This is a genomic window from Shewanella sp. GXUN23E (assembly GCF_050865035.1).
Taxonomy (GTDB): domain Bacteria; phylum Pseudomonadota; class Gammaproteobacteria; order Enterobacterales; family Shewanellaceae; genus Shewanella.
This window is the reverse complement of sequence record NZ_JBOZWP010000008.1, coordinates 1-115343: the sequence shown is the minus strand read 5'-3', so window position 1 is coordinate 115343 and position 115343 is coordinate 1. Positions and strand designations below refer to the sequence as shown.

General features: G+C 52.2%; 104 protein-coding genes, 1 tRNA gene and 1 riboswitch (1 of these 106 running past the window's edge). Of the genes, 75 read left to right on the top strand and 30 right to left on the bottom strand.

Going from position 1 to position 115343, the window contains the following annotated elements; translation table 11 throughout:
* The 4 genes from rcsF to ACRRUX_RS09575 form a co-directional block, all read right to left on the bottom strand.
* Positions 1-308, bottom strand: partial view of an Rcs stress response system protein RcsF gene (rcsF, locus tag ACRRUX_RS09590; protein WP_432529593.1) — the 5' portion only. The gene continues 79 nt to the left of window position 1, outside the view; the window shows 308 of its 387 coding nt (coding positions 1-308); it begins with the start codon at positions 306-308; its stop codon lies off the left edge, out of view.
* A 69-nt stretch (positions 309-377) separates the two neighbouring features.
* Entirely contained in the window at positions 378-1646 is a 1269-nt protein-coding gene (locus tag ACRRUX_RS09585; RefSeq protein ID WP_432529591.1) for an amidohydrolase, read from the bottom strand.
* 10 nt (positions 1647-1656) lie between these two features.
* Entirely contained in the window at positions 1657-4737 is a 3081-nt protein-coding gene (locus tag ACRRUX_RS09580) for an amidohydrolase family protein (RefSeq protein ID WP_432529589.1), read from the bottom strand.
* A 155-nt stretch (positions 4738-4892) separates the two neighbouring features.
* The gene (locus tag ACRRUX_RS09575) at positions 4893-5285 is read right to left on the bottom strand and encodes an H-NS family nucleoid-associated regulatory protein (protein ID WP_432529587.1); all 393 of its coding nucleotides are present in this window, start codon (positions 5283-5285) and stop codon (positions 4893-4895) included.
* Positions 5286-5832: 547 nt separating this feature from the next.
* Between ACRRUX_RS09575 and ACRRUX_RS09570 the strand changes: the two genes are divergently transcribed.
* From ACRRUX_RS09570 to ACRRUX_RS09555, 4 genes are all read left to right on the top strand, one after another.
* A complete protein-coding gene (locus ACRRUX_RS09570) occupies positions 5833-6582 on the top strand; it encodes an electron transfer flavoprotein subunit beta/FixA family protein (protein WP_432529585.1) in 750 nt (249 codons plus the stop codon).
* Positions 6583-7506: an electron transfer flavoprotein subunit alpha/FixB family protein gene (locus tag ACRRUX_RS09565; RefSeq protein ID WP_432529583.1), complete on the top strand. Its 924-nt coding sequence runs from the start codon at positions 6583-6585 to the stop codon at positions 7504-7506.
* Positions 7507-7606: 100 nt separating this feature from the next.
* Positions 7607-7805: riboswitch (Lysine riboswitch) on the top strand.
* 109 nt (positions 7806-7914) lie between these two features.
* Positions 7915-9474 (top strand): Na+/H+ antiporter NhaC family protein, encoded by a 1560-nt coding sequence (locus tag ACRRUX_RS09560; protein ID WP_432529581.1) that lies wholly within the window; start codon positions 7915-7917, stop codon positions 9472-9474.
* Positions 9475-9585: 111 nt separating this feature from the next.
* Positions 9586-10164, top strand: a complete 579-nt coding sequence (locus tag ACRRUX_RS09555) for a thymidine kinase (RefSeq protein ID WP_432529579.1) — start codon at positions 9586-9588, stop codon at positions 10162-10164.
* Positions 10165-10245: 81 nt separating this feature from the next.
* Here ACRRUX_RS09555 and ACRRUX_RS09550 read toward each other — a convergent pair whose 3' ends face one another.
* Both ACRRUX_RS09550 and ACRRUX_RS09545 read right to left on the bottom strand, forming a co-directional pair.
* Complete coding sequence (locus ACRRUX_RS09550; RefSeq protein WP_432529577.1) at positions 10246-10632, bottom strand: hypothetical protein; 387 nt, start codon at positions 10630-10632, stop codon at positions 10246-10248.
* A 715-nt stretch (positions 10633-11347) separates the two neighbouring features.
* Positions 11348-12652: a hypothetical protein gene (locus ACRRUX_RS09545; protein ID WP_432529575.1), complete on the bottom strand. Its 1305-nt coding sequence runs from the start codon at positions 12650-12652 to the stop codon at positions 11348-11350.
* Positions 12653-12935: 283 nt separating this feature from the next.
* On the opposite strand from ACRRUX_RS09545, the gene ACRRUX_RS09540 reads away from it, so the two are divergent.
* From ACRRUX_RS09540 to ACRRUX_RS09530, 3 genes are all read left to right on the top strand, one after another.
* Entirely contained in the window at positions 12936-13316 is a 381-nt protein-coding gene (locus ACRRUX_RS09540) for a Rid family detoxifying hydrolase (RefSeq protein ID WP_432529573.1), read from the top strand.
* A 159-nt stretch (positions 13317-13475) separates the two neighbouring features.
* Complete coding sequence (locus ACRRUX_RS09535) at positions 13476-14750, top strand: serine dehydratase subunit alpha family protein (protein WP_432529571.1); 1275 nt, start codon at positions 13476-13478, stop codon at positions 14748-14750.
* Positions 14751-14805: 55 nt separating this feature from the next.
* Entirely contained in the window at positions 14806-15462 is a 657-nt protein-coding gene (locus ACRRUX_RS09530) for a helix-turn-helix transcriptional regulator (RefSeq protein WP_432529569.1), read from the top strand.
* A gap of 145 nt (positions 15463-15607) precedes the next feature.
* Here ACRRUX_RS09530 and xseA read toward each other — a convergent pair whose 3' ends face one another.
* Entirely contained in the window at positions 15608-16966 is a 1359-nt protein-coding gene (gene xseA, locus ACRRUX_RS09525) for an exodeoxyribonuclease VII large subunit (RefSeq protein ID WP_432529566.1), read from the bottom strand.
* A gap of 120 nt (positions 16967-17086) precedes the next feature.
* On the opposite strand from xseA, the gene guaB reads away from it, so the two are divergent.
* Both guaB and guaA read left to right on the top strand, forming a co-directional pair.
* Positions 17087-18553 carry an IMP dehydrogenase gene (guaB, locus tag ACRRUX_RS09520; protein WP_432529564.1) on the top strand — a complete coding sequence of 489 codons (1467 nt, stop codon included), beginning with the start codon at positions 17087-17089 and terminating at the stop codon, positions 18551-18553.
* 121 nt (positions 18554-18674) lie between these two features.
* The gene (gene guaA / locus ACRRUX_RS09515) at positions 18675-20252 is read left to right on the top strand and encodes a glutamine-hydrolyzing GMP synthase (RefSeq protein WP_432529562.1); all 1578 of its coding nucleotides are present in this window, start codon (positions 18675-18677) and stop codon (positions 20250-20252) included.
* Between the two features lie 61 nt (positions 20253-20313).
* On the opposite strand, the gene ACRRUX_RS09510 is transcribed toward guaA, so the two are convergent.
* Positions 20314-21273, bottom strand: coding sequence for a GGDEF domain-containing protein (locus ACRRUX_RS09510; protein ID WP_432529560.1), 960 nt, complete (start codon positions 21271-21273; stop codon positions 20314-20316).
* A gap of 251 nt (positions 21274-21524) precedes the next feature.
* Here ACRRUX_RS09510 and tadA point away from each other — a divergent pair, with 251 nt between their 5' ends.
* Complete coding sequence (tadA, locus tag ACRRUX_RS09505; protein WP_432529558.1) at positions 21525-22040, top strand: tRNA adenosine(34) deaminase TadA; 516 nt, start codon at positions 21525-21527, stop codon at positions 22038-22040.
* Positions 22041-22326: 286 nt separating this feature from the next.
* On the opposite strand, the gene mltF is transcribed toward tadA, so the two are convergent.
* The gene (gene mltF, locus ACRRUX_RS09500) at positions 22327-23745 is read right to left on the bottom strand and encodes a membrane-bound lytic murein transglycosylase MltF (RefSeq protein WP_432529556.1); all 1419 of its coding nucleotides are present in this window, start codon (positions 23743-23745) and stop codon (positions 22327-22329) included.
* A gap of 334 nt (positions 23746-24079) precedes the next feature.
* Between mltF and purL the strand changes: the two genes are divergently transcribed.
* The 8 genes from purL (at position 24080) to ACRRUX_RS09460 (ending at position 35728) form a co-directional block, all read left to right on the top strand.
* On the top strand, positions 24080-27958 hold the full coding sequence (purL, locus tag ACRRUX_RS09495) for a phosphoribosylformylglycinamidine synthase (protein WP_432529682.1): 3879 nt from the start codon (positions 24080-24082) through the stop codon (positions 27956-27958).
* Between the two features lie 1288 nt (positions 27959-29246).
* Positions 29247-30803 (top strand): cytochrome ubiquinol oxidase subunit I, encoded by a 1557-nt coding sequence (locus ACRRUX_RS09490; protein WP_432529554.1) that lies wholly within the window; start codon positions 29247-29249, stop codon positions 30801-30803.
* A 12-nt stretch (positions 30804-30815) separates the two neighbouring features.
* Complete coding sequence (cydB, locus tag ACRRUX_RS09485) at positions 30816-31955, top strand: cytochrome d ubiquinol oxidase subunit II (RefSeq protein WP_432529552.1); 1140 nt, start codon at positions 30816-30818, stop codon at positions 31953-31955.
* A 17-nt stretch (positions 31956-31972) separates the two neighbouring features.
* On the top strand, positions 31973-32089 hold the full coding sequence (gene cydX / locus ACRRUX_RS09480) for a cytochrome bd-I oxidase subunit CydX (RefSeq protein ID WP_432529550.1): 117 nt from the start codon (positions 31973-31975) through the stop codon (positions 32087-32089).
* A gap of 369 nt (positions 32090-32458) precedes the next feature.
* On the top strand, positions 32459-34015 hold the full coding sequence (locus ACRRUX_RS09475) for a cytochrome ubiquinol oxidase subunit I (protein ID WP_432529548.1): 1557 nt from the start codon (positions 32459-32461) through the stop codon (positions 34013-34015).
* A gap of 11 nt (positions 34016-34026) precedes the next feature.
* The gene (cydB, locus tag ACRRUX_RS09470; protein ID WP_432529546.1) at positions 34027-35166 is read left to right on the top strand and encodes a cytochrome d ubiquinol oxidase subunit II; all 1140 of its coding nucleotides are present in this window, start codon (positions 34027-34029) and stop codon (positions 35164-35166) included.
* Positions 35167-35182: 16 nt separating this feature from the next.
* Positions 35183-35284, top strand: a complete 102-nt coding sequence (gene cydX / locus ACRRUX_RS09465) for a cytochrome bd-I oxidase subunit CydX (RefSeq protein WP_432529544.1) — start codon at positions 35183-35185, stop codon at positions 35282-35284.
* A gap of 198 nt (positions 35285-35482) precedes the next feature.
* Positions 35483-35728: a YdcH family protein gene (locus tag ACRRUX_RS09460; RefSeq protein WP_432529542.1), complete on the top strand. Its 246-nt coding sequence runs from the start codon at positions 35483-35485 to the stop codon at positions 35726-35728.
* Here ACRRUX_RS09460 and ACRRUX_RS09455 read toward each other — a convergent pair.
* Together ACRRUX_RS09455 and ACRRUX_RS09450 are read right to left on the bottom strand one after the other, a co-directional pair.
* Positions 35725-38790 carry an efflux RND transporter permease subunit gene (locus tag ACRRUX_RS09455; protein WP_432529540.1) on the bottom strand — a complete coding sequence of 1022 codons (3066 nt, stop codon included), beginning with the start codon at positions 38788-38790 and terminating at the stop codon, positions 35725-35727. The two genes, ACRRUX_RS09460 and ACRRUX_RS09455, sit on opposite strands and share 4 nt — an antisense overlap.
* A 2-nt stretch (positions 38791-38792) precedes the next feature.
* Complete coding sequence (locus ACRRUX_RS09450; protein WP_432529538.1) at positions 38793-39911, bottom strand: efflux RND transporter periplasmic adaptor subunit; 1119 nt, start codon at positions 39909-39911, stop codon at positions 38793-38795.
* 139 nt (positions 39912-40050) lie between these two features.
* Here ACRRUX_RS09450 and ACRRUX_RS09445 point away from each other — a divergent pair, with 139 nt between their 5' ends.
* Together ACRRUX_RS09445 and ACRRUX_RS09440 are read left to right on the top strand one after the other, a co-directional pair.
* Positions 40051-40686 (top strand): TetR/AcrR family transcriptional regulator, encoded by a 636-nt coding sequence (locus ACRRUX_RS09445; RefSeq protein WP_432529536.1) that lies wholly within the window; start codon positions 40051-40053, stop codon positions 40684-40686.
* 196 nt (positions 40687-40882) lie between these two features.
* Positions 40883-41692: an autotransporter outer membrane beta-barrel domain-containing protein gene (locus ACRRUX_RS09440; protein WP_432529534.1), complete on the top strand. Its 810-nt coding sequence runs from the start codon at positions 40883-40885 to the stop codon at positions 41690-41692.
* A 3-nt stretch (positions 41693-41695) separates the two neighbouring features.
* On the opposite strand, the gene ACRRUX_RS09435 is transcribed toward ACRRUX_RS09440, so the two are convergent.
* The 3 genes from ACRRUX_RS09435 to ACRRUX_RS09425 form a co-directional block, all read right to left on the bottom strand.
* On the bottom strand, positions 41696-42256 hold the full coding sequence (locus ACRRUX_RS09435; RefSeq protein ID WP_432529532.1) for a chalcone isomerase family protein: 561 nt from the start codon (positions 42254-42256) through the stop codon (positions 41696-41698).
* A gap of 87 nt (positions 42257-42343) precedes the next feature.
* Positions 42344-42823, bottom strand: coding sequence for a DUF2947 domain-containing protein (locus tag ACRRUX_RS09430; RefSeq protein WP_432529530.1), 480 nt, complete (start codon positions 42821-42823; stop codon positions 42344-42346).
* A 99-nt stretch (positions 42824-42922) separates the two neighbouring features.
* Complete coding sequence (locus ACRRUX_RS09425; RefSeq protein WP_432529528.1) at positions 42923-45367, bottom strand: 6-hydroxymethylpterin diphosphokinase MptE-like protein; 2445 nt, start codon at positions 45365-45367, stop codon at positions 42923-42925.
* 282 nt (positions 45368-45649) lie between these two features.
* Here ACRRUX_RS09425 and pseB point away from each other — a divergent pair, with 282 nt between their 5' ends.
* Both pseB and pseC read left to right on the top strand, forming a co-directional pair.
* On the top strand, positions 45650-46645 hold the full coding sequence (gene pseB / locus ACRRUX_RS09420; protein WP_432529526.1) for a UDP-N-acetylglucosamine 4,6-dehydratase (inverting): 996 nt from the start codon (positions 45650-45652) through the stop codon (positions 46643-46645).
* Positions 46642-47790, top strand: a complete 1149-nt coding sequence (gene pseC, locus ACRRUX_RS09415; protein ID WP_432529524.1) for a UDP-4-amino-4,6-dideoxy-N-acetyl-beta-L-altrosamine transaminase — start codon at positions 46642-46644, stop codon at positions 47788-47790. Before pseB ends, pseC begins: the two co-directional genes overlap by 4 nt.
* Positions 47791-47849: 59 nt before the next feature.
* Here the strand turns inward: pseC and ACRRUX_RS09410 are convergent, their stop codons facing one another.
* The 7 genes from ACRRUX_RS09410 to ACRRUX_RS09380 are packed head-to-tail and all read right to left on the bottom strand — an operon-like array spanning position 47850 to position 57217.
* Positions 47850-49571 carry a cytidylyltransferase domain-containing protein gene (locus tag ACRRUX_RS09410; RefSeq protein ID WP_432529522.1) on the bottom strand — a complete coding sequence of 574 codons (1722 nt, stop codon included), beginning with the start codon at positions 49569-49571 and terminating at the stop codon, positions 47850-47852.
* Positions 49571-51472 (bottom strand): glycoside hydrolase, encoded by a 1902-nt coding sequence (locus ACRRUX_RS09405; protein ID WP_432529520.1) that lies wholly within the window; start codon positions 51470-51472, stop codon positions 49571-49573. Before ACRRUX_RS09405 ends, ACRRUX_RS09410 begins: the two co-directional genes overlap by 1 nt.
* A 1-nt stretch (position 51473) precedes the next feature.
* Positions 51474-52697, bottom strand: a complete 1224-nt coding sequence (locus ACRRUX_RS09400) for an ATP-grasp domain-containing protein (protein ID WP_432529518.1) — start codon at positions 52695-52697, stop codon at positions 51474-51476.
* On the bottom strand, positions 52697-53881 hold the full coding sequence (locus tag ACRRUX_RS09395; RefSeq protein ID WP_432529516.1) for a class I SAM-dependent methyltransferase: 1185 nt from the start codon (positions 53879-53881) through the stop codon (positions 52697-52699). The genes ACRRUX_RS09400 and ACRRUX_RS09395 overlap by 1 nt, the downstream gene beginning before the upstream one ends.
* A 9-nt stretch (positions 53882-53890) precedes the next feature.
* A complete protein-coding gene (locus tag ACRRUX_RS09390) occupies positions 53891-54625 on the bottom strand; it encodes an SDR family NAD(P)-dependent oxidoreductase (RefSeq protein ID WP_432529514.1) in 735 nt (244 codons plus the stop codon).
* Positions 54618-56360 (bottom strand): thiamine pyrophosphate-binding protein, encoded by a 1743-nt coding sequence (locus ACRRUX_RS09385; protein ID WP_432529512.1) that lies wholly within the window; start codon positions 56358-56360, stop codon positions 54618-54620. Before ACRRUX_RS09385 ends, ACRRUX_RS09390 begins: the two co-directional genes overlap by 8 nt.
* Entirely contained in the window at positions 56357-57217 is an 861-nt protein-coding gene (locus ACRRUX_RS09380; RefSeq protein WP_432529511.1) for an N-acetylneuraminate synthase family protein, read from the bottom strand. Before ACRRUX_RS09380 ends, ACRRUX_RS09385 begins: the two co-directional genes overlap by 4 nt.
* A gap of 424 nt (positions 57218-57641) precedes the next feature.
* Between ACRRUX_RS09380 and ACRRUX_RS09375 the strand changes: the two genes are divergently transcribed.
* Complete coding sequence (locus tag ACRRUX_RS09375) at positions 57642-59105, top strand: M4 family metallopeptidase (protein WP_432529510.1); 1464 nt, start codon at positions 57642-57644, stop codon at positions 59103-59105.
* Between the two features lie 165 nt (positions 59106-59270).
* Here the strand turns inward: ACRRUX_RS09375 and ACRRUX_RS09370 are convergent, their stop codons facing one another.
* The 6 genes from ACRRUX_RS09370 to ACRRUX_RS09345 form a co-directional block, all read right to left on the bottom strand.
* The gene (locus tag ACRRUX_RS09370; RefSeq protein WP_432529509.1) at positions 59271-59522 is read right to left on the bottom strand and encodes a hypothetical protein; all 252 of its coding nucleotides are present in this window, start codon (positions 59520-59522) and stop codon (positions 59271-59273) included.
* Complete coding sequence (locus ACRRUX_RS09365) at positions 59503-59913, bottom strand: hypothetical protein (RefSeq protein WP_432529507.1); 411 nt, start codon at positions 59911-59913, stop codon at positions 59503-59505. Before ACRRUX_RS09365 ends, ACRRUX_RS09370 begins: the two co-directional genes overlap by 20 nt.
* 211 nt (positions 59914-60124) lie before the next feature.
* Positions 60125-60200: transfer RNA gene (locus ACRRUX_RS09360), tRNA-Arg, on the bottom strand.
* Positions 60201-60331: 131 nt separating this feature from the next.
* Complete coding sequence (locus ACRRUX_RS09355) at positions 60332-60595, bottom strand: hypothetical protein (protein ID WP_432529505.1); 264 nt, start codon at positions 60593-60595, stop codon at positions 60332-60334.
* Positions 60588-61886, bottom strand: coding sequence for a motility associated factor glycosyltransferase family protein (locus ACRRUX_RS09350; protein WP_432529503.1), 1299 nt, complete (start codon positions 61884-61886; stop codon positions 60588-60590). Before ACRRUX_RS09350 ends, ACRRUX_RS09355 begins: the two co-directional genes overlap by 8 nt.
* A gap of 9 nt (positions 61887-61895) precedes the next feature.
* Positions 61896-63047, bottom strand: coding sequence for a flagellar assembly protein T N-terminal domain-containing protein (locus ACRRUX_RS09345; RefSeq protein ID WP_432529501.1), 1152 nt, complete (start codon positions 63045-63047; stop codon positions 61896-61898).
* Between the two features lie 234 nt (positions 63048-63281).
* Here ACRRUX_RS09345 and ACRRUX_RS09340 point away from each other — a divergent pair, with 234 nt between their 5' ends.
* Together ACRRUX_RS09340 and ACRRUX_RS09335 are read left to right on the top strand one after the other, a co-directional pair.
* A complete protein-coding gene (locus ACRRUX_RS09340; protein WP_432529499.1) occupies positions 63282-63914 on the top strand; it encodes a FlgO family outer membrane protein in 633 nt (210 codons plus the stop codon).
* Positions 63911-64357, top strand: coding sequence for an LPP20 family lipoprotein (locus ACRRUX_RS09335; protein ID WP_432529497.1), 447 nt, complete (start codon positions 63911-63913; stop codon positions 64355-64357). Before ACRRUX_RS09340 ends, ACRRUX_RS09335 begins: the two co-directional genes overlap by 4 nt.
* A 670-nt stretch (positions 64358-65027) precedes the next feature.
* Here the strand turns inward: ACRRUX_RS09335 and ACRRUX_RS09330 are convergent.
* From ACRRUX_RS09330 to flgA, 3 genes are all read right to left on the bottom strand, one after another.
* On the bottom strand, positions 65028-65450 hold the full coding sequence (locus tag ACRRUX_RS09330) for a flagella synthesis protein FlgN (RefSeq protein ID WP_432529495.1): 423 nt from the start codon (positions 65448-65450) through the stop codon (positions 65028-65030).
* Between the two features lies 1 nt (position 65451).
* Positions 65452-65766, bottom strand: a complete 315-nt coding sequence (gene flgM / locus ACRRUX_RS09325) for a flagellar biosynthesis anti-sigma factor FlgM (RefSeq protein ID WP_432529493.1) — start codon at positions 65764-65766, stop codon at positions 65452-65454.
* Between the two features lie 81 nt (positions 65767-65847).
* The gene (gene flgA, locus ACRRUX_RS09320; protein ID WP_432529491.1) at positions 65848-66555 is read right to left on the bottom strand and encodes a flagellar basal body P-ring formation chaperone FlgA; all 708 of its coding nucleotides are present in this window, start codon (positions 66553-66555) and stop codon (positions 65848-65850) included.
* Between the two features lie 189 nt (positions 66556-66744).
* Here flgA and ACRRUX_RS09315 point away from each other — a divergent pair, with 189 nt between their 5' ends.
* From ACRRUX_RS09315 to ACRRUX_RS09070, 50 genes are all read left to right on the top strand, one after another.
* On the top strand, positions 66745-67671 hold the full coding sequence (locus tag ACRRUX_RS09315; protein WP_432529489.1) for a chemotaxis protein CheV: 927 nt from the start codon (positions 66745-66747) through the stop codon (positions 67669-67671).
* Positions 67672-67728: 57 nt separating this feature from the next.
* Positions 67729-68562, top strand: coding sequence for a CheR family methyltransferase (locus tag ACRRUX_RS09310; RefSeq protein ID WP_432529487.1), 834 nt, complete (start codon positions 67729-67731; stop codon positions 68560-68562).
* Between the two features lie 111 nt (positions 68563-68673).
* Entirely contained in the window at positions 68674-69072 is a 399-nt protein-coding gene (gene flgB, locus ACRRUX_RS09305; protein ID WP_432529485.1) for a flagellar basal body rod protein FlgB, read from the top strand.
* A 3-nt stretch (positions 69073-69075) separates the two neighbouring features.
* Complete coding sequence (gene flgC / locus ACRRUX_RS09300; protein WP_432529483.1) at positions 69076-69492, top strand: flagellar basal body rod protein FlgC; 417 nt, start codon at positions 69076-69078, stop codon at positions 69490-69492.
* A gap of 23 nt (positions 69493-69515) precedes the next feature.
* On the top strand, positions 69516-70298 hold the full coding sequence (flgD, locus tag ACRRUX_RS09295) for a flagellar hook assembly protein FlgD (protein WP_432529481.1): 783 nt from the start codon (positions 69516-69518) through the stop codon (positions 70296-70298).
* Positions 70299-70353: 55 nt separating this feature from the next.
* Complete coding sequence (flgE, locus tag ACRRUX_RS09290; RefSeq protein ID WP_432529479.1) at positions 70354-71712, top strand: flagellar hook protein FlgE; 1359 nt, start codon at positions 70354-70356, stop codon at positions 71710-71712.
* 181 nt (positions 71713-71893) lie between these two features.
* Positions 71894-72637: a flagellar basal-body rod protein FlgF gene (gene flgF / locus ACRRUX_RS09285; protein WP_432529477.1), complete on the top strand. Its 744-nt coding sequence runs from the start codon at positions 71894-71896 to the stop codon at positions 72635-72637.
* Positions 72638-72652: 15 nt separating this feature from the next.
* A complete protein-coding gene (flgG, locus tag ACRRUX_RS09280) occupies positions 72653-73441 on the top strand; it encodes a flagellar basal-body rod protein FlgG (RefSeq protein ID WP_432529475.1) in 789 nt (262 codons plus the stop codon).
* A gap of 36 nt (positions 73442-73477) precedes the next feature.
* Positions 73478-74131, top strand: a complete 654-nt coding sequence (flgH, locus tag ACRRUX_RS09275) for a flagellar basal body L-ring protein FlgH (RefSeq protein WP_432529473.1) — start codon at positions 73478-73480, stop codon at positions 74129-74131.
* Between the two features lie 11 nt (positions 74132-74142).
* Positions 74143-75234, top strand: a complete 1092-nt coding sequence (locus tag ACRRUX_RS09270) for a flagellar basal body P-ring protein FlgI (protein ID WP_432529471.1) — start codon at positions 74143-74145, stop codon at positions 75232-75234.
* A gap of 15 nt (positions 75235-75249) precedes the next feature.
* Positions 75250-76212, top strand: a complete 963-nt coding sequence (gene flgJ / locus ACRRUX_RS09265; protein WP_432529469.1) for a flagellar assembly peptidoglycan hydrolase FlgJ — start codon at positions 75250-75252, stop codon at positions 76210-76212.
* Between the two features lie 4 nt (positions 76213-76216).
* Positions 76217-78133, top strand: coding sequence for a flagellar hook-associated protein FlgK (flgK, locus tag ACRRUX_RS09260; protein WP_432529467.1), 1917 nt, complete (start codon positions 76217-76219; stop codon positions 78131-78133).
* A 10-nt stretch (positions 78134-78143) separates the two neighbouring features.
* A complete protein-coding gene (gene flgL, locus ACRRUX_RS09255; RefSeq protein ID WP_432529465.1) occupies positions 78144-79343 on the top strand; it encodes a flagellar hook-associated protein FlgL in 1200 nt (399 codons plus the stop codon).
* Positions 79344-79434: 91 nt separating this feature from the next.
* Entirely contained in the window at positions 79435-80256 is an 822-nt protein-coding gene (locus ACRRUX_RS09250; RefSeq protein ID WP_432529463.1) for a flagellin, read from the top strand.
* Between the two features lie 227 nt (positions 80257-80483).
* Positions 80484-81302: a flagellin gene (locus ACRRUX_RS09245; RefSeq protein WP_432529461.1), complete on the top strand. Its 819-nt coding sequence runs from the start codon at positions 80484-80486 to the stop codon at positions 81300-81302.
* A 110-nt stretch (positions 81303-81412) separates the two neighbouring features.
* Complete coding sequence (locus ACRRUX_RS09240) at positions 81413-81796, top strand: flagellar protein FlaG (RefSeq protein ID WP_432529459.1); 384 nt, start codon at positions 81413-81415, stop codon at positions 81794-81796.
* A 30-nt stretch (positions 81797-81826) separates the two neighbouring features.
* Complete coding sequence (gene fliD, locus ACRRUX_RS09235) at positions 81827-83194, top strand: flagellar filament capping protein FliD (RefSeq protein ID WP_432529457.1); 1368 nt, start codon at positions 81827-81829, stop codon at positions 83192-83194.
* 9 nt (positions 83195-83203) lie between these two features.
* On the top strand, positions 83204-83524 hold the full coding sequence (locus ACRRUX_RS09230) for a flagella biosynthesis chaperone for FliD, FliT (protein ID WP_432529455.1): 321 nt from the start codon (positions 83204-83206) through the stop codon (positions 83522-83524).
* A 7-nt stretch (positions 83525-83531) separates the two neighbouring features.
* Complete coding sequence (gene fliS / locus ACRRUX_RS09225) at positions 83532-83942, top strand: flagellar export chaperone FliS (RefSeq protein WP_432529453.1); 411 nt, start codon at positions 83532-83534, stop codon at positions 83940-83942.
* Positions 83943-84217: 275 nt separating this feature from the next.
* A complete protein-coding gene (locus ACRRUX_RS09220) occupies positions 84218-85651 on the top strand; it encodes a sigma-54 dependent transcriptional regulator (RefSeq protein WP_432529451.1) in 1434 nt (477 codons plus the stop codon).
* Between the two features lie 91 nt (positions 85652-85742).
* Positions 85743-86825: a sensor histidine kinase gene (locus tag ACRRUX_RS09215; protein WP_432529449.1), complete on the top strand. Its 1083-nt coding sequence runs from the start codon at positions 85743-85745 to the stop codon at positions 86823-86825.
* Complete coding sequence (locus ACRRUX_RS09210) at positions 86822-88189, top strand: sigma-54-dependent transcriptional regulator (RefSeq protein WP_432529680.1); 1368 nt, start codon at positions 86822-86824, stop codon at positions 88187-88189. The genes ACRRUX_RS09215 and ACRRUX_RS09210 overlap by 4 nt, the downstream gene beginning before the upstream one ends.
* A gap of 130 nt (positions 88190-88319) precedes the next feature.
* A complete protein-coding gene (fliE, locus tag ACRRUX_RS09205; protein ID WP_432529447.1) occupies positions 88320-88655 on the top strand; it encodes a flagellar hook-basal body complex protein FliE in 336 nt (111 codons plus the stop codon).
* 34 nt (positions 88656-88689) lie between these two features.
* Positions 88690-90366, top strand: coding sequence for a flagellar basal-body MS-ring/collar protein FliF (gene fliF, locus ACRRUX_RS09200; protein WP_432529678.1), 1677 nt, complete (start codon positions 88690-88692; stop codon positions 90364-90366).
* Entirely contained in the window at positions 90359-91399 is a 1041-nt protein-coding gene (gene fliG / locus ACRRUX_RS09195; protein WP_432529445.1) for a flagellar motor switch protein FliG, read from the top strand. The genes fliF and fliG overlap by 8 nt, the downstream gene beginning before the upstream one ends.
* Positions 91386-92378: a flagellar assembly protein FliH gene (gene fliH / locus ACRRUX_RS09190; RefSeq protein WP_432529443.1), complete on the top strand. Its 993-nt coding sequence runs from the start codon at positions 91386-91388 to the stop codon at positions 92376-92378. The genes fliG and fliH overlap by 14 nt, the downstream gene beginning before the upstream one ends.
* Complete coding sequence (gene fliI / locus ACRRUX_RS09185; protein ID WP_432529676.1) at positions 92347-93687, top strand: flagellar protein export ATPase FliI; 1341 nt, start codon at positions 92347-92349, stop codon at positions 93685-93687. The genes fliH and fliI overlap by 32 nt, the downstream gene beginning before the upstream one ends.
* Before the next feature lie 62 nt (positions 93688-93749).
* Positions 93750-94193, top strand: coding sequence for a flagellar export protein FliJ (fliJ, locus tag ACRRUX_RS09180; protein WP_432529441.1), 444 nt, complete (start codon positions 93750-93752; stop codon positions 94191-94193).
* Positions 94194-94353: 160 nt separating this feature from the next.
* Complete coding sequence (locus ACRRUX_RS09175; protein ID WP_432529439.1) at positions 94354-96114, top strand: flagellar hook-length control protein FliK; 1761 nt, start codon at positions 94354-94356, stop codon at positions 96112-96114.
* Positions 96115-96191: 77 nt separating this feature from the next.
* On the top strand, positions 96192-96707 hold the full coding sequence (fliL, locus tag ACRRUX_RS09170) for a flagellar basal body-associated protein FliL (RefSeq protein WP_432529437.1): 516 nt from the start codon (positions 96192-96194) through the stop codon (positions 96705-96707).
* A 21-nt stretch (positions 96708-96728) separates the two neighbouring features.
* Positions 96729-97760: a flagellar motor switch protein FliM gene (gene fliM, locus ACRRUX_RS09165; protein WP_432529435.1), complete on the top strand. Its 1032-nt coding sequence runs from the start codon at positions 96729-96731 to the stop codon at positions 97758-97760.
* A gap of 9 nt (positions 97761-97769) precedes the next feature.
* Positions 97770-98153 (top strand): flagellar motor switch protein FliN, encoded by a 384-nt coding sequence (fliN, locus tag ACRRUX_RS09160; protein WP_432529433.1) that lies wholly within the window; start codon positions 97770-97772, stop codon positions 98151-98153.
* Between the two features lie 23 nt (positions 98154-98176).
* The gene (gene fliO, locus ACRRUX_RS09155) at positions 98177-98524 is read left to right on the top strand and encodes a flagellar biosynthetic protein FliO (protein ID WP_432529674.1); all 348 of its coding nucleotides are present in this window, start codon (positions 98177-98179) and stop codon (positions 98522-98524) included.
* Positions 98525-98547: 23 nt separating this feature from the next.
* The gene (fliP, locus tag ACRRUX_RS09150; RefSeq protein WP_432529672.1) at positions 98548-99273 is read left to right on the top strand and encodes a flagellar type III secretion system pore protein FliP; all 726 of its coding nucleotides are present in this window, start codon (positions 98548-98550) and stop codon (positions 99271-99273) included.
* On the top strand, positions 99270-99539 hold the full coding sequence (gene fliQ / locus ACRRUX_RS09145) for a flagellar biosynthesis protein FliQ (protein ID WP_432529431.1): 270 nt from the start codon (positions 99270-99272) through the stop codon (positions 99537-99539). The genes fliP and fliQ overlap by 4 nt, the downstream gene beginning before the upstream one ends.
* A gap of 13 nt (positions 99540-99552) precedes the next feature.
* Complete coding sequence (fliR, locus tag ACRRUX_RS09140) at positions 99553-100338, top strand: flagellar biosynthetic protein FliR (protein WP_432529429.1); 786 nt, start codon at positions 99553-99555, stop codon at positions 100336-100338.
* Positions 100338-101471: a flagellar biosynthesis protein FlhB gene (gene flhB / locus ACRRUX_RS09135; RefSeq protein ID WP_432529427.1), complete on the top strand. Its 1134-nt coding sequence runs from the start codon at positions 100338-100340 to the stop codon at positions 101469-101471. The genes fliR and flhB overlap by 1 nt, the downstream gene beginning before the upstream one ends.
* A gap of 178 nt (positions 101472-101649) precedes the next feature.
* Positions 101650-103749 (top strand): flagellar biosynthesis protein FlhA, encoded by a 2100-nt coding sequence (gene flhA / locus ACRRUX_RS09130; protein WP_432529425.1) that lies wholly within the window; start codon positions 101650-101652, stop codon positions 103747-103749.
* Between the two features lie 11 nt (positions 103750-103760).
* Positions 103761-105122 (top strand): flagellar biosynthesis protein FlhF, encoded by a 1362-nt coding sequence (gene flhF / locus ACRRUX_RS09125; protein WP_432529423.1) that lies wholly within the window; start codon positions 103761-103763, stop codon positions 105120-105122.
* 4 nt (positions 105123-105126) lie between these two features.
* On the top strand, positions 105127-106008 hold the full coding sequence (locus ACRRUX_RS09120; protein WP_432529670.1) for a MinD/ParA family protein: 882 nt from the start codon (positions 105127-105129) through the stop codon (positions 106006-106008).
* Positions 106001-106720, top strand: coding sequence for an RNA polymerase sigma factor FliA (locus tag ACRRUX_RS09115; RefSeq protein WP_432529421.1), 720 nt, complete (start codon positions 106001-106003; stop codon positions 106718-106720). The genes ACRRUX_RS09120 and ACRRUX_RS09115 overlap by 8 nt, the downstream gene beginning before the upstream one ends.
* A gap of 41 nt (positions 106721-106761) precedes the next feature.
* Positions 106762-107145 carry a chemotaxis response regulator CheY gene (cheY, locus tag ACRRUX_RS09110; RefSeq protein WP_432529419.1) on the top strand — a complete coding sequence of 128 codons (384 nt, stop codon included), beginning with the start codon at positions 106762-106764 and terminating at the stop codon, positions 107143-107145.
* A gap of 11 nt (positions 107146-107156) precedes the next feature.
* On the top strand, positions 107157-107897 hold the full coding sequence (locus tag ACRRUX_RS09105; protein ID WP_432529417.1) for a protein phosphatase CheZ: 741 nt from the start codon (positions 107157-107159) through the stop codon (positions 107895-107897).
* 17 nt (positions 107898-107914) lie between these two features.
* Positions 107915-110080, top strand: a complete 2166-nt coding sequence (locus tag ACRRUX_RS09100; RefSeq protein ID WP_432529415.1) for a chemotaxis protein CheA — start codon at positions 107915-107917, stop codon at positions 110078-110080.
* Between the two features lie 19 nt (positions 110081-110099).
* Positions 110100-111200: a protein-glutamate methylesterase/protein-glutamine glutaminase gene (locus ACRRUX_RS09095; protein ID WP_432529413.1), complete on the top strand. Its 1101-nt coding sequence runs from the start codon at positions 110100-110102 to the stop codon at positions 111198-111200.
* Positions 111193-111672, top strand: a complete 480-nt coding sequence (locus ACRRUX_RS09090; protein ID WP_432529411.1) for a hypothetical protein — start codon at positions 111193-111195, stop codon at positions 111670-111672. The genes ACRRUX_RS09095 and ACRRUX_RS09090 overlap by 8 nt, the downstream gene beginning before the upstream one ends.
* Positions 111673-111693: 21 nt before the next feature.
* Positions 111694-112485, top strand: a complete 792-nt coding sequence (locus ACRRUX_RS09085) for a ParA family protein (RefSeq protein ID WP_432529409.1) — start codon at positions 111694-111696, stop codon at positions 112483-112485.
* A complete protein-coding gene (locus ACRRUX_RS09080) occupies positions 112469-113476 on the top strand; it encodes a chemotaxis protein CheW (protein WP_432529407.1) in 1008 nt (335 codons plus the stop codon). Before ACRRUX_RS09085 ends, ACRRUX_RS09080 begins: the two co-directional genes overlap by 17 nt.
* A 7-nt stretch (positions 113477-113483) precedes the next feature.
* Positions 113484-113975: a chemotaxis protein CheW gene (locus ACRRUX_RS09075; RefSeq protein WP_432529405.1), complete on the top strand. Its 492-nt coding sequence runs from the start codon at positions 113484-113486 to the stop codon at positions 113973-113975.
* A 682-nt stretch (positions 113976-114657) separates the two neighbouring features.
* Positions 114658-115068: a DUF2802 domain-containing protein gene (locus tag ACRRUX_RS09070; protein WP_432529403.1), complete on the top strand. Its 411-nt coding sequence runs from the start codon at positions 114658-114660 to the stop codon at positions 115066-115068.
* Positions 115069-115343 lie beyond the last annotated feature (275 nt).

Below are 115343 nucleotides of genomic sequence, written 5' to 3'. Positions count from 1 at the left end.
ACACAGTTGTTCAGCATCACTCCATTGCCACCGGCGTTGGCGGCGGCCAGACGCAGTTTGGTGCGGGCTTCAGCCATGGATGCCGGAGGTTCATCGGCGTACACCTGACAGGACTCACCATCCACCATCGCCAGTGGGTTGAAAGGCCGGGGAGGCGCCATATTTTTATCGACAAGCAGCACATCACCGGCTTTGAAATAGTCTTCAACCGCCTTGCTGCTGAGGTTGGAGTTAAAGCTGTAATCGCCGGCGCAGCCAGCCAGCAGGGTGCCGGTCAACATGCAGGTGAGGGTTGAAATGACTTTCATGGGTTCCTGCCTTAAATAAAGAAAAACAGTGGGTTCATTACCCACTGTTTAATGATTCCTGAAGAAATTCTATCGCTTCAGATACTTTTGATAAAGCTGTCGGTGGCGATTGTTGAGGTCGACCTGACGGCCATCAATATACATGGCTTCAATATTGGCGCTCAGTGGATCCAGAATATCGCCGCTGCTGATAACCACTGTGGCGCTGTAACCAGGAGCAATGGCTCCCAGATGTTCAGCGCCCATAATTTGCGCAGCGCTTAAGGTTATGGCGTCGATCGCCTGCGCCTGAGTCAGTCCATAGCCAACGCTTTGCCCGGCAGCAAAAGGCAGGTTACGGGCATCCCAGTCTGCTTTGAAGCCAAAGGCGAAGGGAATGCCGGCGTGCTTGAGCATGGCTGGAATTCGAAACGGCAGATCAATCGGTTCATCGCTGCGTCTTGGCAGGCTGAAGACATGAGGATAGATCACCGCTGCCCCGGCTTCACTGAGCATTTCCGGTATCCGCCAGGCATCATAGCCGCCGACAATCACGGGCTTGAGCTGATATTGGCGGGCCAAATCCAGCACCTGTTCGATATCGGCCTGACTGTCAGCATGGGCAAACAGCCGCGCCTCGCCGGTAAACAGAGGGGCCATTGCCTGCCAGCGGATATCACTGCTTGTTAAAGTACCTGCTTTAAGCGCCAGCGAATAACGCCATGCATCTTCAAACGCCTTCCTGACTGCGGCGATATCTTTGGTCAGTTGTTCCTGCTGCTTGGCGCGTTTTTGCTTGTCGCCAGACCAGTGACTGACAGTCGGCCAGTGCAGATGGATTGCCGTTGGCGTGTTGACCTCACCGTCAACAATGGTCCAGCTATCAAGGTTAACCAGGGTTGATTGGCCCGTCAGGCCATTACCCTGAGGCACCACCTGCACATGGGATATACCGTTACTGCGCACCGTGGGGATGAGCTCTGAGTCCGGATTGAAAGCGACGGCGGCTTTAACTTCCGGGTTCAGGGTACCCACTTCAGCGGTGTCCACGGTTGAGCGGACCATGGAGATTTCGGTCAGCCCCAGGAAGGTATTGAGCGCAATGAGCCCGGGATACACCTGTTTGCCGGTCAAATCAATTACCTGTGCATCCCCGGCCGGTAAGTTGGGGCCTACAGCGGTAATTTTGCCTTGTTCCAGCAGTACATCGGTGTTGGCCTGGCTGCCATTGATAACAGTGTGCACCAGAGCATTTTTCAGCAAAATTGACTGAGTTTGTGGCGCGCCCGGCACCATATCGTGCGCCTGCGCCAAGGTCATCAGCACCAGGCCGCTCAGCAGGGAAAGTAATCGCATCATCTGTTGTCCCTTAAAAATGGTCATGGCTGGAGCTGGCTTGCTGATTTGCAGCAGACTGGCCCCAGGCATTGTAGTGGGTATCGCAGTGCCATTCGGGTTCCTGCCGCTCTGTGGGTTTTTCTCCCTGTTTGCGGCTGTCCGGGCTGGCCAGCAGTTTCTGGATCAGCGCAGCCCGCTCCTGCCCCAGCTTTTGTGACTCGGCGTCATTACGCTCGCGGTCAAAATAGCGCTTGCCATCGATCCACACTGACTGCGTCCTGGCATAGACAGATAGTGGATGCGTATCCCACAGCACCAGATCTGCCTGCTTACCGGCTTTGATTGAACCGACCTTGTCAGCCACTCCGAGCTGTTTGGCCGGATTGATGGTGATCATATTGAGGGCATCGGTTTCACTCATGCCACAGTACATCACGGATTTCGCGGCTTCCTGATTGAGGCGCCTTTGCATCTCAAAATCATCAGAGTTGATGCTGGTGAGCACCCCTTTTGCCGTCATCAGACAGGCGTTCTGGGGAATGGCGTCGTACACCTCAAATTTGTATGCCCACCAGTCGGAGAAGGTCGAGGCGCCTGCACCCTGTGCGGCCAGTTCTTCAGCCAGCTTGTAACCTTCCAGTACATGGGTAAAAGCGGCAACCCTGAATTGGTAGGCCTGAGCCAGTTGCAGGAACATCAGAATTTCTGACTGCACATAGGAATGAATATGAATATCCCGCTGGCCTTTGAGGATTTCTGCCACCGTCTCAAGGCGTAAGTCAGGTTTGGGTTCAAGTTCTTTTCGCTGGGCAGATTTACGCAGTTGTTGGTAGTCACGCTGGGCCTGGTCATATTCAAGCGCTGCATTGAATGCATCGCGAAATAGCGATTCCACCCCCATACGGGTTTGTGGGAAGCGGGTGGTAAAGCTGTCACCCCAGTTACTCTGTTTGACGTTCTCACCAAGGGCAAACTTGATGGCAGAGGGGGCTTCGGCAAACTTCAGTGCTTCGGCATTCTCGCCCCAGCGCAGTTTGATCAGCTGTGCCTGGCCGCCTATGGGGTTGGCGCTGCCGTGCAGCAATTGTGCCGAGGTGACGCCGCCGGACAGTGAGCGGTACAGTGCGATGGCGTCCGGATCGAGAATATCGCCGATACGCACTTCCGAGGTGATGGCATCCGATCCTTCATTGGTGCCACCGTTGATGGCGATATGACTGTGTTCATCGACGATACCTGCGGTGAGGTGTTTGCCACTGGCATCCAACACCTGGTAGCCCGATGGCGTTTCAAGGGATTGTCCTACCTTTTGAATGACCCCATTTTTTATCAATACATCGGCATTGCTTAAAACGCCGTCTGCTTCAGAGGTCCATACCGTGGCATTTTTGATGTGCAATTGCTCCTGAACCGGTAATTGCTCCAGACCAAAGGCCGTATTGGGATGGGTCTGTCTACCGACCAGTGGCTGCGGAGGGGGTTGTGGGGTATCAGGCTGAGTATCGGTTTGGCTGAGTATGCGGGATCCGGCAACCGGGATCACGGCTCCGCGGGCATCGGTTAACTGACCGTGCAGGCTGCTGCCTTTATCATCATCAAACCAGAGCACAAAACGGCTGATCCCTGAGATGCCGGCATCACTCAAATCAGCGCTGAAGATCAGACGCTGGCCATCCAGCTGGGGTTTGGTCAGCGCGATCGTCTGCTCGCCGCCGGACAGTGTCCCCTGTACTGATTTGTCCTGCGCAAGATTTAAATCCAGCTCCAACCCATTAAAGCTGAGTTGGTAGTCACCGAGCAGGGCGCTGGTAGTGCGGGATTTTAACTGATGCTCCTGGCCTTGAAGCCAAACACTGTAGATTTCTCCTTTATCAAACAGGTCTCCCCTGGCAACGACTATGTCGGCGATGTAACCTGCTTCCAGCTTTCCGGCCAGACCTTCTACGCCGGCGGCCATCGCTGCTTCGGTGGTTAACGCTGCCAGTGCTGTTTGCTTGTCCAATCCCAGTTCAACGGCCAGTTTCAGTCTGCTCCAGAATGCTGTGCTGTCGGTTTGGTGCAGTGTCAGGGCGAAGGGGATTTGCTGAGCCTGCAGTCGCGCTGGGTTATAGGGCGCGCGTTCCCAGTGACGTAATTGCTCAAGTGTGACCTGCTGCTCGGCATCCCTGTCGGTGACATCCGGTGCCTCCGGGAAATTCAGCGGTAAAATCAATGGATTGCCCAGAGCTTTAAGTTCATCCAGGCGTTGGTATTCGCGCCCGTTACCCAGTAACGTAGTCGTTAAATTTTGCTTTGCCATTAAATGACCGGCTCTTAGCTGGCTATTGAGATTATCCGTGGCAAAGATAAATTGCTGTTGTTCAATGGGGACCAAATTATTCCAGGCGGAATTAAGTCGATAGTGTCCTGAGGTCGCTTTGAAGTCGGTTTTATCTTTATTGTTTTGGTACCAAAGGGTATCCGCAAAGGTTTGTCGGATTAACGCCATACTGCCCATCAGCGAATTCGGATAATCCAGTGGCGAAGAGCCTTTATCAAAAGACAGGATGTGCTTTCCCTGGCTTTGATAAATAATGTCGCTGGTATGTTTGTCAGCTAATGACAAAGTGACTGCCTGCCCCTGAAAGATACCGTCCAGTTTTGCGCTTTGGACTGAGGTAAAACCATTGTTTAACCACTTTTCGGCAGTCTTGGGATTGGCGCTGATATGGTTTACCCATTTTTTTTCGGCATGAATAGCACTGTTTTCAGCATTAATCCCCGGATAGCTAACCTGGTAAACCGGAGGTTTCTTATCTGACTTGGGGTAATTAAAGTCGATACCATAGTCGGTATAGGGGTCAATGAACCCGGCATACAGGGTATAACCTGTCAAATCGACTACAAAGGCATCATTGGGAATATCTTTGTTGTCAACTACGCCATATATCTTCTTACCTTTTATCAACAGTGTTGCATTATCGATTTGCTGGGTAGGGGATATATGAATAGTGGCACCGGAGAGTGCCGTCAGGGCTTCATTACCTTGCGTCAGTGGCGTTTTGGCGATTCCGGAATGGGAATACAACAGCAATCCCAGTGCGCAGTATCGGCTAACCTGGCTATTTATCATTGTTATGTATCATCCTAATTGCTAGGGCAGAGGGTTAGCCTGAGCCTATCCAATTGAGATGTAAAAACCAAGTGAGATTTGTAAGCGTTTTTAACAGCTTCGGATATGAAAAAGCCCGCTGAATCAGCGGGCTTTTCTCTGTATTACACAGAAGATTAGATCAGGAAGTCATCCATAGATGCGCCTTTATCCAACTTTGCCTTGAATACTTTTGGCATACGACCTTGACCGGTCCAGGTGATAGTTTCACCATCTACCACAATTTTGTACTTGGCTGGACGTGGAGCACGCTTCTTAGGCGCGGCCTTGGCTGGAACATTACCCAGATCATCCAGAGACAAACCAACTTCAGCCATCTGCTTGCGAATTTCTTCGATTTTCGCAATGCGGTCAGCCATTGCTGCCTGTTCTTCTTCAACTGCAGCTTCACGCTCTTCAATAATTTTGTTCAGCTTGGCAGCCAAATCCTGCAGCTCTTCCAGAGACAGGTCTTTTACAGCAGCTTTAAAACGACGGGCGTGGGTCAATACTTCGAGGAATTCGCTCATAACTTTATGTTCCAAGTTAATTCTGGTTAGTTAAATTTACGTCTGCAAGAATAATAGAAAGTAATAGCCAATGAATCAAATAAAAAATAGCTATTTAAAAGCGCTTTTTTTGAATATTAATAAAATTTCAGAGTGTATCGCCTAAAATTAGGCCGATATGGGTAACCGTTAATCTTCATTTCAGCTTTAAACCGGCCAATCTTTCACTGGTTGGTATGCCTGCAGCCAATGAAATCGCCGCTGTCAGCCGACCTGATAAACTGGTATGACCGGTTGATATTGATTTGGCCGATGGCAGGTTAAGCCTGTTCTTTGATGCTTATATTGGAACAGCGGCCGACTGCGCTGGAATAAAGAATAAGTAGGGTGATAGAAAAAAGGCAGATAACTTTTGCCGTTGTGGTCCGGAGTATTGAGTCTAGTTGACGTAAACGTAAACAATAAGTAAAGTGGCGTAACATCTGTGCTGGGGAACCAGTGCGACAGGAAGCGATAGCGAGCAGCTTATGCTTTCTTCAGTGAAATCTGAGGCCTAGGAAGAGAACCCATGAAAGTATTGGTGCCGGTAAAACGTGTTGTTGATGCCAATGTCAAAGTGAGGGTTAAGCCTGATCAATCTGATGTTGACACGGCTAACCTGAAAATGGCGTTGAACCCATTTTGTGAAATCGCAGTGGAAGAAGCGGTCCGTCTTAAAGAAGCCGGTATCGCTTCTGAAGTGGTGGTGGTGACTGTAGGGAATAAAGCGGCACAGGAGCAACTGCGTACCGCAATGGCCCTGGGCGCAGATCGCGGTATTCAGGTGGATACCGAGGAAGAGCTGGTGCCTTTATCTGTGGCCAAGTTGCTTAAAGCGGTGCAGGACAAAGAGCAGGCCGGATTAATTATTCTGGGTAAGCAGTCCATTGATGGTGACAACAATCAGACCGGACAGATGCTGGCGGCATTGATGAATGCCCCGCAGGCAACCTTTGCATCCAATATCAGGGTTGAGGGCGAGCGCCTGACGGTGATCCGTGAAGTTGATGGCGGACTGCAAACCCTCAGCATGCCGTTGCCTGCCGTGGTGACTGCTGACCTGCGTCTGAATGAGCCCCGTTACGCCAAGTTGCCGGACATCATGAAAGCCAAGCGCAAACCACTGGATGTGGTGTCCGTTGCTGAGCTGGGGGTAACGCTGAAAACTCACCAGCAGGTGCTGAAAGTGACGCCTCCGGCTGCCCGCCAGGCCGGTGTCATGGTCGAGTCGGTTGCGGCTCTGGTTGATAAACTGAAAAACGAAGCCAAGGTGATCTAAATGACCATTCTAGTAATTGCAGAACATGACAATGTCAGTCTGAAGCCTGAAACGGCCAAGATCATCAATGCTGCCTCGCAAATCGGCGGCGATATTCATTTGCTGGTGGCCGGTCATGATTGTGCCGGTGTTGCTCGCTCTGCAAGCCAGCTCAGTGGTGTCAGTAAGGTATTGCTGGCTGACAATGCCGTATACGGCGCCCATCTGGCACAGAATCTGGCTCCTGTGGTGGTTGATGCCGCTCCTGACTACAGCCACATTCTGGCTGCAGCGAGCAGTCAGGGTAAAGATCTGTTGCCACGGGTTGCTGCGTTGCTGGATGTATCTCAGCTATCTGAGGTGGTCAGCATTGTGGATGCCGACACCTTTGTTCGCCCTGTGTATGCCGGTAATGCGATGGCGACCGTCAAGAGTCTGGATGACAAGAAGGTAATGACAATCCGCACCAGTGCGTTTGATGCCGTTGGCAATGATGGCAGTGCACAGGTGCAACCTGTTGCAGCAGTGCATGCAGCCAATACTGAGTTTGTTTCCCAGGAGTTGACCAGATCTGAACGTCCTGAACTTGGCAATGCCGGCATTATTGTCTCCGGTGGCCGCGGCATGGGCAGCGGTGAAAACTTCGCTTTGCTCGAAGCGTTGGCGGATAAACTCGGGGCTGCGGTGGGGGCCTCCCGCGCTGCGGTGGACGCCGGGTTCGTACCCAACGATTTGCAGGTCGGGCAGACAGGTAAAATTGTTGCCCCCGAGCTGTATATTGCGGTGGGTATTTCCGGTGCCATTCAACATCTGGCAGGTATGAAGGATTCCAAGGTGATTGTGGCAATCAACAAGGATCCGGATGCGCCGATTTTCCAGGTTGCCGATTACGGCCTGGCGGCAGATTTGTTTGAGGCTGTTCCTGCACTGACCGATATGCTTTAATCTGTGAGCCCGGTCACGATAAGCAGTTTTGAAGCGGTTTTGGGGTAGCAATATCCCAACCGCTTATGGTTTTATCTCCCTCACGCCTGAGATTAAGGTGTTCTTAAGTAGAGGTTGCGCCACCTATCAGTACCGATTGCCAGGGTGATACCAGTGATCGATCGGGAAAGGAGTTGGTGCCGAAGTGATTGAGTTTATCAGGGCCAATCGCTGGGGCTGTTACCGAACAGGGACAGCACTGCCATAGTATTTTCCACCGGGATGATGGAAAGCCATTACTATGGAGCGCTACTGACAGGACAGGTGCTCTGCATACCCATGCGATGTCTTCGCATGGCCGTGACTTATCCCCATTCCTTCAGTGTTCTCCATTCGTCGTATTAAACAACGAAAGAAAATAAAACAATTATGACAGTTATCAGCTATGCCGATTCGGCGTTTTCTTTGCTGCCGCCTGTGGTGGCCATTCTCCTGGCGATTTTGACGCGCCGGGTATTATTGTCTTTGGGGGTAGGGATCCTGTTGGGCAGTTTGTTGCTGACCCAATTCAATATCAGCGATACCGCCCTGTATCTGGGGGATCGCGTCACTAAACTGTTCTGGGACGACGGTGCTCTGAACAGCTGGAACGTCTATATTCTCGGTTTTTTGATCCTGCTTGGCATGATTACTGCGCTTATCACCGTCAGTGGTGCTGCCCGCGCGTTTGCTGAGTGGGCCCGTCAGCGTATTCGCTGTAAACGCGATGCCAAGCTGCTGACCATTTTCCTCGGCTGCGTGGTGTTTATCGACGACTATTTCAACTCGCTGGTGGTTGGCAGCGTGTGTCGTCCATTGACCGACAGATACTATATTTCCCGCGCCAAGCTGGCATATCTGCTGGATTCCACTGCAGCGCCTGTGTGCGTGATCTCTCCTGTATCCAGCTGGGGAGCTTACATTATAGCCCTGATCGGCGGTATTCTGGCGACCCATGGTATGAGTGAAGCCGGTCATTTGAGCGTATTCGTGGAAATGATCCCCATGAACTTCTACGCCATTTTTGCGCTGTTGCTGCTGATCTGTGTGTCTTTGTTTGGTCTGGATGTGGGACCAATGCGCACCCATGAACGCAATGCCCAGAAGGGCGAGTTGTGGGATCCTGCCAAGACACCGCCGGGTGCGGATGCCGATCTGCCTGAAGCCGACACCGGCAGAGTGATGGGACTGTTCCTGCCGATTGGTACCCTGGTGCTGGCGACTGTGTATTTTATGGTATCCAGCGGCGCCAATGCGCTGGCTGCTGATGGCAAACCATTCGACTTAATCAAGGCATTTGAAAATACTGATGTCAGTTCGTCACTGTTCTTCGGTGCGCTGATCGGTCTGGGTGTCACCCTGGCGATGGTGCTGATGCAGGGAATTGACAAGAAACTGATCCTCAAAGGCCTGACTGCCGGTGCCAAATCCATGCTGCCTGCTATCTGGATCCTGCTGTTCGCCTGGACCATTGCCGGCGTCATTGGTCAGATGGAAACCGGTAAGTTTATGGCGAGTCTGGCGTCTGGCAATATTCCGTTCGAAATGCTGCCGGCGGTGATGTTTGTTTTGGCTGGGTTGACCGCTTTTGCCACCGGCACCAGCTGGGGGACTTTTGGTATTATGCTGCCGATTGCCGCCGATATGGCCATGGGCAGTCACACTGCCATGATGCTGCCAATGCTGGCGTCAGTGTTGGCCGGTGCGGTATTTGGTGACCACTGCTCACCCATCTCTGACACCACGATTCTGTCATCCACCGGTGCCAGCTGTCCGCACATCGACCATGTGGTGACTCAGTTGCCTTATGCTCTGATTGTCGCGCTGATAAGCCTGGTGGGTTACACAGTGCTGGGCTTCACTGAATCAGTTGGTGCCGGACTAGCTACCTGTGGCGGCTTGTTTGTGCTGAGCATCATCTATCTGAAAATCAAGGCTGGCTCACGCTGAGCGGCGATATGACAGTGTTAAACGCGGCCTGAGTGCCGCGTTTTTTATGGGTGTTGCCCTGCGCTGAGCAATGGTAGAATGCCGCCGTACACTTTTTTGGGGAACTGAATTTTGGCGCAGCTTTACTTTTATTACTCGGCGATGAATGCCGGTAAATCCACTTCTTTGTTGCAGTCGTCTTATAACTACCGTGAGCGTGGGATGAATACTCTGGTGATGACGGCTTCCATCGATGACAGATATGGAGTGGGCAAAGTCGCGTCCCGCATAGGCATTGAATCGGATGCTCAGGTGTTTGGTGCCGGTGATAATCTGGTGGATATGATCGCCAGTGCCCATGCTGCCCAGACCTTGCATTGTGTGCTGGTGGATGAGTGTCAGTTTCTCAGCAAGGAGCAGGTCAAACAGCTGGCTTACGTGGTCGATAAGCTGGATATTCCGGTGCTGTGCTATGGGCTGCGCACCGATTTTCAGGGCGAGCTGTTTGTTGGCAGCCAATATCTGCTGGCCTGGGCCGACAAGCTGGTGGAGCTGAAAACCATCTGTCATTGCGGCCGTAAAGCCAACATGGTGCTGCGTCTGGATGGCAATGGCAATGCCATGAAAGAGGGCGAGCAGGTCGCCATTGGCGGTAACGAAAGCTATGTGTCAGTCTGTCGCAAGCATTTCCGTGAAGCCTTGTGGGACTGACTCGGCAACGCTGACAAAGGGAAAATAACTCCCATACTGATTATAAAAGGAGACTTTCGGGTCTCCTTTTATCCGTCAGCACTATTGTTCGAACTCCGTTGCCAGCTGCTTATATTTAAACTGTCTGATGGTCGCAGGGTGAAGCAACACTGCCAGACCGATAATAAATATGGCGATAGAGACGGCCGTTTTTAAGGCGGTGTAACTGCGCCAGTCCCATTGTCCGAACCAGAGCAGCATAGCGAAAAGTATCAGGCTGACCAACAGCCAGCAAATGGAAAACAATCGCCAGCGATTGTTGTATTGCCATAGCCCCCACACTGCTGGCAGGAACAGAAGATTGGAATTGATATTCACTGCCCGTGGTTCCCAGAGCAGTCCCTGCAGCAAATCCCATATAGCCATCAGGCCCATGATTCCAAGCAGTAGCATAACAATGATAAGTGGCTTTCCATGTTCAGAGGTCATGACGCATTCCTTTTGCCATTTGTTGATTTGTTCCGCCAGGCTTCCTGTTAGCCCCATTCATCTTACGCCGCTTGAGATGGCTGAGTCGCAGGAGGCGATTCAGTGGTTACGCGGATGACGGTTATCAATATCCGGGATTGGTAAAAGCGGCAATCAGTCCGGTGTCATTTTGTGGAATAGCGCCTGATTTGAGGTGGCTGAATTTTGCTCTTTGGAATTGGTAAATAGTCGGCACAATATTGGCGCGACCTTAAGCTGATGACTGTCAGCCCTTTTGCCTGTCTGTCTCCAGCCGCCGCTTGATTAATACCAATTTCAGTTAATCGTTGATCTGTTTTAGCGGGAGCTCAATGCGCTTGAGACAAGGTCATTAACTGCTCCTTGGCAACAGCTCCTGCGTTGCTCTGCCTCCCGCATCCATGCAGTCGTGCGTTAATGACATTCGCCACATCCCTGTGGCTTGCGAGCTGACGACGGTGCTATGTCTAGACGGCTCACACAGTATCAAGTGCATTGAAAGGCGCACTGCGTCAGCATGTCAGGCATCCTGCTTCAGTGCTGCATTGCTCTCAAAGGGAGCCACCTTTAGTCAATCAATGCGCCTTGAATCTGGTATAAGCTGAAAAAGGAGCAAGTGTATTTACGATGGAACCAGGCAGGTCCTTTTACGCAAAAGGCTCCGCGAGGGAGCCTTGGTATTCAACTTGACTGAAACTTAGCTGAAAGCCAGGAAAGGCGACACGCACAACAGCAGGCCGGTGGCGATAATTACGTACAGACCGGCACCTTTATACTTATGCAGGGCAGGGACCTGATACACCAGATAGGCCGGGATCAGGCAGCCCACCATACCGAAAATCGGGCTGCAGATAGAGGTGAAGCTCAGTACCGGGGCATTCAGTACAATTGCGCTCCAGGATAGCAGGATGGTGAACAGCATGATGCCGTAGCCCACTTTTTTGGCATTGATGCGCTCTTCAGGCAGGAAGCGGCGCAGCACGTTCATGGTGATACCCTGGCAGGCTTCGCGAAACCCCAGATAAACGCCGAAGTAAGCCGTCATTACCGCAAAGATATTCAGTGTCAGACTGAGCAGTTTAAGGGTCTGGCCTGGAACACCCTGAGCCACCATCGCCAGGGCTGAGATATTCTCTTCTGAGGCTCTTACCGCCTGTTCATGACCCATGGCCAGAGTAAAGGATACGGCGTAGAAGAACACCACCACAAACAGGATGCCGAAAGCGATATTCATGGCGCGCATGGCTTTGAAACGGGCAACCTCAATGGATTTTTCGCGGCTGCGATAGGAAATCACCATGGGACTCAGACTCTGAATAAACAGGATTGAGGTCAGGGTGAATGGCAGCATCACAATCGCGTCTTTAATCCAGTCGCCGGTCTGGGGAATGGTACCTATGTTGCTGGCATCCCATTTGTCGACCATCATCAGCCCCAGCATGGCTACCACGCCCAGCTTGGTCAGCACCATCAGGGTAGAAATCTTAAACAGCAGATTCTCACCCCGGGAAGCCAGTGCCACCAACAGGCAGATCAGTGCCAGACCATAGAAGGGATTTTCAGACAGTAACTCCTGGGTGACGCCGAAACTTTGCAGGAACGAGGCGCTGTCATTGGTAATCGCGGTTGAGTAAACGAATACCCAGATCACCAGCATGACAAAGTAAAGCAACCCCAGGAACATACCCCAGTTCTTACCCAGATAGCCGGAAATCACGCTGGGATAATCCTGACATTTTTTGGATTCCGCCAGGGTGTTGATGAACAGGCGCTGGAACATATACATGGCGGGATAGCCGATGACAGCAGACAACAAAAATACCCACAGCCCCATCAGTCCGACCTGAACCGGCAGGAACACAATCCCGGCGCCGATGGCCATACCAATGCTCATAATGATCCATCCCCAGTCAGTGCTGTCGAAGCGGGTCGCTTCTTTCCAGGCGGCATTGTCTGAGCGGTCTACACCTATCCATTCTGTTGCAGTTACTTCGGCTTTCATGCATCAACCTTAAATTATGAAGATAATTAATTAGTAATTATTGCTCGGTTTTTTTTGCAAATATATTTGAGTGTTTTGGCGGTCACAATCAAAATCACGTTGAAGATCTTCAGAGCGGGATCAGGCTCACAAATGCATTGCGTATCGGTATTTTTATCGACTACTGACCTCTGGTAGTTGTTTTTTACTAAAATTCAGTTGCAAAAAAATCCATATTTGCAAATAATATTGCACATCAAACGTGAGTCTGTATGAAACTTTTTTTGCAAAAATGGGGTTTGTCATGAAGCAAACAATTAATGCTGTCAAAGCGCCGGAAGCGATTGGTCCATATTCCCACGGCACCCGCTATGGTGATCTGGTGTTTACCTCAGGCCAGCTGCCTGTATGTCGTGAGCTGGGACGGGTAGTGGACGGCGGGATCAGCGAGCAATCCCGCCAGTCGCTGCTGAATCTGCAATATGTGCTGGAGGAGGGCGGTGCAAGCCTGGACACTGTGCTGAAAACCACTTGCTATCTGGCGGATATCACTGAATTCGCGGCATTTAACGAAGTTTACAAAGAATTCTTTAAGTCAGATTGTCCTGCCCGCAGTTGTTTTGCCGTGAAGGACCTGCCCATGGGCGTCAGAATCGAAGTTGAAGCGATTGCTCACAAGGCATAATTCACATAGTTTTAGTGGCTTATAAGAAGATGCACAGATGATATCCGGACGCGTCAGCAACCAGGGAGTATCATGCATTGCCCCGCCTGCAACAAGGTCTCAGTTGTGTACCTGTGTTGGGGCAGGGGTAAGCCAGGTATCTGCACAGAGGCGAATTGAATGAAACAGGAATGGCAGCAATATATCGATATCATTAATCAGGTGGTCAAACCCGCTCTGGGTTGCACCGAGCCTATCGCTGCAGCGTATGCATCAGCCGTGGCGGCTGCAACTTTGGGGACAGTTCCCGAGTCGCTGGAAGTGCAGGTATCCGACAACCTGTATAAAAACTCCATGGGCGTGTTTGTTCCGGGCACAGGTAAGATAGGTCTGGCGATTGCCGCAGCGGCCGGGGCTATCGGCGGCGACTGTGAGGCCGGGCTGGAAGTGCTGGCCTGTATCACACCTGAGCAGGTCGCTCAGGCTCAGATGATGATTGACGCCGGTCATGTGTCGGTGAAACGTACTGATACCGATGAATTTATCTATTGTTGCGTGATTGCCCGCAGCAATGGTCATGAGGCGCTGGTACGCATCAGCGGTGGTCATACGCTGGTGGTGGAAAAACGCCTGGATGGTGAGGTGCTGTTTGCTCAGGCATCCGATGCCAAAGCGGCAACCGGCTCCATTTGCGACGGCGTGGATATCAGTATCGCCGCCATTTATGACTTTGCCACACAGGTAGAATTTGAGCATATCCAATTCATTCTCAAGGCGTCCGAGCTTAATCTTCGCTTGTCTGACGAGGGCATGACGCGCGCCTACGGGCTGGAAGTTGGACGTACCATGAGAAAGAGCATCGATGAAGGCATGCTGTCTGAGGATCTGCTGAACAAGATTGTAATGTGGACCGCTGCCGCCTCTGACGCCCGTATGGGGGGCGCGACCTTGCCGGCCATGAGCAACTTTGGCTCCGGCAACCAGGGGATCGCCGCGACTATTCCAGTGGTCATCACTGCCCAGCGCTATCAGTGTGATGATGAAAAGCTGGCCCGGGCACTGATTATGAGCCACCTTGGCGCTATTTATATCAAGTCCCACTATCCACCGCTGTCTGCCTTCTGCGGCAATACCGTGACCAGCGCTGCCGCCTCAATGGCGATGGTGTATCTGGCCGGAGGCAGCTTTGAGCAGTCCTGCTACGCCATTCAGAATGTGATCAGCGACAGTTCTGGCATGGTGTGCGATGGCGCCAAAGCGTCCTGTGCCATGAAGGTCAGTACCTCTTCCTGCGCCGCAGTAAGAGCATTTCTGATGGCGCTGAATTGTCAGTCGGTTTCTGGTCAGGGCATTATTGCCCGGGACGTGGAGCAAACCATCCGCAACATAGGTCAGATGGTCAGCCATGGTATGTCCTCGACCGACAGTACCATTATCAATATTATGTCGGCCTGATATCTGAGCGGATACCGGTTAACGGTATCCCGGGCCGGAACACAAAGGAGATTAAGTGAAACTGCAGGAACTGAGCCAGAGTGATTTTGACATCCTCAAGGCGATGGAAAATGTTGTCGATGGTATTGCTGCTATGTACGGCGAACATACGGAAGTCGTGCTGCACAGCCTGGATGTCCGTGACCCTTCAGTGGTTAAAATTGCCAACGGCCATATTACCGGTCGCAGTGTCGGTGCGCCTATTACCAATCTGGCGATGCTGAAACTGAAAACCGGGCAGGACGTGTCAGCCTCTTATCTGACCAAGTGTGCCAACGGCAAAACCCTGCGCTCGACCACGACTGTGATCCGCAATGGCCAGAACCGAGCCATAGGCCTTTTGTGTATCAATTCAGATATGGATGCGCCCTTGCAGTCGGTACTCAGAAGCATGATGCCTGACAGCATGGTCAGTCCTGAAGTGACTCAATCTCCTGAAGTTTTTGCCCGCAATATCGACGAAGCTCTGCACTCTACCATAGATGGTGTGGCCGCCGATGTGCGGGGTAACAGTGATATTCCCCAGTCGAAAAAGAGCCGGGAAATTGTCACGCAGCTTTATGAGCTCGGTATTTTCGAGCTGAAAGACAGCGCCCAGGTGGCGGCTACCCGGCTGGATATTTCAGTGCATTCCATCTACCGCTATTTGCGCGAAATCAAAGCCAATCTTTAATTTCTCACCGTGAGCGGGGATGGATAAAAAGGACCCGGGCCAGTGTTGCCCGGGTTTTTCCTGTCCGTGTGAGCAGTGCGACCTGGTGCTCTGGGGCCGCGAGCGGCTACCCATGTCCTGTAATCCATGCCCTGATATCCGGGTGTCAGCCGGCTGGCTCCACATCAAGGATGATATCGATCACGGTTGAGTGGACTTTGCCCTGCTCCAGGCGGCTTATCAGCGTATCGCCCGGCTGCACATCAGTGGCCCTGGTGAGCACCTGACCCTGAGCATCCGAGGTAATACTGTAGCCTCGGCTCAATGTGGCCAGCGGGCTGACACTGCCCAGCACTCCGGCCTGATGCTGCAGCTTTTCCGTCGCTTTCTCCAGCCGATAGTGCATGGCCTCATTCAGGCTCTTGCTCAGGTAGCCAAGACGGCTTTGACTGGTATCCAGTCTGTGTCTGGGGGATTGCTGCTCCAGTCTGCCTGACAATTTCTGCTGCCTGAGAGACAGCTGTGACAGTCGTCTTGCCAGCGTGCTTTCAAGGCGCAACTGCATCTCGTCAAATCTTTGGGTCAGTTGCTGCAGCGCATGAACCGGATCCTGCTGTGACAGTCTGTGCTGCAGCAGGCTCAGACGCCGCTCTGACTTGAGCTGGTAATGCTGCCAGCCGGTTTGCACTCGACTGGCAGCGACCGCCAGCTTCTGCAGTTTGTTGCCTTTGTCATTGGATAGCAGTTCAGCGCCGGCTGAGGGCGTCGGCGCGCGTACATCGGCGACATAATCGGCGATGGTGGTATCCACTTCATGACCAACGGCACTGACCACTGGCAGCGCCGAATTATAGATGGCATGAGCCAGGGATTCGGCGTTGAAACACCAGAGATCTTCCAGCGAGCCGCCGCCCCGGGTCAGCAGCAGCACATCGACCTCCAGCCGCCGGTTGGCGATATCCAGCGCCTGAATAATGGTTTGAGTGGCAGCCTCTCCCTGTACCTGAGCCGGATAGATGATGACTTCGATGGAGGGATCGCGCCGCTCAAGCACGTGCAGCACATCACGGATGGCAGCGCCGGTGGGGGAGGTGATGACGCCAATACGACGAATATTTTCTGGCAGAGGCCTTTTAGTGTCCTGGGCAAACAGGCCCTGAGCCGCCAGTTGCATCTTGAGGGCTTCATATTGCTGAGCCAGCAGGCCATCGCCGGCAGGCAGCATGGATTCGATCAGCAGTTGATAGTCGCCTCTGGGCTCATACACACTGATGGCGCCGCGAACCAGCACCTGCTGACCATTGGCGGGGCGAAAGGTCACCGACTGATTGCGCCCTTTGAACATGGCGCAGCGAATTTGCGAGTGGCTGTCCTTGAGTGTCAGGTACCAGTGTCCTGAACCCGGTGCCGAGAAGTTGGAAATTTCACCATTGAGCCAAATTTTGCCCAGTTGGCCCTCCAGTAATTGACGGACTTCGCCATTTAAACGGGAGACAGTATAAACAGTGTTTTTAGGGAGTTGCATGGCCTTTCCAGCGAAAACGTCCGATTTTTACAATTTTCCATTTACCAAGTGGAAGACGCAAGGTATAATGCCGCCGCAATATTTCACCTTCGAAATCCATGTAAATGGGGAGATGTTGCCATGCTACGATTGAAAAAAGAAGCCCTTACCTTTGACGATGTTCTGCTCGTCCCTGCTCATTCCACTGTTCTCCCTAACACTGCCAATCTCAAGACCCGTCTGACTGACAAAATCAGCCTGAATATTCCACTGATCTCTGCCGCAATGGATACTGTGACCGAGGCTCGTCTGGCTATTGCCATGGCGCAGGAAGGCGGTCTGGGTTTTATTCACAAGAATATGAGTATTGAGCAGCAGGCCGAAGAAGTTCGCCGCGTGAAAATCTACGAAGCCGGTGTGGTGGCGCAGCCTGTGACTGTGACCCCGGAAACTACCCTGGCACAGCTGCGTGAACTGACTGCCAGGAATGGTTTTGCCGGTTATCCGGTCGTGAATGAAGCCAATGAGCTGGTAGGGATCATCACAGGTCGTGATGTGCGTTTTATCACCGACTGGAGCAAAACGGTTGCTGAAGTGATGACGCCAAAAAGCCGTCTGGTGACAGTACAGGAAGGTACCGCCCGTGAAGAAGTTCAGCGTCTGATGCACGCCAACCGTATCGAGAAGATTCTGGTGGTTAATGACAGCTTCAAGCTGACCGGTCTTATCACTGTTAAAGACTTTGAGAAAGCTGAGCGTAAGCCTAATGCCTGTAAAGACGAGTTCGGTCGTCTGCGTGTAGGCGCGGCTGTGGGTGCCGGTCCAGGTAACGAAGAGCGTGTTGATGCGCTGGTGAAAGCCGGTGTTGACGTACTGCTGATCGATTCTTCTCACGGTCACTCTGAAGGCGTGCTGCAGCGTATTCGCGACACCCGCGCCAAATATCCTGAACTGCAAATCATCGGCGGTAACGTGGCCACTGCCGAAGGCGCACTGGCGCTGGTTGATGCCGGTGTTAACGCCGTGAAAGTGGGTATTGGCCCTGGTTCCATCTGTACTACCCGTATCGTAACCGGTGTGGGTGTGCCTCAGATCACTGCGGTTTCTGATGCAGTTGAAGCGCTGCAGGGCAAAGGTATTCCGGTTATCGCCGATGGTGGTATCCGTTACTCCGGCGACCTGGCCAAAGCACTGGCTGCCGGTGCCTCCTGTATCATGGCCGGTTCCATGTTCGCCGGTACTGACGAAGCCCCGGGTGAAGTTGAACTGTATCAGGGTCGTGCTTACAAATCATACCGCGGTATGGGTTCTCTGGGCGCTATGTCTCAGGGTTCTTCAGATCGCTATTTCCAGACCGACAATGCTGCCGACAAACTGGTACCTGAGGGTATCGAAGGCCGCGTACCTTACAAAGGCAAGCTGAAAGAGATCATTCACCAGCACATGGGCGGCCTGCGCTCCTGTATGGGGTTGACCGGCTGTGCCACCATTGAAGAATTGAACACCAAGGCTGAGTTTGTGAAGGTGACTGCGGCGGGTATGGGTGAATCACACGTGCACGATGTGACCATCACCAAAGAGGCACCAAACTATCGCAGCCGTGGTTAATGATTCAGGAGAGCTGTGCGCAGGGCTTGTACCTTCGCTGCAGCTGTCTGTCGGGCGACCTCGGTCGCCCTTATTAGAAAAGCCTGTAAAGGGCGTTGATAAATATTGATGAAGGTTTTCCATGAACGACATTCATGAGCACAAGATACTCATCCTTGACTTCGGCTCTCAGTACACCCAGCTGATCGCCCGTCGTATCCGCGAAATCGGTGTGTACTGCGAGCTGTGGGCATGGGATGTAACCGAAGCGCAAATCCGTGAATTTGCTCCCAACGGTATCATTCTGGCCGGTGGTCCCGAGAGTGTGACCGAAGCCGGTTCTCCACGGGCTCCTGAGTATGTGTTTAACGCCGGTGTACCTGTACTGGGTATCTGCTATGGCATGCAAACCATGTCTGAGCAACTGGGCGGTAAAGTGATTAAAGGCGTGGGTGAAGGTGAATTCGGCTATGCACAGGTAGAAGTGCTGGCTCAGTGTGCGCTGCTAAGCTGCATCGAAGACGGTATCAGCGATGCCGGTAATCCACTGTTGGACGTATGGATGAGCCACGGTGACAAAGTTGCCGAGATCCCGCCGGGATTTGTGCAGGTTGCCCAGACTGAAACCTGTCCATTTGCGGTGATGGCCAACGAAGAGAAGCAATTCTACGGCGTGCAGTTCCACCCTGAAGTGACTCACACCCGTCAGGGCCTGCGTATGCTGGAGCATTTCACTCTGACCATCTGTGGCTGTGAGGCCAAGTGGCAGCCTGCTTCCATCATTGAAGATGCGGTTGAGCGTATTAAAAAGCAGGTGGGCGATCAGGAAGTGATCCTCGGTCTGTCCGGTGGTGTGGATTCTTCCGTGACCGCCATGCTGCTGCACCGTGCCATTGGCGACAAGCTGACCTGCGTATTTGTGGATAATGGTCTGCTGCGTTTGAATGAAGCGCAGCAGGTGATGGATATGTTTGGCAATCACTTCGGCCTGAACATCATCCATGTGGATGCGGAAGACCGTTTCCTGGAAGCGCTGAAAGGCGAAAACGATCCGGAGGCCAAGCGTAAGATCATTGGTCGCGTGTTTGTGGAAATCTTCGATGAAGAGGCCTCCAGACGCGTCAATGCCAAGTGGCTGGCACAGGGCACCATCTACCCGGATGTGATTGAATCAGCAGGCTCTGCCACCGGCAAGGCTCATGTGATCAAGTCGCACCACAACGTAGGCGGTCTGCCTGAAGATATGGAGCTGGGTCTGGTTGAACCACTGCGCGAACTGTTCAAAGACGAAGTGCGCAAGATTGGTCTGGAGTTGGGTCTGCCTTATGACATGCTGTACCGTCATCCGTTCCCGGGGCCTGGTCTGGGCGTGCGCGTTCTTGGCGAAGTGAAGAAAGAGTACTGTGACCTGCTGCGCCGTGCCGATGCTATCTTCATTGAAGAGCTGCATAAAGCGGATCTGTACAACAAGGTATCTCAGGCATTCACCGTGTTCCTGCCAGTTCGTTCTGTAGGCGTAATGGGCGATGGCCGTAAGTACGACTGGGTGGTATCCCTGCGTGCGGTGGAAACCATCGACTTTATGACCGCTCACTGGGCACACCTGCCATACGACTTCCTGGGTCGGGTATCCAACCGCATCATCAACGAAGTGGATGGTATTTCCCGCGTGGTGTATGACATCTCTGGTAAGCCACCGGCGACCATTGAGTGGGAATAATCCCTGAATAAATAGAAAAAGCGGACCTTGTGTCCGCTTTTTGTTTTTTCGATGTGGGTGTTCAGTGGGGTTTGCTGCCCGAGGAGTGTGATGAACTCAGGTTTGATTGAGTGGTTGCAGACTCGTTGAGCGGATCAGAAGCACTCTGATGTACCTGTACCCGGTTGCCCCCCTGGCGCGCAGCCTGACCCATAGTGGTTTTGGCAGCCAATAAAGCCAGTTTGCGGTTGGCCAGCATACCATCGTATTGTGCGATACCAATACTTACCGTTATCCTGAGCGGTTGCCCGGCAAAGTAAAACGGGTATTCGGCGATGGTCATTCTCAGATGCTCGGCTTTTACTCTGGCAGTATTCAAATCGGCGCCGCCAAGCTCGATGATAAATTCCTCGCCGCCCCAGCGGACGACTCTGTCCTGTTTACGGATAAGATTGGCAATCAGCTCAGCCAGTTTGATGAGCTGGAAGTCGCAACAAACCTGGCCCCGGGCGGTTTTAAGCAGTGCAAAATCATCGATGCCGATGACCAGCAATGCCGCCTTACGTTCCAGACCCGCAGTTGAACGGGGCTGAGCTGTGTTACGGCTGTTGGCGAGACTGGCCAGTGGATTGGCACTGGCCAACGCACTTAACAGTTGACTGTGCTCAGTCAATTGCTTGATAAGTTTGAACATTCCAAGGGCCAGCGTGATGCTGCCTGCGGCCTGCAATATCGCGGCTAAATAGCTGAGCGCTGCCGGTATCGGAATAAAGTGCCGTCCGCTGGTTATCAAAGCCGCCAGATACAGCAGTGACAGCCCAAGTACCAGCGAAAACCGTACATCCGGGGTGTCTACTCTGATGGCTGTCACCAATAATCCTGACCAAATCAGTAAAGGCAGACTATCCAGTATCAGCAGTGACCAGCTGTCCGGTTGCAGCAGGGCGTGGTCTGCCAACAGCCAAAGCCAGAAGATAACCGTTAGCGCCGCAATCAATGCGGGCCAGCGCAGATAAGTCAGTGGGGCGGAATTGGGTGTCATTTGATAAGTTTAGATGAAACCCGTCGGGTGGCACGAAAGTTTGAACCGGCCACTGTTCAACGGCAGCATACAGGCGCCTTTACCTGAGCCTGATACTCCGGGGGCCTCAATGGTGGGAGAGCCCATCAAGCTTTTATCCAGTCAGTTGCTGGAGGCATGCCGTGATGACTTGCTATACTTCGCGACCTTACAGTGATGTTGATGTCGGCGGATCGAAATCAACAGGATATTTGTGCCAAAAGAGGTAACAGGTGGATCAAGCACAGCAGGATAAACATTGGATGGCGGTGGCTCTGGAGATGGCTGCCAAGGCTGAGGCTCTGGGAGAGGTACCGGTCGGCGCCGTGCTGGTGAAAGACAATGAGCTGTTGGCTGCAGGATTCAATTACAGTATCGGCCTGCATGATCCCAGTGCCCATGCTGAGATGCAGTGTTTGCGACAGGCGGGTAAGGTGCTGGAAAACTACCGTATGCTGGACACTACTTTGTATGTGACTCTTGAGCCCTGCGCCATGTGCGCTGGCGCCATGGTTCACAGTCGCCTTAAACGTGTGGTATTTGGTGCCAGGGATCTGAAAACCGGCGCCGCGGGATCTGTCGTGGATCTGCTTGGTCACCCGGCATTCAATCATCAGCTGGACGTCACCGCAGGCGTGCTGGAAGAGGAGTGTGCGGCGCTGCTCAGCAATTTTTTCAAGCGGCGCAGAGCGGAGAAAAAAGCGCTGAAGCAGGCGGCCAGACAAGCAGCATCGACGGGAAAGGACTAATTCTCAGACTGCTTGTTGCTGAATAAAGGTGAAAAACAGCTTTTGGCGGTGCAATATCCGTTGATGACGGGCTTTCTGCATGGTGCGGCGGCGTGCGGCGTTATTGATAATTCTTCTTTTCATACTTCTTCCTCCTAATGCGGTTATCCTCAGGGGCGTAAGTGCCCGAAAAAACAGAGATATACCGTTCGTCCTTCAGAATCACATTATCACAATCCCTGATTAAGAAAAGATGAAGCACAGCGAATTTGTCATTTATTCAACGTGTTGTGACGTGCCGCCGGGATTATTGCGGCGGCGCGGCAGACGCTGCATCCAGGCTCACACTTTCCGTTTCCTGAGGTGGCGGAGCCGATGCAACTGTTTGCGCCTGGTTGTCGAGCCATACCAGGGTGTCGTAGTAGCGGCGGATATTGTCCACATAATGCGCCGCTTCGCTGCCTCTGGCGTAGCCGTAGCGGGTTTTGCTGTAATGTTTGCGCTTTTGCAGCAGCGGCAGCACCTGTTTTACATCGCCCCAGCTGCTGGGGTTGAGCCCCATGGACTGTGCCAGTTTGCGGGCATCTTCCACGTGCCCCATACCAATATTGTATGACGCCAGCGCAAACCACATGCGCTGATCTTCTGGAATCGAGTCAGGCAAACGGCTGAGGATATTACTCAGGTACTTGGCGCCGCCCCGGATACTTTGCTCAGGATCCAGACGATTGCTGATACCCATTTGTTTGGCGGTGGGCAGGGTCAGCATCATCATGCCGCGTACCCCGGTGGGTGAGCGAGCATGGGGGTTCCAATGGGATTCCTGATAGGCGGTCGCGGCCAATTTGCGCCAGTCCAGATCGCCGGCATGTTCCTCAAACCAGGGACGGTATTTGGGTAATTTGCTGTCCACCGCCCGGATAAAGGCGCGGGTATCGACATAGTCAAAGCGCTGTACGTGGCCAAAGTACTTTTCGTTTAACTCTTCAAGGGTACCGTTACGTCTTTCTGTGTCCCAGAACGCCAGCAATTGACTCATTAATTTGTCCGAGTGAAAGGGGGACAACAGCCAAACGACACTCTGGTTATCTTCCAGCACCTGAGCGACACGCAACTCAGGCAGAAAGCGGCGGTTGATCTGCAGCGACGAGGAGTCAGCAACGGTATAGGGGATGTCACCGTTGGCCACCATTTCCAGCAATTCTTCACCGTCTTTGTCGACGACCTGTTGCCAGTTGAGGTTCGGGTACTGTTGTTTAAGCTGGGTGAGGGTATCGACAAAAGCGGAGTCGGCCAGCACGGTCAAACCGTTGCCCAGCTGATTCAGGTCATCCTGAGGTTTGTTACCTTCTTTATATACCAGTACCTGGTCCACCTCATATAAAGGTGGCCCTAGACGGAATTGCTGACGACGGGCTGGTGTGTCGGTCAGGCCAGCAGCAATGATATCGATGTCGTCCCGCTCGAGCGCCTGGTACAACTCACCGATAGAGGCGTAGGGCATCATCTTCAGGGGTTTATCCAGATACCGGGCAAATTTCTCGGCCAGTTCATAGTCAAAGCCGCTGAGTCCCTGACCGGTACTGACATAGATTTGCGGGCCGTAAAGCGTCCCCACCCGCAGTACACTGCGTTCGGTCGGGGGCGGAGGCTCAACCGGCTCTGGTTCGCAGCCTGACAGCAAAGGCAGGAACAACAAAGCCGCCAACAGGCGTTTAAATGTCATAGTGAACAATATTGCGACAGCGATTGAAAAAAGCAATAAGCCGAATGGTATCTCCCGGGTTTTGGCCCCGGAGAATCTATCGTTTGATAACAGGGAAAATGTTTTCGGCGGCGAGGCGTGTTTATAGCACAAATCCGCCTCGTTTCTCCAAGTCAATTTGATGATTTGTGAGCCACTTTTTCCTATAATACCGCCTCCTCTTACCCTGTATACCCAGGCTGTCGGAAGATGCAGAGAACAGCGGCAAAATACGGGCTTGCCCCCGGGTTTTCATGGCGCGATAGCTTTGCTCCTGTCTGGGTATCACGAAAAAATAAAAAGGTGAAAAGACGTGATGGAGATCATCCGCGGAGCCCCTGCACTGTCGACATTCCGGGTGCAGAAACTGCTTGCAGCATTCAGCAGTGAGTCCCTTCCGGTCAGTCAGATTTATGCCGAATATGTCCATTTGGCCGACTTGAGTGAGCCACTGGATGACAGGGAGTCTTTGCAGCTCAGCCAAATCCTCACCTACGGTCCAGCCATGGACACTCACGCCCCCCAAGGCACGCTGTTCTTCGTCACTCCCCGCCCCGGCACCATTTCCCCCTGGTCTTCCAAAGCAACCGACATCGCCCACAACTGTGGTCTTGGTAAAATCAAACGCCTCGAGCGCGGTATTGCTTACTATATTGAAGGCGAGCTGAGTGCTGCCCAGTTAACTGCCGTTAAAGCAGTTATCCACGACCGTATGATGGAAGTGGTGCTGGAGGATTTTGCACAGGCCGCGATGCTGTTTGCCCACACAGAGCCAGGCAAGCTGCGCAGCGTCAATATTCTGGGAGAAGGTCGCCGCGCACTGGTTGCTGCCAATACTGAAATGGGGCTGGCACTGGCCGAAGATGAAATCGATTATCTGGTGGAAAATTTCGTGCGTCTGGGCCGCAATCCCAACGATATTGAGCTGATGATGTTCGCTCAGGCCAACTCTGAGCACTGCCGTCACAAGATCTTCAACGCCGACTGGACCATTGATGGTGAAGTTCAGCCAAAGTCGCTGTTCAAGATGATCAAAAACACCTTTGAAACTACGCCTGATCACGTCTTGTCTGCCTATAAAGACAACGCGGCCGTGATGGAAGGCTCGGTTGCCGGTCGATTCTTCCCGGATGCGGATGGTGTTTACCGTTACCATACAGAGCCAATGCATGTGCTGATGAAGGTGGAAACCCACAACCACCCAACGGCGATCAGTCCTTATCCGGGCGCTGCGACCGGCAGCGGTGGCGAAATCCGTGACGAAGGTGCAACCGGTCGCGGCTCCAAGCCCAAAGCCGGCCTGACAGGCTTCTCGGTATCCAACCTCAAGATCCCCGGCTTTGTGCAGCCCTGGGAAGGGGACTACGGCAAGCCGGAGCGCATTGTGTCCGCACTGGATATCATGCTGGATGGCCCACTGGGCGGCGCAGCATTTAACAACGAATTTGGGCGTCCGGCACTGTTGGGTTACTTCCGCACCTATGAGCAGCAGGTTGCCAGCCATAATGGCGTGGAGGTTCGTGGCTACCATAAGCCGATTATGCTCGCCGGTGGTCTGGGTAATATCCGTCAGGACCATGTACAGAAAGGTGAAATTACCGTTGGCGCCAAGCTGATTGTACTGGGGGGCCCGGCGATGAATATTGGTCTTGGCGGCGGCGCAGCCTCTTCCATGGCATCTGGCCAGTCCAGTGAAGATTTGGACTTCGCTTCTGTGCAGCGTGAAAACCCTGAGATGGAGCGTCGCTGTCAGGAAGTGATTGACCGCTGCTGGCAAATGGGCGATGCCAACCCGATACAGTTCATCCACGATGTGGGTGCCGGTGGCCTGTCCAATGCGCTGCCTGAGCTGGTTAGTGATGGTGGCCGCGGTGGTAAGTTTGAGCTGCGCAATGTGCTGTCAGATGAGCCGGGCATGAGCCCGCTGGAGATCTGGTGTAACGAGTCGCAGGAGCGCTATGTACTGTCGGTGGCGGCTGAAGATCTGGATACCTTTGCGGCCATCTGTGAGCGTGAGCGCGCGCCGTTTGCGGTAGTGGGGGAGGCCACCAAAGAGGAGCATCTGCTGCTAAACGATAAGCACTTCGACAATCAGCCCATCGACTTGCCGCTGGAAGTGCTGCTGGGCAAAGCGCCCAAGATGAGCCGTGAGGCTGTGACCCTCAAAGCCCAGGGCAAGGCACTGGATACCGCAACAATAGATGTTAACGATGCGGTTGCCCGGGTATTGAGCCTGCCGACAGTGGCGGACAAAACCTTCCTAATCACCATAGGTGACCGCACGGTCACAGGTTTGGTAAACCGGGATCAGATGGTCGGTCCCTGGCAGGTTCCTGTGGCCAACTGCGCCGTGACTGCGGCCAGCTTCGACTCCTACGCCGGTGAAGCCATGTCCATGGGTGAGCGCACGCCGCTGGCGCTGCTGGATTTCGGTGCCTCTGCCCGCATGGCGGTGGCCGAGTCCATTATGAATATTGCCGGCGCCGATATCGGTGATTTGAAGCGCATTAAGCTGTCTGCCAACTGGATGGCGGCTGCCGGTCACCCGGGTGAAGATGCAGGTTTGTATGAAGCGGTAAAAGCCGTGGGTGAGGAGCTGTGTCCTGAATTGGGTCTGACGATTCCTGTGGGCAAGGACTCGATGTCGATGAAGACCGCCTGGCAGGAAAACGGCGAAGACAAGAGCGTGACTGCGCCATTGTCGCTGGTGATCTCCGCCTTTGGTGTGGTGCGTGACATTCGCAATACCGTGACCCCTGAGCTGCGCAGCGACAAAGGTGCCACGGCACTGCTGCTGGTGGACTTGGCCGATGGCAAGCAGCGTCTGGGCGGCTCCTGCCTGGCACAGGTTTACGGCGAGCTGGGCGATGCAACGCCGGATCTGGACAAGCCTGCAAACCTCAAAGGTTTCTTCAATGTGACCCAGCAGTTGGTGGCGGATAAGCAAGTGATTGCTTACCACGACCGCAGTGATGGTGGTTTGCTGGCGACCCTGGCGGAAATGGCGTTTGCCGGTAACACAGGTCTGCACATCAATCTGGGCGGCATTGAAGGGGATGATATTTCCCGTCTGTTCAATGAGGAGCTGGGCGCTGTGCTGCAAATTTCCGCAGCCGATGCTCAGGAGATTATCCGTCAATACGAAGATGTCGGTGTCAGCTGTCATTTGATTGGCAATCTGGCTGATGATATGCAGCTGTCTGTGTATGACGGCGAGCGTGAAGTGCTGGCTGAGTCTTTGGTTGCACTGCGCAAGCTGTGGTCTGACACCACTTATCGCATGCAGGCCATGCGTGATAATCCTGAGTGCGCCAAAGAAGAGTTCGACCTCAAGCTGGATATCAACAATCCCGGCTTAACCGTGGATCTCAGCTTTGACCCAAGTGATGACATTGCCGCGCCTTACATCCTCAAAGGCGTGGCTCCCAAAATGGCGATCCTGCGTGAGCAGGGGGTGAACTCTCAGCTGGAGATGGCGGCAGCATTTGACCGTGCCGGATTCGAGAGCCGCGATGTGCACATGTCGGATATTCTGTCCGGTCGCATCAGCCTTGAGGAGTTCCAGGGGCTGGTCGCCTGCGGTGGCTTCTCCTACGGTGATGTGCTGGGCGCCGGTGAAGGCTGGGCCAAGTCAATTCTGTTCAACGAACTGGCCCGTGAAGAGTTCAGTCGTTTCTTCCAGCGTGCTGACAGCTTCGCGCTGGGGGTTTGTAACGGCTGCCAGATGCTGTCCAACCTGAAGTCGATTATTCCGGGTACTGAGCACTGGCCACACTTTGTGCGTAACCGCTCAGAGCGCTTTGAAGCCCGCTTCTCGCTGGTCGAGGTGCAATCCAGCCCATCGCTGTTCTTCGAAGGGATGGCTGGCTCGCGTATGCCAATAGCTGTGTCCCACGGTGAGGGCCGGGCGGAGTTTGCCTCCAGTGGCGCACTGGCAGCAGCGGAAGCCTCAGGTACTGTGTCGCTGCGTTATGTCGATGGCAACGGCAAAATTGCTGAGCAGTATCCGCTGAATCCCAACGGTTCGCCCAACGGCATTACCGGGATCACCACGCTGGATGGCCGGGTCACGTTGATGATGCCGCATCCTGAGCGGGTATTCCGTACGGTGGCCAACTCTTGGCATCCGGATGAGTGGGGTGAAGACAGCCCCTGGATGCGCATGTTCCGCAATGCCAGGGTTAACCTGGGGTAATTGACGCGTATTCAGTCGCTTCCATTCCATAGAAGAAAGCAGCCTTAGGGCTGCTTTTTTTATGGCAAAAAAATCTCTGAGGCAGACATAACTTTGCTCGTATCTATTAAATATATCCAGATTAACTGAATTAGGTGCGGCAAATGTGCGGGCCGCAAAACAGGTGCCAGTGCGCGACATAATTTCTTCGGGTTTTTCTGACGTGGCGGGTGAGCTCAGATGTGTCCGCAATCTGCAGTATCAGTAAATACGAAAGTAAATGAAATGTTGGTTTAACGTGTTCGTAGTTGTGTGTTTGCAAAAAAAATAGGATTTTAATGAGCGCAGGCGTGCCGTATTGAAGACAGAAAAAAGCCCGGTTGCTTTATCAGTAACCGGGCCCGTTTTGCGCTAACAAAACTCAAGAATAGTAAAACTGTCTTTACCTGAATTAGAACTCTCTTGATTTAAAAAGTTCAACAAAAACAGGTTTGTAAGAGTTAACCAGACGTTCAAAAAATTTTTTCATAGCAAATATCTCCACACAAATTCGATGATAGGTGCGCGGAGTTGACACACCATCCTGCTTGACTGGGTGTATCAGGCGTCTCCTTAACACGGGGCACATGTTAATGATCGCGGTTAAATTGTTCAAACGAGAAAAAGTGCAAATTCGCATAAGTAAAACTAATTGAAATTATGTCGCCGATTTACTTTGCAATACTTTAACTTAATGATTTTATTGGCTATTAGTATTTATTTTGATTTATGTGCATGAACTTTTTATTGCGATAAATTGAATATTAAATGTTAAAACATGTTTTTATGAAGGCTTTTGGTATTATTTGTGGTGAGTGCCTATAAAATCAATGTTTGATTTGGTTGGTGTTAGTTCCCTACCATAATTATCCGTGGGTGGCAATGATGTTAGTGTCTGAACTGTGTTGCTTGCCGCAAAATAGCGTCAAACCCTTGAGTTAGATTGATTTGCATCAAATGCGAGTGGTATAAATTTGACTGGAATGCACAAGCTTATGTTTTTGTAACTCATTGAAAATATTGGCTTGTGAGTATTTTGGTTGGCTTTTTGTACGATGGCGATCGCTAAATTGCAACAGAGTGTGAACCATGTCTCAAACGTGCGGGAAGATGACTATTTTAGGGGGATATTCCCCGCCGATCTGGCAAACTGACAAAAAAAGGGATGTTTACCTCGATTTGAGGTAAACAAAATTGAAAATTTAACCAACTTACACAGGTTCTCGCTGACATTTGTTGTCGGCATCCAGTTCCAAGTAAGGAGAGACTGATGATTGTTGAAGAGGTTGTAGAGCTATCGCGCCTGCAGTTCGCGCTGACAGCGATGTATCACTTCCTGTTTGTTCCTCTCACCTTGGGCATGGCCTTCCTGCTGGCTATCATGGAATCACTGTATGTGATGACGGATAAACAGATTTATAAGGACATGACCAAGTTCTGGGGCAAGTTGTTTGGTATCAACTTTGCCCTGGGTGTAACAACAGGTCTGGCAATGGAATTCCAGTTTGGTACCAACTGGTCTTACTATTCCCATTATGTGGGTGATATTTTTGGCGCCCCGCTGGCCATCGAAGGTTTGATGGCGTTCTTCCTTGAATCCACCATGGTGGGTATGTTCTTCTTCGGCTGGGATCGTTTCAGCAAGCGTCAGCACCTGGCAGTAACCTGGCTGGTTGCCCTGGGCACCAACCTGTCTGCATTGTGGATTCTGGTGGCCAATGGTTGGATGCAAAACCCTGTGGGTAGCGTGTTCAACTATGAAACCATGCGCATGGAAATGACCAGCTTCGCCGAAGTGCTGTTCAACCCGGTTGCTCAGGTGAAGTTTGTTCACACTGTGGCATCAGGTTATGTGACCGGCGCTATGTTCGTGCTGGCCATCAGCTCTTACTACATTCTGAAGAAGCGTGATCTGCCTTTTGCCCGTCGTTCTTTTGCCATTGCGGCAAGCTTCGGTATGGCTTCTATCCTGTCTGTTATCGTACTGGGTGACGAATCAGGTTACGAAACCGGTGAAGTACAGAAGGTGAAACTGGCTGCGATTGAAGCTGAGTGGCACACTGAGCCAGCACCAGCTGCATTCACCGCCTTTGGTTTCCCGAACGATGAAACCATGGAAACCGATTACGCCATTAAGATCCCATACGTCATGGGTATCATCGCGACCCGCTCGCTGGATGAGCAGGTAACCGGTATTCGCGATCTGGTGACTGAGCACGAAGCCCGTATCCGTAATGGTATGGATGCTTATGCCATGCTGGAAAAACTGCGCGCCGGTGACAAGAGTCCTGAACTGCGTGCCGCGTTTGAAGCCGCCAAGGTTGATCTGGGTTATGGTCTGCTGCTGAAGCCTTACACTGCCAAGATTGTTGATGCTACGGACGAGCAGATTAAAGCGGCTGCCCGCAGCTCTATTCCCTCTGTTGCGCCGCTGTTCTTCAGCTTCCGTATCATGGTGGGTCTGGGCTTTGTGATGTTGTTTGTGTTTGCTGCTGCCTTCTGGCAGAGCACCCGTCACAAGATCGATGAGAAGCCATGGGTGCTGAAAGCTGCGCTGTACAGCCTGCCGCTGCCATGGATCGCCATTGAATGTGGTTGGTTCGTTGCCGAGTACGGTCGTCAGCCATGGACCATCTCTGAAGTACTGCCTACCTTTATGTCGGCGTCCAGCCTGTCTGTGACCGATATCTGGATCAGTATCTTCACTATTACTGCCTTCTACACTGTGCTGTTGGTAGTGGAAATCTTCCTGATGGTTAAGTTTGCCCGCCTGGGCCCAAGCAGTCTGAAGACTGGACGTTACCACTTCGAGAAGCTGGAAGCTTAATAGGGGAATACCATGTTTGATTATGAAATCCTGAGATTTATCTGGTGGGCCCTGGTCGGTGTGCTGTTTATCGGCTTCGCCGTGACCGACGGCTTCGATATGGGTGTGGGTGCGCTGCTGCCTATTCTGGGCCGGGATGACACCGAGCGTCGCGTGATGATCAACACGGTTGCCCCTCACTGGGACGGCAACCAGGTGTGGCTGATCACTGCCGGTGGTGCGTTGTTTGCTGCCTGGCCAACCGTTTACGCTGTGTCTTTCTCCGGCTTCTATCTGGCGATGGTGATTGTGCTGCTGGCGCTGTTCCTGCGTCCTGTGGGCTTTGATTACCGCTCCAAGATTGAAGATCCAAGATGGCGCAAGACCTGGGACTGGGCACTGTTTGTCGGCAGTTTCGTGCCACCACTGATTATCGGTGTGGCCTTTGGTAACCTGCTGCAGGGCGTACCATTCCGTTTCGATGAGTACCTGCGTGCTTACTACGAAGGTAATCTGTTTGGTCTGCTGAACCCCTACGGTCTGCTGGCGGGTCTGGTGTCTGTGTCTATGTTTATGATGCAGGGCGCAACCTGGCTGCAGATGAAAACCGAAGGTGAATTGCGTGCCCGCGCTTCCAAGGCTGCTCAAATCACTGCTATCGCGCTGGTTGCTCTGTTTGCGGTGGCCGGATTCTGGATGGCGAAAGGTATTGACGGTTATGTAATCACTTCTGTGATTGATACCGCTGCTGCATCCAACCCAGCCGGTAAGACGGTTGAGCTGGCTGCCGGTGCCTGGTTGGCTAACTATGACAAGTACCCCATCACCATGCTGTTCCCAATCCTGGGCCTGGCGATGCCTCTGCTGGTGGTACTGTTCAGCCGCATGAACCGTTCAGGCTTTGCCTTTGCGTTCAGCTCGCTGGCTATTGCCGGTGTGATCCTGACCTGTGGTGCCGCCATGTTCCCATTCGTGATGCCATCTTCGCTGGAGCCGAATGTGAGCCTGACCATGTGGGATGCCACTGCCAGCCAGATGACCCTGACAGTGATGACCTGGGCTGCGATTATTTTTGTACCTATCGTACTGGGTTACACCATCTGGACTTACATCAAGATGTACGGCCGTCTGAACCGTCAGTACATTGAAGACAACAAGACTTCACTTTACTGATAAAGGAGAAGATTAGTATGTGGTATTTCACCTGGATCCTCGGCGTACTGCTCGCCTGCTCTTTCGGTATCATCAATGCTCTGTGGCTTGAAAATACTGAGAACATGGACAGAACTTCCGAACAGGATCAGTAATCAAGATCCTGCTGAAAAACCCCGCTGATGCGGGGTTTTTTATTGGCTGTTGTTTGCCCTCATTAATCCGAATTAACCGATTCGCCGCCGCCTTTCTTCAAGCCAATGATCTACATCACATTTGTGTGCCTCTTCGGGTGTGACAATTTGTAACGGCAGATGTTCCGGTCACTTTCCTTTGGCGGCAATGCTGTTTGGTGATTTTTATCGAACATCAGCCCGCGCTTTACCGCATCAATGTCCCCGGACGTAGGGTGAATCCTGATCACCCATAGGGGATCCCACAGACTTATATGCAAATTGAATGGAGTCTTTGATCCCGCCCTGGCGGCCTCATTTGCCATTCAATTGGTATTGATGGAGTAAATCATGATCCTGGATCAGGTTGTAGATTTGTCGCGCCTGCAGTTTGCGTTGACTGCCATGTACCATTTCCTGTTTGTCCCCCTGACATTGGGGTTGGTATTTTTGCTGGCTATCATGGAAACCCTGTATGTGATGACCGGCGATCAATTGTACAAGGATATGACCCGCTTTTGGGGCAAGCTGTTCGGTATCAACTTTGCCATCGGTGTGACCACAGGTCTGGCGATGGAGTTTCAGTTTGGTACCAACTGGTCTTACTATTCCCATTATGTCGGCGACATTTTCGGTGCGCCATTGGCTATTGAAGCCCTGATGGCATTTTTCCTCGAGTCCACCATGGTGGGCATGTTCTTTTTCGGCTGGGACAGATTCAGCAAGTTGCAGCATCTGGCGGTCACCTGGTTGGTGGCGCTTGGCACCAATCTGTCGGCGCTGTGGATCCTGGTTGCCAACGGCTGGATGCAAAATCCGGTTGGTGCCGTGTTTGATGACCACACCATGCGCATGGAGATGACCAGCTTCAGTGATGTGGTGTTCAATCCCATCGCCCAGACCAAGTTCGTTCACACTGTAGCATCAGGTTACGTGGCCGGTGCCATGTTTGTGCTGGCGATCAGTGCTTATTACATCATCAACAAACGCGATCTGTTGTTTGCCCGCCGCTCCTTTGCGATTGCCGCCGCCTTTGGCACTGCCGCAATCGTGATGACGCTGGTACTGGGTGATGAATCCGGTTATCAGATTGGCAAAGTGCAGCCTACCAAGCTGGCGGCGATGGAAGCTGAGTGGACAACCGAGCCTGCTCCTGCCGGTATGTTGCTGTTTGGCTTCCCGGATGATGCAACCCAAACCACCAGTATGGCGGTGAAAGTGCCTTATGCACTGGGCCTTATCGCTACCCGCAGTCTGGATACTCAGGTTGAAGGTATCAAGTCACTCACTGCCGGTAACGAGCAGCGCATTCGTAACGGTATGCAGGCTTATGAGCAGCTTGAAAAAATCCGTGAAGGGGACACCAGCGCCGAGACCCGTGCCAAATTTGAAGCCGGTAAACATGATTTGGGATATGGACTGCTGCTGAAGGCTTATACCGACAAGGTGGTGGATGCGACGGATGCCCAGATTGCCGCTGCCGCCCGCGATACTATTCCTCCTGTGGCGCCGCTGTACTGGAGTTTCCGCATCATGATTGGCGCCGGTATGGCACTGATGCTGGTGATGATTGCCGCACTTGCCGTGTGTATCAAACCCTGTCTGGAGCGGAAACACTGGCTGATGAAGCTGTTCGTGTTTGCACTGCCTTTACCCTGGCTTGCCATTGAAAGCGGCTGGTTCCTTGCCGAACTGGGTCGTCAGCCATGGACCATTTATGACGTGCTGCCTACTGCCATGTCCGCTTCTGGTCTGTCTGTTGCCGATCTGTGGTTCAGCATTGGTGCCATCACCCTGTTTTATGCCGTATTCCTGGTGATTGAACTGTTCCTGATGTTCCGCTTTGCACGTCTTGGCCCCAGCAGTCTCAAGACCGGACGTTATCACTTTGAAACCCTGCAGGCCTGAGAGGAATAAGTATGTTTGACTATGAATTACTGAGGCTCGTTTGGTGGGGCCTGATGGGTGTGTTGTTTATCGGGTTTGCCGTCACCGACGGATTCGATATGGGGGTCGGCATGCTGTTACCGGTGCTCGCCCATGACGATACTGACAAACGACTGATGATTAATACGATTGCCCCACACTGGGATGGCAATCAGGTGTGGCTGATCACCGCCGGTGGCGCGCTGTTTGCCGCCTGGCCAACAGTGTATGCGGTGTCTTTCTCAGGTTTTTATGTGGCTATGGTGCTGGTATTGCTGGCATTGTTCCTGCGGCCTGTGGGGTTTGACTATCGCTCCAAGATTGAGAGTTCAAAATGGCGTAAAGCCTGGGACTGGGCACTGTTTGCCGGCAGCCTTATCCCGCCGCTGATTATCGGTGTGGCATTTGGCAATCTGCTTAAAGGTGTGCCTTTCCGCTTCGACAGCTTTTTAAGATCCTATTACGAAGGCAATCTGCTGGGACTACTCAACCCCTTCGGACTGTTGTCAGGGCTGTTGTGTGTCACCATGTTTGTGATGCACGGTGCCAGCTGGCTGCAGATGAAAACCGAAGGTGAACTGCGTCAGCGTGCCGCCAGAGCCGGGAATATTGCCGCGCTGCTGATGGTCCTGCTGTTCGCGCTGGCCGGTGTGTGGATTGCCACTGTCATTCATGGCTATGTGGTGACCTCGGTGATTGATACTGCCGCACCCTCAAATCCAGCCGGTAAAACGGTTGCCGTGGTTGCCGGCGCCTGGTTGGCCAACTATGACAAATATCCTTTTACCATGCTGTTCCCGGCACTGGGGCTTATCATGCCTTTGCTGACAGTGGTGTTTAACCGTTTGCGTCATTCTGGCTGGGCATTTCTGTGCAGTTCGCTGGCTGTGACCGGAGTGATCCTGACCTGCGGCAGCGCCATGTTCCCCTTCGTGATGCCATCGTCCATTGAGCCCAATGTCAGCCTGACCCTGTGGGATGCGACGGCCAGCCAATTGACGCTGAATGTGATGACCTGGGTTGCACTGATCCTGGTTCCCATCGTGCTGGGTTACACCATCTGGACCTATACCAAAATGTTCGGTCGGTTGAACCGGCAGTTCGTTGAAGACAACAAGACATCACTATATTGATTGGGAGCGCAGCACTATGTGGTACATCATTTGGGTTCTGGGCATTCTGCTGGCCTGCTGTTTTGGGATAATCAACGCCCTGTGGCAGGCATCCAGTGACAGTGAGGCTAAGCGCTGAATTTAGCCGATTGACAGGAGTGCTCAGGCACTCCTGTTTTGTCTCAAATTGGCTAAAATTATGCCAACTTGTTGAAGAAATTATCAAAAGTATGAAGTGAGCGGTAACCCGGTATTAATTTGCCGTCAGAGGCTAGGGAGTTGGGAAATTCCCTGCTAGCATGATTGAGTATTTTTCAGACGATATAAGGAGCGTGCCATGTTGGGAGAAAACCACTCACTGACCCATGATTTCCCTGAATTTACCGATCTTATCCATCAGCTTACCCAATCCAACGAACACTTTGCCCACAAGTCCCGCCGATACCACGAACTGGACAAAGAAATCCGTACCCTTGAATTAAACGGCGTTCCAACCACTGATTCGCGTTTTCTGGCGATGAAAGCGGAGCGGGTGGAGCTCAAAGACGAACTCCACGAGATGCTGGCCGCGCACTCAGCTTAAGCGGCGGCTGAAACCATTGCCCTGCCTGCCGGCTTCATCCACAGGCGATACATCACGGGCACCCAGATCAGTGACAGCAGTGTCGTGAGCAGGGTTCCCCCGGCGATGGCAATGGCAAAGGGGGGCCAGAAACCGCCTCCGGCCAGGATCAGCGGCAGAAAGCCCCCGACCGTGGTAATAGTGGTAGAACCGATATGACGGCCACAGGTGGCCACGGTGGCAGTAATCAAATCCGGATCGCCCAGCCGGGCATCCGGGGTATCTTCCAGTTCCGCCAGAATCACAATCGCAGCGTTAATCGCCAGTCCCATCAGCCCCAATAAGCCAATAATTACCGTAAATCCGAAGGGATATCCGAACAGGTAAACCATCAGCAGGCCAAGGCCAGCCGATTGCACGGCGCTGAGCAGGATAATGCCGGTTAAGCGGAATGAGTTGAATGACAGCACCAGAGTGGTCAGTAGCGCGGTGATGACCAGCACAATATTGGACATCAGGTTGCCTACCGCCTCATCCCGTTTGGCGCTTTCTCCACCAATTTCCACATGGTATCCGGCCGGGATCGCCAGGCCTGCCAGTTGTGGTTTGACGGCCTGCAGCACTGCTGCGGGCAGAATATCGGCGGTGATGTAGGCTTCAATGGTATTGACCCGCTCACCATTGCGCCGCGGAATCGCTCCCCGACTGACCTGGATCTCATTGTCGCTCAGTGCAGACAGCGGAATACCTGCGCCGCTGGAGGAGATCAGCATGATTTCACTGAGGCGGCTGGCCTGGGTGCGTTGCTCCTCTGCGAGCCGGACTCTGATCGGCAGGGATTGGGTCTGCTCAAGGATACTGCCACCGGTGAGGCCGGTAGTCGACATCTGGATTTGATTGGCGATGTCGGTCAACGACAGCCCGCTGGCCAGACTGGCGTCTTCATCCACCTGAAACCAGACCTTGGGCGCACCGGCGCTCAGCGTGCTGCGGGTCTGAATCACGTTCGGCGCAGAGGCCAGAACTGCCCGTACCTGATCGCCAAGCTCAGTCAACACATCCAGATTGGGACCATATACCCGAACTTCCACCGGGGCATTGAATGGCGGGCCCTGCTCGAGTTTGCGTACCAGTACCTGCGCCTCGGGGAACGCATTATCCAGCTCCAGCTGTAACTGCGGGATCAGTTGATTGGCCGTATCGAAATCCCTGACCTTCACCATGGCCTGGGCATAGTTGGCAGCTCCCTGCTGGCGCTGGGTCATGTTGTAATAAAAGGAGGGGAAGTTACCGCCCACCATCCAGTCAGCTCTGTCTATTTGCTGGTGTCCCTGGAGTCGTTGCTGCATCTGCCGGACCACCGACAGGGTATTGTCCAGGCTGGATTGAGGCGCAAGGAACACCTCAATCTGGAACATGTTTCTGTCGGATGGGGGGAAGAACTGCTCGGTCAACTGACCGGCGGCCCAGAACCCGGACAGTGGCAGCAAGCCTATGATGACAGCAGACAACAGTGGCCGCTTCAGGGCAAACTGCAGACTGGCACGATAGGCTCTGGCGAGCGACGGCAACTCAATGCCTGATTCATACCAGCGATGATGATTGGCACAGCTGGCAAAGCGCCCGGCCATGCCGGCCACCAGGGTGTGGGAAATGAGGTAGGACCCCAGCAGTGCAAACATCACCGAGATGGCAATGCCACCGACAAATTCTCCGGCTGCGCCCGGCATCAGCACAATAGGTGCAAACGCCAGCATGGTGGTGATGGTCGAGCCTGCCAGTGGTAGCCACAGGTGTTTGAGGGTCGCGGTAACCGCATCGACCGGGCTTTGTCCTTCGCGGCGGCGCTGGGCGATGGCATCCACAATCACGATGGCATTATCCACCATAATCCCCAGGGCGACCACCAAACCGGTAATGGACATCTGATGGATAGGCAGACCGACAAACTTCATGCAGGCGAGGGTAAACAGTGCCGTCAGTGGCAGGGATATCGCAACCACCAAGGCATTCTTCAGCCCCAGCGTCAGCATCAGTACCACCAGGATCAGCACAAACCCCAGCAGCAGACTCTGCATCAATTCAGCCAGGCGAACATGGGTGTAGCTTTCCTGTTCAAATAACCACTCGACTTTGATATTGGCCGGCAGGTTGGTTGCAAAACCTTCAAGAGACTTGCTGACCTGCTGCTGCCACAGATCAACCCGGGTATTGCTCAGCATCCTGGCAGACACCAGTATTCCCTGCTCACCGTGGATCAGTGCCAGACTGTCTGCCGGAGTCCTGACCTGGCGGTTGACGCTTGCGACATCACCTAACCGGATAACCTGACCGGAGGCATCGATTTTCAGTGGCACCTGGCGGATACGGGTGAGTGAGTCCAGCTCACCGGATACTTCGATGAGTGCCCTGAACTGTTGATTCATCAACTCGCCGGCACTGATCTTGGTGTCGGCCTTTTCCAGTAAGGCCGCAACGGTCGCTGGTGTCAGCCCAAGTTGATTGACTTTGACGCCATCAAGCTCAACCAGTATTTCTTCCTGAGGGGCTCCCACCAACAGGGCAAAGTCGGTGCCTGGTAACAACCGCAGGCGATTTTGCAGCTCAATGGCATAGCGGTTGAGAATATCGGTGGCACCAGGACCTTCACCTTGCCAGCTCAGTCCCAGAATCAGGGTGTTGGCGAAGCCGAATCTGTCATTGACTATGGTATTTTGCGCCGGAGCAGGCAGCAGATACTGGCTGTCGTTGACCAGATCTCTGGCTCTGGACCAGACGGGATCGGTGTCGACAATCTCGTCTTTGAGCTCCAGCTGAATAACTGAAATCCCCGGCCGGGAAGTGGACTGCACCAGCTTCAGCTCCTCCAGCCGGCGCAACTGCTGCTCCAGTACTTCGGTCACCAGTACTTCAACCCGCTCGGCCGATGCGCCGGGATAATGGGTTATTACAGACGCGAAGCGGTTGGTGATTTCCGGATCTTCCATTCTGGGCAAGGTGTTGATGGCGCCAAGACCGGCAACCAGCAACAGGGCGATGATCAGGCTGGCCAGGCGACCATTTTCAATCAGGGAGCGGATCATGATTACCTCGCTGCGACCGGATTGACTGGATTAACCTGCTGGCCTGCGACCAGCTTGTGCAGGCCCTGACTGATATATTGTTCCCCCTGATTCAGGGCGCCACGGACAAATGCCTGTTGGTCATCGGTGTAAAGGATGTCGATATCCCGCCGCTCAATCACCTGTTTCTCTCCCTGACTGCGCAGCACATAAATATTCCAGCGGCCGCGCACGCCATCGGTCAGCGCGCTGACCGGCACCCAGAAACCCTCGGTATCTATGGTTTGTTGATATTGCAGGTATGCCAGTTCGCCGTTGAATACCCTCGCATCTGTCGGCAGCGCCAGTCGCAGCTCTACCGTGCGGGTCACCGGATTCACCTCTGCGCTTATTCCTTCAATGTGAGTGTTGAAGGTTTGCTTGCCGACCCTGAGTGGCATCTGCTGACCCGCAGCAAGTTGTCTGGCGATCTCCACCGGTACGCCGATATAGGCTTTGGGGTTGTTGTCCTGCACCAGAGTAAACACCGGACTGCCAAGGGGCAGTACTTCGCCCAGATTGTGCAGGCGCCTGGCCAGAGTGGCACTGAAGGGCGCTACCAAGGTTGATTTTTGCAGTTTGAGTTCGGTGGCATGCCGGGATGCCTGCAGTCGCTGCCGGGCGGCCAGCAGGCTTTGTTTCTGTCCGGCAATCTCATCCAGTTGCTGCGCCGAGACATAACTTTGTTTGCTCAGTTGCTGACTGCGTTCAAGGGTTCGTTCTGCCAGCGCCAAATCCGCCTGATTCTGCGCCAGTGCGGCGTTGATTTCGGTCAGCTCGGCCTGCAGCAGGGAAGTATCCAGACTGGCCAGCACCTGTCCTTCACTGACTTTATCGCCTGAGTCTGCTGACAGGGTGTCCAGCTTGCCGGCCAGCTCGAATGCCAGTCCAGTGGTATTGCCGGCCCGTACTGTGCCGGTAAAGGTTAACCGCTGCTCGTACGTGGATACCTCGACAAGTTCACGGGTACTGACGCTGGGTAAACTAACACCCTTAGCGGCGGTGGCAGCAGGGGTGGTTGCCTGACCGCATCCTGTTAGCAAGGGTAAGGCCAGTGACAGCGCGCAGGCAGTGATAAGTGGGACAGAGAGTTTAATGTCCATGGCCAGCCAATCCATCCACGAAGAGTTAAAAAATGGTTAAAATAGACTTGTCAGTCTAGTTTGACCAAACTGGACTGTCTAGTCTATTTTGTGCCCAACTGTTATCAAATTGTTTTGCTTTGTTATTCGGAGACGCTCTATGACGCCAACTGCCGGGCCCGGCCGCAGTGCGAAGAAACGCCAGCAAATTCTCAGCAGTGCCATAGAGCTGTTCACCAGTCAGGGACTGCCCAATACCAGTATGGACGAGGTGGCCAGACATGCCGGAGTCTCCAAACAGACTGTATACGCGCACTTTGGCAGCAAGGATGAACTGTTTGTGGCAGCGATTGAATCCAAGTGTGTGGTACACCAGATGCAGGCAGATATGTTTGTCGACGCTGCACACCCAGAGAAGGTGTTGGCAGATTTTGCCCACCATTTCAGTGAAATGATTGTCTCCCCAGAAAGTATGCATGTGTTCAAGACCTGTGTGTCACAGGCTGATACCCACCCTGATGTGTCCCGTCTGTTTTATGAAGCCGGTCCGGCCCATGTTCTGGCGATGTTATCCGGTTATCTGGAGAAGGTGCAGCAGCGGGGGGAATACTGGTTTGGTAATTGTCACCACGCGGCGGTGCGCCTGTGTCTGATGTTGTTTGGTGAACTCAAACTCAAGCTGGAATTGGGATTGGATGCAGGCGAACTGTATCTTGAGCGGGAAGGTTATGTGGCCGATACCGCAACTATGTTTCTCAATGCCTACCGTAAAGGTGAACCAAATTTAACGGATTGACGTATAAGAGTTTTTTTGTCGTCAGGCGGTAAAATGGCAAAATACCGGCACGTTGCAGCTCTTTAAGTTAATGCCAGTTTCAGTCCCGCGTGTTCATTCATTTCATTATTAAGACAGTCTTGAGAAAAAGCCTATGATACGTCGCTATTCCGTCTTCATCCCGCTTGCCGTTTTGGTTATGGCTCCCGCATCTGTAATGGCTGCGATGCCGACCCATGTGAAACCGTTTTCGATCAGCGTCAGCCAAATCGGCTCCCGGAATGCTGAGCTGCCGGGGGGAAATCAGCTGGACAGAGAAAGTACCAATCTGGACGTTGACGCCGGATTTCGGCTGGCTCCCAACTGGGTTGCCGGTGTCTCCCTTGGGGCAGACTGGCTGGATTATCAGGCCGACAGAGCACTTGATTACACCCACGGCTGGCAGGATATCCAGCGATACAGTGCCGGCATGTTTGTACGTTACAGTCCAAATGAGCACTGGAGCTTTATGTTGGCGCCCAAACTTCAGTATGCCTGGGCGCAGGGGGCCAACCGCAGTGATGCCCAATCCTATGGTGTAGTGGTGTCGGGAAGTTATCGTTTTGAGTCAGGTAACAGTCTGGGGATAGGCGCAGCCTACTTGAATGATGTTGATGAGGTCCGCACAGTTCCTTACCTGGCAATCAACTGGCAACTGGCAGAGCGCTGGCGGCTGGCCAATCCGTTTCAGGCCGGATTCAGTGGGCCTGCCGGATTGGAGCTGAGGTATACCCTGTCGGACGAGTGGCAATTTGGACTGGGCAGCTCTCGCCGGACTCAGCGGTTTCTGATGGCGGCAGCCGGTAAACAGGCGGCAGAAATTGAAGAGTGGGTGGGATTTGCCAGAGCGACGTGGACGGCTCACGGCAGCTGGACTGTGGATATGGCGGGTGGCTGGTATTTTGATTCGCAGCTGCAGGCAGGTGTTGTGAAACAGGAACTTGGCAGCCAGTTGGCGGCAGCCCTGGCTGTCAAATTCGCTTTTTAAGGATCAGTGACCCAACATGGCTTTCTTCAGGCTGTTTTGAGCGGGGTCATCGCCCAGCCAGATACTCAGCAGTGCAGTGCGGAACGCCTCGCCTTCGATAGTGCTGAGCAACTTGCCGTTTTTATAGCTGGTTACACTGTTGGCCGTAGTCAGAAAACTGAATTGATCACCCTCTTGAATGGCTTCGTCAAACAGTCCCATAAATTCAGTGATCTGGGGCTTGATGGCGCTGATATCGCCGTCTGTGGCCAACTCAAAACCTTCGTTGATGGCATCGCGCATCTTGTCTGCAGTAATCAGGCCTGAGGTAATGTTCAGCCGTACCAGCGCCGAAGGCTCGGCCAGGACTTGTTTGAGGTCATGGGCGGCTGTGGGCAGATACAGGCTGCCAACATACAGATCCATAAAGAATTTGCTGCGTACACCTGCGCCGTTTAGGGTGAGCTGGGTATCCTGCATCATCACTGAGCCGGGCAGTTCTATGCCGGCGATTTCGGTGGCAGCCAGTGTCTGGCCGGAAAACAGCAGGGCCGCAGCCACTGATAATGAACAGAGGGACTTCATAAAACCTCGTGGAATACTTGAGTTGTTGAATTTATAAGAATTATAGTGGCGGGGTGAGGCTACAGGCTGCATCACTCCCGCTCAGGCTCAGCCTCTTGAGCCCATACTGAAGGTGCCGTCCTGATGGAACATCACCGCCTGTCTGTCTTTTTTTGATACCAGCAGTGGGCCATCATCGAAAAACAGAAAACATTTCCAGTTGCGTACAAACACATCCCAGCGGGTTTCGATAACCTGATATTTCTCATAACAGAAATACACCTGAGTATCGTCAGGCCATTGGATGAAACCAGCCAGCCCGACGGGCAGTTGGGTATCCTCGGCGTCCCAGGCCAGTTGCCAGTCGTCACTTTTGCTCCAGGCTTTGGGCTTGGCCGGCCAGTCTCCCTTGCTGAATTTATCCGGTGTGGCGCACTTGTCACTGATCAGGCTGTTCCATACCTGCATGGCACTTTTTTCGGTCAGCGGATTGATGGCGGCTTTGTCATCGTCGCTGACAGGCAGATCCTTGTGGTTGAAAATCCATTTGCGCTTGTACTGGTCCAGCGGGATATAGGTATGGCTCAAGCAGTGCTCCGGGAAGAGAGGAAAAATTTGCCCGCATTATACTGGCAAGGGGCCAAATTCTCCATCCTCCCGCAACCCGCTGGAGGAGCGCGGGCTGGATTATTGTGTCAACACCCGCGACAGCTCAGCGACATATTGCCGGGCAAGCAGGTTGTCCTGGTCCGCCTGTAAGGCCTGCTGATAGATGCTCAGCGCATCCTGATATTGCTCAAGCTGCAGCAGCATCTCGCCAAGCCTGCACCAGTTCGCGCTGTCTGATGGGTGCTTATTGAGATATTCCAGCCAGGTTTCCAGGGCGCCGGCGTAATCCCTGCGGATCTTGAGCACCTGCGCGAGCTGCGGCAGATACTCATCACTGTGGGGCGCAAGTTGCCTGAGGCCGGTAGCCGCCGCTGCCCATTGACCGGTTTTGATGGCCATGAGCACCATCTGTTTATTTTCGATTTCGCTGCGCCATGGTTCAGGCAACGTCGCGAGCACATCAAACGCCTGTTGATACTCGCCGTTAATTTCATACAGATAGCTTTTAGCCCGGGCGCTGAGCTGTTTGGCTTCGTCGGAAATCTGGAAGTTGTCCAGGGCATAGATCATTTGTTCCAGCCCCAGGGTATTGTGGTCCTGATAGAGCAGGTGAATTTTTGTCGGTGCGACATCCAGATTCCATCGGGTCATCTTCTGTTTCTGGTCATTTTGGTAGACGACCTGCTTGCGCTCGGCCTGATGTTCTCTCAGTCGTTTCAGAATGTCCGGATGTTCATTCTGCAATTCATCAATAAAATGATGGTGTTGATTGAGCATGAATTCGAGGCGTTTACTTTGGTGGTACTTCAGCCAGTCTTCTTGCAGTTTTATCCAGTCTGGCGTGCTGGCCAACTCTTCCAATCTGGCTTCAACATGCGCAACGCTTTCTTCAAACAGTACTATCAGGGCATCGGCGCTGTTTGCCATCGCTTTATAATAGGCCTGATTCAGTTTTTGAATTTGTTGCTTACTCCAGTCCCTGCTGTCCCGGGTAGTTAAAAAGTGACTGAAATGTGTGTATCCAAAAAACTTCAAAAATTGCATCAGCGTTTGATTGTGCCTGTTGAGTTCTGCTTCGATATTGTCGAGCTCAGTCTGATTGGCACGACTTTTAGATGCGATACTCAACGCATGCTTAGCCTGTTTGGCAATAAAGCGATACTTGGTGGCAATCGAGCGTATCTGGGTTTTGAGTTTGGTCAATGCCTGTTTCGAGTTGGTATTGGGGAATTTGGCTCGGATAGCAGCCAACACCTCGAACTTATTGTCTATGTTCTCAACAGTAAGTTGTAAGGGCGGGACGTGGGATACCCCGGGAATTTGAGCTGCTTGTCCGGACAGGTTAATCACCTGGCAGTTTGTCAGATTCCTGACCTGCTCACCAAAAGAGGTTATTGCTTCAGCCAGCTGTACCGTTGTTTCTGCGTTGTCACCGGTATTGGTCTTGACCCAGACGCCAATTTTAGTGATATCCGGCCCGAGTTGCCCCTCTTGACTGCCAGACGCGTGAGATACCCCCGAGGGAGACCAACACAGATCAACGCCGAGTAACAAAATACGATGGAATTTTAACTGCCCGGCAATCCATAACGCGGCATTACTGACGGTTGGACCTGCCGTTTCAATGTTATTTTCAGTTTCCCATGGCAGTTTCTGGCCGCTGTAAAACTGGCTTCCATGCCACTGACCAACCAATGCAGGCGCAGCGTGATCAGCGTTGATAAAAATGGTTGAGTTTGGCAGTTCCAGCATTTCCTTACTGACAAGAAAGCTGAGATCCTGAGGATCAACGGAAACAACAAAGTCCACATGTATACCCGCTTGCTGTAATTGTGATGCTGCACGGGATACTGCAAAAATATAGAGATTGCGCTGATGCTCTTTTAACCACTCAATATGCAGATCCAATGAAGGACCGCCACCAACCAAAATACAGTCTTTATTGTCAAAGTAACCATTGAGAGAGGATACCGGATATCGGTTGTCGGCAATGTTGATAAGTTGTTTATGTACAAATACGTTTTGATTTAGATTGACATGGGCGTTAAAGACAGCTTTTTCAAGTACTTTTCGGCACTGATTTTTCAGCAGTTGATAATCATCAATATAAGCTGTCTTGGCGCCCAGAGATGGATGCAGCTGATACTGATTTTTTATCAAAAAGATGTCGTTGCCTTCTGATGTCAAAGTATCCGCCAACTGCTCCTGAGTGATGACTTTTACGTTGTCCTGGAGTGCATCGGGAATATCCATATTGAACAAAGGAAGCAGATAGTCCAGTTCAACAAAGATATATTTGCTGCCGGATGGGATAGGTTTGTCCAGCACATAATTTGCCAGTAATCCGGAGTCCATCCCGATGATAATATAGAGCGTTTCCTCCTGCGACAAAGAGGCAAATTGTTGGGCGAATATCTTGCCAGAATTTTGGTTGTCAAATTGTCTGCGGTTAACGGCAGGCAGAAAGGTTTCGCCGAAGGGGCTGACATCAAATTGCATTAATTGACATTGCGCCTGTGACATATTTTCTCCATTTAGCGTCATGAATATGGCAGTTTTGATTCACCAATTCTGTTGAGACTGCGTTTAAGCAAAAATTGAACCATCGGGATCAGTTCATTGCAGAATATTTCAGTTTGGGTCGCTATAAACCCATTAGCCACTGTCAGCATAGCGGTAAGCCAATTTTTCACCACTGAAATCATGGACTAAGCTTATAGACAATTGTTTGGCATAAAGTATGCTTTAACATTCATGCTGCCACGTTTTTGACAGTGCTGAAAACAACCTAGTGGAAGACTGCTTATGTTTGATAACAAGTCGATATTGATCACCGGTGGCACAGGCTCATTCGGACAAAAATACACCAAAACCTTGTTGGAACGTTATAACCCCAAGCGTTTGATTATTCTGTCCAGAGACGAACTTAAACAGTTCGAAATGCAGCAGAAGTATCATGCGCCCTGCATGCGATATTTTATCGGTGATGTCAGAGACGGTGACCGTCTTAAGCAGGCTTTCAGCGGTGTGGATTATGTGATTCACGCGGCAGCGCTCAAGCAGGTTCCGGCGGCTGAATACAATCCCATGGAATGTATCAAGACCAATATCAATGGTGCCGAAAACGTCATTCAGGCAGCCATCGCCAACAACGTCAAAAAGGTGATTGCACTCTCCACCGACAAAGCCGCCAACCCGATTAACCTCTATGGCGCCACCAAGCTGGCGTCAGACAAGTTGTTTGTCGCTGCCAATAATATGGTGGGGCAAGGTCAGACACGGTTTGCCGCGGTTCGCTATGGCAATGTGGTGGGCAGTCGCGGCAGTGTGGTGCCTTTCTTCAAGGCCAAAATTGCAGAAGGTGCCGACAGCCTGCCTATCACCCATCCTGATATGACCCGATTCTGGATTACATTGCAGGATGGTGTTGATTTTGTTTTGAAAAATTTCGCCAGAATGCAAGGTGGTGAAATCTTTGTGCCCAAGATCCCATCGGTACGGATCACAGAGCTGGCTTCTGCTTATGCGCCGGACTTACGCCAGCACATTATTGGCATTCGTCCCGGTGAAAAGATGCATGAGATTATGTGTCCGGCCGATGACTCCCACCACACCATTGAGTTCGATGATCACTTTGTCATTGCGCCGAGCATCAAGTTTTTTGGCCGTGAAAATGACTTTTATACCAACGCATTAGGTGAGTATGGCAAGGCGGTGCCGGATGGTTATGAGTATAACTCGGGCACCAATCCACACTTTTTGAGCACAGAAGAAATTCTGGCGCTGGACAACATATCATGATCCCCTACGGCAGGCAGGACATAGATCAGGCTGATATTGATGCTGTTGTCAGCGTACTTCAGTCAAACTGGCTAACCCAGGGGCCTGCCGTACCGGCTTTTGAGAAAGCCGTTGCAGGCTATTGCGGGGCGGAATTTGCGGTCGCGGTCAACAGCGCCACGTCAGCACTGCATATCGCCTGTCTGGCACTGGGGGTGGGGCCTGGCGACAGTGTCTGGACTTCCCCTGTTACCTTTGTCGCTTCGGCCAATTGCGCCCTTTACTGCGGCGCTCAGGTAGACTTTGTCGATGTAGATCCGGCTACCGGCAATATGTGTCCACAGGCGCTGGCTGACAAACTGGCGGTTGCCCGACAACAGGGAAGACTGCCCAAGGTTGTGATCCCGGTGCACCTGTGTGGGCACAGTTGTGATATGCAGTCGATATCCCGGCTGGCGGAAGAATTTGGCTTTCAGGTGATTGAAGATGCCTCTCACGGCATTGGCGGCAGTTATCAGGACCATAAACTTGGCAGTTGTTACTATTCGGATATCACGGTCTTCAGCTTCCATCCGGTGAAAGTGATCACCAGCGCGGAAGGCGGTATGGCGACAACCAATACTCCTGAACTGGCCGAAAAAATGGCGATGCTGCGCAGTCACGGCATAACCAAAGATGCGGCAGTGATGCTGCGGCCTGATGAGGGAGACTGGTATTACGAGCAGCATGGTCTGGGTTTCAACTATCGGATGACTGACATTCATGCCGCGCTGGGCCTGTCACAGATGTCCCGGCTGGACGCCTTTGTCGCCAAACGCAATGAGCTGGCTGCAGACTACAGGTTGAAATTGGCATCCCTGCCCCTGAAGTTGGTTGAGCCGTTGAGCAACAGTTTCAGTGCCCGTCATTTGATGATGGTACGGTTAGATGACAGTCACCAACGTCGCTCGGTATTTGACGCTATGCGTGCAAGGCAAATTCAGGTGCATGTGCATTACTTCCCGGTGCACTTACAGCCATATTATTTGTCTCTGGGGTTCAAGGCTGATGACTTCCCTGTCGCTGAGGAATTTTATTCCTGTATATTAACGCTGCCTTTGTATCCTGGCCTAAATACCGGAGATATTCACAGGGTAGTTTCAACATTATCCAGGCTAGTGATGTAAATTTGAGTTATTGGATAACTGTCAGGTTCCGTTTATTTAGGCAACAGAGTCTGTTCAAGTTATTGCTTAAGCAGTGCCTCTATGGCTTTTGTTAGTCTCGTCAATCCATTGCTATGTCGTAACAATTGGCTGGATTGGTTTGCTAATTTGGTGATTTCCATTGGATCATGTTGAAGCCGTTGCAGCATATGACAGCTTTCCTGCAACGTTGTGCTGATCATGACAGCGTCATAGCAGGCTAATGCTTGTTTTTCGGATTCGCTACATATATCCGCTGTTGGCAGCAGAATGACGGCAGCCCCCTGAGCCATGGCTTCAAACAGCGTTAAACCATAACAGGTCATCACGATTTTGGCAGAGGCGATGAGTTCTGGCAGATTGTCAGGGTTGACATGGCGTTCAATGATACTGCGCTTTGGGATTTTGGGATCTTTGGCAGCAGGGCCCTGAACCCAGATATATTGCCAGTCAGGATCGCATACCTGATGCAGCTCATCAGGTAATTTTTCACCGTATCCAAGCGCATCGCTTCCGCCAGTAAGAATCAGTATAAGATCCTGTTTGTCTGTCCCACGTTTGGACTGAATAAAGTAGTTTTGCCATCCAGCGCTGACCTTTGGGTCATCTAATTCGGTGTAAAAACTGGGCACAAATAGTAACTCAACCCAGGGAAGCAAGCTGGATAACTTGTCCAGAGCGACAAACTGAGTTCCGGCTGTTTTTTTCTGTGCGCACAGCTGCTGGATGGACTCCATGTCAGCAAAGTCAGGATGTAAATCCAAAATAATCACACTATTGGTATCTTCGGTCAGGGCCGAGAGCCAATCGCTTTCTGTGTGATGCCAGGTCACAGAGGTGGATAACCAAGACAGTTCCAGCGGATTGCCTTGTACAATCAGCGAAGTGCCTACCCCAAGGTGCTCCTGAAGACTTTCGGCCAGCATGGCGGAGCGTTTGAGGTGTCCGAGTCCAACTTGTTGGCTGCAGTGGCAATAAAGTGACACTTTTGAATATTTTTTTTCCGGTGATTTTTGCGTGACGTGAGCATTGAGCTGCCGCAGCCAGGCGTCGTTTCGCAACTCAGATACCACCCAAGCCAGCTCAACTGTACTGGCGGGAGCATGATGTGAATACCAACGCCGATAGATTTCCTCCATAAAGTGGAAGTCAGCGGGGGTATCAACAGAGATCCTGTGTTGCACCGAGGAGTAATCGGCACTGTCATTTATCAGCAGTTTATCTAGCACAGGGGTGAGCTTATCTGCATACCCTACGTGCTCCCTGGTCATATCAGTCTGACTGGCCGCCAGCAATTTTTGCCAACCGTTCAAGCTATAAAACGCCATCCCTTCATGAATACTTTCAATATTGGGCTTCAGCGCTATGGTGTCGCAGTCTGATTGCTGCAGGGCACTGAGTGCATGGTCGATAAACTCAGGGTCAACTAACGGACAGTCGCCACAGATATAGACAATGTAGTCAGGTTGATGACGCTGAATAACACTGTCCAATCGTCCCATCAGATCATTGACATCACCATCAAATGGCTCGCAGAGCAACTGGTTTGCATCTGCCCAGCGGATCAGTGGCCGGTTAAAGTCATCATTTGTGGTCGCCAACTCTATCAGATTGATGCATTGACATTTCTGCAGGCGTTTAAGTAGATGACCTATCATCGGCAAGTTGTCTCCTTCCCTATTTGCCGGGAGAGGCAGGAGATGTTTGCCTGGCAGCCTGCTGGAGTTCAATCTGGCGCCGATAATTGCGAGGGTTTTAGACATTAAGGTTGCCTTTGTGGCGTGATGCAGATACTGAAATCAAGCAGCTGTCCACCTTGTTTTAATGTTTCATCGGCTTCGGCGAGTGAAAACCAGAGTCGATTGAGATAACTGTCATTGATTTGCTTGCTGGAGAGCATTGGCAAGGCTGCACACAGGGCCGGATCCCAACTGATACGAACGCCATACTGGCCGCTGCCAATGCAAATTTCTCCGCCAGTCGCACCCAAAGCGCTTGAGGCCGAGACCAGTGAGGACACAGGTGCTCCTTGATCCATATCGGCCGAGATTTGAAAATATTCTGCGGTGGCTCCTCCCAGGTGGGTTTGGTACCAGGCTCTGTCCCCACAGTTCAGGAGTGTGATAAAGCCCAGTCTTACAGATGCTTCCGGTCTGTGTGTATCGTCGAAAATGATGCCGGTGTGGATGGCGTCAGGTTCAAGTCGATACCATTTGGTAATGATGCCGGTCTTCAGTGCTTGTTTGCAGTAAATCACTGGATGTTCACCTTGTTGCCCAAGCTGATAATCGACCCGGTTGAGATCTGTGACCCGGTCACGGTCTCGGAATCGCTCCATCAATAAATGGTTTGAGTAAAAGTCTGCACCATAACTGATATGGTCAAAGTAGCCATGGGAGAGGGTGCCGATAACCGGCGTAAAGTCCTGAGATTTGAAAGCCAGGCTTTCGATCGCCAGGCCACGGTTGCCATTGAGACGCAGCTGTACAGTGTCTGTGCGAACCTGTAATCGCCGCCGTTCGGAGTCGTAGCGAATTTCAACGCCTGCGGTATCCTGCCAAGAGGCAAATTCACAACTGCCTTTTTTCTCGAGTGCTTTTGGCAGGCTATGGTAGCGCTTTTCGGTCAGGTGAGTACGTAAGTCACTGGCCCAGAGGCGGCAAAGGGCACGCCAGTCATCGTCATATGCGTGCTCAGCAGCTCTCAATGTGGCCAATTGCTTATAACACTGGGTGTTGAGTTGCAGGTCGTTGCGGCCGCTCAAGCCCCAACGGGTGATATTGTATTTGGCTTGTTTTTTCACCGATACAGGATGTTCGCCGTTGGTCAAGGCCAAAGGCGTGGCTGGGTCGCACAGAGGCAAGAGTGCAGATGGCGGCATCCAGCAATAATTGTCCATATCATTCAGTGTGCTAAACAAGCGGTTGATGCGTTGCCATTCGCCACTTACCTGCGCCGCTTCGGTTTGATAACGCCCGGGGCGAAAATCAAAGACCTCGGCATCGCTGCCATAAACAGGAAAGGCCAACATACCGGGGCGATTGACCTTCACCAAATAATGTAGATAGTCATCCAGCGTCAGTTCGCCATGAACATAGCGCTGGAATTTCTGAAATGCGATGGCATGATTCCAGATAACTTTGATCGTTCTGCCGCCGGCGCTTTTCAGCAACTGGGGCTGATTGAGGCGTTCTTTAGACCATTCAGGGTGATGTGAATATGGGTTATCCCATTCCACCACTATGGCTTCAAATCCTGCATCAATATACACATCAAGCAATCCGGCAGATACCGCTTGCTCATTGATATACGCCAGGGTGGGACGAGTGCCCAGAATAGCGTAATAGCTGTCTTGGCCCAGACGAAGATTCACATGGTTAACGTCCGCCGGGATAAGAGGGCCAATAATCTGACTGTCGCCACTGGCCACCAGTTCACACTTGCCCTCATGGATCAGATGTCTGAATTCATGGACCCAGTCCGGATCAACGGCCTGAACCGCTTCCAGTGTATAGGCAGTCATTTCTATGCCGATGGGAATGCCGTTTTGAGCCAACTTGAGCAATGGCCAGTAACATTGGCTGACAACGGCAGCATGTTGCTCAACCTCTATGGATGAAAAGGCCAGGTTCAGATGGAAAACGGTATAGAGCGCCGTGGCCATGTTATTGCTTCCTGAATTTGACACGTATTAGTGCCAGCGCGTCATTGGCGCGGGTAATAGCTTGTTGTTTGCTGTCTCCGACTGCGATGGCAAACCCGGATCGCTGAGTATGGTTGGAGAGGGACTGTACTTGACTACCTGGGGTAATAAACAGTTTTAACAGTTCGACGCCGGGCGCGGCGTTCGCATCAGCCATTCCTTCAATGCTGTCGACTACACCACAGGGCAAATCCAGGTAACGGATGGCGACTGCCTGCGTTTTTTCCGGCGTAACCTCATCCGGGCTAAGATCATCGCCGAGCGCGAGTTTGATGGCTTTTTCGATAAAGTTAACACCGGTTGCCAATGGTATTTGAGTGGTAGAGAAAAATCCTCCTGACAGGCGGCCAGCGACTTCAATCACCTTGGCGCCTTGAGGGGTGTATACCATGTCTCCCTTGATCACGCCTTGAGTGATAGCCAACGCCTGTGCGGCTTGCTCAAGGACACTGATGACTTCGGCCTTATGCTTTGGGCTCAATGCCGTTGGGGCATCACCGCCATTTTCAATGATGTAGGGCTTGGTTCGCGTAAGCCACTCATAGTTACGGTCGGCAAATCCCAAGGTGAAGTAGTGGCCTTTGCTGGCCAGAGTTTCTGTGCTGAACTGCGGCCCCGGCAAGTATTCTTCGATCATTACTCTGCTAGTGGGCGACTCGGCGGCGGCAATGTGCCAGGCCGGTTCCAACATTTCCATGGACTCGATTAACTGCACGCCCCTGGCGCCGCGGCTGTCCACTGGCTTGATAATCAGCGGTAATCCAAGTTCAGCAGCGCGCTGCGCCAGAATCGAGATGTCAGATACATCGGCATAGTTGGGAATAGGCACGCCGTAAGTCTTCAGCCGATCTTTCATGGCCAGCTTATCTGAGACCCAAAAAGCCGACTCAAGTGACAGTCCTGGTAACCCAAGTGCATTGGTAATTATGGCAACACTCATGGGCACATCGGCGCACATGGCAATGGCACCATCGATCTTGAGTCCCTGTTCGATAAGCGTGCTGAGCTCATTGAGGATCGCTTTACCATCGTAGGTGCTGGCCACAATTCGCCAATCGGCCATATCGAAGCCGGGGGCATCAGGATTACCATCGGCGACAATCAGTCCCAATCCCATTGCTTTGGCGATACGTATACCCTCGCAGGCTTCAATGCCGGCGCCAACAATCAAGATGTTTTTGGTCATCAGTGGCTCCGGGTGTCATCGACATTGTGCAGTCGGAGAGTTGTCACGCCTATGTCTCTGAGCCATAGCAGAGCATCGAATATCTCTTTTTCACTGGCGTAGGAAGAGATCAGGACGCAGTCTCCGGGTTGCCAGTCAATGCTGTCAGGTGCCTGACAATGCCAGTCTCCCTGTCTTAGTCCCCATTTCAGACTGGAGGTATCTGTCAGCCCGTTGATCTTGCAATCTGCCAGTAGCGTGGTATTGGCAACGATCTGGCTGGTATGGATACCTGCACCCCACAGAAATATGCGTTTACTCTGTTGCAGTTGCGGCAATATAGCGTCCAGGCATCCTTGCCAGTAGGCCACTTCTTTGGCTCGGTAATCCTGTAATATGGCCCGGTTACCAACAACATTGGCAACGAACTCATCACAGTGGGACTGAGGACGGGTACTGGCCAGTACGCCAATGATGGGGGACAGATTGCTGTTGTAATGCTCAACCAGAGAGACGACTGAGTAGCCTGCATCAGTTAAGCTTCGTACCAGATTGTCCCGGGTGTAATAATTGATGTGCTCAAATGAGAAGAATCCCGGACATAAACTGGCGGGTTTGGCCATGAGCGGCACTTCTACATAGATGAATCCTTCAGTGGGCAGCTGCTGCAGTTGGCGACATTTTTTTAATGTCATCTGAGGTTGATAGAGATGTTCCAGCACGTGGGTGAGAATGATCAGTTCAAACTGCTCATTGGTTTCAAATTGTTCCGCACTGTCATGGATGCAGTCAATTTGGTACAACCGCTTGGCAAGCTCGACAGAGGCCGTACCTGGTTCGACTCCCAATACCCGTTTAACGCCTGCATCGCGAAATCGCGACAGTGTGTAGCCATCGGAGCTGCCAATCTGCAGTGCGGAGTTGGGCAGATACCCTATCCCGCGGCGGATAAACTGAATTTGTTCATCGAGATCCCGGACTTTGGCGTCAGTGGGCTTCTCTTGGCGGCCAGGATTGGTATAGACCGCCATAGAGCTGTAGAAGGTCATCATTTCATCGAAGCTGACTGACGGGCTTTGGCAGACACTGCCACATTCGGGGCAGACTGAGAAGCCGATTTCTCTGGGGGCCAGACCGGGAAGTACCCAGGTGGTAGAAAAAATGACTTCAGTCTCAGATTGACAGAGAAAGCAGAGTCTTTTCATGGAAGTTCCTTAACCAAAGTACATGCCACCATTGGCGTTTATAGTTTGTCCACTGATATAGTCGCTGTCCTTCGACGCAAGAAATAGCGCAATCCGGGCAATATCATCTACAGTGCCGAGGCGACCCACCGGAATAGCGGCAGCCTTTTTCTGGCCTGCAGGGGTATTGAGCTCGCCGGCTGTCATATCCGTAGCCACCAAGCCAATGGCGATAGTGTTGGCGCGAATACCCTCTGCTGAATATATTTTGGCGATGGATTGGCTCAGGTTGATCAAACCGGCTTTTGCCGCTGCATAATGTACCTGATTAAAACCACCCCATTGGCCGCCGATAGAACTGATGTTGATGATGCGGCCAAATTTGTGTTCACGCATGGCGGGAATACAGGTTTGCGCCAGCAGAAAAGGCCCCCTCAGGTTGGTGTTCATCATCAGGCTGAAGTCATCGGCAGTAATTTCACCAAAGGGCTTTTCCTGAGCGATGGCGGCGTTGTTGATAAGCACCTCTACTGGACGTTTGAAGTGTGTTTCAATGTCTGTAACACATTGGTTAATGCTCTCTGGGTTGCTTTGATCCAACGCAAACGCCGCAACTCTGTCGCCCCATCTTGACGCCAGAGAGTCTGCACCGGATTTGTTGTGACAGTAGGTGATGGCAACCTGATAGCCTGCATCGGCAAAGGCGGCGGCAAGACCAGCTCCTATGCCCCGGCTACCGCCTGTGATCAGCACAAGCTTATTCATAATCTGCTCCATGGCACGGATTACCCTGCATATCATAGTAAGGCCACATCTTATCTGTGGATTGGCCGCCCAGAAGCATCGGCAGTACATCGTGACGATGGTCGATTTCCAGATGCAGTAATACCGGTGAGCTGATCTCGACAAAGCGATCCAGACAGGCCTGCAAATCATCTTTTGAACCGCAATGCATCGCTTCTATGCCGTAGCCTTTGGCGATTAGGCTGAAATCAGGGGATTGTTTATCGCCGCAGGCGGTATCAGTGTCCCAGTTCATTAACTGGAACTGAGACACCAGCCCCAATCGATGGTTATCCAATACCAGAATTTTTACCGGCAGTCCCAGCTCTTTGAGCATGCCCAGTTCCTGAATATTCATCTGAAATGAGCCATCACCGGCAACGCAGAGGATAGTGGACTCAGGCGCGTGAATGGCCGCACCGATGGCAGATGGCAGGTCATAACCCATGGTGCCATGGCCAGCTGATGTCAGTAGCCGCCGCGCGGGCAGGGCAAAGCGAAAATGTCTTGCAACCCAGTGTTGGTGAGCTCCTACGCCTGTAGTGACTATGGTATTTTGCGGCAATTTGTCGCTCAGGTATTCAAGCACCGCCTGAGGCATGGCTCCGGGATAGCTGGGATATGGCCAGGGCAGTGTGGCGCGCCAATCATTGATTTGCTGGTGCCATAGGGTTTGGACTGGTAGTGTGCAGTCAGTCAGGCCATGGTTAAGTGCTCGCAGTACAGGCTCAAGTTCGCAACAAACGCCGTGATGATGGGCAATACGGCTGTGGCTGAGTTCATTGATATCGAAATCAACCCGGAAGATGCGTGCATTGGCGGCAAAATCCGCTTTCAGGGTGCCGGTTTGTCGAACATCTAATCTGGAGCCCAGAACAAGCAGGAGATCCGATTCAGCAATGGCTTTACCGGCTATCTGGCTGCCGGTATGACCATGAAAACCAAGGTTCCCGGGATCTTGAGAATCAAGAGTTCCTATGCCGAGCAGGCTATGACTGACGGGAGCCGGCCATTGCTTGCGAATGCTGGCAAGCAGGTCCGCATGTTTCTCATCCGCCATGCCGTTGCCACATATTATCAATGGCTTAGACGCTGTTTTGATGGCGCAGAGCAGCTCGTCAATGAAAGGATTAATGTCACAGTCTACTGGGGCACACGTCTCACTGGCCACGATGACACTGTCAAATGCTGCACGTTGAACATCCATTGGCAAATCGATAGACACTGGGCCTTTCCGTCCCTCGTTGGCGATTTGCCAGGCTTTGGGCAGGGCTTCAACCAATTCTGCGACCGTTTGGGGTTGGAATTGTGCTTTGGTAATGGACGTCATCAGTGCCGGGGTGTTCACTTCCTGGAAACCGGATTGGCGAACGGATTTGTTACCGGTTAAATCTGAGGTACCTACCTGTCCGGTTAATACCAGCAGAGGCAGACTGTCAAAGAATGCATCGGCGATAGGGGTCAGCACATTGGTCACACCTGGCCCGGAGGTGACCGCCACTATACCGGGCAGGCCTGTCAGTTTGGCCTGAGCAAGCGCCGCATATCCGGCACCCTGCTCGTGCCTGGAGGTATACACTTTAACATTAAATCTGTGACAGGCGTCGAGCAGGGGGGCGATGGTGCCACCCGGGTAATTGTGCAGCGCCGTAATGCCTTGGGCAGAAAGAAATTGAATCACTGCGTCAGCAGCGACCTTGATAGCAGGGGAGGTCATTGAGTTACTCCAAATGTACTTCTGATATGTTGCAGTGGACGAAGACCGTCGCTGGGATCGGCTCGCCAGTCGCGATCTGCCGCTTCGCTCGGTGCTAGCCATTTGCCGGGATTACCATCCAAAATATCGCCTTTGCGACATTCGCTGATAACGAGCTGCATTTGTTCGGGTAACCAGCAATGGCCTGCTTGATATTCAGCACCTTGCTTGTCTAAATCAATATGAAATTCAATACAATCCGCTTGCCAACGGTTCACTGCGCGATTTATCACGGCAGGAGATACGCTGTGATCTGACCAGCCCGTTTTCACTCCATAGCGTAGTCTGAAGGTATCCAGCACCGATAGATTGCATTCAGACTCAGGCGTAGGGTAAGCAGATACACAATGCAGCAGTGTCAGATCTGTGCAGCCGGCCTGTTTAATAACATCCACTGCGTGATCGATTTCTTCGAGATTGGCCATGCCGGTGGAAAGCACCAATGGTTTACCTGTGCGGGCACAGGCGATAAGCAGTTCATCCCACAACAGCTCGTAAGAAGCGATTTTGAAGAAATCGACATAGGGAGCCAGCTCCTCAACAGCCTGCAGGTAAAAAGGGGTGCAGGAAAACTGGATCTGGTATTCATCGCAGCAACGTTTTAATTCGGGTAAAAAGTTGAGGGGCAGTTCCCACTCTTTACGGCGCCTGTGTGTTTCGCTGCGCTCCAGTATTTCCGGTGCAAATAATTGGTCTATCTTGAACAGCTGGAATTTAACCGCATCACAGCCAATGGCGGCGGAGGCCCGGATAAACTCGAAGCAACGCTTAAGATCTTTATGATGATTGCTGGAGACTTCTGCAATAAAAAAACTCATGTTTACGCCCAGTTGCAGGAGAGACGATTATCTCAAGTATACAAACAGCCAAATTTTTGGCGACATCCACATCATGCAGTTTGAGTGCCAATTACAGCGATGCTTGGTTGGTTTTACACCGTTTGCTAAAGGGAGCGGCGTAATTGATAAACCCTAAAGGCGACAGAGGCGTGGATAACTTGAATCACCTGGAAGTTGAATTCCACAACATCACACAGTAGTTACGCTTTGGCTTTTCTATTTTCCGGTATTTGACTGCTACGACTATAGGTTTACAAAACGAAGTGTTACAAGATGAAATAAGTGTGAATCAAATGTGAAATTATTCCATCCTGAGTATTGAGTTGACCAAAGCGCTATGGCAGCTTGCAAAAACCGGAGTGTAAATTCCGGATATAACAATGACACAGGAAGAACAGAAGACATGAAAGCATATACCTTTATTCCAGCGGCACTGGCACTTATGGTTGCCGGCTCGCTGCAGGCAGGTGAGAACTCTCTGGCTCAATCTATGGGACTGGCAAAAGGGCACAGCTTTGCGCCCGGAAAGTCCTTCAAGACGGCTGCAGGGCACGAGAAAGTCAAACAACAGCAATTTTTCAACGGTGTAAAAGTGTACGGGCACCATCTGGTGGTGTCTTCCAATGGTGCAGTTGCTGGCAGTGCTGTCAACATTGATGCTGACTTCAGCGTTAAGCCGGGTATCACTCAGGGCCAGGCCATTGCCGCGCTGAACAAAGCGTTTCCCGGATCGCTGACTTCGGGTCACAAAGATGTGGAGCTGGTAGTGTTGGCCGACGGCGATGCCCCGCGACTGGCATATCGTGTGTCTTTCCTCAGTGAAAACAATAATCAAATTTCCCGTCCGGCCGGTTTGGTGGATGCCAACAGTGGCGAGATCATTCGTCAGTGGAACGAGCTGATGACGGGTAAGGTCAACAAAGGCAAGCCAAGCGGCGGTGGTGGCGGTGGTGGTTCAACTACGCCATTTGATGCCACGGGTCCGGGTGGCAACGCCAAGATTGGTCAGTACTACTATGGCAGTGATTTCGGTCCTTTGGCTGTGGGTGAATCCGGCGGTGTGTGTACCATGAGCAACGCCGATGTGAAGACAGTGGACATGGCCAACAGCACCCGTCGCGGCACTGTGTACTCCTTCACCTGCCCTGAAAACACTTACCGTGCCATCAACGGCGCTTACTCGCCACTGAACGACGCTCACTACTTTGGTGGCGTGATTTTCAACATGTACAAGGACTGGTATAACACTGCGCCACTGACCTTCCAGCTGGAAATGCGTGTGCACTATGGCCGCAACTATGAAAACGCCTTCTGGGATGGCCGCGCCATGTCATTCGGTGACGGTGCCAGCTACTTCTATCCGCTGGTGAGTCTGGATGTATCAGCCCACGAAGTGAGCCACGGCTTTACCGAGCAGAACTCCGGCCTGGAGTACAGTGCTCAGTCAGGCGGCATGAACGAAGCTTTCTCGGATATGGCGGGTGAAGCGGCCGAGTATTATATGCGTGGCAGCAACGACTGGCTGGTAGGCTATGACATCTTCAAGGGCAACGGTGCATTGCGTTATATGGATGACCCAACCCGTGATGGTCGCTCTATTGGTCACGCGTCCAACTACAGCTCAGGCATGGATGTTCACTACTCATCCGGGGTGTACAACAAGGCCTTCTACCTGCTGGCCCGTAAAGCCGGTTGGGATACGCACAAAGCCTTTGACGTCTTCGTACTGGCTAACCAGATGTATTGGTCACCCACCAGTAACTTCAATCAGGGCGCCTGTGGGGTAGAAAGTGCTGCGGCTGATTATGGTTACTCAGTGGCAGATGTAACTGCAGCATTCTCTTCTGTGGGCGTCGCCTGTCAGTAAGCATTTGCTAGCGCACCTTATAGCAATAAAAAAACCGGTCATTGTTGACCGGTTTTTTATGTGTCGTGGCAGGTCTGAACGTCCGCGAGTGACCTGCTGTTTTGAGCTTCTACTCAAGCAACTTTATCGGCAGACGCAGTGGATATTCGTGTTGAATGACAGGTATTAACTGTCTTTCTTTTTCAGTTCCTTGCTGAAGTGTTTGTACAGCTTTTCAACCATGGGTTCCGAGGCCGCCGAGAGGTAATGCATCATCGCTTCTTTAGAAGCAAACATTTGCTCTGCCGTGGCGGAATAGCCGGGAGCCGGTGGCATGGGGATCGCGTTATAGGACCAGATCAATTGCCCATTGGCGTCATAAAGTTGGCCGGCAATGTTAAACAGGGCATTAAATTCATCAGAAAGACCATGTTTCATTCATGCCCAGAACCACCACGTTCAATGTCAGTACCAACCTGTTGGGCGACCCGTCAGTAATACGCAACGCAAGGTTATCGGCGCGCAGTTTCTCTTCAAATTGGGTACGTACCAGCTCATTTAAACTGATTTGATGCCTGTCCATAAACTGCAGCGCAAAGGTCCTCACTCCCCGACCATCTCCGGCCGAACCTGTCACGCCTGTGCCAACCCCGGTCGGCACCACATCCACCGTACTGATTGCCTGTAACATGAGATTATTGTCCGGTGCTGACTCCAGCCTCGCTGTTTGCAATTGATTGAATGATTCCGGTGTCAGCTTAACGCTGGGCACCGAAGAGCAGCCGCCGACCAGTAGAAGTAAAACCGGTAAAATTGTTCTTATGTGCATTCCAATATCCTTATCAATATTCCTCGTCCACATTGCGGTTGAGCGAGTGAACTTCATATGAGCAAGGACGTTAACATGCTTGGTAAGCAAAAAGCAGAGCGGAGACAAAACAATATTCGATTGGGGACAAATATCAGTGTTGGATACAGACTTTAGAAGCGCCTGAGAACAGTATATTTGAAGTCTTGGCGAACATGCACAGGCATGCTTATGGTCTCCCCACAGGGACTCGAACCCCGATCGGTCGCTTAGGAGGCGACTGCTCTATCCTGTTGAGCTATAGGGAGACGGGGTTGATTATACTGGTTTTGATTCAGATGAAAAGCGCTGAGATTCAAGTGATTAAATACTCGGCAAACTGATGGTGAATGCACCAGATTTGCGGATGTTACAGGCAGCAAACACTGCCTGTCCGGCATTACTGACACTCTTCCTGGTGCTGAATGAGTGCGGTGATTTCATATTCCAGGGTATCGGCGATATCGAGCCAGTCATGACGCTGCTGGGCCTGCAATAGTCTGCTTAATAACGGGAGATACTCTGCCTGATGAGGGGAGGTCTGTATCAGTTGTTGAATATCATCAATAATCTCCCGATATAAGCCATTGCCGCGGCCTTCCTGCCCAAGGCGAAAAGCGGTGGCTGCCTGCTGGAGTCGCTTGGTAAGAGAGGCTTTAGTCATGATTCAGTGCCCTGAAGGTGGTTCCTTTGATATCGGCGCCATTCAGACTGGCGCGGTAAAATTTGATGTGCGGATATTTGCGGATAAAGTGCTCAAGCGCTCTTAAATAGGCTCGCAGGTTCAATGCTGTAGGCAGTTGCCCGCCGTGACCATCGAGAACCCTGTGGCCCGTGTCCTGAAAACCGCCTCCAATGATATTGGGTTGCCAGAAAGCATGAGCCTTTTTGCCGACATAGCCAAAGTCGGCACCAATCAGAGTGATGTCCTGAGCTCCCAGTAACAGTGCCAGATGTATCGCGGGGTGTACTACGCTGCCATTGAGAAACAACCGGGTTTTGGGAATATCCGCAGCCAGTTTGTCATCCCTTGGCAGATCTGAATGGGCGTTAAACCTGGGGCCGGGCCAGTGTGCGATAAGTTCTGGGTCGGTTTTGGCCATATACACCAGCGCACAGCCTTCGCAGTTTTCCAGATTAATGATCTGCGCCGTAATAAGCTCATCCACAGTAACAATCACGTCTGCCTGAATGCCCTTGCTGTGCAGGCCTTTTACAGCTGTGTCTACGGCAATAAGCAAAGGTCTCTGTGAACGTGGCCGCTTGCTGATTTGTAACAGAGCTTGGTAATGCTCTTCCAAACTGGGACCGGCGGCGATAACCAGCGCCTGCTGGCAGTGGTAATCTGCGGTCATGACTGAGACATCGGCATCGGCCTGCAGATTGCCGCGGTTGCTCGCCAGTCTGTGTTTGTATCTGTCTATTTGTTGACTGCGGTTATGGTTAACGTGCTCGCGATTGAGTTCATACACCAACATATCGCGCACCACTGAGTAATCTTCATCACACAGTGCCAGTTCGGGGGGAATTGCAATATTCGGCTGTTTGGGATAGTCGCTGTCGGGCGTGGCGATCAGTTGTACCCTGGGGTCACTCAGCCATTCACTTTGGTTGGTGTATGTCAGCAGCAGTTTGAACACTTTCAGGTTCATCAGATGGACATAAAGGGATTGCAGAGGATGGTTTTCCAGCAGATAAATGGCAACATCGCCCATGCCAGTGCCATAAAGATGCAGACTTTCGGTGTCCCGGGGCACCTGACTGCAGAGTAATGCGGCCTCTCTGATACGTCCGTGCCGACTGGATAATTGCAGTCCGTTAATGCTGATCGTTTGCTCCAGCCCCTCAACGAGAGTGGCATTGAGGCTGTCTGTGGACAGGGGCGCGAGCTGGCCTGCTATTGCTGGCCAGCGCTGTGCAATGACCTGCAGATTAAGCTGCAACAGGTCTGTCATATTGATTCCTTACTGTTTTATCGCCAGATCGTTGAGTTGAATGGCCAGCGCCCCAGGCGCTGCCGTCAGCGGCGCTGTGGCACTCATTTCGGTGACCTGATCTATGGTGACAGACACGTTGCTGTCGTGAGCCAGAGCCTTGTGGCGATCATATCTGTCGGTAATTTGTTGCTGCTGTACCAGCTTGAACTTGTCGCCCGGCCGTACGCCGTGTCTGCGTCCCAGATTGACAATAATGCGGTTGTTATCCCGGGCCACGACCTGTCCCAGTACCGGCCTGCAGATCAGGGCATTGTCTATGTCTTTGACGGCATTACTCAGGGTTTTTCTGACTTCCCGTCCAAATACCGATTCCCAGAACTGACTCTGAGCGGGAGGAACACTGGCCTGCAGCGGAAAATTCCATTCCGCCTGAGTATGGTAGTCCTGACTCCAGATTTTCTCCCCACTGATGCCATGATACAGCGCCAGGTTGATGCTGAAATTTCGCAGTGGTGTATGTTGCCAAAGACCCAGCAAACTCGACTCAGGCGGCAGTACTGACAGATCTTTGACTGTCGGCAACAGTAGATACTGGCTGTCGGTGTGTTCGGTCAGCCAGGTTGGCAAACTGTAGCCAGTGGTATCGGCCAGAGCCTGACTCAAATCAAGCTTGTCATCGGCGTGCAGGTGAGTGAATGCTGCTCTGGACTGCTTATCGATAAGTTGTCCCAATTGTGTGGACAAGGCTGATTCAAACCCCAACAGTTGCCCATAGCTGAGCTGCTGACGTTGGCTGAGCAGGCTTTGGGGAAGCAATATGGCGGCTTTGACCGAGTTTTCCATACATTGGCTGGCACTGTTGTCACGGGCGGCAATTTTCAGATTGATGGTGAGCAGATCGTCACGAATGGACTCGCTGATAATTTGAATATCCGGATTGTTCAGGGACGATGTCAGGGTGAATTGATCCATGGTCAAACGGCCATCTGTGACCTGCTGCTGACTGCTGACCGAAATACCGGTTTGCAAAGAGGCATAGCTGATGGCCTGAGCAATTGCCTCTTCTCTGGCTTTGGGGATGTCGCCATCCATGATTTGGGCGCTGCCCTGCGCGGTGATCCAGCCAGCCTGCAGCGGCCAGGCAAGCAGCGTGGCAAACAGGGCAATATAAATCCGCATGGTATGTGTCCTCTCCAACGTCATTCTGTTGGCGTTTCGCAGTCGTGAACGAAAGCCAGTTGCACTAATAAGCGCTATCTAAGTAATAGTTAAGCAATAACCATGCCTCATGCCAGAATGGAACCTGTGGTGCGTCGGTTGCGCTGGAAAATCAGGGTAAAGTCCGGGACCTAGTGGCCGATACAGTATCAGAGCAACTATATTGTCAGCACGTCTGTGATAAAGGACGACATCATGTTCAAACAAATGAAATTGTTGCCCCTGCTTTTGCTGGTGGGGGCCTGTGCCGCACAAACATCCGGGCCGGACCCCATGAGCCTGCAGCATGAATATGGCAAGCCTCCGCGTTCTGCTGTCAATCATTTGGCCAGCCGCACTGTGCTGGAGCTGGTGCTCAATAATGATGCCCTGCGCCCAAGCCAACCGGTTGTGGTCGCAACGCCGGTGATGGTCGGCAATATGCAGGATGTCAATGCGCTGGGGCAACAACTGCAACAGGGGATGATGGCTGAGCTGCACAACAGGCATTTCAACGTGGTGGATGTGAATGTTGCCGAAGCCATGCGTATTACCGATGCCGGAAATCTGTTGCTCTCCCGCGACTGGCGATTGCTGCCCGGTGATGTGCTGGTGGAGTACGGTCTGGTGTCAACCATGAGCCTGGATATCCATGGGCTGCAACTCAATGCCAGGCTGATTGATTTGGGCAATAACCGGGTAGTGTCGGCGGCGTCAGCTTATGCCAGCTATCAGGAACTTGGCGCCTATCTGACGGCATCACAGAAAGTCGTGTCGGATAAAGGATTGCTGTATCGCTATGAACAGCCCGGATATGGGCAGGTACAGATGTTGGGAGACAGACAATGAGAATCTTGGTATTGGCAATGGTGTTACTGCTGGGCGCATGCAGCAGTAATGACAAGTATGTACAGTGGGAAACCGAAGCCCCCAAAACTTTTCCCAAGTTGACCGCAATTGGCTATGCACCCCTGGCGACCCAACCGTCAGATCAGCAGAGTCACAGAGTGTTGATGGCGATGCAGGCTTCCAAAATCGAGGCCTATCGTGAATTGGCCGAACAGGTCTATGGTCAGCAGTTGTCCGCCAGCAGTCAGGTGGGAGATTGGTTGTTAAAAAGTGATGATGTTAAAGCCAGTGTCAGCGGTCTGATCCGTGGTGCCCGCGTGGTAAAAAGTTATCCGGCCGGTGACCATTATGTGACTGAACTGGAACTGGATTTTGGTTTGGTGTGGGATCTGTATCAGCAGGAAAACCGCTCGCAGCGGGTGAAGTCGGTCACCTACTTCTGATGTTCTGGTACTGGTCTTGGGGCTCCCATGCGGAGCCCTTTGAGTTTTTGTTAATGCTCAAATGCGTGAAGAGATGCAAAGAGGTACCGAGATATCAGATGCCTTGGCTATCTCTGTCCCGTACAGAAAATTGCAGGGCTCCTGTATTTAAGATGCCTGCAAGCGACTCGCTGCAACTATCGGATCCTGGCAATAGGCATCAATATCCGCATCAACATGTTACATGGCTTTTTTACTTCCTTTTGCACCTTCCTGTTGTTCACTGTTTCAGTGACCCATCATGGGCTCGGATAGCGTTTCTTGTTTGAAAATGTAGGCGATACCAAGAGGTTGGTGCACCTGCGTGCGGGATTCAGTTGCGGTTCTGGATATGAATCAGGACGTGACAGCTGATGAACGTAAACGGGCGCACGATTTATCGGCGCGTGTCTGCTGTTTATCGGCGCCGGCTATTGTCAGCCATTCGTGTCTGCAGGTAATCCGCGAATGGCGACCTGAGAGTTAAGGCATGGCGGGCACTGCGGCGCAGCTCGAAAAGGTCTTGATGGAGAGATCCGATAGCTGTGTGAGAGCGGTAGTGATGCAACACAGAATGAATACTCAAACCTCAAGCCAGCTAGTCTATCGCTAGGGGGGATGTCACTGGGCTAACTGAAATAGCCCGTTCGGGTCAGACTTTAAGATTATTGCCCAGCGTTGAAATGGTGGAGGTTTTACCTTTGCCATCATAGGTGAGGCTGCTGGCATTGCGGCTGGCCTGAAGGGCGCAGGTCAGGCGATTAATACTGGCCAGATTCATCTCTATCAGTTTGGCATTGGCTTCATTGGCCGATTGGCAACGGGCCAGCGCATCTTTGATATCGGCCACGGCATCAGCCAAGTCCATGGTCAGGCGAGCTCGGTCTGGATGTTTTGAGAGCTGGGCATCGAATTGTTGCAGCTGTTGCAGCAGGGAGTGTTTCTGCTGAGCAAGCGCAAGCAAAGACTCAGCCTGTTGTTCGCTGAGTGCTTGCTTTTCATCGCTGATGATTTCGTGGAGCTTTGCCAGTGCCTGACGCTGAGAATCCAGCAGTGTGGTGATATCAGTTGTCATATCAGCTGTTCAGATCCTGCAATTCCTGCTCAAACTGCGCGATATTGGCTGCCAGTTTTTCCGGATCGACTTTATAGCGTCCTTCTGCAATGGCCTGCTTTATCTCGGCGATTTTCTGTACATCCACTTCAGGCATGGCGGCCATCCTGCTGTATGCTCCCTGAAGCTGTTGAGCCTGGGGAGTAATGCTGACTGAGTCAGGCTTATCGGTTGACGCTGCAGGTTGAGTATCGACCGACTTGGACGCCTGGTTGGCATCACCAACCGCGTTGCGGGTTCGGGTGTTGTTCACACCGTTCAATTTGTTGATATCCATAGCCTTGTTTGGCTCCTGCTTCAGTGTCTCTAGAGTCTGTAACTTTGTATCGGCAAACAGGTAATTAACTTTAGTGAAATATTACATTTTCACTTCCACTGCGCCAACGGCTGTAATGATAGCATCCAAGTGTTTGTTGGAACGAGTGTTTTTGATTCTTATTTGGTCACCGACCACACCATCCTGGAGGGCTTCACCGTGGGTTTTTACCATAAACCCCGGGGTGCGGGCGAGAATTTCAACCTGATCGCCGCGGCACACGTAACACACATTGGCTGCAAAGATCGCCGAGTCTTTGGCTATCCGCCGTTTGGCCCGGGTTCCCAATAGATCCTGTACATCTTCAAACTGTGTGCCTCTGAGCTGAGTTTCGTCCAGCCATTCAAGTCGCAGATTGCCTTCGTCCAACAGCTGTCCCGGGCCGATGTGAGCATCGGCGACGACAACCGGACGTAATATTTCGACCCGCACGGCGACGAACATTTGCCAGGGATAATCCAGATCCGGCGTGGTGCAGGATATTTTGACGGTGTTATTTCGGTTGATTTCACGATCCGATGCCATACTGGCCTGAAGTGGATATTCACAACGGGGAGGCGTCATTCTGGCCCCCAGCATTTGTGGCTCAATCACGACTTTTGCTCCGGCGACATTATCAATTTGCTCGGCGACGGTCGCCTTAGCCAACTGTTGGATCTCTTCTTCCGAGGGCACGGTGAGTTCAGCCCTGACGCTGAAGCAGATTCCGAGCAAAAACGAGAGCGCGATGTTAATTGCTTTGATATTCATGAGTTACAGACTAGCTAGTCAGGTCAGATTACACCTATACTTTCCACATTGAAGCAAGGCCCGACATGGGAACTGTCAAAGGATCGTCAATATTCCGATGTCAAATCCCACTTATCGGGAACAAAGCAAGGAATGTGCCTATACTCCAAGTTAGGCTTCTTTTAAATTCAGAGCACCCAAGGCACTTTTATGGCAAGTATTCTTGAGTCGGTGAACCAACGAACCCAGCTGGTAGGACAAAACCGACTGGAGTTGTTGCTGTTCAAATTAAACGGACGGCAGCGTTTCGGGATTAACGTATTTAAGGTGAAGGAGGTATTACAGTGCCCGCCTTTGACCAAGTTACCCAAACTCAGCTCCTATATCCGGGGCATTGCGCAGATCCGTGGTCAGACGCTGTCGGTCATCGATCTGAGTGCGGCTACCGGCGGAAAACCTATTCTTGATGTCAGCGACTGTTTCATCATTATTTCCGAGTACAACCGCAGTGTGCAGGGATTCCTGGTTAAATCGGTTGAGCGCATTATCAATACCAACTGGGAAGATATTATGCCGCCACCCAATGGCACTGGGAAAACCTCTTATCTGACGGCGGTGACGGAGATTGAAGGGGAATTGGTGGAAATCCTCGATGTGGAGAAAATCCTGGATGAAATTTCACCGGTTAAGACGGATCTCAGTGAAGCGGCGCAGGAACAGCTGACCATAGATAAGGATAAGTCGTATCATATTATGGTGATTGACGATTCGTCGGTGGCCAGAAAGCAAATCATTCGCTCTCTGGAGTCACTGGGGCTGCAGATTGATACTGCCAAAGATGGCCGGGAAGCGCTGAACATGTTGCTGCGCTTTGCTGAGGATCAGGAAAACCTCGCCGATGAGATCCCGCTGATTATTTCTGATATCGAAATGCCGGAGATGGATGGCTACACGCTGACATCCGAGATCCGGGCCAATCCAAAACTGAAAGATATTAAAGTGGTGCTGCACACTTCTCTGAGTGGGGTTTTTAACCAGGCTATGGTGGAAAAGGTCGGCGCCGATGATTTTATTGCCAAATTCAATCCGGACGAGTTGGCTACCAAAGTGAATAAGCATCTGTGCATTGATGTGTAACGCCTTTGGGGACAGTCTTTTCGCCCGGAGATGGGCGTTGTGAAATAGGAATAAACAGTGCCGAATAAGACGCTTGCCGATACTGAGTATGTGCAGTTCAGGCAATTTCTGGAACAACACAGTGGCATAGTGTTGGGGGACAACAAGCAATATCTGGTGCGCAGTCGTCTGGCACCTTTGATGAGTAAATACAGTTTGCCCACCCTCTCTGAGCTGGTGCAAAAGTCCATGAAGCCAGCAGAGCGGCAACTGCGATCTGAAGTCATTGATGCCATGACCACCAACGAAACGCTTTGGTTTCGAGACAGGTATCCTTTTGAATTGCTGGCCAATGAATTGCTGGGCGAGTTTGCCAGCCTCGGACGTGCGGTGAAAATCTGGTCAGCCGCCTGTTCGTCCGGTCAGGAGCCATATTCCATTGCCATGACAGTACTGGAGAGTCAGCAGAAGCGTCCGGGAACTGTGCCTAATGGGGTGCAGATTCTGGCTACGGATTTATCGCCTTCTATGCTGGATCGTTGTCGTAACGCCGAATATGATTCTTTGGCACTGGCGCGGGGATTGTCGGAAGAACGCAAACGTCAGTTTTTTGAACCCTGCCGTGATACCAGTATGCGTCTGAAAGAGCAGGTGCGTAATATGGTGAATTTCCGGCCTCATAACCTGCTGGAAAGTTATGCCTCTTTGGGCAAGTTCGACATCATTTTTTGTCGTAATGTGCTTATCTACTTTTCTCCTGAGGCAAAGGCCAACATATTGCGGCAATTTGCTGCCGCTTTAAATCCCGGCGGCATTCTGTTTCTCGGGGCATCTGAATCGGCTGCCGGTATGACAGACCAGTTTGATATGGTGCGCTGTAATCCGGGGATCTATTACCGAAAGCGCGGCTAAGCAGGCTTTACTGCCTGTTTGGATAAACTCAGAGGGACTGCCAATCGCAGTCCCTTTTCATTTGGCACGTGAATTGCTTTTAAAGACTCAAAGGTCTGAGGAGGCAAATTTATGGCACTCTCGTTTGATAAAGCTCTGGGTATTCATCAATACACTCTGGGAATTCGTTCTCAGCGTGCAGAGGTGATCTCCAGCAATATCGCCAACGCCGACACACCTCATTACAAAGCCAGGGATGTGGATTTTTCCGCTGCACTGCAGGATGCCAAAACCCGTCAGGGCGGTCTCGCCATGGCTCAAAGCCACGAAAAGCATTTCGACTTGAAGGCACTGACTGAACAGCATGTGAAATACCGCATTCCCAATCAGCCGGATACCGGTGATGGCAATACCGTAGATATCCAGCAGGAGAAAACGGCATTTATGGAAAATGCGATTGAGTATCAGATGTCTCTGGGATTTCTGGATCGTAAATTTGCCGGTCTGAAAAAGGCATTGAAAGGGGGGTAATCCATGAGTCTGTTCAATATCTTTGATGTATCAGGCAGCGGCATGTCGGCGCAGTCGGTTCGTCTCAACACCACCGCCAGTAATATTGCCAATGCGGATGCGGTTTCCAGCAGTGTGGATGGGACTTATCGGGCACGTTATCCGGTATTTGAAGCCGAACTTGCCAAGGCCAGTTATCAGCAGCAGGAGGCCGTCGGTGTCCAGGTAAAAGGGATTGTGGAGAGTGATTCACCACTGCAAAAGGAGTTTGCTCCCCAGCATCCCATGGCTGACAAAGACGGTTTTATCTATAAACCCAATGTCAATGTGATGGAGCAGATGGCCGATATGATTTCCGCTTCCCGCTCTTATCAGATGAATGTTCAGGTCGCTGAAGCCGCCAAGTCGATGCTGCAGCAAACATTGAACATGGGCAAATAACAGGGCAGAGCAGGAGGTAAGTCTTGAGCCTCATCAATCCTCTCAGCGGCAATACATCGCCCCTGAGTAATCAGAGCAGCCCATCCCAGGTGCAGAGCAATACTGCGGGCAGCACAAATAATCAGATCAGCCAGAATAATCCTGTGCTGGATCCCATGCGTCTGCAGGACGGCAAAACTGTGCCGGAGCAGAAAGGCCAGGAACTGACCCAGGCGGACTTTTTTGCGCTGCTGACCCAGCAGCTGTCCATGCAGGATCCGTTCAAGCCGGTTGAAAACGACCAGATGATTGCACAAATGGCATCGTTCTCCACTGTAGATGGTATTTCCAAACTCAATCAGGAGATCCTCAACCTCAACAGCACTATGACCTCAAGCCAGGCGTTGCAGGCATCAGGGTTAGTGGGGCAGAAGGTACTTATCCCTTCCGGTACAGGTCATGTCAGTACCGAAGAGCAGAACATTAAAGGTGTGGTCACCTCACCCAAGCCGATCGATGAAATCACCGTGCGGGTGGAGGATGACAAGGGACAGTTGGTTACTACCTTTAAGGTCGATGGCAGCAAGGGCGGCAATATCGACTTTAATTGGGACGGTCTGAACAGCAAAGGTGAGCCGGTCGCTCAGGGCAACTATACCTTCAAGGCCAGTGGCCGGGTTGATGGTGAGTCCCAGGAACTGGCGGTCTCCACCTATGCCCATGTGACCAGTGTGTCGCTGGGCACTGCGGCAACCGGCGCAGTACTCAATCTGCGGGGAATTGGCGGCGTGAAATTATCGGATGTGTTGGCGGTAGCGGAAAGCTGATGCACGCAATAGGCGAGGCGTTAATGCGCCTCCATCTGGATCCAAGAGGTGAATTATGTCTTTTAACATTGCTTTGAGTGGTATTGCGGCATCGCAGAAAGATCTGAATACCACGGCCAACAATATTGCCAACGTTAATACTGTTGGTTTCAAGGAATCCCGCGCTGAGTTTGCTGATGTGTATGCCAACTCAATTTTCTCCAATGCGGGAACGGCCGTGGGTGGTGGTGTGACGACAACTCAGGTGGCTCAGCAGTTCCACCAGGGCAGTCTGCAGTTCACCAACAACGCGCTGGATATGGCGATCAGTGGTGGCGGCTTCTTCATTACTTCTGCGGGCAGCGGGAATCAGGATTATTCCTACACCCGCGCCGGCGCGTTCAAGATTGACGCTAATAACTTTCTCGTCGACGCTGCCGGTAACTTCCTGCAGACCTTCCCCGTGGATAAAGAGGGCAACTCCACCTCTGTGAGTCTGTCCACTACCAAGTCGGTACAGATCCCGGATACCGCGGGCAGTCCACAGAAAACCGAAGAAGTGGGTATTCAGATGAACCTGAATGCCGGAGAGTCCACCAAGGTGCTGGCGAATTTTGACCCTGATAACCCAGACACTTTCAACAATTCCACCTCGCTGACGTTCTATGATTCGCTGGGTGAGCCTCATGTTCTGACCAGCTATTTTATCCGTCCGGAAAATGCGGCATACACCGGCGAGAGTAACTGGGTGGCATTTTACGCTGTCGACGGAAAGCCGGTGAATATGGCCGGGGCCGGCGGAAGCTATCAGACAGATACCAACGGTGACGGTACCCCGGATGCGACCGGAACCGCTGATGTGGGTGGCTGGACCGGTGCCGTGCTGAGCTACAACGACACTGGTACCTTTACCGGCTCAGATCCTGCTGTTATCACTACCGAAGAGTTGGGGATCAACGGTGCCGGCGCACTGGGCGCCGGAGCTGACGGTACCCAGACCCTGACCATCAACTTCAATTCTCCGACTCAGTACGCTTCGCCCTTTGAGGTGACGGCGCTGACTCAGGATGGAACAACCGTTGGTCGTCTGACTAATGTGGAGGTTGGTACTGATGGTTTGATTACCGCCTCATACAGCAACGGCTCTACTGTGCCTCTGGCGCGGGTGGCGCTGGCGAGGTTTGCCAACGAGCAGGGGTTGACGCAGGTGGGTAATACCTCCTGGAAGGAAAGTCTGGCCTCCGGTCAGGCGCTGGCCGGAGAGGCTGCCAGTGGTACCTTTGGGGATATCCGTTCCTCGGCACTGGAGCAGTCCAACGTGGATCTGACCACTGAGCTGGTGGATTTGATTTCGGCTCAGCGTAACTTCCAGGCCAACTCCCGTACACTGGAAGTGAATAACACCCTGCAGCAGACCATTTTGCAGATCCGCTGATGATCTCCCGGGCGGCTTGATAACGCCCCTTTGCAGCCTTTTGCCCATATGCGGCAAAAGGCTGCCGCTTTTATTCTTGCTGTATTTTCCTTTCCTTAAATTCAAACGCTTATCGTCAATTGCCAATTGGCATAAAGATTGCTCAACACTCAGTTAAGTAAATTCTTTGACGGAGCGGTCAATGGACAAGTTTCTCTACATCTCCATGACGGGTGCCAAGCAGAATATGCACTCGCTGGCGGTCAGAGCAAACAATCTGGCCAATGCCAACACTGATGGTTTCAAGGCTGATATTGAACAGGCCCGTACCATGCAGGCATTTGGTGAGGGGTTGCCTACCCGGGTGTTTGCAATGACGGAAAATCCGGCGGCGGACTTTAACGCTGGCCCCATCAAGAGCACTGGTCGGGATATGGACATTGCCATTGATGGTGACGGTTGGATTGCTGTGCAGGCTGAAGATGGTGGTGAGGCTTATACCCGCTCCGGCAGCCTGAGTTTTGACGCCACCGGTGTGCTGCGCAATGACAGGGGCAATCCCATCATGGGTGATAGCGGACCGATTGTACTGCCTTTACCTATCGAGAAAGTCGAAATTTCCAAAGACGGCATTATCTCTGTGAGACCTCAGGGAGCGACCGCCGAGGTGATAGAGGAAGTGGCACAAATCAAGCTGGTCAATCCGGGTGATACCAATCTGATGCGTGGCGCTGATGGCCTGTTCAGGCAGATGAATGGTCAGAATGCGCCGGCTGATCCAACCGTCAGCTTGCTCAGTGGTGCGGTGGAGGGCAGTAATGTCAACGCCGTACACGAAATGGTGGCGATGATCGACATGCAACGCCAGTTTGAAATGCAGATCAAAATGATGAAGACCGCGGAAGAAACCAGCCGCACGTCGGACGCGTTATTGCGTATCAGCTAAGCAGGAGATTGAATTATGCATCCCGCACTCTGGATCAGTAAAACCGGCTTAGACGCCCAACAAACTGATATTTCGGTAATCTCAAATAACGTGGCGAACGCCAGCACCATAGGGTACAAGAAAACCCGCGCGGTGTTTGAAGACCTGTTGTATCAAACTGTCAACCAGGCCGGTGGTGTCAGTGCCGCCAATACCAAATTACCCAATGGTCTGAATATTGGCGCGGGTACCAAAGTGGTCGCGACCCAGAAGATGTTTACCCAGGGCAATATGCTGACCACGGATAATTCGCTGGATCTGATGATTGAAGGTCCGGGCTTTTTTGAAGTGGCACTGCCTGACGGTACCACAGCTTATACCCGTAACGGCCAGTTCACCCTGGATGACACAGGTCAGATAGTGACCCCGGGGTCCGGCTATGTCATCCAGCCGCCGGTGACCATCCCGGAAGATGCTACAGCCATTACCGTTTCGGCGGAAGGCGAAATTTCGGTAAAGATCCCCGGCGCCGCTGAAAATCAGGTCGTGGGGCAACTCAGTGTGTCTGACTTTATCAATCCCTCCGGTCTGGATCCCATAGGCCAGAACATGTATCTGGAGACCGGTGCCAGTGGTGCGCCGATTCAGGGTACGGCATCGCTCGATGGTTTGGGAGCGATTCGTCAGGGTGCATTGGAGACGTCCAACGTCAATGTGACGGAAGAGTTGGTGAATCTGATTGAAAGTCAGCGGATCTACGAGATGAACTCCAAGGTGATTTCGGCAGTGGATCAGATGCTCAACTATGTTAACCAGCAGCTCTGAGGCGGGTGATTTATGATTAGGCTGGCATGTGTTTCCATGGCGTTGATGTTGGCCGCAGGCTGCGCCAACACCTCACAAAAGCCCATTCCCGATGATCCTTACTATGCACCTGTGTATCCCGAGCAGCCGGCCACCAAAGTGGAGGTCACCGGCTCTATCTATCAGGACAGTCAGGCGACCGGATTGTATTCAGATATGCGGGCGCACAAGGTTGGCGACATCATCACCGTGGTCCTCAGCGAGTCGACCCAGGCATCCAAAAGTGCCAACAATGATATCAAGAAGGGGTCGGATTTAACGCTCGACCCCATTTACGCCGGAGGCGGCAATCTGACCATCAAAGGCGTGCCGCTGGATCTGGCCTACAAAGACAGCATGAACACCAAACGTGAGTCGGCGGCGGATCAGAGTAACAGTCTGTCAGGCAATATCTCCGCCAACGTCATGCAGGTGCTGAGCAACGGCAATCTGGTGATCCGCGGTGAGAAATGGATCACCATCAACAACGGTGACGAGTTTATTCGCCTCACCGGACTGGTGCGTTCCCAGGACATTCGCCCGGACAATACCATTGAGTCGACCCGGGTCGCCAATGCCCGCATTCAGTACAGTGGTTCAGGCACCTTTGCTGATGCCCAGAAAGTGGGCTGGCTGAGTAAGTTCTTTTTCAGTGACTGGTGGCCGTTTTAAGGAGGTCTGATATGAAATGGCATGCACTGATCGCAATGGCACTGATGTTGATTTCTCTGCCATCAGATGCCCAGCGGATTAAAGATATCGCCAATATTCAGGGGGTTCGTACCAACCAGTTGATTGGCTACGGGCTGGTGGTGGGCTTGCCGGGAACCGGTGAGAAGACCCGCTACACCGAACAAACCTTCAAGACCATGCTGAAGAATTTTGGCATCAACCTGCCGGACAATTTTCGGCCCAAGGTCAAAAACGTTGCTGTGGTTGCAGTCAATGCCGAGATGCCAGCGTTTATTAAACCCGGGCAGACACTGGATATTACAGTTTCCAGCCTGGGCGAAGCCAAGAGTCTGCGCGGTGGCACCCTGCTGCAAACCTTCCTGAAAGGGGTCGATGGCAATGTTTATGCGATTGCCCAGGGCAGTTTGGTGGTCAGCGGTTTCAGTGCCGAAGGTCTGGATGGTTCTCAGGTGATTCAAAATACGCCGACAGTCGGACGCATTCCCAACGGCGCCATCGTTGAGCGCAGCGTCGCAACCCCTTTTGCCAACGGCGATTTTCTGACTTTTAACCTGCGCCGGGCCGATTTCACTACTGCCAGAAATATGGCATCGGCGATCAATAATCTGCTGGGACCGGATATGGCCAAAGCGGTTGATGCCACATCAGTGCAGGTGAATGCGCCCCGGGATGCATCCCAGCGGGTGTCGTTTCTGGCTACGCTGGAAAACATTACTGTGGATATCGCCGAGGAGGCCGCCAAGGTGATCGTCAACTCCCGCACCGGCACCATTGTGGTGGGCGAAAATGTGCGTCTGCTGCCGGCCGCAGTTACCCATGGTGGCATGACGGTAACCATTGCCGAGTCGCTTAATGTGTCACAGGGGAACCCTTTGGGGGGGGGCGATACCGTGGTCACGCCGGAAAGTACTATTGGGGTAGATCAAAACAATCGCCGTATGTTCCTGTTTAACCCGGGCACCACTCTGGATGAGCTGGTCCGGGCAGTGAATCTGGTTGGGGCAGCCCCCTCGGATGTCTTGGCCATTCTGGAAGCGTTGAAAGTGGCAGGGGCTTTGCATGGTGAACTTATCATCATCTGATTTCCGGCACTGGCCATGGATAAGCTTGCAAACTCAGCTCAGTATCTTGACCTTGCGGCCCTGGATAATCTCAGGGCCCGGGCACAGCAGGACGACAAAGCCGCGCTGAAAGAAGTTGCGGCTCAATTTGAAGGTATCTTCGTGCAGATGCTGATGCAGAGCATGCGGGATGCCAACGAAGCCTTTAAGTCCGACAGCCCCTTCAACACTCAGTACACCCAGTTTTATGAGCAGATGCGGGATCAGCAGATGTCCGTGGAATTGGGTGCCAAAGGTACGCTTGGTCTTGCTGATCTGATGGTGCAGCAACTGGCACCGGAAACGTCCAACATTATGCCCGCCAGTGGACTGCGAGGAAATCGTCAGCATTTCGACACGCCCCACACGCCCCATATTGTCAGTTCTGCCGTTGATTCATCGCCTGTCGGGGGGGGCAAGTTATTGCCGCCGCAGCCTGAACCTGAAAAGGCTGAGTTTGCCTCGCCGCAGGAGTTTGTTGAGCGGCTGTTTCCGCTGGCGGATAAAGCGGCGCGCAAATTGGGCACTGAACCTGAAGTGCTGCTGGCGCAGGCTGCGCTGGAAACCGGCTGGGGACAGAAGATGGTGCGCCGCACTGACGGCACTCCCAGCAACAATCTGTTCAATATCAAGGCGGATAAACGCTGGGAAGGAGACAAAGCCAGAGTCTCGACGCTGGAGTTTGAGCAGGGCGTGGCAGTGCGTCAACAGGCTGACTTTAGGGTATATGACTCACTGGCCAGCAGTTTTGAGGACTTTGTTGAATTTATCCGCAGCAGTGACCGATACGGTGAAGCCCGCGCTGCGGCCAAAGACCCTGAAGCCTTTATGCAGGGTCTGCAGCAGGCGGGATATGCCACTGATCCCGGTTATGCCGACAAAGTGATGCGAGTGATGAGCAAAGTGGTTGAGCAACTGACGTCCGGTGTAGCAGGGCTCGATACTCGGTCGGGAGAATAACTGAATGGGCGTGGATTTACTGAATATTGCCAGAACCGGCATTCTGGCGTCGCAATCACAGCTCGGTGTGACCGGTAACAATATTACCAACGTCAATACTGAAGGTTATCACCGTCAGGTTGCCCAACAATCTGCACTGTTGCCACAGAATTTTGGTGGTAATTTCTATGGCACCGGCAGTTATGTCAGTGACGTCAAGCGTATCTATAACGATTTTGCCACCCGCGAGCTGCGCCTTGGACAATCGGCACTGAGTCATGCACAAACCAGCCACAGTAAGTTGACCGAGCTGGATGCCTTGTTTTCCCAGATTGGCAAGGCTGTGCCCCAGGGATTGAGCGATCTGTTCAGCGATTTGGGCAATCTGGTGGATCAGCCTGATGACCTGGGGATCCGTGGTGGGGTATTGAATTCGGCCGGTCAGCTGGCCAGTGCCATCAACCAAATCCAGACCGGATTGGATGGCCAGATGAAGTACACCAACGACCAAATAGACGGCGTGACCAAACGGGTCAACGATATTGCCACTGAACTGGCCCGGCTCAACGGTGAGTTGATGAAGTCAGGTGACGGCAATATGCAACTGCTTGATGAGCAGGACAGATTGCTCAAAGAACTCAGCGGTTATGTGCAGATTAATGTCATCCCTCAGGACGGTGGTGTGAAAAGCGTCATGCTGGGGGGCTCCGCCATGCTGGTGGCCGGCCAGGAAACCATGGCGGTGAGCATGCAGCCAGGCGACCCTTTTCCTCAGGAACCAAGGCTGTCGGTGGAAGTGGGTGGCAAGATGGTGGCCCTTGATGGCACCAAGGTTGGCGGAGAGTTGGGGGCGCTGTTCCAGTATCGGGAGCAGACTCTGAAACCGGCGATCAATGAAATTGGTCAGTTGGCACTGGGCGTTGCCGATGCCTTCAACGAACTGCAGAAACAAGGGCTGGATCTCAATGGTGAAGTCGGCAGTAACATTTTTAACGATATCAATGACCCTCTGGCCAGTTTCGGCCGGGTTGGTGCCTTGTCATCCAATACCGGGACTGCCGCGCTGTCTGCGAACATAACTGATACCGGCAAACTCAAAGGCACAGAGTATGAGCTGACCTTCACCGCGCCCGCGACCTATGAACTTAAAGATACCCAGACCGGCAGCGTGCAGAATCTGACGTTGTCCGGTACAACGCTGAGCGGTGCCGATGGATTTACCCTGAATATTGACTCGGGAGCATTGGCCAGCGGCGATAAATTCGTGATCCGTCCCACCGCGGGTGCGGCTGCGGGGCTTAAGGTAGCCATGACCGATCCCAAAGGGATTGCCGCTGCGTCCCCGGGGATTACTGCGGATGCCTCCAATGCCGGCGATGTCAGCGTCAGGGTGACCAGCATTGACAATCGCAATGCCGCTGACTTTCCGGTTACCGGCAGCGAGTTGACCTTCGAGATCGATACCGCCACCAATCAGTTTGAAGTGTTTGACGCCGATGGCAATTCATTGGGACCGGCTGCAGCTTATACTCCGCCCAGTATCAGTGCCTACGGCTTTACCTTTGAAGTGACGGCCACGGGTACTTCCACAGAGCGGTTCACCTTCGATTTAAGCATCAAGCCCGGCGATAACACCAATGCGCTGCAGATGGCCAAGCTCAACGAAGCCAAATTGATGAACAATGGCAAATCCAGCTTCGCCGATGTGTACGAAACCACCAAGCAAAATGTGGGACACAAGGCCAAGTCGGCTGAGATCACCATGGAGGCAGCTGAGACCGTTTATCTGCAGGCGATGACCCGGGTTCAGAGCACCTCTGGCGTCAATCTTGATGAAGAGGCCGGTAATCTGATGCGTTTTCAACAGTCTTATCAGGCGGCAGCGCGCATCATGACGGTGTCGCAGCAGATTTTTGACAGCCTGCTCACCTCTGTGCGTTAGGAGCTAAGTTATGCGTATATCCACGGCTCAAATGTTTAACCAGAACATCAACAGCATCCTCAAGCAGCAAAGTGCCTCGGCCAATTTGCTGGAACAATTGTCCAGCGGCAAGAAGGTCAATACCTCGGCTGACGATCCGGTTGCTGCCAATGGTATCGATAATCTGAACCAGCAGAATGCCCTGCTGGATCAGTACCTGCGCAATATTGACTATGCCAATCACAGGTTGTCGCTGGCGGAAACCAAGCTGGGCGCAGCAGAAGAGATGGCAATGTCTTTTCGCGATCAGATCCTCAATGGTGTCAACGGCAGTCTGAGTGACTCCGAGCGGCAAATGATTGCCGATGAGATGCGCGGCACCCTCGAAGAGCTGCTGAATATTGCCAATACCAAGGATGAAGCCGGCAACTATCTGTTTGCCGGGTTCAAGACCGATACGCTGCCATTCGAGATTGATGCAACCGGTAATTATGTGTATCGCGGGGATCAGGGCGTGCGTGATGCGGCAGTTGCCAATGGCGTGGTGGTGGCAACGAATTTCCCCGGTGACAAGGCTTTTATGTTCCCTAATCCCACCGGTGACTATTCTGTCAATTATTTGGCTGGACAGACCGGGGATTTTGAAGTCAAAAGCGCCAAAATTACCAACAATGCCAGTCATATAGAGCAGGACTACAGCCTCAATTTTATCGATAACGGTACCGGTGGTGTCAATCTGGAAGTCAGGGATGCCAGTAATGCTCTGGTAACCACGGTGAACAACTTCGATGCCGCCAATCCGGTGAGCTTCAACGGTATGGAAGTCAAGCTCAGTGGCACGCCGAAAGCCGGTGACAGCGTGACTTTGACGCCTCAGGCAGAGGTGAGTTTGCTGGACAATTTCCGTGATGCCATTGCGTTGCTGGAATCGGAAGAGATTAACACTCCAGCCGGCAAATCAAAATTGGCACATTTGTTGAATAATAGTGACAGTGGTCTGAACCAGATCAGTATTGCCAGAGGTGAGGCTGGAAACAGTCTGAAAAGTTTTGACAGTTATGCCTCCAGGCATGAGGAAGAAAAACTGGCTAACGCCGGTGCCCTTTCTCTGCTGGAAGACCTGGATTACGCCTCGGCCATTACCGAGTTCGAGAAGCAGCAGTTGGCGTTGAATGCGGTATCGAGTGTGTTTGGCAGAATCAGCAACCTGTCCCTGTTTGATTATCTCTAGGAACAGCGCTGGCACTGTTAAAGCAAAAATTTGATTGAGAATTTAGCCAAGCTCCAAGCCTTGGCGGTACAACTAGGAAGAGGAACTGAAAATGGCTATTAACGTTAATACTAACGTGACATCCATGAAGGCTCAAAAGAACCTGAATACATCCAACAGCGGCTTGGCAGTCTCTATGGAGCGTCTGTCCAGTGGTTTGCGGATTAACAGTGCCCGTGATGATGCTGCGGGTCTGGCGATCTCCAACCGTCTGAACTCACAGGTTCGTGGTCTGGAAGTTGGCATGCGTAACGCCAACGATGCGATCTCCATTGCCCAGATTGCGGAAGGCGCAATGCAGGAGCAAACCAACATGCTGCAGCGTATGCGTGATCTGTCTATTCAGGCAGAAAACGGTGCCAACAGCAGTGATGACCTGCAGGCACTGCAGGATGAAATCGAGCAGCTCAAGTCTGAAATTACCGCCATCGGTAACAGTACTGCCTTTGGTAATACCAAACTGATGACAGGTACTTTTTCGGCAGGCAAGCTGTTCCAGGTAGGTCACCAGGATGGTGAGGATGTGACCATTTCGGTCAATACCAACAACGCTGGCAGTCTGTCTGTAAACGCCTTGACCATTAAAACATCGGCAGGCCGTAACTCGGCAATCGGCCGCATCGATGCGGCGATCAAAAAGATTGATACCCAGCGCGCCAAGTTGGGTGCGGTGCAAAACCGTCTGTCACACAACATCAGCAACAGTGCCAATACTCAGGCCAACGTGGCAGACGCCAAGAGCCGGATTGTGGATGTGGATTTTGCCAAGGAAACTTCGCAGATGACCAAAAACCAGGTGCTGTCGCAGACAGGTTCAGCGATGCTGGCGCAGGCCAACCAGTTGCCACAAATCGCGCTGTCGTTGTTGGGATAATGTCATGTTGTTGGCAAAAACCGGAGCAGGGAAACCTCCTCCGGTTTTGTTTTATCTATATTTTTCAGATAAATAAGAGTTGCTATCCAGGAGTTTAGAATTTTTTTAAAAAAGCCTAAAGTTCGTTCAGATGAGGCCGTTAAAGTAACTGTAACGAGGAATACCCGCCTGGCTTGCAAAGAGAGACAGGCATGTTTCAAAGCCAGGTTATTCAAGAGGATAGGATTATGGCGATTACAGTTAATACGAACGTGACCTCACTGAAGGCGCAAAAGAACCTGACACTGTCAAACAGCAATCTGGCTACGTCCATGGAGCGTCTGTCCAGTGGTCTGCGGATTAACAGTGCCAAAGATGATGCTGCCGGTCTGGCCATTTCTGACCGCCTGAACAGTCAGGTGCGTGGTTTGGAAGTAGGCATGCGCAACGCAAACGATGCTATCTCCATCGCCCAGATTTCTGAAGGTGCGATGCAGGAGCAGACCAATATGCTGCAGCGTATGCGTGACCTGGCCGTTCAGTCTGAAAACGGTGCCAACAGCTCCGCAGACTTGCAGGCGCTGAAAGACGAAATGGATCAGCTGGCGCTGGAAATTACCGCTATCGGCAACACGACTGCCTTCGGTAATACCAAACTGATGACTGGCACTTTCTCTGCCGGCAAAAAATTCCAGGTAGGTCACCAGGATGGCGAAGATGTGACTATCTCAGTGAAAAAGACCGACTCTGGTACTCTGTCAGTCAATTCATTGACAGTGTTGACTTCTGCCGGTCGTAACTCGGCGATTGGGAAAATCGATGCCGCTATCAAGACCATCGATACTCAGCGCGCTAAGCTTGGTGCTATCCAAAACCGTCTGGGCCACAACATTGCCAACAGTGCCAATACCCAGGCCAACGTATCGGATGCCAGAAGCCGTATTGTGGATGTAGACTTCGCCAAGGAAACCTCCACCATGACCAAGAACCAGGTGCTGCAGCAGACGGGTTCGGCCATGTTGGCTCAGGCGAACCAGTTGCCACAGATTGCCCTCTCCCTGCTCTAAGTCAGAAGTTGGCACCGATAATCTGAAGTGAGGAGGGAGGTTCGGTGACGGATCTCCCTTCCTGCTTTGGACAGCAAGGTAAGCGCGGCAACTAGAGGTGAGAAACGACTATGGAAATTCAGACAAATACGTCGTCAACACTGGCTAAACAGGATCTCAGTGGGACCCAGGTCAAACATTCGCAACTGGCTACCCCTGAACTGAACCCACGTGGCACGATCAATGCAGTAGAAGTCACTGAAAAAAAGGAAGAAGCGAAACCCAAGCCCAGTGAAAAGCAACTCGAGGAATTGGCAGCTAATATGTCAGATATGATGTCCTTGATGCGCAAGGGACTGGCTTTTCGTGTCGATGACAGCTCAGGCGCAAATGTGGTGAGCGTAATGGATGTGGACTCTGGTGAGGTGATCCGTCAGATCCCCAGCGAAGAAGCGCTGGAGCTGGCGGCGAAATTGTCAGAGGTCACAGGACTTTTGATGAAGACGGAGGCATAACGCCTACGTCTTTCCTGTATTGAGGTTGTTATGGCTCTGACGGCGACAGGTATTGGTTCCGGGCTGGATATTTCCGGCATTGTGAAAGTGTTGGTGGATGCTGAAAAGGTACCCAAAGAAGCACTGTTCGACAGAACGGAACAAATCATTGACTCCAAGGTGTCGGCCATTGGCACCCTCAAAAGTAAGTTGTCTACCTTCCAGGACGCTCTTGCTAAATTAAGTAATGGCGACAACCTTAATCAACGCAAAGTGTCCACCAGTGACTCTGCGTTTTTCACCGCCGAGGCCAGCAAATCTGCTCAGGCTGGCATATACAGCATTAAAGTTGAACAGCTGGCACAGGCTCATAAAGTTGGCGGTAGCCATGTGACCGATGCCAGTGCACCGGTGGGCGAAGGTTCTCTGGCATTTACCGTCAATGGTAAAAGTTTTTCTGTGCCGGTTGGCAGTACGGATGACCTGTCGACCATCGCAGCCAATATCAATAACGCCTCTGATAATGTTGGCGTGACGGCAACTGTCATCAGAAGTGATGCCGGCAATCAGTTGGTATTCAGCAGTCATTCCAGTGGCACAGCCAACCAAATCAATATTACTCCAACAGATAACACTGGTACCGGACTTACTGATATGTTCGGCGGGGCTAATTTGCAGACACTGCAGAATGCCCAGGATTCAATCATCTATATCGACAATCAGAAACTGACCTCGTCAGGCAATACCGTCGACGGGGCGATTGCCGGCGTCACGCTGAAACTGACTGATGCCGATATCAACAAGACCCACACACTGACGATCGAGCAGGACAATGATGCGGTTAAGGAAAACGTTAATGCCTTTGTCAAAGCCTACAACGATCTGATTGGTTCCATTGATAAGCTGTCTTCCTACGACGCAGAGAAAAAAGAAGCTGCAGCGCTGCAGGGGGATTCGATGATCCGCTCGCTGGAGTCACAACTGCGGAATATTGTCAGTGAACGGGTTGATGATGGCACTGGCGGCTCCCTGGCGCTTTACGATATCGGCATCAGTATCGACAGGTACGGTAAAATGTCGGTTGATGACAATAAGCTGACGGAAGCCATTACCAATGATATGGGCAAGCTTGAAAGTCTGTTCGCCACTGAAAATTCTGGGATAGCCAACAGACTTGATGGCATGGTCGAGGGTTACGTTAAAGCCGGCGGCGTGATAGACAGCCGCAATAATTCCTATACCTCTGAACAGCAGCGACTGGATGACCAGCGCGCTGCATTTACCCGCAAGATGGGGCAGCTGGAGGCCCGACTGCTAAAACAGTTCAACGCCATGGATTTGGTTGTGGCACAACTCAATCAACAAAGTCAGGGGCTGGCCGACAGGCTGAACTCGCTGCCCGGTGTGATTAAACAGTAAGGAGGCAGCATGCAGGCTCTGGATAACGTGAATACAGCAATGGCTGAACTGTTTTCTCAACTCGCTTCGAACACCGCTGAAGACGCATCAACTGATATGTTGGTATCAGATTTGCAAGAGCTGGTAAACAAGCGTCAACTTTTACTCGATGAATTGCTGGCAGACGATAGTTTTACCGATCGGCAGTATTTGCAGCAGCAATTGGAGCTTACCCGTTCGTTTGCGCGTGATGGCGCAGAGCTTCGGGCCCATCGTCAGTCACTTTTGTGTCTTGGCAGTAAAAGTAAACGTCAGGTCAATGTTTACAAAGCGATAGATGCAGATAGGTAGGTGAGTTATGAGAGGATCAATGAGATCATACCGCAAGGTTTCCCTGGAGAGTGAAATCGCTGTGGCATCACCTCATCGGATTATCCAGATGATGTTTGCCGGTGCGCTTGAGCGTCTGGCTCAGAGTCGTTATGCCATCGAACAAGGTGATATCGCCAATAAGGGGATATTGATTGGCAAAGCCGTTGGTATTATTAATGGTCTGAACAACAGCCTTAATATGGATGCCGGTGGTGAAATATCACGCAATCTGAGCGAACTGTATGAATTTATGCTCAGACGAATTTCAGAGGCAAATCTCAACAATGATGTTCAGGCAATCGATGATGTCATCGAAATATTGCGCAACATCAAGGAAGGTTGGGATGCTATCCCGGAAGATCAGCATCATATCAGCGCGCACGGCGAAGCGGTGTAACCGCTGCAATCCCGGCAAAAGGCGCAGTTTGCGCCTTTTTGACATCTGACGATATATTGACGTTTGGGAGCCTGCATGGGGTTGATTTGAACTATCATTAGGTTATCCAGCAATTTGAGTGCACAGAAACTTGCGTCCGGGGCATCGATATAAGAATATGCCCTTGGTAAAATACCAACGCAGGAAGCTGTGCCCCACCAAAATGGGTGTCTGAGCAACTAACATTAACAATAAATGCCAATCATGCCCGATAACTGAGCTTTACGGCCTACTGAATGATGCAAACAGAACAACAAATCTTAATTGTCTCAAAGCCGTCAGAGCGGTTAACCCGCCTGAATTGGATTTTTGAGTTTTTGGGTGAACAGGTTGAAAACCTGTCCATGGATGATATTGCTTCCAGATTGGATGCGACTCGTTTTCGGGCATTAGTGATTTCGTTGGATACTGTTTCCTTCGACGATGCCAGGTCCATTGCAGCAAAATTCCCCTGGCAACCCATCCTGTTGCTGGGAACGCCTCAGGGAGTGACGGCCGGGAACGTGCTGGGCACCATTGAAGAACCTTTCAATTATCCCCAACTGACAGAGTTATTGCATTTCTGCCAGGTGTTTGGGCAGTCCAAACGACTGGAAGTGCCAACCAGTGGCAATCAAACCAAGTTGTTTCGCAGCCTGGTTGGCCGCAGCGAGGGCATCGCTAAGGTGCGGCACTTGATTAACCAGGTCGCCGGCTCTGACGCGACTGTGCTGGTATTGGGTCAGTCCGGTACCGGTAAAGAGGTGGTTGCCCGAAATATTCATTATCTGTCAACCCGGCGTGATGGCCCCTTCATTCCGGTGAACTGCGGCGCTATTCCGCCAGAGCTGCTGGAAAGTGAGCTGTTTGGCCATGAAAAAGGCTCTTTTACCGGTGCCATCAGCTCCCGTAAAGGGCGTTTCGAATTGGCTGAAGGTGGCACTCTGTTTCTCGATGAAATTGGTGACATGCCTTTGCAGATGCAGGTGAAGTTGCTGCGGGTATTGCAGGAGCGGGTGTTTGAGCGGGTGGGCGGAACCAAAACCCTGAAAGCCGATGTGCGCGTGGTTGCTGCAACTCACCGGGATTTGGAAAAGATGATAGAAGGCAACGAATTCCGCGAAGATCTCTTCTATCGCCTCAACGTCTTCCCGGTGGAAATGCCCTCGCTGAGTGAGCGGGCTGAAGATATTCCGCTGTTGCTGCAGGAGCTGGTCAGCCGGGTTTATAACGAAGGTCGTGGCAAGGTGCGTTTTACCCAGCGGGCCATAGATTCGCTTAAAGAACATGGCTGGACCGGCAACGTGCGTGAACTGTCCAATCTGGTTGAGCGTTTGACCATTCTGTATCCGGGTGGGTTGGTGGATGTCAACGATCTGCCAATCAAATATCGTCATATCGATGTTCCGGAATACTGTGTCGAAGTCAGCGAAGCACAGATGGAGCGCGATGCGCTGGCCTCTATTTTCAATGATGAAGAACCGGTGGAAATTCCTGACGCCAGATTCCCCAGCGAATTGCCGCCCGAAGGGGTTAACCTCAAGGATTTGTTGGCTGAGCTGGAAATTGACATGATCCGTCAAGCGCTGGAGCAGCAGGACAATGTGGTTGCCAGAGCTGCCGAAATGCTGGGCATCCGCCGTACTACACTGGTTGAAAAAATGCGCAAATATGGCATGGGTAAAGAATAAATCTTTACTAAACAATAGAATAGCTTGCTGATTTTATTGGCATAGTGAATGCATAGACCCCGTCAGAAACGTTTTTTTGACGGGGTTTTTTATGTCAGCAAACTCTTTGGCGGCTTTTACCACCCTTGAGCATACCGGCACACAATGGGTTCCTATGCAGGAGGCGGCCAATATGTCGTCCCGGCTGGAGCATATCCTGCAGGCGATGCCATCCGGGGTGATATTGCTCAATGGCGACGGGGTGGTGTCTGAGGCAAATCCTGTCGCAAAAGAGCTGCTTGGCGAGCCACTGGAGGGTGAGCGCTGGCTGAGTATCATCAATCGCTCATTCGCGCCTAGAGAGGACGATGGTCATGAAGTGTCCCTGCGTAATGGTCGGCGGGTCAAACTGGCCATGACACCTCTTGACCCGGAACCAGGCCAGTTAATTGTATTGACTGATCTGACCGAAACCCGCTTGCTGCAAAAGAACCTGTCCCACCTGCAGCGCCTGTCTGCGCTGGGTAAGATGGTCGCTAGTTTGGCTCATCAAATTCGTACCCCGCTGTCAGCTGCGCTGCTGTATGCCGCCAATCTCGGCAGTCCTTCATTGCATGCCGATTCCCGCCAAAAGTTTCAGCAAAAATTGCTCGACAGGCTCAATGATCTGGAACATCAGGTCAATGACATGCTGCTGATGGCCAAAGGGCGGCAGGAGGGGATGGCAGAAAGCCTGAGTATGAGCTGTGTACTGGATGCGGTAGTGGCCAGCTGTGAACCTATAGTGCAGCGTCAGAAGGCCCGGATCATCCGTCATGAGCATACCAGCGCAACGTTGCTGGGCAATGCCAACGCACTGGCCAGTGCCATTGGCAATCTGGTGATGAATAGTCTGGAAGCCGGCGCGACCGAGGTGACCCTGCAGACTCAGGAGTTACAGGGACAGTTGCTGCTTCAGGTCATGGACAATGGCAAGGGGCTGGATGCTGAGTTGCAACAGCAGGTGTTGGAGCCTTTCTTTACCACCAAGGCACAGGGTACCGGCTTGGGGTTGGCGGTCGTTCAGTCTGTGGTGCGTAACCATGGCGGTTCACTGCAACTCAGCTGTCAACCGGGACTGGGATGCACAGCGACGGTTATGCTGCCGGTTCACCGGGGCACACATGAGATTCACCAGAGCCGGGAGGCAGTCTGATGGAAGCACGAATTTTGTTGGTCGAGGACGATCACTCCCTGCGGGAGGCGCTGCAGGACACTCTGCTGCTGGCTCAATACGAATGTGTTACCTGTGGCAATGGCGAGGACGCCATTGTGGCGCTCAAGAGCCACAAAGTAGATATGGTCATTACCGACGTACAGATGCCGGGGGTGGATGGGATGGCGCTGCTCAACTACTTGCAGCAGCATTTTCCGAAAATCCCGGTATTACTGATGACGGCTTATGCCACGGTACACAATGCGGTCAATGCCATCAAACTCGGGGCGGTGGACTATCTGGCCAAGCCTTTTGCACCGGAGGTATTGCTCAACCAGGTCAGCCGCTATCTGCCCAGTCACAGTGACAATAAAGATCCTGTCGTGGCCGATGATAAAAGTCTGGCACTACTGGCTCTGGCGCAGCGGGTTGCTGCGTCGGATGCCTCGGTGATGATCACCGGTCCCAGCGGCAGCGGTAAGGAAGTGTTGGCCCAGTATATACATCGTCACTCCGGGCGGAGCGGGGCCCCTTTTGTGGCGATTAACTGCGCGGCTATTCCTGAAAATATGCTGGAAGCGACCCTGTTCGGTTATGAGAAGGGCGCCTTCACCGGCGCTTATCAGGCCTGTCCGGGCAAGTTTGAACAGGCGCAGGGCGGCACTTTGTTGCTGGATGAAATCTCTGAGATGGATTTGGGATTGCAGGCCAAGTTGTTGCGGGTTCTGCAGGAGCGTGAAGTTGAGCGTCTGGGCGGACGCAAGACCATAAAGCTGGATGTGCGGGTATTGGCGACCTCCAACCGGGATCTCAAGCAAATGGCTGCGGACGGTGGATTTCGCGAGGATCTCTACTACCGTATCAATGTCTTTCCATTGGCCTGGCCAGCCTTGTATCAGCGACCAAAAGATATATTACCGCTGGCGGCATATTTGCTGAGTAAACACAGCAATCAGCAGGGGATTGTACAGGTGCCTGTGCTGGAAGACAGCGCCAGACACAAGTTACTGGCGCACAGTTGGCCTGGCAATGTGCGTGAGTTGGACAATGTGATGCAAAGGGCATTGATTCTGGCACAGGGTGGGCAGGTTCGGGCTGACGATATTATTCTGGATTTACAGGATGTGCCGTTGGCGTTGCCTGTCAGCGATTCCCGCCCCGCCCCTGTATCCGGCGTTGGAGACGGCGCGGCGGAAACTCTGGGCAGCGAATTGCAGGCACAGGAGCATGTGATCATTCTGGAAACTCTGGCACAGTGTAATGGCAGTCGCAAACAGGTGGCCGAGAAACTTGGGATCAGCGCCAGAACGCTGAGATATAAAATGGCCAGAATGCGCGATATGGGGATTGAACTGCCCGCTTGATAGCCCTTGAGATCGGGACTTGATACTGAGAAAAGCAGACCTTTGGGTCTGCTTTTTCACTTTGGCAAACTAATTGCATCGACCGGATAATGGAAACGACTCGTCAACAAATCGACGCTAGGAGTCCGGGATGCAGATTGGAAATACTTCACTCATGATGGAAATGCAGCGCCTTAAGGGTGAAATTGCGCCATCTCAGGGGCTTGAACCCCAAATCAGCCAGCAGATCAACAACACCAGCGGAGTCGAGTTCAGCGAACTGTTATCTCAGGCGCTGGGCACAGTGACCGACCTGCAGTCCAATGCATCGCAGCTGGCAACCCGGCTTGAAATGGGAGACTCGCGGGTGACATTGTCAGACACGGTAATCGCCCGTGAAAAGGCCAGCGTGGCTTTTGAGGCGACGATTCAGGTCCGCAACAAGTTCGTTGAAGCCTATAAAGAAATCATGAGTATGCCGGTTTAATCCCGGCATTATGGAGTGAACCGTGAGTACTGACATGGTGGTATCAGGCGGCGCAGATGGCGACGCTATTCAGGAAAACAAGTCAGGTGTTATGGCATCGATGGGCGGCGTGGATGTGCTCAAGCAGATAACCATGATCCTGGCGCTGGCGATTTGTCTGGCGGTGGCGGTATTTATTATGTTTTGGGCGCAGGAGCCCGACTACCGGCCACTCGGGAAAATGAGCACTCAGCAGATGGTTGAGGTGCTCGATGCGCTGGACAAAGCCAGAATTCCCTATGAAATTGATGTGGACGTCATCAAGGTTCCGGAGGAACAGTATCAGGATGTGAAGATGCTGCTGTCCCGTGAAGGGGTCGATGCCATATCCAGCGATCAGGATTACCTGAGCAAGGATTCAGGATTCGGTGTCAGTCAGCGAATGGAGCGTGCACGCCTGAAAGCCAGTCAGGAGCAGAATCTTGCCCGCGCCATTGAACAGCTCAACAGTATCAATCGCGCCAAGGTGATCCTGGCACTGCCCAAGGAAAACGTGTTCGCCCGTCATCGCAGTCAGCCCAGTGCAACCGTGGTTCTGACTACCCGCCGTGCCGGTCTGGAACAGGGAGAAGTGGACGCGGTGGTGGATATAGTGGCCTCTGCGGTGGAGGGGCTTGATCCCACCCGGGTGACAGTGACCGATGCCAACGGACGTTTGCTGAATTCAGGCAGTCAAAGTGGCGTGTCCGCCAGAGCCCGCAGAGAGCTGGAGCTGGTGCAGCAGAAAGAAGCTGAGTATCGCGCCAAAGTCGAGTCTATTCTTATTCCTATTCTCGGGCCGGAAAACTTTACCTCTCAGGTCGATGTTAATCTCGATTTCACCGCAGTGGAGGAAACGGCTCAACGTTTTAACCCGGATTTGCCGGCACTGCGCAGCGAAATGACAGTGGAAAATAACTCCAATGGCAAGGCCGTCGGAGGCATTCCAGGTGCCCTGACCAATCAGCCGCCGATGGAGTCGAATATTCCGCAGACCGTGACGCCGGGACAGAGCAGCAGTGACAGCTCAGGTGCCAGCCATAAAGAAGCGACCCGCAATTTTGAGCTCGATACGGTGATCAGCCATACCCGCCAGCAAATAGGCAATGTACGTCGGGTAAGCGTCTCTGTGGCGGTCGACTTCAAGCCCGGCGCAGTATCTGAAAGCGGTGAGGTCAGCCGGGTGCCCCGTACAGAGGAGGAGCTGGCCAATATTCGCCGTCTTATTGAAGGTGCCATTGGTTTCAGTACCCAGCGGGGTGATGCTATCGAAGTGGTGACAGTGCCCTTTATGGATCAATTGGTTGAGTCCGGTCCTGCACCGGAAATGTGGGAGCAGCCATGGTTCTGGCGCGCCGTTAAGCTGGTGTTGGGCGCTCTGGTGATCCTGGTGCTTATCCTCGCGGTTGTGCGGCCCATGCTCAAGCGCCTTATCTATCCGGATGCAGACAAGGTGCCTGATGAGCCGGGATTCGGTAATGAATTGGCGGAGATCGAAGATCAGTATGCCGCTGATACGCTGGGCATGCTGAAGCCATCGGATTCGGAATATTCCTATGCAGATGATGGTTCCATTACGATTCCGAACCTTCACAAAGATGACGATATGATCAAGGCCATTCGCGCTCTGGTGGCGAATGAACCTGAGCTGTCCACCCAGGTAGTCAAGAACTGGTTGCAGAAGAATGAATGATAAAGTGAAAGAAAAGGGTGAAAGCGGCTTTAACATTGATGATCTCAGTGGTATTGAGAAAACCGCGATTCTGTTGCTCAGTCTGAGTGAATCTGACGCGGCTTCCATCATGAAACACCTTGAACCCAAAGAGGTGCAGGTGGTGGGTAAAGCCATGGCGGCGATGCGGGATTTTGGCCATGAAAAGGTCATCGCAGTGCACCGGCTGTTTCTGGATGATATTCAGAAATACTCCGCCATCGGCTTCAACAGTGAAGAGTTCGTGCGCAAGGCGCTGACTGCGGCACTGGGTGAAGACAAAGCCGGCAATCTGATCGACCAGATTGTGATGGGCAGCGGTGCCAAGGGCCTGGAGTCGCTGAAATGGATGGATCCCCGTCAGGTGGCAACCATCATCGCCAATGAACACCCGCAGATCCAGACCATCGTATTGTCGTATCTGGAGCCTGATCAGGCCGCCGAGATTTTCTCCCAGTTTCCAGAAAACACTCGGCTGGATCTGCTGATGCGAATTGCCAATCTTGAAGAGGTTCAGCCCGCGGCATTGCAGGAACTGAACGACATTATGGAGAAACAGTTTGCCGGTCAGGGCGGCGCGCAGGCGGCCAAGATGGGTGGACTCAAGGCTGCTGCCAATATCATGAACTTCCTCGATACCGCCATCGAATCCCAGATCATGGAGACCATGCGTGAGGCCGATGAAGAGATGGCGCAGCAGATCCAGGATCTGATGTTCGTCTTTGACAACCTTATCGATGTGGATGACCGCGGTATCCAGGCTCTGCTGCGTGAAGTACAGCAGGATGTATTGATGAAGGCGCTTAAGGGCGCTGATGAGGGGCTCAAGGATAAGATTTTGGGCAACATGTCCAAACGGGCAGCGGAAATGCTGCGGGATGACCTGGAAGCCATGGGGCCGATACGTATCAGTGAAGTTGAGCTGGCCCAGAAAGAGATTTTGGGTGTGGCCCGTCGATTGGCTGATGCCGGTGAAATCATGTTAGGCGGCGGTGGTGGCGATGAGTTCCTCTGATCCTGATGCGCTGAAACCTCGCCGTGGATACCTGAGCGGTGATGATGCCAGGGCATTTGAATCCTGGTCGTTGCCCAATGTTGGTCGGGCCGACAGTGCGCCCAAATCTGACATGTTCGGTTATACAGAGCGTGCCGGACGCCCTTTGGATGAAGAGCCGCAGGATGTCATGCCGCCAACCATGGCGGAGCTTGAACAAATCCGGGCTGAGGCCGAACAGGAAGGCTTTGCCGAAGGACAGGCACGCGGTTATGCCCAGGGGCTGGAGGAGGGTAACAGCGAGGGTCAAGAACAGGGGTATGCCGCAGGTTTTGAACAGGGACAGCAACAGGGATTTGATGCTGGCATGCAGCGCAGCAATGACGTGCTGGCGAAACTGGAGTCGGCCATGGCGCAGCTACAGGCACCCTTGGCGTTAATGGATACCGAAGTGGAGATGGAACTGCTCAGGCTGACCATGATACTGGCCAAATCGGTGGTCATGGCCGAGTTGAAAATACATCCGGAGCAGATACTGGTGGCGCTGCGTCAGGGGGTTGACGCCTTGCCCCTCAAGCAGCAACAGGTGCTCATCCGGGTGCATCCGGAAGATGCCCGTCGGATCGGTGAGGCATACAGCCACAGTCAACTGGAGCGTCAGGGCTGGGATATCGAGCAGGACCCATCGATGCATGAGGGAGACTGTATTGTCAGCACCCAACGTTCGTCGGTGGATCTGCGATTGGCAGAACGTCTGGAGCAGGTACTATTGGCGCCGCAAAGTGAACTGGAGGAGCTACAGCGTGAATATCAGTCAAAGACTGATGCGATTGCGGCTCAGCACGATCTGACTGACAACCGGAAGCTAGTGTCAGCATCTGAAGAGCTGCCTGCCAGCGATACCGAGAATCCCGCAAACGAGCCTGCCGACGCAGATTCAGCCAATCCGGATGAACCGAAAAATGACGATGGACAGGCGCAAGAGCCAATTACTCAATAGGCTGCGTGAGCACACGCAGCAGCAACCGCCTTTCAGGCCGGTGGCCAGTGGCCAGTTGGTGCGGGTGGTTGGACTGACTCTGGAAGCCTGCGGTTGCCGGGCGCCGGTTGGCAGCCTGTGTGCCATCGAAACCATGAGAGGCGAGATGGTTGCTGAAGTGGTGGGCTTTGATGACGAGCTTTTGTATCTCATGCCGGTGGATGAATTGCAGGGCGTGCTGCCCGGCGCGAAGGTGACGCCATTGGGAGAGCAAAGCCGTCTGCCAGTAGGGATGAGCTTACTTGGCAGGGTCCTGGATGGCAGCGGTCAACCTCTCGATGGAAAAGGCCCGTTGAAAACTTCCGAACTGGCTCCGGCTCACAATCAGCCAATCAACCCCCTCGCCCGAACCGCCATTTCACAACCTCTGGATGTCGGCGTGCGGGCGATCAACGCCATGCTGACTGTGGGGCAGGGACAGCGTATGGGGTTATTTGCCGGCTCCGGTGTGGGAAAAAGTGTGCTGCTGGGGATGATGACCCGTGGCACAGCGGCGGATATTGTCGTGGTTGGACTGGTGGGTGAACGTGGGCGGGAAGTAAAGGAATTTATTGAGGAAATCCTCGGTGAGCAGGGGCGTGAACGGGCGGTTGTGGTTGCGGCTCCGGCCGATACCTCACCATTAATGCGACTCAGAGCCTGTGAAACCGCCACCCGCATCGCCGAATATTTCCGTCATATGGGCTACAACGTGCTGCTGCTGATGGACAGTCTCACCCGTTACGCTCAGGCTCAGCGGGAAGTGGCCTTGGCGGTGGGAGAGCCTCCGGCGACCAAAGGCTATCCGCCATCTGTGTTCGCGCGTTTGCCGCGGCTGGTGGAACGCGCCGGTAATGGTGCGCAAGGAGAAGGTTCCATCACGGCGTTTTACACTGTACTGACCGAAGGGGATGATCTGCAGGATCCCATTGCCGACGCAGCCAGGGCGATCCTTGATGGACATATAGTGCTGTCCCGCACGCTGGCGGATGCCGGCCATTATCCGGCGATTGATATTGAGGCATCCATCAGCCGGGTGGCACCGATGGTGGTGTCAGGTGAGCACATGGATGCCATGCGCCGGGTGAAACAGACTTATTCCCTGTACCAGCAAAACCGCGATCTCATCTCTATCGGGGCATACAGCCAGGGGGCAGATCCCAGAATTGACAATGCTATTCGGCTGCAACCGGCCATGAATGCTTTTTTGCGCCAGGGCATGAAGGAGTCTGTATCACTGGAGCGCAGTCAACTGATGTTGACCCAGCTTGCAGCCCAGTGTCATGGGTAATGGACGGTGAATGTGGAACTGCTAAGGTCGATATTTTATGGCTCAAATAACAGGTGGCTGGAATGAGTAAAGATCCGCTGCTGACGGTATTGTCGCTGGCGCAGGAATCCGAGGAGCAGGCGGGATTACAGCTCAGAGCCGCCCAGAGTGAACTGCAAAAACGGGAAGCCCAGTTACAGGCACTGAATCAATATCGCCTTGACTATATGCAACAGCTCAAAGACAAGTCCGGTGGTCGGATCAGTGTCACCTTCTACCAGCAATTTCATAAATTTATCAAACAGATTGATGATGCTATCGGTCAGCAAATCAAAGCGGTATCACAATCCCGGGAAATGCGGGCTCATCGTCAGCAGCATTGGCTGGAGCAACAGCGTAAACGTAAAGCGGTTGAGCAGCTGCTGGATAAAAAAGCCCGTGCCGCAGAATTGAAACAGGCACGAATTGAGCAAAAACTCACCGACGAGTTTGCCATGCAGCAATGTTACCGTCGGCAAGCGAGGTAATCTGCGCCACGGCCTTCGCTGTTTCTGTACTGTCCATTTTCCTTCAATCTCAATGTTGTCAGGTTGAACCAATACTTGGCACAGCATTTGCTGAATTAATCCTGTCTATGATGACTGCCAGCGGAATGACGTTCGTTTGGCAGATTTGACGGAGGTCAACATGCAGCAACTCAGTTCAGTCCTTCTCGGTGCGCCAGTCAGCACTCAAAACCCCGGCCAGGAAGTCAGGGGGGAAGAGGGCTTTGCCGATCTGCTATCCCGCGCGCAGAACCAATTGCAGGGAAATGGCAGTGACAAACTGGCGGACAAGCCAGCGGAGCGCAGTGTGGCTGGCACGTCTGCAGAGGGGGAGTCGCATCAGCAGCCTGGATCAACGGCAAACACCAATGAGTCCAGTGTCGCCGCGAGTTCCGGAGTAACGGTTCCGGGGAAAGGCGAATCAAAGGCGACAGATGAGGCTGACTTGGCGTCTGAGCAGACTTCTGAGTTGGACACTGAGCCCAAGTCATCGGCGCTGGCCGAGGACGAGGAGCCTGCTGACTCTGTCAATATGCTGCCTTCTGTTATTTCCCTGGATACCACTAACGAGCCGGATAATCTCGCTCTTGGTTTGCTGTTTTCGCAAATTCAGTTGGCCAGACAGTGGGCGGATAAAGGAGATGGCGCAGATTTGCCGCCTGAAGGGGAAATATTTGCCGCTTTTGACAGTCAGGGGAATGCCTTCTCCACCGTTAACATGTGGTTTTCTGCTGGCGGGCCGGTATCTTCAGAAGATACCGGGGATAGTTCACCGGCGCTGAATGATGATTTGGCGTCACTGCTGGCTCAGCTCAAGGATATGCCGGACGCCGGGAAGCTGACCGGTATGCTGGAGCAGTTCGGTGACACCAAAATGCCGCTGGCTGATATTCAGGCGCTGCTCAGTCAGCTGACCAATGCTGATGGTCAACCGGATCTGCAAAAATCCGCTGAGCTTTTGGGTATTGGGGCGCTTCCTCTGAGTGATGAACAGCAAAAGGCGCTTGGCAATTTGGTTGGTCAACTTACCGCGCTGGTACAGCTGGCCCGGCTGGAAGGACAGGTAGCCGGGGCCTCGCCCGTCAGTGAGGCCCCCGGTTTGACGACAAGCCTGGAGGTAGCCAGGCTGGATAGTGCCGCTCAACCCACGATGCCTGCAGTTGCCGTCAGTGGTTCTCAGCCAACAACGGACGTTCCCCGGATTTTATCCGCGGGCAGCAACCAGGCGCTGCAGCAGTCAGCGTTGCCAGAGGGGATTGTTGCATTGACCGCGGAAACTGACGCCCAGAGTGAACAGGTGAGTTTATCGCAGGCGGCAAAAATGTTGCAGCAAGCAGAATTAACTGTGCAGAGCAGCACAGATGTTATCGATGAACGTGTGACGCAACTGACGCACAATCAGAGTGTTCAAACACCAATTCATCGAAGTGAAGTTCCCCAGTTTCAACTATCTGTTCGTCAGGAAGTCGACGGCCAGTTCCAGCAGCAACAACTGATCCAGAAATTTGCACCGTTAATGCAGCAACAGCTGGTTCATATGGTCAGCAAAGGCATCGGTCAGGCAGAGATCCGCCTGGATCCGCCGGAGCTGGGTCAGATGCTGGTACGCATTCAGGTCAATGGCGATCAGACTCAGGTGCAGTTTCACGCCATGCAGCAGCAAACCCGGGATATGCTCGAGCAGACCCTGCCAAGGTTGCGGGAAATGTTGCAGTCTCAGGGGATGGAACTGGCCGATGGTCAGGTTTCTCAACAGCAGAGTTCCGGTGGTGGCCAGACTGATGGTGAGGGTAGCGGTCATCACGGGGTGGGGCGTGAAGTGGATGAAATTGCAGCAGACGCTCCAGCATCAGTAACAAATCAGCGACGCAGTGGTGGTTCAGCTATAGATTATTACGCCTGAGTGGGTAACCTATAATGAAAGTTATGAAATATAAGTAATGATATTTCAGCGACTTTAAATAACACAAGGACACAAATATGGCTGAAGAACTGGAGCTGGAAGAAACGGCAAAACCCAAGGGTAAAGGCAAGCTGTTTTTGATTATTGGTGTTGTTGTCGTGTTACTGGCCGGCGGTGGGGCTGCCTTTTTTATGATGGGCGGTGAAGAGCCTGTTGCAGAAGATGCACAGGCTGCAGCACAGCCGGCAGCAGAGGCAGAAGAAAGCAATTCAGGCGAAGCGCGTTACGTCGGCATGCCCAGACCATTCCTGTTCAACCTGGCGGGGGCTCAAAAGAGCCGGCTGGTGGAAATCAAAGTACAACTGATGGTCCGGGGTGATGATAACGAAACGCTGGCGAAGAAACATATTCCTTTAATTGAGGATTCGTTGCTGTCCACTTTCAGCACCGCAGATGTAGAGAAGTTAAAAACTCAGGTTGGCAAGGACGATCTGAGGCAAAAAGCCCTGTTGAACGTACAGAATACCCTTAACCCGATCGCCGGTAAGAAGGTGGTAGAAAAAGTACTGTTCACCGGGTTTGTCATGCAGTAATCAGTCACCAGAGGCATAAGTGTGAGCGATTTATTAAGCCAAGACGAAATTGACGCGCTGCTTCACGGAGTAGATGACGTCGAGGAAGATTCACCGGATGACGGCGCGGGTCGTCCCGCGCAATCCTTTGACTTTTCCTCCCAGGACCGAATCGTCCGGGGCCGGATGCCGACGCTGGAGCTGGTGAATGAGCGATTTGCCAGACATTTGCGCATCAGTATGTTCAACATGATGCGCCGGGCGGCAGAGGTTTCCATCAACGGCGTGCAGATGCTCAAGTTTGGCGAATATGTTCATACGCTGTTTGTGCCGACCAGTTTGAATATGGTGCGCTTCAGTCCGCTTAAAGGGACGGCGCTTATTACCATGGAAGCCAGGCTGGTATTTATTCTGGTGGACAACTTCTTCGGTGGTGACGGCCGTTTTCACGCCAAGATTGAGGGGCGGGAATTTACCCCCACTGAGCGGCGGATTGTGCAGTTGCTGCTGAAAATTATCTTTGAAGATTATAAAGATGCCTGGGCGCCAGTGATGGATACCGAGTTTGAATATCTGGACTCGGAAGTGAACCCGGCGATGGCTAACATTGTCAGTCCCACTGAGGTGGTGGTGATCAGTTCGTTCCATATTGAGGTGGACGGTGGTGGCGGCGATTTCCACATCACCATGCCTTATTCCATGATCGAACCTATTCGTGAGCTGCTCGATGCCGGTGTGCAGAGTGACACCCAGGATACCGATATTCGCTGGTCCAAAGCGCTGCGGGAAGAGATCATGGATGTCGAAGTCGGGGTCGAGGCCAAGATAGTGCAAAAGACCATTACTCTCAGGGATGTGATGGAAATGCGCGCAGGAGACATCATTCCCATTGAGATGCCTGAATATATCATCATGGATGTGGAGGAACTGCCCAGTTTTCGCTGTAAATTGGGACGCTCCCGCGACAATCTGGCGCTCAAGGTCTACGAGAAAATAGCCCGTCCTGAGACTGTAAAAACTGAATTGCAGTTGATTACCCGCAAGGGTAAGTCCCGAAATATTGAAGATTTATAAGGTGGTTGTATGAGTGAAGAAGATATCGGAGATGATTGGGCTGCGGCCATGGCTGAGCAGATTGAGGAAGAAGCCAAAGCGGTTGAGCTCGATGAACTCAAAGATGAGTCGACAAAGCTGTCGGCGGAAGATCAATCCAAGCTGGATGCAATTCTGGATATTCCCGTCACCATTTCCATGGAGGTGGGGCGCAGTTTCATCAACATCCGTAATCTGCTGCAGCTCAACCAGGGGTCAGTCGTGGAGCTGGATCGGGTCGCGGGTGAACCACTGGATGTCATGGTTAATGGTACCCTGATTGCCCACGGTGAAGTGGTGGTGGTCAATGACAAGTTTGGTATTCGTCTGACCGATGTCATTAGCCAGACAGAACGAATCAAGAAGCTGAAATAATCTACATGTCGATGACCATCCTGATGGCGGCCGCCAGCGCCGCCGATACAGCGGCTCCCGCCTCCAACCAGTCAACCATGGCCAGCATGGTGGGTGGGCTGATTCTGGTGTTGCTGCTGATTTTTGCCCTGGCGTTTGTAGTTAAGCGTTTCAATCTGGTGCCATCTTCCCATGGACAGCTGAAAACGCTGGCAGTGACGCCACTGGGGCAGAAGGAAAAACTGGTTCTGGTGGAAGTGGGTAAACAACAGTATTTATTGGGTGTTACACCTCATCAGGTCAACCTGATTGATAAACTGGAAGAGCCTCTTGAAGTCAAGGTGGTGAGTTTCGCCGAGCAACTCAGGCAAGCTAAAGGCGGACAAAAATGAACAGGATAGCGTGGCTGGCAGGGATGTTATTGCTGGGGGTGAGCACTCAGGTATTTGCCGACAATGGTATTTTACCTGCTGTGACTGTAACCCAGACAGCGGATGGCGGCACTCAGTATTCGGTGACCATGCAGATCCTGTTGCTGATGACGGCGCTGAGTTTCATTCCGGCTATGGTCATTATGTTGACCTCTTTTACCCGGATCATTGTCACTCTGTCGATTCTCCGCCAAGCCATTGGCTTGCAGCAAACTCCGTCAAATCAGGTGTTGATTGGCCTGAGTCTGTTTATGACGCTATTTATCATGTCGCCGATTTTCACCCAGATTTACGACGCCGGGGTCAAGCCTTACATGGAGGATCAGCTGACCCTGCAGCAGGCTTACGATCAGGGTAAAGAACCGCTCAAAGCATTCATGCTGGCCCAGACCCGAGTGACAGACTTGAAAACCTTCATTGATATTGCCGGTTACGACAACATCGCCGAGCCCGAACAGGCACCCATGAGCGTGATTATTCCGGCTTTTATCACCAGTGAACTGAAAACTGCATTCCAGATTGGCTTTATGTTGTTTATTCCGTTTTTGGTGATTGATTTAGTGGTGGCCAGTATCCTGATGGCCATGGGGATGATGATGTTGTCACCCATGATCGTATCTCTGCCTTTCAAAATCATGTTGTTTGTGCTGGTTGATGGCTGGACGCTGGTCATGGGGACGCTGGCCAACAGTTTTGGACTAGGCTCATGACGCCTGAATCTCTGGTTGATATTTTCCGTGAGGCGCTGGCGGTGATTGTGGTTATCGTCTCTGCCGTAGTGGTGCCCGGGCTGCTGGTTGGCCTGGTGGTTGCGGTGTTTCAGGCTGCAACCTCCATCAACGAACAGACCCTCAGTTTCCTGCCCCGTTTGCTGGTGACTCTGCTGGCGCTGATGTTCCTCGGCCACTGGCTTATCCAGAAGTTGATGGACTTCTTTATGGAGATCGTGCACCTCATCCCCATTGTGGTGGGCTGAATTGGATATCCTGATGAACACCATCAACGATGCTCTGGCGGGCTATTTGTGGCCCTTTGTCAGGGTATCTTCCATGTTGATGGTGATGGTGATTTTTGGGGCCGCCACAACACCGGCCCGGATCCGTTTACTGGTTGGTGTGGCCATTACTCTTGCCATTGCCCCAGTGTTGCCACCCATGCCGGGCATTGAGCTGTTTTCACTGCCGGCTGTCTTTGTTATTGCGCAGCAAATTCTGATTGGTACTGCCATGGGGCTGGTGACCATACTGCTGGTACAGACCTTTGTGCTGACCGGGCAGATCATCGGGATGCAAACCAGCCTAGGCTTTTCTTCCATGGTGGATCCCTCTTCCGGACAGCAGGTTCCCGCCGTAGGCAATCTGTTCTTGTTGCTGACTACCATGATTTTTCTGGCCGTGGATGGTCACCTTTTGCTGATCCGCATGATGGTGGCAAGTTTCGACACGCTGCCCGTGTCTATGTCCGGAATAAGCGTGGAAAACTATCGCTCGCTGGCATTATGGGGCAGCACTATGTTTGCTTCCGCGCTGACAATGGCGATGTCATCCATCGTGGCATTGCTGATGATCAACCTGTCTTTTGGGGTGATGACCCGGGCTGCACCGCAACTCAATATTTTCTCCATTGGCTTTCCGGTGACCATGATAAGCGGTTTGGTCATTTTGTGGCTGACGCTGTCTCCTGTGATGGCGCATTTTGAACAAATATGGGACAGCGCTCAGGCTCTGCTGTGCGATCTGGTGAATCTGCAGTGTAAGGTCGATGGAGGCCCCTGATGGCAGAGAATGATACCAGTCAGGAAAGGACTGAAGAGGCGACCCCCAAACGATTGCAGGATGCGCGTTCCAAAGGGCAGGTGGCCAGATCCAAGGAGCTGGGGACTGCCGCAGTACTGCTGTCCGCGGCTGTCGGCTTTATGGTTACCGGACCGTCGCTGGCACAGGCGCTCGACCGGGTGATGACGCAACTGTTAACCCAGACCCGGGAGCAGGTATTTGACACCAGTCAGATGTTTAATATCTGGAAGATGATTTTCAGTGAACTGGCTTTTCCGGTATTGGTGCTGGTGGGTATTCTGGCGCTGGTTTCTTTTGCCGGAAATGTGCTGCTGGGAGGCATTACTTTTTCCACCTACGCCATTCTGCCCAAAGCCTCAAAAATGAGTCCCCTCGCCGGTTTTAAACGTATGTTTGGGGTACAGGCCCTGGTTGAACTGGCAAAGGGGCTGGCGAAATTTTCAGTGGTTGCGGTGACCGCATACGTACTGCTGTCGCTGTACTTCGACGAAATCCTGTCGCTCTCGCGCGAGTACATGCCCGGCAATATGCATCATGCGCTGGATCTGCTGGTGTGGCTGTTTTTGCTGCTGTCATCTTCTATCCTGCTGATTGTCATCATCGATGTGCCATTCCAGATTTGGAATCACAATAAACAGTTGAAGATGACCAAACAGGAGGTGAAAGACGAATACAAGGACACTGAAGGCAAGCCTGAAGTGAAAGGACGGGTGCGCCAAATGCAGCGCGAGATGGCGCAGCGACGCATGATGGCCAATATTCCCACTGCCGATGTGATTGTGGTAAACCCGGAACATTATGCGGTGGCGGTAAAATATGATGTCAGCAAATCGCCGGCGCCATACGTGGTGGCCAAGGGCGTAGATGAAGTTGCTTTTAAAATCAGGGAAATCGCCAGGGAATATGAGATCCCCATCGTCTCGGCTCCTCCGTTGGCCAGAGCGATTTATCACAGCACCAAAATTGACCAGCAGGTGCCAGAGGGATTGTTTACCGCTGTGGCTCAGGTACTGGCATATGTGTTCCAGCTCAGACAATTCCAGCAGGGCAAAGGACGTCGCCCTACGCCCATTCCCATGAATCAACCCATTCCGGATGACTTGAAGCACTAATGCCAATGCTCTGATGTATAAGTTAATGTTCTCTCTGATTCTCTTTTGTCTCACAGGGGGACGGCGAAGAAGCGTATCGGTGAATTCCCGTTGTACTTACCTGAGCATCAGTATTCTTTAAACTTGGTGCGCTATTTGCTTTTTCGGTGTTGATGTCAAATATCAGTCGGAACAGCAGATGGATGTAAGAGCGACACTTGGGCGGGTCAAAGAGGTCAGGCCCAAACACCTGAAGGGGATAGGTACACCGGCGTTGGTGCTTGCTGCACTGGCTATGGTGGTGCTGCCGATGCCGGCGTTTTTGCTGGATATTCTGTTTTCTTTCAACATTGCTCTGGCGCTGGTGGTGCTGCTGGTCTCCATTTATACCCAAAGGCCATTGGATTTCGCCGCCTTTCCGACTGTCCTGCTGATCGCAACTCTGCTCAGGCTGGCACTGAACGTCGCCTCAACCCGTGTGGTACTGCTGGACGGGCACAATGGCGGTGACGCGGCCGGTGCGGTTATCGAAGCATTTGGTTCAGTGGTTATCGGCGGCAATTACGCTGTCGGTCTGGTGGTGTTCCTCATTCTTATCATCATCAACTTTGCCGTGGTGACCAAAGGTGCCGGGCGAATTTCCGAAGTCAGTGCCCGCTTTACGCTGGATGCCATGCCCGGCAAGCAGATGGCCATCGATGCTGATCTGAATGCGGGGATTATCAACCAGGAACAGGCCCGCCAGCGCCGTGAAGAGGTTACTAGGGAAGCGGATTTTTACGGTGCGATGGACGGTGCCTCCAAGTTTGTCAAAGGTGACGCCATTGCGGGTATTCTGATCCTGATTATCAATATCCTCGGCGGCTTTATCATCGGCATGTTGCAACATGACATGGATTTCAGCAGCGCCGCTGAAATCTACACTTTGCTGACTATCGGTGATGGTCTGGTCGCTCAGATCCCGGGGCTGTTGCTGTCGATTGCGGCGGCCCTGATGGTAACCCGCCAGAATGAGACCGGCGATATGGGGCAGATGGTAATGAGTCAGATGTTTGACAGCCCCAAGGCACTGGCGATTGCATCTGGTGTCCTGCTGGTGATGGGGCTGGTGCCCGGTATGCCTCATCTGGTGTTTCTCTCGTTTGCTGCACTGACTGGCTATGGCGCCTGGTTTATCAAAAGTCGTGCCGAGCAAAAGACGCGCGAAGCGCTGGAGAAAACAAAGCAGGGACAGATTGATCCTGCTCAGAGTCAGCCCCGTGAACTCAGTTGGGATGATGTGCAGCATGTCGATACCATTGGGCTGGAGGTAGGATACCGACTCATTCCTTTGGTGGATAAAAGCCAGGGCGGAGAGCTGCTGGGACGGATTAAGGGCGTGCGTAAGAAGTTGTCGCAGGAGCTGGGGTTTCTGGTTCCGGCAGTACATATCCGCGACAACCTGGATTTGGCGCCCAATGCGTACCGGATTTCGCTGATGGGGGTGGTGGTCGGTGAGGCTGAAGTACGTCATGACTGCGAGCTGGCGATCAATCCCGGCCAGGTCTTTGGCAAGTTGGAAGGTACTGTGACCAGAGATCCCGCGTTTGGCTTGGAAGCTGTGTGGGTGGAGCCAGCGAAGCGTGAGCACGCCCAGTCACTGGGATACACAGTGGTGGATGCTTCCACTGTGGTTGCTACCCACATCAGTCAATTGCTGACCAATAATGCGGCCAAGTTGCTGGGTTATGAAGAGGTTCAGCAGTTGCTGGACATTCTTGGTAAACACTCACCCAAACTGGTCGATGGCTTTATTCCAGAGGTCATGAGTCTGGGTAATGTCGTTAAGGTGATGCAGAACCTGTTGAATGAAGGGGTCTCTATTCGTGATTTGCGTACCATAGTGCAGACCTTGCTGGAATATGGTCCACGCAGCAATGATACCGAGGTGTTGACCGCGGCGGTGCGAATTGCGCTCAAACGAATGATCGTTCAGGAGATCTCAGGCCCCGAGCTGGAAATCCCTGTCATAACATTGGCGCCAGAGCTGGAACAGATGTTGCATCAGTCTATGCAGGCAACCGGCGGTGACGGGCCAAATATCGAACCCGGACTGGCTGAGCGCATGCAACAATCCCTGGCCGATGCAGCTTCACGTCAGGAAATGGTTGGGCAACCGGCCATTTTGCTGACTTCGGGCATGTTGCGCTCGACCTTGTCGCGGTTTGTGAAATACACCATCCCCAATATGCGGGTGATCTCTTATCAGGAAGTACCTGATGAGAAACAAATCAGAATTGTGTCCGCCGTCGGTCAATAGAGGGTTGAGAAGTGAAAATTAAACGATTTTTTGCCAAAGACATGAGAACGGCGCTGGCACAGGTCAAAGATACCCTGGGTTCTGATGCGGTGATCATGTCGAACAAAAAAGTCGCCGGTGGCATCGAAATTGTCGCAGCCGTGGATTATGACGATCCCAAGCCAAGAACAACCGGTATAATGGCGGATGTTGCTGATGATCGCGTCTCACTTGGCCAGTCCAATGTCGTCAAGGCGCGCAGTCAGGCACCGACGGCTGCTCAAAACGTACCGGCGGATTCACTGCAGGCGCTGCTTGAGCGGCAGCAACAACGTCTCACTGAGCAGAGTCGTCAACCGGCTGCAGAACCTGAGTTACCGGCCTGGGCCCGTGGTCTGGGGGACGCCCCAAAAGCGGCACATGTTCAACCTGCCCGTAAAGCCGCTCAGCCTCAGGCGTCCAACGCCGGGGTTGAAGAACTGCGTGAAGAAATGTCTGCACTCCGGGCGCTGCTGACTCATCAGCTTTCCAGCCTGATGTCAGAGCAGCGCCAGCGTCAGGATCCTGTTGGCGCAATGCTGGAGCAACGCCTGTTGCAGGCGGATTTCTCTCCCCAATTGGCGGCGAAGTTATCGGCCTTGAGTCAGCATTATCCACCGGCTGAGCTGGTGCGTACATTACCGCAGAGTCTGGCTAATCTGCTGGATAACCGGGGAGATGATATCGTCAAGCAGGGGGGAGTTATCGCCCTGGTTGGCCCCACTGGTGTAGGCAAGACAACTACATTGGCCAAGATCGCGGCACGTTTTGCCGCGTATCATGGATCTGATCAGGTTGCACTGATCACCACGGATCATTATCGTATCGGTGCCTTTGAGCAGTTGGCAACCTATGGCAAAATAATGGGGTGTCCGGTTAAGCAGGCTCATGATTTCCATGAACTTGAGCAGGTGCTTTACCAATTCCGCAACCGTAAACTGGTGCTGATTGACACCGCAGGTATGGGGCAAAGAGATTTGCGCCTGTATCAACAACTGGATAATTTGGCTGCCAACAAGCGCTTACCCATCCGCAGTTATCTGGTGATGGCTGCGACGGCCCAGCGCAAAGTCATGCAGGACGCAGTGAAACATTTCAAGCGAATTCCTCTTTCCGGTGCAATACTGACAAAGCTGGATGAGTCCGTTTCTCTGGCTGGTGCGCTCAGTGTATTGATTCAGAATGGATTGCCTTTGAATTATGTGACGGATGGGCAACGTGTTCCTGAGGATCTCAGTATTGCTGACACCTTAAAGCTGGCGCAGCAGGCCCTGTCGGTGCTGGATCACAGGGATGAAGAGGATTTTGTGCCACAATCTGGCCGGTCAGAAGAGTTGGCCTATGCATTTGAGTAGAGAAATGACCCGGGATCAAGCAAGCGGTTTACGTACTATGAATCAACCATATAACGAAAAAGTAAAAGTGATAGCCGTGACCGGTGGTAAGGGTGGCGTCGGCAAAACCAGCGTCTCAATTAACACCGCGGTCGCATTGGCTGAAAAGGGGAAACGTGTGCTGGTTTTAGACGCGGATCTCGGTTTGGCGAATGTCGACGTCATGTTGGGCTTAAGAGCCGAGCGAAATCTGTCGCATGTATTATCCGGTGAAGCGGAACTGGATGACATTGTTGTACGCGGCCCCAAAGGCATTGGCATTGTACCAGCGACCTCGGGCACCCAGGGTATGGTGGAGCTGACTCCGGCACAGCATGCAGGGCTTATCCGTGCGTTCAGTGAGATGCGTACTCAGTTCGATATTCTGATCGTCGATACGGCGGCGGGAATTTCTGACATGGTACTGAGTTTTGCAAGGGCTTCTCAGGATGTCATGGTCGTGGTGTGTGATGAACCAACGTCCATTACCGACGCTTATGCCTTGATTAAAATTCTCAGTCGTGAACACGGTGTATTCCGCTTCAAAATAGTCGCCAATATGGTACGCAGTTTGCGTGAAGGTATGGAGTTGTTTGCTAAACTCAGTAAGGTTACCGACCGCTTTCTGGATGTTGCACTGGAACTGGTGGCTACGATTCCATTTGATGAAAACTTGCGCAAATCAGTACGTAAGCAAAAATTAGTGGTAGAAGCATTTCCAAAATCGCCTTCAGCAATCGCTTATCACGGACTGGCAAACAAAGTCATCAGCTGGCCGGTGCCCCAGCAACCCGGCGGGCATCTGGAGTTTTTCGTAGAGCGGTTGGTGCAGCGTCCGGAATATCAAGGGGACAGGGCGAGTGAATAAAGCCGCAGCGTATACCTGCTTTGACAATAAAACCGCTATCGTCGAACAGTATGCACCGCTGGTCAAAAGAATTGCGCATCATCTCTTGGCCAGGCTTCCTGCCTCGGTTCAGCTGGACGACCTGCTGCAGGCTGGCATGATTGGTCTGCTGGAAGCGGCTGGCAAATTTGATGGCAGTAAAGGCGCTAAATTCGAAACTTTTGCCGGTATTCGAATCCGGGGTGCCATGTTGGATGAAATACGGCGCGGAGACTGGGTTCCTCGCTCAGTGCATAAACACCAGCGAATGATCGCGCAGGCGATGGATGAGTTGGAGCAGGAGCTCGGCCGGGACGCCAAAGATACGGAAATTGCCGGTCGACTTGATATGTCGCTGGATGAATACCATCATATTCTTAATGATGTTTCCGTTGGGAAAATCATAGGGATAGAAGATTTAGGGGGCACGACTGATTTTCTGACCCATAATGACGCCGAAGATGACGGCGCATATGAGGTGGTTGCTCAGTCTCAGTTCCAGTCCGCAATGGCCGAAGCGATTAGACAGTTGCCTGAGCGGGACGCGTTGGTGTTGTCGTTGTATTACGACGAAGCACTCAACCTGAAAGAAATTGGTGCCATACTTGAAGTTAGTGAGTCACGAGTCAGCCAGATCCTGAGTCAGGCTTTGTTAAGACTCAAATCCAAACTCAAGCATTGGACGCAAGCATAATTTTAATAATCGAGCATTACAGAAGCTCATCGGAGGAAACCTTGGACAAGAACATGAAAATTCTCATTGTTGATGACTTTTCAACCATGAGACGGATCATCAAAAACTTGTTGCGCGACCTTGGGTTCAATAACACGCAGGAAGCCGATGATGGCTCTACAGCGCTGCCTATGCTGCAAAAAGGCGATTTTGATTTCGTGGTGACAGATTGGAATATGCCTGGTATGCAGGGTATCGATCTGCTCAAGGCTATCCGTGCCGACGACAACCTTAAACATCTGCCGGTGCTTATGGTGACTGCAGAGGCCAAGCGCGAGCAAATTATCGCTGCGGCTCAGGCCGGAGTGAATGGCTATGTCGTCAAGCCGTTTACGGCCGCTACGCTGAAAGAGAAGCTGGATAAAATCTTCGAACGCTTGAACTAAGGTGGCTGCGGATGGAGCAGGAAGGGAAGTCCGGACTGATTCGCCTTGAAGATGCTCAGCAACTCGTTGAGTTGCTGAGTGCCGGAGAGCAGGCTCAGGCCGAAGATCTTTTTCGGGAGATGGCTTCGCCACTGCAGAAAGATCTGTTTGATGAAGTGGGTAAGCTAACACGTCAATTACACAGTGCATTGGTCGACTTTCAAATCGACAGCAAATTGCAGGAATTGGCTCAGACGGAATTGCCCGACGCGAAAGAGCGTCTAAATTTTGTCATTGATATGACAGAAAATGCCGCCAACAAAACCATGGATGCCGTGGAAGAATGTCTGCCCTTGGCTGAAGCACTGACTGTGAATGTACATCAGGTTCAGCCATCCTGGGACAAACTGATGCGCCGTGATCTGGACATCAACGAATTCAAGAGCCTCTGTCATGATGTGCAGCAATTTATCGGGCGCACAGAGCAGGACTCGACCCGTGTCAAAGAATTACTCAATGAAATTTTAATGGCACAGGATTTTCAGGATCTGACCGGACAGATGATCCGTCGGGTGATTCAGCTGGTCAAAGATGTTGAAACCAATTTGGTATCTTTACTCACGGTATTTGGTGATATTCCGCATGCGGAATCTGAGCCTGAACAACTTACAGGCATAGAAGCTGAAGGACCGATAATGAACGCCGAATTGAGAGAAGATGTTGTCGCCGGCCAAGATGAGGTCGACGATCTATTATCAAGTCTCGGGTTCTAAGCGTAGGAGTCAAGTGAATGGCCTTTGATGTGGATGAAGAGATCCTGCAGGATTTTCTGGTTGAAGCCGGCGAGATTCTGGAATTGCTTCAGGAACAATTGGTATCCCTTGAAAACAATCCGGATGATACGGAATTGCTCAACGCGATTTTCCGTGGCTTTCACACAGTAAAAGGTGGTGCCGGATTCCTGGGGTTAAATCCCATGGTAGCTGTGTGTCATGAATCGGAAAACACTTTCGATTTACTGCGCAACGGTAAGCGTGCTGTGACACCTGAGCTGATGGATATCATCCTGCAGGCTGTTGATACCATTAATACCCAATATGATCAGACCCAATCAGGCCAGGAGCAGGAACCTGCCTCTCAGGAGCTGATGGGGAACCTGAAGTTGTTGGCCAGTGGTGCTCCGCTGCCTTCTGAAGGTGGTGGAGAGCCTGCTGCCCAGAGTCAGCCGGAAGTGGCTGAGGCTGTGGTTGATGACGACGGCTTGTTTGCATCTGAGCCTGAACCAAAATCTTCACCTGCAGCGGATAACCCAGGATCAATCGATGAGATTGATGAGGGCGAATTTGAAGCCATGTTGGATGCATTACATGGTGAAGGTAACGGACCCGGAGTGAGCGGAAGCTCTGAGCCGGTCGCTGCTGAGGTATCACCGTCTTCCGACAGTGACGACATCACTGATGATGAATTTGAGGCATTGTTGGATGAGTTGCACGGCGCCGGTAAATTTAAAGGTGAAGTTTCTGACGAGCCAGCTAAGGTAGAGGTTAGCTCTGAAGATATCACCGATGATGAATTTGAGAAATTACTGGACGAGTTGCACGGTGAAGGTGGTGGGCCGGGTAAAGCGGAGGCTGCTCCTGCGCAGGCTGTGAAAGCCGCTCCCAAAGTTGCTGCTGCGTCGCCAAAACCCGCTCCTGCGGCATCAGCGGCCGCGCCTGCGTCAAGAACTCCTCCTGCTGCGGTGGCCAAAGACAAAGAGCCCGCCGCAAAAGCCGTCCCTCAGGGCGAGACTACCGTCCGTGTTGATACCGCTCGGCTTGACCAAATTATGAATATGGTCGGGGAGTTGGTATTGGTGCGCAATCGCCTGGTCAGTCTGGGTATTACCCGGGATGATGAGGAGATGAGCAAGGCATTGGCCAATCTGGATTTGGTGACCGGCGATCTGCAGGGTGCCGTGATGAAAACCCGGATGCAGCCGATTAAGAAAGTTTTTGGTCGGTTCCCCAGAGTCGTGCGTGATTTGGCTCGGAGTTTGAAAAAAGACATTGAGCTTGTGATGGTGGGTGAGGAAACCGACCTTGACAAGAACCTGGTTGAGGCACTGGCAGATCCCTTGGTTCACCTGGTGCGTAACTCTGTGGATCACGGCATTGAAATGCCTGATGTGCGGGAAAAGAATGGAAAGCCCAGAAGTGGCACCATTACTTTATCCGCCAGTCAGGAAGGTGACCATATCCTGCTGAAAATTGAAGATGATGGCGGCGGTATGGATCCGGACAAGCTCAAGGAGATCGCCATCAACCGTGGTGTTCTGGATGAGGATTCTGCATCGCGTATGTCTGATGCGGAAGCCTACAACCTGATTTTTGCGCCGGGTTTCTCAACTAAAACAGAAATATCTGACATATCTGGTCGTGGTGTTGGGATGGATGTGGTGAAAACCCGTATTACCCAATTAAACGGCACAGTGAACGTCTTTTCCACCAAAGGTAAAGGCACTGTTCTAGAGATTAAAGTGCCGCTGACGCTGGCGATTATGCCAACCCTGATGGTTGAAGTGGCCGATCAGGTGTTTGCTCTGCCACTTTCGAATGTTAATGAAATTTTCCACCTGGATCTGACTAAAACCAATGTGGTCGATGGTCAACGTACTGTTAATGTCAGGGAAAAAGCGGTTCCACTGTTTTATCTTGAAAGCTGGCTGACTAAAAACAGCAAGTTTAAACATGGTGATAAAGCCTTTGGTCATGTTGTTATCGTTCAGCTTGCCCATGTGCTGGTAGGGTTTGTGGTGGATTCGTTGATTGGTCAGGAAGAAGTGGTGATTAAACCTCTTGGCAAATTGCTTCAGGGCACACCAGGAATGGCTGGCGCGACAATTACTTCTGATGGCGGTATAGCTCTGATCCTGGATATTCCCGGTCTGATAAATAATTACGCCAAGAAAAAATAACAATAGTCCAAGGATTTAAATGGCGATTAAAGTACTCGTTGTTGATGATTCCAGCTTTTTCAGAAGACGAGTGTCTGAAATAGTAAACCAGGATCCTGGTTTGGAAGTGGTCGGAACCGCAACGAATGGGGAAGAGGCGATTTCGATGGCCGCCCGGTTGCGGCCTGACGTTATTACCATGGATGTGGAAATGCCTGTGATGGACGGTATTACTGCCGTCCGGCGGATTATGGCGGCCAGTCCGGTGCCGATCCTGATGTTCTCATCGCTGACTCATGATGGTGCCAAGGCGACGTTGGAAGCTCTGGAAGCCGGTGCTCTCGATTTTTTGCCCAAACGGTTTGAGGATATCGCAACCAATAAAGAGGACGCGACAGCTTTATTGCAAAATCGGATTAGGGGAATCGCCCGGCGTCGGCCAGCAGTAGTGCTGCCAAGTAGTATTCCGGTGCGCAGAGAGCCGCTGGTAGAGCATGCCGTTCGTCCAGTGGTACCAACCGCCCCTGTCATACCAACAAAGCGCTACACCAGCGCCAGTGGTAAGCGTTACCGCTTACTGGTTATTGGCACTTCTACTGGCGGACCTGTCGCTCTGCAAAAAATCCTGACTCAATTACCGGCAAACTACTCTCTACCTATTTTGCTTATCCAACATATGCCTGCCGCTTTTACGCCGGCTTTTGCTACTCGTCTTGACAGTCTGTGCCATATTCGGGTCAAGGAAGCTGAAAATGGTGAAATGCTGCAACCTGGTTGTGCTTACTTAGCGCCCGGGGGCATGCAGATGATGCTTGAGAAAGCGGGAGCGTTTGGCAGAATTAAAATTCTTGCCGGTAAGGCCGATATGAATTACAAGCCCAGCGTTGATATTACGTTTGCGTCGGCATCCAAATTGTTTGGTGGTGATGTACTGGCACTGGTGTTGACCGGTATGGGAGCCGACGGTCGTGAGGGCGCAAGGATGTTAAGCAAGCTCGGGGCAACTATTTGGGCGCAGGATGAAGCCAGTTGTGTTGTTTATGGAATGCCGCAGGCAATCGTCAATGCCGGTTTGGCTTCTCATGTCCTGGGAATAGAACAAATGGCTGATGCCATTTTAAAAGAGTCAGGACATGGCTAAGCTGTCCCGTTGGTCATTGGGCCTGGCACTGGTGCTTGCTGTGTGTATTGGTACTTTGAGCTGGACCGGTTTCATGTTGGTAAAACTCTGGGACACCAACGCCCGACTTCACGCTGAAGTGAACTCACTTAAGTCATCCCAGGTCATGTTGATGGTACCCGATGAGCAGGCGCAACAGTTGTCTGACTGGTTGGGGGCCAATCCTCAACGGGTGGAAGAGCTTATTAATATGGCGCGTAAGGGGGAGCGACTGAATGTCGAGATTGAGGCTGAAACTCCGGCGCTGAAGCAACATTCGGAGGGGGGGGCTGACGAGCAGCCCAATATCCGCGACGATAACGCTCAACCCCAGGTGGGTGACAATCGGGCTCCGTCCACTGCAATAACCATCGAATCTGTTGATGCTCAGGGAATAAAAGTTATTCGATTGCCACACGGTGGGATTCGAGTCACTACGCGCGAAGATAATTAAAACCAATGATTAGGGTATAACTTGAAGGTCTGGACCATAGCGAACCAAAAGGGTGGCGTGGGTAAAACAACGACTGTTGCCAGTCTGGCCGGCACGCTGGCCAAACGAGGACAAAAGGTGTTGATGGTAGATACCGATCCGCACGCGTCTCTGGGATATTATCTGGGCGTTGACTCGGAAGAGGTGTCTGCATCTTTGTATGACCTGTTTCTGCAACATAAAGCGTTATCCAGAGACAAGGTCGTTGGGCATTTGGTTCCAACTCAGGTGGATAACCTGCATTTATTGCCGGCGACAATGGCTTTGGCAACCCTGGATAGGGCTTTGGGTCATCAGGAAGGAATGGGGCTTATTCTGCGGAATATCCTTAGTCAGGTGGACGCTGATTTCGATGTTGTATTGATCGATTGCCCGCCGGTTTTAGGTGTGCTGATGGTTAATGCTATGGCGGCGAGTCAACATATTGTCATTCCGGTTCAGACGGAATTTCTCGCCATAAAAGGCCTTGAACGAATGCTCAAAACCATGGAGTTGATGGGGCGCTCCAAACATACCCGTTACAGTTATTCTATTGTTCCAACAATGTACGACCGCAGAACCAAAGCCTCTCCAGCAGCATTGCAAAAACTGGGAGAGGATTACGGCGTCAATCTTTGGCCGGATGTGATACCGGTTGATACTAAATTCAGAGACGCCAGCCTGGCCCATTTACCTGCGCCACAATATGCGCCAACGAGTCGGGGTGTAAAGGCTTACGACAAACTACTGGACTACCTGCTAACCGGAGAATTTGGTCATGTCAGGGTCAGTTGACAGTACAGTGTATGATTATTTCAGCCTGTTGCTGCGAGAACCTGAGGTTTGTGAGGTCGATGAAAAGGTTACTGCGGAACAAACTTATGCCGCTGCATCGGAACCGGAACCTGTCGGTTCAAAAAATAATCCGCTAAGGACTGAGCCCCTTAACAAACTTTTAGCTGATGACATTGCACAGTTGATGACTACAACGACGCTGGAAAAACCTGCAGTCGATCGCGCCTTACTCGAGCGTCTATTGGCGCCAGTGATAGAGCAGGAGCAGCGTTCATCCAAAATTGATGTTTCGACAGATGATGTGACTCCTGCTCGGCTCAATCGGGTGACAGAAGCTCAAAAGGTCGATACAGCAGTATTTGAGTCACAGCCGGTGCAGCGGTTAGCTGACGTGATTAAAGAGGCTGATGCCCTTGAAGCCGAAGCTTTGCAGATCGCGAAGCAACAGGAGTTATCTGTAGAGCAAGTCAGTTCTGAACCGGTGACTCAAAACGGAGCCGTGCCTCCGGATGTTCGGACTCCATTGGCAGAGAAACTTGATGATGAATTTCAGGTATTGTTTTTCTCTATCGCTGGGCTGACGCTTGCGGTGCCTTTGGTTAGCCTTGGCGGCATTATCCGACTGGAGAAGCTGAACCATATCATCGGAAGGCCAGAGTGGTATTTGGGGCTACAGACACACCGAGGGGAGCAGGTCAATGTTGTCGATACCTGCGCCTGGGTAATGCCGGAACATATAGATAAAAATGATGTTGAATCGAAAAATTATCAATATGTTGTACAATTATCAAAGAGCAATTGGGGATTGGCCTGTGAATCCCTGTTAAACGCGACCAGAATCGATAAGTCGCAGGTTAATTGGCGTACCAAGCCCGGGAAACGTCCTTGGTTGGCGGGAGTCGTCAAAGAACAGATGTGTGGCATTTTGAATGTGGATGCTCTGATTACCATGCTTGATGCAGGGTTAGGGTGTCAGGATCCTATAGGCTGAGGTAATTATGACTGAAACAAGTAGTGTAGCCGCAGTGGCAACCAAGGAAGACGCTGTTTTACAGTGGGTGACATTTCATCTGGATAATGAAACATATGGCATCAATGTAATGCAGGTCCAGGAAGTGCTGAGGTATACCGAGATCGCCCCGGTACCAGGCGCACCTTACTACGTGTTAGGGATCATTAACCTTAGGGGTAATGTTGTTACTGTAATTGATACCCGCTCTCGGTTTGGTTTGCCGTCAGCGGATGTCGATGATTCCACCCGTATCGTCATTATTGAAGCAGAGAAGCAGGTCATTGGCATTCTGGTCGACAGCGTTGCCGAGGTTGTGTATCTGCGAAGCAGTGAAATTGATAACACGCCCAATGTGGGGACTGAAGAGAGTGCCAAGTTTATTCAGGGGGTTTCCAATCGCGGCGAGGAGCTGTTGATTCTGGTTGACCTCGACAAGCTGTTGACTGATGAAGAATGGGCTGAGTTGGAAGAGATTTAAGTCTTCATCATACTCAAGATTCTCAGCCAGCAGGCTCAGTACGTTAATCCTTTGGCTTTTTGTAAATTCCGACTTTATCTGTATTAAACCCGCATATTGCGGGTTTTTTACTTATGGCGTGACAAGAAGAGTTGCTGCGGATCCTCATCCGCTCGATTCCGGTCAATGGGTTAAATCAGGTCCGCATTGGCTATAGCTGCCAGAATCGCTTAGGTTAGAGGGTGCAACATTTCACCATTTCACCATTTCCCCTTAAGTCGCATTGGTCCGGGTGCAGCTAGTGCATGTCAATATCCCCCTGCATTCATTCGATATCAGGATGTCCTTGTCGTACCTATTACGGCATGTCCAGTTAGGTAAAACTGTAAAAGTGCGTAGGACTACACGAAATAGGGGCAGATACCGGCATGAGTGTCAGTCTGGTGTTCATCTCTCAATGGTTCTGATGCTAGCAAGTACTCGCTTTGATTTGGATGTGAAAGTGAAAAGGTATGGCAGTGCAATATTCATTAATGTCCTAAATTGCAGCAAATCTGTATGAATCAGCGGTATCCGTTCATCCGGGTACATGAAAGTCAGCTGCATCCGGGCGGCGTAAAATTCTTGGTATTGTGTTTGCATTAAATTTGGCAGTTTCTTTTAGTGGCAGGTTTCTGACGCTGCCCTTATCAGGTCGTTTATTATGCAGGACTATATGGAATTGTTGGTTGCGTTATCGATTGCTATTGTTGTTGGAAGCGGCGTTGCGATCTGGTGCCAAAAACACTTTTCTAAGCTGAGCAGCAGAGTTGATGCCTTGACCGTTTTAGTTAGGGAAGCTGACAAGCAGAATGAGCAGTTACGTCAGGAGTTGAACGAATTGCGCAGTGGCACCATTGGTGTCGGTCGCAGAGTACTTGAACTTGAAAAACTGATAAAGCAACAGCAGGCAAAGTTGGAGGAAAATGCTGAGCAGGATCCTGGTGCCCGTCTCTATACTCGGGCAGCCAAAATGGTCTCTCTAGGTGCTGGTATTGATGAGTTGGTTGCCGAATGTGAGTTACCTAGAGCGGAAGCCGAACTCTTGTTGCGTTTGCATCGGAAAGCGTCCTGATATGTTGGACGGGTGACACCCTGGTTAAGCGTTTATGTGAGATCTTTTTGCCATTAGTGCCCTGGCTTGATTGGCTCCTTGCGATAACGACGTCTCTGAAGCCCATAATGCTGATAAAGCAATTAGCTTGTTGGTGATGAAAGCCCCGCCTTGGGAGGCTGGGATAGTGTTAAAATTGCCAGGGGATTTAAAGACGCGTAACTCTGCACGCAGGCGCTAAAGTGTCAGGGTTGCTGCAGCGCTTGCATAACGAGCGTTATACACCACACTTAGGT

Coding starts and splice junctions, on each gene's coding strand:
- mltF (WP_432529556.1), bottom strand. CDS start 23,745: ATGACATTTAAACGCCTGTTGGCGGCTTTGTTGTTCCTGCCTTTGCTG.
- flgL (WP_432529465.1), top strand. CDS start 78,144: ATGCGTATATCCACGGCTCAAATGTTTAACCAGAACATCAACAGCATC.
- ACRRUX_RS09090 (WP_432529411.1), top strand. CDS start 111,193: ATGGCTAAGCTGTCCCGTTGGTCATTGGGCCTGGCACTGGTGCTTGCT.
- flgJ (WP_432529469.1), top strand. CDS start 75,250: ATGGATAAGCTTGCAAACTCAGCTCAGTATCTTGACCTTGCGGCCCTG.
- ACRRUX_RS09490 (WP_432529554.1), top strand. CDS start 29,247: ATGATTGTTGAAGAGGTTGTAGAGCTATCGCGCCTGCAGTTCGCGCTG.
- ACRRUX_RS09450 (WP_432529538.1), bottom strand. CDS start 39,911: ATGGACATTAAACTCTCTGTCCCACTTATCACTGCCTGCGCGCTGTCA.
- guaB (WP_432529564.1), top strand. CDS start 17,087: ATGCTACGATTGAAAAAAGAAGCCCTTACCTTTGACGATGTTCTGCTC.
- ACRRUX_RS09250 (WP_432529463.1), top strand. CDS start 79,435: ATGGCTATTAACGTTAATACTAACGTGACATCCATGAAGGCTCAAAAG.
- fliR (WP_432529429.1), top strand. CDS start 99,553: ATGAACACCATCAACGATGCTCTGGCGGGCTATTTGTGGCCCTTTGTC.
- ACRRUX_RS09475 (WP_432529548.1), top strand. CDS start 32,459: ATGATCCTGGATCAGGTTGTAGATTTGTCGCGCCTGCAGTTTGCGTTG.
- ACRRUX_RS09240 (WP_432529459.1), top strand. CDS start 81,413: ATGGAAATTCAGACAAATACGTCGTCAACACTGGCTAAACAGGATCTC.
- ACRRUX_RS09370 (WP_432529509.1), bottom strand. CDS start 59,522: ATGAAACATGGTCTTTCTGATGAATTTAATGCCCTGTTTAACATTGCC.
- flhA (WP_432529425.1), top strand. CDS start 101,650: ATGGATGTAAGAGCGACACTTGGGCGGGTCAAAGAGGTCAGGCCCAAA.
- ACRRUX_RS09350 (WP_432529503.1), bottom strand. CDS start 61,886: ATGACAGACCTGTTGCAGCTTAATCTGCAGGTCATTGCACAGCGCTGG.
- ACRRUX_RS09540 (WP_432529573.1), top strand. CDS start 12,936: ATGAAGCAAACAATTAATGCTGTCAAAGCGCCGGAAGCGATTGGTCCA.
- ACRRUX_RS09560 (WP_432529581.1), top strand. CDS start 7,915: ATGACAGTTATCAGCTATGCCGATTCGGCGTTTTCTTTGCTGCCGCCT.
- flgC (WP_432529483.1), top strand. CDS start 69,076: ATGAGTCTGTTCAATATCTTTGATGTATCAGGCAGCGGCATGTCGGCG.
- ACRRUX_RS09575 (WP_432529587.1), bottom strand. CDS start 5,285: ATGAGCGAATTCCTCGAAGTATTGACCCACGCCCGTCGTTTTAAAGCT.
- fliJ (WP_432529441.1), top strand. CDS start 93,750: ATGAGTAAAGATCCGCTGCTGACGGTATTGTCGCTGGCGCAGGAATCC.
- ACRRUX_RS09380 (WP_432529511.1), bottom strand. CDS start 57,217: ATGAGTTTTTTTATTGCAGAAGTCTCCAGCAATCATCATAAAGATCTT.
- ACRRUX_RS09080 (WP_432529407.1), top strand. CDS start 112,469: ATGTCAGGGTCAGTTGACAGTACAGTGTATGATTATTTCAGCCTGTTG.
- ACRRUX_RS09230 (WP_432529455.1), top strand. CDS start 83,204: ATGCAGGCTCTGGATAACGTGAATACAGCAATGGCTGAACTGTTTTCT.
- flgK (WP_432529467.1), top strand. CDS start 76,217: ATGGGCGTGGATTTACTGAATATTGCCAGAACCGGCATTCTGGCGTCG.
- fliO (WP_432529674.1), top strand. CDS start 98,177: ATGGCGGCCGCCAGCGCCGCCGATACAGCGGCTCCCGCCTCCAACCAG.
- ACRRUX_RS09535 (WP_432529571.1), top strand. CDS start 13,476: ATGAAACAGGAATGGCAGCAATATATCGATATCATTAATCAGGTGGTC.
- ACRRUX_RS09100 (WP_432529415.1), top strand. CDS start 107,915: ATGGCCTTTGATGTGGATGAAGAGATCCTGCAGGATTTTCTGGTTGAA.
- pseB (WP_432529526.1), top strand. CDS start 45,650: ATGTTTGATAACAAGTCGATATTGATCACCGGTGGCACAGGCTCATTC.
- ACRRUX_RS09220 (WP_432529451.1), top strand. CDS start 84,218: ATGATGCAAACAGAACAACAAATCTTAATTGTCTCAAAGCCGTCAGAG.
- fliF (WP_432529678.1), top strand. CDS start 88,690: ATGGTGGTATCAGGCGGCGCAGATGGCGACGCTATTCAGGAAAACAAG.
- ACRRUX_RS09565 (WP_432529583.1), top strand. CDS start 6,583: ATGACCATTCTAGTAATTGCAGAACATGACAATGTCAGTCTGAAGCCT.
- fliP (WP_432529672.1), top strand. CDS start 98,548: ATGTTATTGCTGGGGGTGAGCACTCAGGTATTTGCCGACAATGGTATT.
- ACRRUX_RS09395 (WP_432529516.1), bottom strand. CDS start 53,881: ATGAAAAGACTCTGCTTTCTCTGTCAATCTGAGACTGAAGTCATTTTT.
- ACRRUX_RS09445 (WP_432529536.1), top strand. CDS start 40,051: ATGACGCCAACTGCCGGGCCCGGCCGCAGTGCGAAGAAACGCCAGCAA.
- ACRRUX_RS09355 (WP_432529505.1), bottom strand. CDS start 60,595: ATGACTAAAGCCTCTCTTACCAAGCGACTCCAGCAGGCAGCCACCGCT.
- xseA (WP_432529566.1), bottom strand. CDS start 16,966: ATGCAACTCCCTAAAAACACTGTTTATACTGTCTCCCGTTTAAATGGC.
- ACRRUX_RS09545 (WP_432529575.1), bottom strand. CDS start 12,652: ATGAAAGCCGAAGTAACTGCAACAGAATGGATAGGTGTAGACCGCTCA.
- pseC (WP_432529524.1), top strand. CDS start 46,642: ATGATCCCCTACGGCAGGCAGGACATAGATCAGGCTGATATTGATGCT.
- fliD (WP_432529457.1), top strand. CDS start 81,827: ATGGCTCTGACGGCGACAGGTATTGGTTCCGGGCTGGATATTTCCGGC.
- purL (WP_432529682.1), top strand. CDS start 24,080: ATGGAGATCATCCGCGGAGCCCCTGCACTGTCGACATTCCGGGTGCAG.
- ACRRUX_RS09365 (WP_432529507.1), bottom strand. CDS start 59,913: ATGCACATAAGAACAATTTTACCGGTTTTACTTCTACTGGTCGGCGGC.
- cydX (WP_432529550.1), top strand. CDS start 31,973: ATGTGGTATTTCACCTGGATCCTCGGCGTACTGCTCGCCTGCTCTTTC.
- ACRRUX_RS09400 (WP_432529518.1), bottom strand. CDS start 52,697: ATGACCAAAAACATCTTGATTGTTGGCGCCGGCATTGAAGCCTGCGAG.
- fliH (WP_432529443.1), top strand. CDS start 91,386: ATGAGTTCCTCTGATCCTGATGCGCTGAAACCTCGCCGTGGATACCTG.
- ACRRUX_RS09330 (WP_432529495.1), bottom strand. CDS start 65,450: ATGACAACTGATATCACCACACTGCTGGATTCTCAGCGTCAGGCACTG.
- ACRRUX_RS09455 (WP_432529540.1), bottom strand. CDS start 38,790: ATGATCCGCTCCCTGATTGAAAATGGTCGCCTGGCCAGCCTGATCATC.
- ACRRUX_RS09120 (WP_432529670.1), top strand. CDS start 105,127: ATGACCCGGGATCAAGCAAGCGGTTTACGTACTATGAATCAACCATAT.
- ACRRUX_RS09375 (WP_432529510.1), top strand. CDS start 57,642: ATGAAAGCATATACCTTTATTCCAGCGGCACTGGCACTTATGGTTGCC.
- ACRRUX_RS09315 (WP_432529489.1), top strand. CDS start 66,745: ATGGCAAGTATTCTTGAGTCGGTGAACCAACGAACCCAGCTGGTAGGA.
- fliG (WP_432529445.1), top strand. CDS start 90,359: ATGAATGATAAAGTGAAAGAAAAGGGTGAAAGCGGCTTTAACATTGAT.
- flgH (WP_432529473.1), top strand. CDS start 73,478: ATGGCGTTGATGTTGGCCGCAGGCTGCGCCAACACCTCACAAAAGCCC.
- fliS (WP_432529453.1), top strand. CDS start 83,532: ATGAGAGGATCAATGAGATCATACCGCAAGGTTTCCCTGGAGAGTGAA.
- ACRRUX_RS09390 (WP_432529514.1), bottom strand. CDS start 54,625: ATGAATAAGCTTGTGCTGATCACAGGCGGTAGCCGGGGCATAGGAGCT.
- flgA (WP_432529491.1), bottom strand. CDS start 66,555: ATGAATATCAAAGCAATTAACATCGCGCTCTCGTTTTTGCTCGGAATC.
- ACRRUX_RS09105 (WP_432529417.1), top strand. CDS start 107,157: ATGGAGCAGGAAGGGAAGTCCGGACTGATTCGCCTTGAAGATGCTCAG.
- ACRRUX_RS09585 (WP_432529591.1), bottom strand. CDS start 1,646: ATGATGCGATTACTTTCCCTGCTGAGCGGCCTGGTGCTGATGACCTTG.
- fliN (WP_432529433.1), top strand. CDS start 97,770: ATGAGTGAAGAAGATATCGGAGATGATTGGGCTGCGGCCATGGCTGAG.
- ACRRUX_RS09440 (WP_432529534.1), top strand. CDS start 40,883: ATGGCTGCGATGCCGACCCATGTGAAACCGTTTTCGATCAGCGTCAGC.
- ACRRUX_RS09580 (WP_432529589.1), bottom strand. CDS start 4,737: ATGATAAATAGCCAGGTTAGCCGATACTGCGCACTGGGATTGCTGTTG.
- flgB (WP_432529485.1), top strand. CDS start 68,674: ATGGCACTCTCGTTTGATAAAGCTCTGGGTATTCATCAATACACTCTG.
- fliI (WP_432529676.1), top strand. CDS start 92,347: ATGGACAGGCGCAAGAGCCAATTACTCAATAGGCTGCGTGAGCACACG.
- flgG (WP_432529475.1), top strand. CDS start 72,653: ATGCATCCCGCACTCTGGATCAGTAAAACCGGCTTAGACGCCCAACAA.
- flgF (WP_432529477.1), top strand. CDS start 71,894: ATGGACAAGTTTCTCTACATCTCCATGACGGGTGCCAAGCAGAATATG.
- ACRRUX_RS09070 (WP_432529403.1), top strand. CDS start 114,658: ATGCAGGACTATATGGAATTGTTGGTTGCGTTATCGATTGCTATTGTT.
- flhB (WP_432529427.1), top strand. CDS start 100,338: ATGGCAGAGAATGATACCAGTCAGGAAAGGACTGAAGAGGCGACCCCC.
- ACRRUX_RS09405 (WP_432529520.1), bottom strand. CDS start 51,472: ATGGCCACGGCGCTCTATACCGTTTTCCATCTGAACCTGGCCTTTTCA.
- ACRRUX_RS09095 (WP_432529413.1), top strand. CDS start 110,100: ATGGCGATTAAAGTACTCGTTGTTGATGATTCCAGCTTTTTCAGAAGA.
- ACRRUX_RS09345 (WP_432529501.1), bottom strand. CDS start 63,047: ATGCGGATTTATATTGCCCTGTTTGCCACGCTGCTTGCCTGGCCGCTG.
- ACRRUX_RS09460 (WP_432529542.1), top strand. CDS start 35,483: ATGTTGGGAGAAAACCACTCACTGACCCATGATTTCCCTGAATTTACC.
- ACRRUX_RS09245 (WP_432529461.1), top strand. CDS start 80,484: ATGGCGATTACAGTTAATACGAACGTGACCTCACTGAAGGCGCAAAAG.
- cydB (WP_432529552.1), top strand. CDS start 30,816: ATGTTTGATTATGAAATCCTGAGATTTATCTGGTGGGCCCTGGTCGGT.
- ACRRUX_RS09270 (WP_432529471.1), top strand. CDS start 74,143: ATGAAATGGCATGCACTGATCGCAATGGCACTGATGTTGATTTCTCTG.
- flgE (WP_432529479.1), top strand. CDS start 70,354: ATGTCTTTTAACATTGCTTTGAGTGGTATTGCGGCATCGCAGAAAGAT.
- fliQ (WP_432529431.1), top strand. CDS start 99,270: ATGACGCCTGAATCTCTGGTTGATATTTTCCGTGAGGCGCTGGCGGTG.
- ACRRUX_RS09435 (WP_432529532.1), bottom strand. CDS start 42,256: ATGAAGTCCCTCTGTTCATTATCAGTGGCTGCGGCCCTGCTGTTTTCC.
- ACRRUX_RS09550 (WP_432529577.1), bottom strand. CDS start 10,632: ATGACCTCTGAACATGGAAAGCCACTTATCATTGTTATGCTACTGCTT.
- ACRRUX_RS09510 (WP_432529560.1), bottom strand. CDS start 21,273: ATGACACCCAATTCCGCCCCACTGACTTATCTGCGCTGGCCCGCATTG.
- ACRRUX_RS09215 (WP_432529449.1), top strand. CDS start 85,743: ATGTCAGCAAACTCTTTGGCGGCTTTTACCACCCTTGAGCATACCGGC.
- cydX (WP_432529544.1), top strand. CDS start 35,183: ATGTGGTACATCATTTGGGTTCTGGGCATTCTGCTGGCCTGCTGTTTT.
- cydB (WP_432529546.1), top strand. CDS start 34,027: ATGTTTGACTATGAATTACTGAGGCTCGTTTGGTGGGGCCTGATGGGT.
- guaA (WP_432529562.1), top strand. CDS start 18,675: ATGAACGACATTCATGAGCACAAGATACTCATCCTTGACTTCGGCTCT.
- ACRRUX_RS09335 (WP_432529497.1), top strand. CDS start 63,911: ATGAGAATCTTGGTATTGGCAATGGTGTTACTGCTGGGCGCATGCAGC.
- ACRRUX_RS09385 (WP_432529512.1), bottom strand. CDS start 56,360: ATGACCTCCCCTGCTATCAAGGTCGCTGCTGACGCAGTGATTCAATTT.
- ACRRUX_RS09340 (WP_432529499.1), top strand. CDS start 63,282: ATGTTCAAACAAATGAAATTGTTGCCCCTGCTTTTGCTGGTGGGGGCC.
- fliE (WP_432529447.1), top strand. CDS start 88,320: ATGCAGATTGGAAATACTTCACTCATGATGGAAATGCAGCGCCTTAAG.
- fliL (WP_432529437.1), top strand. CDS start 96,192: ATGGCTGAAGAACTGGAGCTGGAAGAAACGGCAAAACCCAAGGGTAAA.
- flgM (WP_432529493.1), bottom strand. CDS start 65,766: ATGGATATCAACAAATTGAACGGTGTGAACAACACCCGAACCCGCAAC.
- ACRRUX_RS09570 (WP_432529585.1), top strand. CDS start 5,833: ATGAAAGTATTGGTGCCGGTAAAACGTGTTGTTGATGCCAATGTCAAA.
- ACRRUX_RS09175 (WP_432529439.1), top strand. CDS start 94,354: ATGCAGCAACTCAGTTCAGTCCTTCTCGGTGCGCCAGTCAGCACTCAA.
- ACRRUX_RS09425 (WP_432529528.1), bottom strand. CDS start 45,367: ATGTCACAGGCGCAATGTCAATTAATGCAATTTGATGTCAGCCCCTTC.
- ACRRUX_RS09075 (WP_432529405.1), top strand. CDS start 113,484: ATGACTGAAACAAGTAGTGTAGCCGCAGTGGCAACCAAGGAAGACGCT.
- ACRRUX_RS09410 (WP_432529522.1), bottom strand. CDS start 49,571: ATGTCTAAAACCCTCGCAATTATCGGCGCCAGATTGAACTCCAGCAGG.